Here is a 115,343-nt window from a genome sequence, read left to right as displayed (position 1 = left end):
GACCGTGAGCAGCGCCAGCGCCGCCCCTCCCCACCAGCCCCCGGGCCACGCCAGCTCCGCCCCCGGCAGCGCCGCCCCCGCCCGGGCCGTCCCGGCGATCCAGCCGGCCGGCCAGCCCGCCACCCACGCCAGGCCCTCCGCACCCGCCGTCCACACCGGCGCCACCGCGAGCGCGGCGAAGCCGAACACCGTCGCGGGCGCCACCGCCAGCTCCGCGAAGAGGTTCGCCGGAATCGCCACCAGACTCATCCGGGCCGCGAAGACCACCACGACCGGCGCGGTCACCGCCTGCGCCGCCAGCGCGGCGGCCAGCGCCTCCGCGAGCCGCCCCGGCACCCCGCGCCGCCGCAGCGCCTCGCTCCACCCCGGCGCCACCAGCAGCAGCGCCCCGGTCGCCACCACCGACAGCAGGAAGCCGTAACTCCGCGCCAGCCAGGGGTCGTACAGCACCAGCAGGAGGACCACCGTGGCCAGCGCCGGAAGCAGCGACCTCCTCCGGCCGGTGGCGATCGCCAGCAGCGCGACCAGCCCGCAGGCCGCCGCCCGCAGCACGCTCGGCTCCGGCCGGCACACGACCACGAACGCCAGCGTGAGCCCCGCCCCCGCCAGCGCGGTACCGCGCAGCGACAGCCCGATCCGGGGCGCGAGCCCGCCCCGCTCCACCTGCCGCGCCCGCCCGGGCCGCCCGACGAGCAGCAGCAGCACGATCGAGAGGTTGCTTCCGGAGACGGCCAGCAAGTGCGTGAGATCCGTGGCCTCGAAGGCGTCCCGCAGCTCGGTGCCGATCCGCGAGGTGTCCCCGACGACCAGGCCGGGAAGCAGCGCCCGCGCGTCCGGGGCCAGCCCGTCGGTCGCCGCGCGCAACCCGGCCCGCAGCCCGCCGGCCGTCCGCTGGAGCCCGCTCGGCGGCCCCACGATCCGCGGCGGCCCCGCCCCGGCCCTGAGCACGGCCGCGTACGGGTCCCCGGGCTCCCGGGGCGGCGCGAAGCGGGCACCGACCCGGAGCCGCGTGGACGGCAGCAGACCCAGCCAGGCGTCCCGCCCCTCCCCCGGAGCCACGATCAGCAGCACCGGCGCACGGGTCCGTACGGCCGCTCCGCCCGCCCGCTCCACCCGGACCACCTCGGCGTCCATCACCACCGACACCGGCACCCTCGCCCGCCCGCTCACCCGGGGCCGGGTGAGCCGGGGGTCCGAGGTCACCGTCACCTCCGCCCAGGCCCGGCCGTACTCCCGCGCCAGGACGGGCACCGGCCCCCGCCGCAGATCGGCCGCGTGCAGCCCCGCCGAAGCGGCACCCGCCGCGGCGCACAGCAACACCCCGGCCCACGCGGTGGCCCGCAGCCGCCACCCCGGCGACCCACCGCCTCCGCCTCCACCACCGCCCGAAGCGGGATCCCGTCCCCCGGTCAGCCACCGCGCACCCGCCGGCGTCAGCGACACCGCCGCCCCGGCCAGACAGAGCCCCACACCGGCGACGGCCCACCAGCCGGCCACCCCCAGCGCCACGGCGGCCGCCGCCCAGGCCGCCAGCGCGGGCGGAACGAGCCGCAGATCGACCGGCTCCTCGCGCCACGCCTCCTCCTCCGCGAGCGCCGCCACCGCGCCCTCCTCCCGCGTCACGGCCGCACCAGCGGCTGGAGGTCCGCGAAGCGCTTCTCGCCGATCCCGTCGACCTCGCGCAGCTCCTCCACCGCACGGAACCCGCCGTGCTCCGTCCGGTGGTCCACGAGCCGCCGCGCGAGCACCGGTCCCACGCCCGGCAGCCCGTCGAACTGCTCGGCCGTCGCCGTGTTGAGGCTCAGCGGCACACCGCTCCCGCCCGGTCCCGGCCCAGCACCACCACCGGACGGCGCTCCGGGCACCCCGACCAGCACCTGCTCACCGTCGAAGAGGACCCGGGCCCGGTTGAGCCCCGTCAGATCCGCTCCCTCCCGCACACCTCCGGCGGCCCGCAGCGCGTCCGCGACCCGCGACCCGGCCGGCAGGGTCAGCACCCCCGGCCTGCGGACCTTCCCTCCCACGTCGACGACGACCTTCGTGGGAGCACCTCCCTCAGGACCGGCACCGGCCGCCGACGCCGACGCGGGCGAAGCCACCACCGGCGCGACCCGGACCAGCTCCGGCGCCCGCACCGGCTCCGGCCGCCCCGCCCAGAAGAAGCCACCCGCCGCACAGGCCGCCACCCCCAGCACCACGGCGAGCGCCGCCAGCGACCTCGGCTCCAGCCCGCACCGCGTCTGCACCCACACCGGCAGCCGCTCCCGCACCGCCGCCCGCCACCGCCGCTCCCCCACCCCACCGGCCGTCGGCACCGAGGGCTCCACTACCGGCGGCTCCGGAACCTGCGGCTCCGGGACCGGCGGCGGAAACAGCGCGTCGCCCCGCTCCCGTACGACGCCCGTCTCGCCCCCGGCCGCCTCCGGCGGTGCCAGAACCCACCGCACCCGGGTCCGCCGCCGCGCCCTCCCGGGCGGCGCCCCCCGACGAGGCCCCGTGGACCCGGGCCCGACCCGGGAACGGGGCAAGGAACCCGAGGAGACCGAAGAACCCGAAGAACCAGAAGAAGCCGAAGAAGTCGAAGAAGCCGTACGAAGATCCATGTCTGCGACGGTAGGGTCCGCCGCCGCCCCGTGCCGTCGCCCTCCGGCTTCTGTGGAGAGCGCCGTACCTGTGGACAACTCCCTCACCCACAAGGGTGAGAGGGCCGGTCTCAGCGCGGGGAGACGACCACCGCGAGCAGCCCCGGCCCCGTGTGCGCGCCGATGACCGCGCCGACCTCGCTGACGTGCAGCTCGTCGATGCCGGGCACCCGCTCCCGAAGGCGTTCGGCCAGCACCTCGGCCCGCTCCGGCGCGGAGAGGTGGTGGACGGCGATGTCGACGGGGCCGGAGCCGGCCTGCTCGACCGCCAGCTCCTCCAGGCGCGCGATCGCCTTCGACGCGGTCCGCACCTTCTCCCGCAGTTCGATGCGGCCCCCGTCGAGTTCGAGGAGCGGCTTCACGGCCAGCGCGGACCCGAGCAGCGCCTGCGCCGTCCCGATCCGGCCGCCCCGGCGCAGATAGTCCAGGGTGTCGACGTAGAAGTAGGCGGAGGTGTCCCCGGCGCGCTTCTCGGCCGCGGCGACCGCCTCCTCCAGCGAGCCGCCGGACTCCACGACCTCCGCCGCCGCGAGGGCGCAGAAGCCGAGGGCCATCCCGATCATGCGGGTGTCCACGACCCGTACGGGGACGGGCGCGTCCTTCGCCGCGAGCACGGCGGCGTCATAGGTGCCCGAGACCTCGGCGGAGAGGTGGAGGGAGACGATCCCGCGCGCGCCCGCCTCCGCGGCCTCCCGGTAGGCGGCGGCGAAGACCTCGGGGCTGGGCCGGGAGGTGGTGACGGAGCGCCGCTTCTGCAGCGCCTCGGCGAGCGATCTGGCCGAGATCTCGCTGCCCTCCAGGAGGGCGCGGTCGCCGATGACGACGGTCAGCGGGACCGCGGTGATGGCGTGCCGCTCCATCGTCTGGGGTGGCAGGTAGGCCGTTGAATCGGTGACGATCGCGACATGCCGGGACATGAGCGGGAGGTTACCCGCAGCGACCGCCGCTCGGCAGCCCGGCCCCGGCCGGAGACCGCCGGGCGAGCCGTCGGGAGACCCGCGCGGCCCCGCCGGCGGTCGTCCGGTGGTCAGCCGGCGGACTCCGGACGGGCCGTCTTCTCCCACGGGTACGGGGTGGCCCGGGGGTCGGGCGCGGTGATGGCCTGCGGCGTCTCCCCGGCCCGCGGCTGCGCCTCCGGCGCGGGGGCCGACTCGTACCAGGCCGTCTGCGCGGCCTCCGAGCCGGCGGCGGCCGCTCCCGCGTCGTCGGTGGTGGTCCAGTGGCGCAGCGCGCCCGTCTCGACGTCGATCTGGGCGCTCAGCGTCTCCAGGTCGTCCTCGGCGAAGCGCCGGGCCCGGTCACGGGCGGCCTGCCGCAGCGCGTCGGCCGAGCCGGTGATCCGCTCGGTCCGGACGGTGAGCTCCGGCAGCTGCCCGGCCACGTACGCCTTGTCCGGCTCCCGCTCCAGGCGCTTGAGGTCCTCGTCCAGTTCGCGTCCATGGGCGCTGAGCCGGGCGAAGAGGTCGAGGGACTCCCGCAGCGAGGCGTCCTCGACGGCTCCCGCCTGGAGCGCGTCCTGGGTGGCGCGCATCGAGGAGCGCAGCGAGAGCCGCAGCTTGGCCAGCTCGGCGGCGACGCCGACCTGGCCGAAGCTCTTGGCCCGCAGAGTGGTGTCCTCGACGGTGCGGCGGGCCTGGTCGAGGGTCCGGTCGACGCCGCGCTTGGCCGCCTTGGCCACCTTCACCGTGGCGTAGACCCCGAGCGCCACGAACGAGAGGAAGAGCAGCACCAGGATCGTGACAATCGTGGCGTCCATATGCGTCGCTCCTCAGGCTCCGTCGGCGTCCCACGGCTGTGGTCCTCCCACGGTAAACGGAACGGGCAGGCTGGAGGTTCCATCGGAACCCCCAACCTGCCCGTAGGGGAAACCCCTGGGTCCGTCGCGGCACTCAGGCCACGATGTTCACCAGCTTCGGCGCGCGCACGATCACCTTGCGGATCTCGGCACCGCCGAGGGCCGCGACGACGTGCGGGTCGGCCAGGGCCAGCGCCTCCAGCTCGGCGTCGGAGATCGACGGGGAGACCTCCAGGCGGGCCCTGACCTTGCCCTTGATCTGCACGACGCAGGTCACGGCCTCGTCGACCACGTACGCCGGGTCGGCGACCGGGAAGTCCTGGTGGACGACCGAGTCGGTGTGGCCCAGGCGGCGCCACAGCTCCTCCGCGATGTGCGGGGCGAGCGGGGCGACCAGCAGCACCAGCTGCTCGGCGACCGGGCGGGAGACCGCGCCGCCCGACTTGGTCAGGTGGTTGTTCAGCTCGGTGATCTTGGCGATCGCCGTGTTGAAGCGCATCCCGGCCATGTCCTGGGCGACGCCGTCGATCGCCTTGTGCAGGGCGCGCAGCGTGTCGTCGTCGGGCGCGGTGTCGACGACGGTGGCCTCGCCGGTCGCCTCGTCGACGATGTTGCGCCACAGGCGCTGGAGCAGCCGGTACTGGCCGACCACGGCACGGGTGTCCCAGGGACGGGAGACGTCCAGGGGGCCCATCGCCATCTCGTACAGGCGCAGGGTGTCGGCGCCGTACTCGACGCAGATCTCGTCCGGCGTGACGGCGTTCTTCAGGGACTTGCCCATCTTGCCGAGGACGCGGCTGACCTTCTCGCCCTCGTACCAGTAGGCGCCGTCGCGCTCCTCGACCTCGGCGGCCGGCACCGCGATGCCGCGGGCGTCGCGGTAGACGAAGGCCTGGATCATGCCCTGGTTGTAGAGCTTGTGGAAGGGCTCGGCCGAGGAGATGTGGCCCAGGTCGAAGAGGATCTTGGACCAGAAGCGGGCGTACAGCAGGTGGAGCACGGCGTGCTCGGCGCCGCCGACGTACAGGTCGACGCCACCGGTCGGCATGCCTTCGCGCGGGCCCATCCAGTACTGCTCGACGGCCGGGTCGACCAGCTTCCGGTCGTTGTGCGGGTCGAGGTAGCGCAGCTCGTACCAGCAGGAACCGGCCCAGTTGGGCATGGTGTTGGTCTCGCGGCGGTACTTCTTCGGCCCGTCGCCCAGGTCGAGGGTGACGTTGACCCAGTCCTCGTTGCGGGACAGCGGGGTCTCCGGCCGGGTGTCGGCGTCCTCCGGGTCGAAGGTCCGCGGCGAGTAGTCCTCGACCTCGGGCAGCTCCAGCGGGAGCATCGACTCGGGCAGCGCGTGGGCCACGCCGTCCTCGTCGTAGACGATCGGGAAGGGCTCGCCCCAGTACCGCTGGCGGCTGAACAGCCAGTCGCGGAGGCGGAAGTTGACGGTGCCCTCGCCGATGCCGCGGTCGGCCAGCCAGGCGGTGATCTTCTCCTTGGCGGCGACGACGCCCAGGCCGTCCAGGGAGATCTCGTCGTTGGCGGAGTTGACCAGCTTCGCCTCGTACGAGGCGAAGGCGTCGTCCCAGGTGGCGGGGTCGGTGCCGCGGTCGTCGCTCGGCTCGACGACGCAGCGCATCGGCAGCTCGAAGGCACGGGCGAAGGCGAAGTCGCGGGTGTCGTGGGCGGGGACGGCCATGATGGCGCCGGTGCCGTAGCCCATGAGGACGTAGTCGGCGATGAAGACGGGGACCCGCTCGCCGCTGACCGGGTTGGTCGCGTACGCGCCGGTGAAGACGCCGGTCTTCTCCTTGGCGTCGGCCTGCCGCTCCACGTCGGACTTGGAGGCGGCCTGCTTGCGGTAGGCGTCGACGGCCTCGGAGGGCGTGGCGTGTCCGCCGGTCCACACGTCGTGGGTGCCCTCGGGCCAGGCGGCCGGGACGATCTTCTCGACCAGGTCGTGCTCGGGGGCCAGCACCATGTAGGTGGCGCCGAAGAGGGTGTCCTGGCGGGTGGTGAAGACGGTGATGGCACCGGTGTCGCCGACCTGGAAGTCGACGCGGGCGCCCTCGGAGCGGCCGATCCAGTTGCGCTGCTGCAGCTTGATGGCCTCGGGCCAGTCCAGGCCGTCGAGGTCGTCCAGCAGACGGTCCGCGTAGGCGGTGATGCGCATGTTCCACTGGCGCAGCTTGGACTTGAAGACGGGGAAGTTGCCGCGCTCGGAGCGTCCGTCGGCGGTGACCTCCTCGTTGGCGAGGACGGTGCCCAGGCCGGGGCACCAGTTGACCGGCGCCTCGGAGGCGTACGCCAGGCGGTACTCGCCCAGGACCTCGGTGCGCTCGGCGGCGGACAGCTCGGACCACGCGCGCGTGGTGCCGGGGATCTCGCGGGTGCCGTTCTCGAACTGCTCGATCAGCTCGGCGATCGGGCGGGCCTTGGCGGCCTCGGTGTCGTACCAGGAGTTGTAGATCTGCAGGAAGATCCACTGGGTCCACTTGTAGTAGTCCGGGTCGATCGTGGCGAACGACCGGCGCTTGTCGTGGCCCAGGCCCAGCCGGCGCAGCTGGGCCTTCATGTTCTCCATGTTGGCCTCGGTGGACACGCGCGGGTGCGTGCCGGTCTGCACGGCGTACTGCTCGGCGGGCAGGCCGAAGGCGTCGAAGCCGAGGGTGTGGAGCACGTTGTGGCCGGTCATGCGCGCGTGGCGGGCGAAGACGTCCGTGGCGATGTAGCCGAGCGGGTGGCCGACGTGCAGGCCCGCACCGGAGGGGTACGGGAACATGTCCATGATGAACTTCTTGGGCCGGGCGGCGACCTCGGGGTCGCCCGCCAGGTCGCCGGAGGGGTTCGGCGCCTCGTAGGTGCCCTCGGCGTCCCAGACGTCCTGCCAGCGTGCCTCGATGTCGGCGGCCATGGCCGCCGTGTAGCGATGCGGGGCCGCCGTCTCGGCGGCCGTGTTGATCTCGGTCATGGTCCTAGAAGCTCCATCGATCGTCTCTGCCCACTGCCACGAACTGCCACGAAATGAAAAATCCCCTCGCACAGGAGGGGACGCCGCGCCGACTCCGACGGGGTTTCTTCCGCCCGTCGGGACTGGTCAGCGCGGCTCGATAAGCAGGAGGCGTACGGCACGCATGGCGCCAGGGTACCGCAGGGCTCACAGGGGCCGCAGCGACGTCCGCGGTGCGGCCGGGAACGACGAAAGCGGGCCATCCTGTCCGGATGACCCGCTTCTGTCGTCTGTGGAGCTAAGGAGAATTGAACTCCTGACCTCCTGCATGCCATGCAGGCGCTCTACCAACTGAGCTATAGCCCCTCACGTGCGGCGTTCAGCCTACCGCAGAAGCGCGGAGAGCCATCCGGTATGGGATGGCCCGTCTGCCTTCTGTGGAGCTAAGGAGAATTGAACTCCTGACCTCCTGCATGCCATGCAGGCGCTCTACCAACTGAGCTATAGCCCCTCGTGATCGTCTCCGCCCGGCTCCCTCTCGGGCTTCCTCGCGGCGACGGACAGAACAGTAACCGGCCGCCGGGCAGATCTCCAAATCCGTTTCTCCGGTCCTGTCGGGGGCTCCGGGTAGGGTCGCCCCCTGTGTCCCCCTCCGCACCTTCCCCCTCCCCGTCCCGCGCCCGGCCGTGGCCCCTGGTCGCCGCCGCGGCGGTCTGTCTGGTCTCGTTCGCGGCCTTCTGGGTGGCGCAGCGCGTCGCCCACGTGAACATGCTCGACGTGATGGTCTACCGGGCCGAGGCCGAGACCCTGCGGGCCGGCGGCGACCTGTACGCGATGCGCGCCACCTCGGCGAACCTGGCGATGACCTATCCGCCGCTCGCCGCCGTGCTGTTCCTGCCGCTGACCCTGGTGGACGTCCCCCTGATGCGGACGCTCTCCACGGCGGGGAACCTGCTGCTGGTGCTGGGCCTGGTGCGGCTCTCGCTCCAGCTGGTCCGGCCGGCGCTCGCCTCGCCCGCGCGGCGGGCCGACCTGTGGCGTACGACGCTGTGGGTCGCGGCGGCCGTGGTCTGGTGCGAGCCGGTGTGGACGACCCTGCGCTACGGGCAGATCAACCTGCTGGTCGCGGTGGCCGTGCTGTGGGACTTCACCCGTCGCGAGGGCAGCCGCCGGGCTGGCCTCGGCATCGGCCTGGCGACCGCGGTGAAACTCACACCGGGCCTCTTCGTGGTGCTGCTCCTCGTCGCGGGCCTGCTGCTGTGGCGGCGGGACCGGGGCATGAACCAGTGGCTGCGCACCGCGCTGACTGCCACCGGCGTCTTCCTGGTCACGACGCTGGCCATGGTGGTGGCGCTGCCCGCGGACTCGAAGACCTTCTGGACGCGGACGCTGTTCGAGACGGGCCGGGTCGGGCACGCCGAGGAGACCGCCAACCAGTCCCTGAGCGGCGTCCTCGCCCGGCTGATGCACACGGACGCGCCCGGCCTGTGGTGGCTGACGGCGGCGGTCCTGCTGGGCGGCGCGGCGATGGCGCTCGCGGTACGGGCGGCGGTGCGCGGCGACAAGGCGGTGGCCGTGGTCGTCACCGCGTTCACGGCGCTGATGGTCTCGCCGATCTCCTGGTCCCACCACTGGGTCTGGTGCGTGCCCCTGCTGATCCTGCTGTACGACCGCGCCACGCGCGCGTGGCCGGTGACGGGCGCGGTGGCGCTCGCCTTCGCGTCGTTCGCGCTGTGGTGGGTGCCGCACGACCCGGGGCGCCCCGAACTCGACCAGAACGCGGGCCAGATGCTGCTGTCGGCGGTCTATCCGCTCACGGCGACGGCGGTCTTCGCCGGGTACGCGCTGGCGGTGCGGCGGACGCGCCGGACGGGCGCCGAGAAGGCTCCGGACGCGCCCCGGGAGGCCGGCGCCGTCCGGGAGCCCCGGACGGCCGCGCGTCAGGCCGTGGCGAAGGAGTAGAACCGCTTGAGGGTGCAGTGCTCGTCGAGGAGCCGGCCGTAGATCGGCTCCCCTTCGAGTTCGCGGTAGGTCTCGATCGGGTCGCCTTTTATGATCAGCGCCCGCGCGCACTCCTCGCACCAGTACTGGTAGTCGGGGTTGACGGGGTCCATGTCCCGCACGATGGGCGTGCCGCTGCCGCACCAGTCGCACTTCCGCCTGTGCGCACCCAAAGGCCACCCTCCCGCTCCGGACCTGGTCCCCCTCCGGCCGTCCGATTCTGCCATGGCCGGGCGGCGGCCCAGAAGTGACAGAACGACAGATCCCGCCCCCCTGATGGGGGACGGGATCCGGTGACTGTGGAGCTAAGGAGAATTGAACTCCTGACCTCCTGCATGCCATGCAGGCGCTCTACCAACTGAGCTATAGCCCCTCGTGTTCTTCACGCTCAGCGCTGCGAACAAGAAGAACTTTAGCCTGTGACCTGCCGGAAAGTGAAATCCGGGCCCTGGGGCCCGGTCCGGGGTCGTCAGGTGTCGTCGCCGAGGACCGGCTCGGGCAGCGAGCCGGCGTTGTGCTCCAGGAGGCGCCAGCCGCGCGCGCCCTCGCCGAGGACGGACCAGGAGCAGTTGGAGAGGCCGCCCAGCCCCTCCCAGTGGTGGGGTTCCAGGCCGAGGAGCCGCCCGATGGCGGTCCGGATGGTGCCGCCGTGGCTGACCACGACCAGGGTGCCGTCCTGCGGGAGCTTGTCGGCGTGCTCCAGGATCACGGGGGCGGCCCGGTCGGCCACCTCGGTCTCCAGCTCGCCGCCGCCCCGGCGCACCGGCTCGCCGCGCTTCCACGCGGCGTACTGCTCGCCGAACCGCGCGACGATCTCGTCGTGCGTGAGCCCCTGCCACTCCCCCGCGTACGTCTCGCGCAGCGCGGCGTCGTGGGCGACGGCCAGACCGGTGAGGGCGGCCAGCTCGGCGGCGGTGGCCGCCGTCCGACTCAGGTCGGAGGCCACGATCGCGTCGGGGCGGAGGGCGGCGAGCAGCCGGGCGGCCCGGCGGGCCTGGTGGACGCCGGCTTCCGTGAGCTCGATGTCGGTCGAGCCCTGGAAGCGGCGCTCCAGGTTCCAGGCGGTCTGGCCGTGGCGCCACAGGACGATGCGGCGACCGGCGCCGGTCTTGGGGGCGCTCAGCTCAGCTCACCGTCCGTCCTGTCGAGGTCGGCGCCGGTCAGCGCCGCGTGCTCGGCGGCCTTGCCGCGGGTCTTGAGGGCGTCCTCGGGCAGGGGCAGCTCGGGGCAGTCCTTCCACAGCCGCTCCAGGGCGTAGAAGACCCGCTCCTCGCTGTGCTGCACGTGGACGACGATGTCGACGTAGTCGAGGAGGATCCAGCGGGCGTCGCGGTCGCCCTCGCGGCGCACCGGCTTGGCGCCGAGCTCCTTCTGGAGCCGCTCCTCGATCTCCTCGGCGATCGACTTGACCTGGCGGTCGTTGGGCGCGGAGGCGAGCAGGAAGGCGTCGGTGATCGACAGCACGTCGCTGACGTCGTACGCGATGATGTCGTGGGCGAGCCGGTCGGCCGCCGCCTGGGCGGCGGTGCTGACGAGCTCGATGGAGCGGTCCGTGGCGGTCACAAGCAGGCTTTCGTCGGCGGTCCAGTACCCCTCCAGGGTCTCACGGACCGCCGACGACGCCGTCAACGTTTACGGGGCGCCCGGAATCTCGTAGTCCCGGCCGAGGACGACGGTGACGGCGGCGGTGCCCGCGGGCTTGCCCTTGGTGACGGATCCGGCCGGCAGACCGAGGGTCTCGGCGACCTCCACGGCGGTGGCCTTCTGGGCGTCGTCGCCGTAGACGACCTCGGACTTCGCCCGGCTCTCGGTCCTGCTGCCGCCGACGAAGGCGTAGCCGCCGTTGACCAGGACGACCTTGGCCGCCTCGACGGCGTCCTCGCCGGTTCCGTCCTTGATCGAGACGCGCGGCACTCCACCGGCGTCGAGGGCGGTGACCTTGCCGCCGAGGATGTCCCTGACCACGCTGTCGCCGGTGCCCTCGGCGAGCGCGCCGTCCTGGCCGACGGGCAGCAGCGCCGTCTTGTAGGCGCCGGTCTTGGCGTGTTCGGCGAGCTTGGCCAGGGAGGCGCCGAGGTCCTTCTCGGGGAGGGACGGATCGGCGATCTGCTGGAGGTACTCGACGGCGGTGGTGGCGTTCGTGGCGTCGCTGGGCATCTTGCGGAGCATGCCGTTGACGACCTGGCCGAAGCGCTGGAGCTGCTTGGCCTCGGCCTCTCCGGAGGCCCGGAAGGTGGCGTAGGCGACGGCGGCGCGGCCGGTAAGGGTCTGCTGCTCCCCCCGGGTGACGAGCGGGTCGGCGCCCTTCTTGCCCTGGGGGTCGGGGACGGCGGTGTCGGTGTCGACCTCGATGCCGCCGAGGTACTCGACGAGGTTCTCCAGGTACGGGGTGTCCAGCCGCCAGGTACCCGCGATCTTGGCGCCGAGGAGGGTGTCGAGGGCCTCGCGGGTGCCGGTGGAGCCGTCCTCCTCGACGGACTTGCCGAGGGTGGTGGCGGCGCCCTCGGTGTCGGAGACGGCGAGGGCGTTGGGCAGCAGGACGGTGGTGCCCTGCTTGGTGGTGGAGTTGTCCACGAGGAGGGCGGTGGAGGTGCCGCCGCCCTGGGTGTCGTGGAGGTGGAGGACGATCGTGTCGCGCCGCTGCGGGCCGCCGGCGGCGGACCGGCCCTTCTCCTCGGGGTCGCCGGTGCCGGGGAGCATTCCGGCGGACCAGAGGTAGCCGACACCGCCGACGGTGGCGAGGACCAGGACGACGACGAGGGCGATCACCCGGTTGCGGCCCCGGCGGCGGGCCTCCTCGCGGCGCTCCGAGCGGCTCTCGGTGAACTTGAGCCAGTCGATGACGTCCTCGGAGTCCTCGTCGGGCTCCTCGATGAAGGAGAACTGCTCGGTGCGGTACTCCCGGTCGTCGCCGGCCTCCGCCCGGCGGGGCGCCGCGGGCGCGGCGGCGGGCGGCTCGGGTGCGGGCCGCTGGCCGGGGACGCCGGCCGGGGCGGCGGCGACGGGCGCCGCGGGCTCGGCGGCCTGCCACTGCTGCTGCCCGCCGTAGCTCTCGTACGGGTCGTAGGCGGGCTGCTGGGCGTAGCCCTGGCCCTGCTGGCCGGCGTAGGTGTCGTACGCGGGCTGCTGGGGGTTCTGGGGCGGCTGGGGGGCCTGGGGCTGGGCGTAGGGGTCGTAGCCGTACGACGTCTGCTGCTGCCCCGCGTACGGGTCGTACGCGGGCTGCTGGGGGGCCTGGGCCGGCTGCTGGTACACGGGCTGCCCGTACGCGTCGTAGCCGATGATCTGCGGCTGCGGATAGTACGGGTCGTACGGGTTCTGCTGGTCGTTCACCGGTGCCCCTCCCCGGGACTCACTCGCCGCGGTACAGCTGGCGCTTGTCGATGTAGCGGACCACGCCGTCCGGGACGAGATACCAGACGGGGTCGCCCTTCGCGACCCGTGCGCGGCAGTCGGTGGACGAGATGGCGAGGGCGGGGATCTCGACGAGGGAGACTCCGCCCTTGGGCAGTCCGTCGTCGGTGAGGTCGTGGCCCGGCCGGGTGACGCCGATGAAGTGGGCGAGGGAGAAGAACTCCTCCGCGTCGCGCCAGGTGAGGATCTGCGAGAGCGCGTCGGCGCCGGTGATGAAGAAGAGGTCGGCGTCGCTGTTGAGGGAGTGCAGTTCGCGCAGGGTGTCGATGGTGTACGTCGCGCCGCCGCGGTCGATGTCGATGCGGCTGACCGAGAACTGCGGGTTGGAGGCCGTGGCGATGACCGTCATCAGATAACGGTCCTCGGCGGGCGACACCGCCTTGTGGCTCTTCTGCCACGGCTCGCCGGTCGGTACGAAGACCACCTCGTCCAGGTGGAACAGGGCGGCGACCTCGCTGGCCGCCACCAGGTGTCCGTGGTGGATCGGGTCGAACGTCCCGCCCATCACGCCGAGGCGGCGCTTGCCGCTGCCGCCAGTAGGCACTTCCTGCTCTCCCATGCGTGCAGAGCCTACTGGCACCGCGGTGGACGCCGGCTCAGCGGCCTCCCGGTCGGCGTCCGGCTCAGCGGTCGCGGTTGAAGCGGGTGGTGATCCAGAGCAGCAGCATCAGCGCGATGAAGGCGCCACCGCCCGTGACGTACGGGTTGAGGCTGTCGTGGTTGCCACCGTGCTCGGCGCCCTCGGAGGCAAGCGTGACGAGGTTGGCGGCGGTGCTGTGGAGGCTCATCTTCGGCAGGACCTATCCGATCGGGGGTGGGAGCGGAGACTTCGCGCACATCGTATGCGGGCCGTCCCGGCCGGCTCACGCCGACTCAGGCGTTGGCGTCCCCGGCGTCCCCGGACTCCCCTCGGGCGGGGGCGTCCGCGGGCCGGTCGGCGCTCTCGCCGCTCCGGTAGCCGCGGAGCAGGAACCAGGCGAGGAGGGCGCCGCCGATCATGGAGACCAGCAGGACGATGCGGAGGGTGTCGCCCGGGCCCTGCTGCGCCGCGGCGGCGATCTCGGTGAGGGCGGCGGTGGCCGCGGCGGTGTCCGGCATGCGGGGCGTGCTCCCTCGTTGTCCACAGGGCCCGAGTTGTCCACAGGCTCTCCGCCCACGGTAGCGCCCTCGCCTAGGGTGGGACGCGTCAGGGGGACGAGTACCGACTCGTACGGATGGGCAGGGGGCGTTCATGACCGAGAACCACGGCGGGAACCAGCAGGGGGGCGTGCCGGGCAGGCAGCGCAAGCGGTTCCCCGGCATCTCCTCGCGGGCCTACGAGCACCCGGCGGACCGTTCGGCGCTGGTGGCGCTGCGGAAGCTGAGCGGTTTCGACACGGTGTTCAAGGCGCTGAGCGGGCTGCTGCCCGAGCGCAGCCTCAGACTCCTCTACCTCTCCGACTCCGTCCGGGTGAGCGACGCGCAGTTCTCCCACCTCAACGACATGCTGCGGGACGCCTGTTACATCCTGGACCTGGACCGGGTCCCGCCGATGTACGTGACGCAGAACCCGGTGCCGAACGCGATGTGCGTGGGCATGGACGAGCCAGTGATCGTGCTGACGACCGGGCTGGTCGAGCTGCTCGACGAGGAGGAGATGCGGGCGGTGATCGGCCACGAGGTCGGTCATGCCCTGTCGGGCCACGCGGTCTACCGGACGGTGCTGCTCTTCCTGACGAACGTGGCGCTGAAGGTGGCCTGGATCCCGCTGGGGAACGTGGCGGTGATGGCGATCGTGACCGCGCTGCGCGAGTGGTTCCGCAAGTCGGAGCTGTCGGCCGACCGGGCGGGGCTGCTGGTGGGGCAGGACCTCCGGGCCTCGATGCGGGGGCTGATGAAGCTCGCCGGCGGCAACCACCTGCACGAGATGAACGTGGACGCCTTCCTCGCCCAGGCGGACGAGTACGAGAAGGCCGGTGACCTGCGGGATTCGGTCCTGAAGATCCTCAACGTGCTGCCGCGCTCGCATCCGTTCACCACCGTGCGGGCGGCGGAGCTGAAGAAGTGGTCGGAGAGCCGCGACCACCAGCGGTTGATGGACGGCCACTACCCGAAGCGTTCGGAGGACAAGGACGCCTCGGTCACGGACTCCTTCCGGGAGTCGGCCGGGCACTACGCGCAGACGGTGAGGGACAGCAAGGATCCGCTGTTCAAGCTCGTCGGGGACATAGCCGGCGGTGCCGGTGACCTCGCGGGCGACCTGGGCGGACGGCTGCGGACCGTGTTCGGCGGCGGTGCTCCGAAGGAGCCCGGCAAGGACTCGGGCAAGGACACGGGCGAGGAGCCGGGCGAGGGCTCCGAGAGGTAGCCGGCCTCCGGGCGTCAGGGCCTGGGCTGGGCCGCCGGGGCGAGGGCTCCGCAGAGGGCCGGGGCCCCGGAGCGGTCGGCGGCGTAGGGGTCGGTGAGGGCCGGACCGGTCCTCTCCGGGGCCTCGGCGCCGGCCAGGAGCGGCTGGAGCGCGCCGCCGGTGCCGCTGCCACAGGCCTGCGGTCCGGCCTCGACGGTGCTGGTCAGCAGCTCGGCCCGGTGCATCCGCAGGTCCTCGCGGTCGAAGCGGAAGTGCAGGACGCGGTGGACCGTGAAGAGGGAGGCCTCGGCGGGCTCGCCGGAGCCCCGGGCGGCGGGGCGCAGCGCGTAGGTGAAGGTGTGGTCGGCGGTGACGTCCAGGATGTCCGGGGTGACCTGGGCGAAGCGCAGGGTGCCCTGGACGCGGGGGACGGGCTCGGCGAGGGAGACCTGGCGGGGGTCGAAGCGGACGACCCAGGCGGCGAGGGCGTGCCGGCCGTCGTCGGCGGGTGATTCGACGCTGCGGTCGAACTGGGCGAGCTGATCGGGGTCGAGCAGCAGGCGGGCGGGCCGGACGGTCCGGCCCGCGAGGACGTCGGGCTCCAGGGAGGAGGCGACCAGGTAGTCCTTGGCGATGCTGAGGGCGGTGACGACCTGGCCCTCGGAGAAGTGGGTGGTGCGGGCGGCGACCGGGAGGTTGATGCCGGCGGCGCCGGTGCGGTACTCGGCGGCGGGGCTGCGGGCGAGGAGCCGGGCCGGGTCGCCGCCGGGGACGGGGCCCTGCGGGGCGAGCGGGACGACGGTGGTCCGCAGCGGCTCGGCGCGCTGGTCGAGCGGCGGCTGGTAGGGGTTGCGCAGGCCGAGGTACACGGCCGTGCCGAAGGCGAGGAGGACCAGTAGGACCAGGAGGAGGGCCTGTCCGGAGCCGGGGCGGCGGCCGGCCGGGCCGGGGCGGTCGCGGACGGCGAGCGCGTGCTCGCCCATCCGTTCCCGTGCCGAGAACTCCTGGAGGTGGGCAGCGCGGACGAACGCCTCGTCGAAGACGACGGCTCGGTACTCGTCCTCACCGCCGGGGAGCCCCTCGGGGGTCCCCTCAGGCGGGTCGCCACGCCCTGCCATACCTTCAGGGTAGGTCGGCGGGGGCTTCGGTAAACGCCCAGGTACACGACAAGTTCGGAAGTTTTCCGCCGTCGGAGTGACGGTCCCGGCGGCGGGGGCGGCCGTCCGGGTGGTGTCAGGGCGTGCGGGTGGTGTCAGGGCGTGCGGGGCGCGACGGAGGACGGCGGGAGCGTCCGTCCTTCGGCCGGCGGGCGGGCGGAAGCCGGCGGGGCGGCGGTGGCCGGGGTGCCGGTGAGGACGGGCACCGGGGGCCCGGCGACCGGTGAGGCGGCGGGCGGGCCCGGGTTGGGCTGGTCGACTCCGGTGGAGGCCGGGGGGACCTGGTCCTGCCGGTTGGCGGCGGCTCCGCGGTAGACGGCGCTGAAGGCGAGGGCCACCATGCCGATGCCCATGAGGAGGGCGAGGAGCCAGGCGACGGGCCGGTGCCAGCGGGCGCTGCCCCGGTAGGGGCGCAGGGCGCCGCCGTGGCGGCCGTAGGGGCTGGCGTCGTCGCCGATGTCGTCGGGCTCGTAGGTGAGGCCGACGGGGTCGCGGCTCTCGTCGTAGAGGTCGTCGTCGCCGGCGGACCGGAGGGCCCGGGCGCGGGCGGATTCGGCTTCGGCGCGGGCCTGGGCCGCGGCGAGGAGCCGCTCGACGGCCGTCGGCTCGTGGACGGCCGCGGCCCGGACGAACTCCTCGTCCAGGACCACGTCCCAGCGGCCCTCGTCGGCGCCTCCGCGCTCGTCGTCGGGCTCCCAGCCGTTCGGGGACGGCCTGCCCCCCACGTCGTCCGGCACGGATTCAGAGTAGACCGACGATGTGGTTTTGGGCAGGGAGAGTGCGAAGTCTCCCCGCCCGTACCGAAAGGAGGTGTGCGGGATGGTGTTACCGGATGTGACCGTCGCCGGTCACGATGTACTTGGTGGAGGTGAGCTCCGGAAGGCCCATGGGGCCGCGGGCGTGGAGCTTCTGGGTGGAGATGCCGATCTCCGCGCCGAAGCCGAACTGTCCGCCGTCCGTGAAGCGGGTGGAGGCGTTCACGGCGACCGTGGTGGAGTCGACCAGCTGGGTGAAGCGGCGGGCGGCGGCCTGCGAGGTGGTGACGATGGCCTCGGTGTGGCCGGAGGTCCACGTGCGGATGTGCTCGACGGCCTTGTCGAGGGAGTCGACCACGGCGGCGGCGATGTCGTGGGAGAGGTACTCGGTCTCCCAGTCCTCGGCGGTGGCCGGGACGACGGTGGCCTTGGTGCTCCCGGCGCGGGCGAGGACCCGCTCGTCGGCGTGGACGGTGACGCCCGCCTCGGCCAGCGCGTCGAGGGCGCGGGGCAGGAAGGCGTCGGCGATCGCCTGGTGGACCAGGAGGGTCTCGGCGCTGTTGCAGACGCTGACCCGCTGGGCCTTGGAGTTGACGAGGATGTCGACGGCCATGTCGAGGTCGGCGTCGGCGTCGACGTAGACGTGGCAGTTGCCGGTGCCGGTCTCGATGACCGGGACGGTGGACTCCTCGACGACGGTGCGGATGAGGGAGGCGCCGCCGCGCGGGATGAGGACGTCGACCAGGCCGCGGGCGCGCATCAGCTCGCGGACGGAGTCGCGGGACTCGCCGGGGACGAGCTGGATCGCGTCGGCGGGCAGTCCGGCGCCGCCGATGGCGTCGCGCAGGACCGTGACGAGGGCGGCGTTGGAGGCGTAGGCCGAGGAGGAGCCGCGGAGCAGGACGGCGTTGCCGGCCTTGAGGCAGAGGGCGGCGGCGTCGACGGTGACGTTGGGGCGGGCCTCGTAGATGATGCCGACGACGCCGAGGGGGACGCGGACCTGGCGGAGGTCGAGTCCGTTGGGGAGGGTGGAGCCGCGGACGACCTCGCCGACCGGGTCGGGCAGGGCGGCGACGTCGCGGACGTCGGCGGCGATGGCGCGGACCCGCTCGGGGGTGAGGGTGAGCCGGTCGATGATCGACTCGCTGGTGCCGGCCTCACGGGCCTTGGCGATGTCCTCGGCGTTGGCCTCGACGATCTCGGCGGTGCGGACTTCGAGCGCGTCCGCGATGGCGAGGAGGGCGGCGTCCTTGGCCGAGCGCGGCAGTGGCGCGATCTGTGCGGCGGCGCCACGGGCCTGGTAGGCGGCCCGGGTGACCGGGGTCAGGTTGTCGAGGGGCGTGAGCGAGGTCATGCCCGCAGGGTACTGGGCCGGGCGGTCCGGCCCCGCACGTACGACGGGCGCATCCCGCAGTGCGAGACGCGCCCGTGCCACCGTACGGACCGCGGGGGCCCGGCCCGTCAGGATCCGGGCCCCGGCGGGTCAGTAGGGGTGGACTCCGACCGGGGCGGCCGGCGGCGGGCCGTAGCCCTCCGCGATCCGCTGGTGGTAGGTCTCCCGGTCGATGACCTCCAGGCCGACGATCTCCCAGGGCGGGAGCTTCGCGGTCTGCCGGTGCTCGCCCCAGAGCCGGAGGGCGACGGCGGCCGCGTCGTGCAGGTCGCGGGCCTCCTCCCAGTACCGGATCTCGGCGTGGTCGTTGGCGTAGCGGCTGGTCAGCAGGAAGGGGTGGTCGTGGGCGAGCTGTTCGAGCCCGCGCCGTACCTCCTTCAGCGGTGACTCGACGCCGGACACGCTGAGGGTGACGTGCCACAGCTTGGACAGGGGGCGCTCCCCCGCGCCGCCGTCCCGTGTGCCCGTCTCGGCTGCTGTGCCCCTGCCTTCCGTGGCCCTGTCCCGTGCGGCGTCGAAGTCGGCTCCGGCCTCGACACTCGTCAGGGCGCGTTCGGCCGTCCCGCGGGGCAGTGCCCCTGGGCGCGCTCGTCTCACCGGCGGCCTCCTGTGTGATGCGTGTGGTGCTGTACCCCGCGTTGCTCGTTACCCCCGAGACAAAGTTGACCAGTCCGAGCCGCCGCATGGGGCGGTTTTGGTAAAGGTCCCTTCCGGATGGCAGGAGTTTCAGCCGTTTCGGCGGCGGTTTCGCAAGGCGTCCGTACGGGTTTCCGTATGGGTTCCCATATGGGTTCCCGTACGGGGCCCGCTCCGGTCCCCGGGCGGGAGCGGCCCGGCGCCGCCCGGGGCGCCGGGTTTCAGCCGAGGACGACGAGGTCGTCGCGGTGGACGACCTCGCGCTCGTACTCGGGCCCGAGTTCCCTGGCGAGTTCGTGGGTGGAGCGGCCCAGCATCCGGGGGAGTTCCTTGGCGTCGAAGTTGACGAGGCCGCGGGCGACGGGGCAGCCGGCGGAGTCGCGGAGCTCGACCGGGTCGCCGGCGACGAAGTCGCCCTCGACGGCGGCGATGCCGGCGGCGAGCAGTGACTTCTTGCCCTCGACGACGGCCCGGACGGCCCCGTCGTCGAGCCCGAGGGAGCCCTGCGGGGTGGAGGCGTGGGCGAGCCAGAGGAGGCGGTCGGCGGAGCGGCGGCCGGTCCGCTGGAAGTAGGTGCCGGTGTCGCGGCCGGCGAGGGCGTCGGCGGCGCGGCTGGCGGAGGTGAGGACGACGGGGATGCCGGCGGCGGCGGCGATCCGGGCGGCCTCGACCTTGGTGACCATGCCGCCGGTGCCGACGCCGGCCTTGCCGGCGGAGCCGATCTCGACGTGGGCGATCGACTCCGGGCCGGTGACCTCGGCGATCCGGGAGGTGCCGGGCTTGGCGGGGTCGCCGTCGTAGAGGCCGTCGACGTCGGAGAGGAGGACGAGGAGGTCGGCGCGGACGAGGTGGGCGACGAGGGCGGCGAGCCGGTCGTTGTCGCCGAAGCGGATCTCGTCGGTGGCGACGGTGTCGTTCTCGTTGACGACCGGCAGCGCGCCCATGGCGAGGAGCTGGTCGAGGGTGCGGTAGGCGTTGCGGTAGTGGGCGCGGCGGCTGGTGTCGTCGGTGGTGAGCAGCACCTGGCCGACGCGGACGCCGTAGCGGGCGAAGGAGGCGGTGTAGCGGGCGACGAGCAGCCCCTGGCCGACGCTGGCGGCGGCCTGCTGGCGGGCCAGGTCCTTGGGGCGGCGGGTGAGGCCGAGCGGGGCAAGGCCGGCGGCGATGGCGCCGGAGGAGACCAGGACGATCTCCTTCTCGCCGCCGCTGCGGACCTTGGCCAGGACGTCGACGAGGGCGTCGACCCGGTCGGCGTCGAGGCCGCCGGCCGCGGTGGTGAGGGAGGAGGAGCCGACCTTGACGACGATCCGGCGCGCCTCGGTGACGAAGGGGCGGGTCACGGACGGCGCGGTCGCGGTCGGCGGGGCCGGGGCGGTCGGGGCGGTCGCGTCCTGTCGGTTCATGTCCTGCTGCACCGTCGCCATCTCCGTCGCCACCTGCGCCGTCCTCACTCGCTGTTCTGGCGCCGTGCGCTCCCGGCACGGTCGCGAGGGGCAATCTACGCGAGCCGGGACGGCTGCCGCTCGCCCATTCCGTTCTCCGGACCGCCGCTCCGCGGGCCGCCGCCCCCTGCCCCGCCCCCGGTCCCGGGGCCCCGGCTGACCAGGATCCGGCGGGAGATCACGTACGTGAAGGGGATGGCGACGACGGCGGCCACGAGTGGCGCGATCCGGTCGTCCGTTCCGGCCCAGGTGACGAGCGCGTACAGGCCGGCGCTCTGCACCGCGTAGTTGGTGACGTTGGTGAGGGGGAAGAGGGCGAACTTCTTCCAGGTGGGGCGGGTGCGGTAGGTGAAGTAGGTGTTGAGGAAGAAGGAGCCCACCATGCTGAGCAGGAAGGCGAGGGTGTACGCGGCGAAGTACGGCATCCAGGGGTGGAGCAGCAGGTAGCAGCCGAAGAAGGTGCCGGTGTTGATCCCGCCCACCACGCCGAAGCGGATGATCTGGCCGAGCTGGTCTCGCATGGGCCCATCAGATCGCCGGGAGATGAACGGGGCGTGCCGCGGGGGCGACGCCCGCACGGCGAACGGCCCCCTCGTACGCGATGTGCGAGGGGGCCGTGCGGTGCTTCTGGCCGGTCCTAGACGGCCGCGCCGCGGCGGGCGGTCCAGCCCGTCCAGGCGGAGTCGATCATGTCGCGGACGTCGTACCGGGCCTTCCAGCCCAGCTCGGCGGCGATGCGGTCGGCGGAGGCGACGACGCGGGCCGGGTCGCCGGGGCGGCGCGGGGTGACGAGGGGCTCGGTGGTGTGCCCGGTGATCTCGTTGATCAGGGCGACCATCTCGGTGACGGAGACGCCCTCGCCGCGGCCGATGTTGACGGTGAGGTCGCGCGGCTCGCCGGCCTCGGCCCACTCGGAGAGCTTGCGGGCGGCCACGAGGTGGGCGTCCGCGAGGTCCTCTACGTGGATGTAGTCGCGGATGCAGGTGCCGTCCGGGGTGGCGTAGTCGTCGCCGAAGATCCGGGGGGCCTCGCCGGCGTCGAGCCGCTCGAAGACCATCGGCACCAGGTTGAAGACGCCGGTGTCGGCGAGCTCGGGGGTGGCCGCGCCGGCCACGTTGAAGTACCGCAGGCAGGCGGTGGCGATGCCGTGCGCCTGGCCGGCCGCGCGGACCAGCCACTCGCCGACCAGCTTGGTCTCGCCGTACGGGCTGAGCGGCGCGCACGGGGTCTCCTCGGTGACGAGGTCGACGTCCGGCATGCCGTACACGGCGGCGGAGGAGGAGAAGAGGAAGTTGCGCACGCCGGCCGCGGCGACCGCCTCCAGGAGGACGGTGAGCCCGACGACGTTCTCGCGGTAGTAGTGCAGCGGCAGCTCGACGGACTCGCCGACCTGCTTCTTCGCGGCGAGGTGGACGACGCCGGTGACGCCGTGCTCGGCGAGCGTCCGGTCCAGCAGCTCGCGGTCGAGGGTGGAGCCGACGACCAGCGGGACGCCCTCCGGAAGCCGGTGCGCGTAGCCCGTGGACAGGTCGTCCAGGACCACGACCCGCTCGCCCGCCGCCGTCATGGCGCGCACCACGTGCGCGCCGATGTATCCGGCACCACCGGTGATCAGATAAGTCATGCGCCCCTCGTCCCTCTCGCTGAGAACTCCGGGGTACACGGTACCGGCTGCCCGCCCCGGCCCCCGGGGCGTCACTCCCCCAGGCGTCATACTGGACGGGTTCATCCTTCCGTCGGGTCATGTTCAAGGAGTCGTCCGCCGTGCGAAATCCCGAGGCACCCAGGCTGCTTGGGGTCTACCGCCGAGCCGTACCGGAGCGCGTGCGGCGGGCCATCGTCGCGCAGGTCGACGCCGACATGCGCCGCAAGGTGAAGATGCGCATCGCCAGCGGCACCGCGGCCGCCGAGCGGCTGCGCGGCGGCCGGCTCGCCAAGCGCTACGGCGCCTACACCGCCGGTGCCGACCGCGCCGTGATCAACGTCGGCCGGGAGCCGAAGGTGGCGCTCGTCACCGAGGGCATCACCCCGCTCCGGGCCCGCCGGGCCAACCTGGACGCCGTCCTGGAGGCGCTCGCCGCGGCGGGCGTCGAGCACTTCTGCGTCCGCGGCCAGTCGGAGACCGCCGCGGCCGTGGCCGTGCGCGAGGAGGACCGCGACGCCGTCCTCGCCGCCCTGGCCGAGGCCTGCCGGCGGCTGCCGGGATACGTGACGCCGGTGAGCGGCAACAACCCCGTCACCCGCGCGTCCGAGCCCGGCTTCGAGCAGGCGAGCTGGCAGCGGGTGCGCACCTCCCCCGTGGTGCGCCTCACCTGGTACCACACGGACCCGACGCACCAGTTGGCGCTCGGGGACACGTACGGCTGCGACGTGGAGTTCTGGACGTTGGAGGAGGGGCAGCTGACCGCCCCGCGCGCCGGGCGGATCGCCACGGTGCTGCCGCCGTCCGGCGAGATCGTCCCCGTCCCTGAGCCGTACTTCACGAGCCTCGCGCCCCGCGGTGCGGAGGGCGCCCCGCTCGTCCCCGCCCGCGCGGAGACCGCCGTCGTCCCCACGGACGAGGTCACCTTCCCGGTCGACGTCGTCTACACCTGGGTGGACGGCTCGGACCCGGCCTGGCTGCGGCGGCGCGCCGAGTTCTCCGGCGAGGGCTACCACGCGGAGGCGGCGAACGCCGCCCGCTACCTCAGCCGCGACGAGCTCCGCTACTCGCTGCGCTCGCTCCACATGTACGCCCCCTGGGTGCGGAACATCTACCTGGTGACCGACGACCAGACCCCCGACTGGCTGGACACGGACCGGCCGGGCCTGAAGGTCGTCTCGCACAAGGACGTCTTCCGCTCCCCCGACCTGCTGCCGACCTTCAACTCGCACGCGATCGAGTCGCAGCTGCACCACATCGAGGGGCTCTCCGAGCACTTCCTGTACTTCAACGACGACGTGATGCTCGGGAACGAGGTGACGCCGGGCGACTTCTTCCACGCCAACGGCATCACCAAGTTCTTCCCGTCACCGGCGCTGGTGCCGCTCGGCGAGCGGACCGCCGACGACCCGCCGGTGGCCGCCGCCGGCAAGAACAACCGCCGCCTGATCCAGGAGCGGTACGGCGCCGTCCTCGTCCAGAAGATGAAGCACATGCCGCATCCGCTGAGCCGCGCCGTACTGACCGAGATCGAGACGGAGTTCGCCGCCGAGTACCGGCACACGGAGGCGAGCAGGTTCCGCAGCATCGACGACATCTCGATCTCGTCCTCGCTGCACCACTACTACGCCTTCCACACCGGCCGCGCGGTCCCGTCCCAGCTGCCGTACTCCTATCTGGACCTGACCCACCCGTGGACCGAGACCCGGCTCGGCCGGCTCCTCGCGGCGCGGGACAAGAGCGTCTTCTGCGTCAACGACACGGTCTCCACGGAGCAGGAGGTGGGCGAGCAGAAGGACCTGATCACCCCCTTCCTGGAGGCGTACTTCCCGGTGCCCAGTCCGTACGAGAAGTAGCGCGGCGAAACGGGGAGGGGCGCCGGGACCATGTGGTCCCGGCGCCCCTCCCCGTTTCGCCCGTGGGCCGCGGCAGCGCTCCGGGTCAGTCGCGCTCGAAGCGGGAGCGGACCGGGAAGTAGGCCTGGAGGAAGGCGCTCAGCACGCGGTCCTGCTCGTCGACCGGCACCTCCGCGTCCGCGGACTCGCCGATGCAGAACACGTCGTGGCTGCGGGAGGCCAGCAGCCGGCTCAGCACCGAGTGGTGGGCGTAGTTGCCCACGTTCACGTAGCTGCAGGAGATGGCCGACGGCACCGAGTTGCCCGTCAGGTAGCCGTAGTGGTGGTGCAGCGACGAGGTGATCGACAGGTCCGTGTTCGCACGGAACGGGTTGCGGGCCGTCGTCGCGATCTCCTCCGGGAACCGGTCGGTGATCTCCTGGAGCACACTGCGGCGCAGCGGGTGCGGCGCGTGCAGGAAGCTGTGCGTGGCGACCCGGCCGAAGGCCTCTTCGAGCAGGGCCCGGTTGTTCTTGGCGGCGGCGAAGTAGCCCTCGTCGTCCGCCGACGGGGGGCTCGGCGGGACGGTGGTCGGCGAACGGAACATCTTCGCCACGCCGTTGCTCAGGAAGAAGGAGCCCGGCCGCAGCGGACGTCCGACGAACACGTCGTCGTTGAAGTACAGGAAGTGCTCGGAGAGCCCCTCGATCCGGTGCAGCTGCGACTCGATCGCGTGCGAGTTGAACGTCGGCAGCCAGGAGGGGTCCGGGAAGATGTCCTTGTGGGACACGACCTGGATGCCCGGCTGGTCGGTGTCGAGCCACTCCGGCGCCTGGTCGTCGGTGACGAGGTAGATGTTCCGCACCCAGGGCGCGAACATCTCCAGCGACCGCAGCGAGTACCGCAGTTCGTCGCGGTTGCGGAAGCGGACGTCGCCGCTGTCGGCGTCGTCGACCGGCATGTCCATCCGGCGTCGCACCGCGTCGCGGCGCTCCCGCCAGGCGGGGTCCGTGTCGTCGACCCACGTGTAGACGACGTCGATCGGGAAGTCGACGTCCCACATCAGGTTCTTGGTGAACTGGCTCAGCGTCGGGTAGTCGCGGCCCGCGACCTCCAGCTTCGCCGTCGGCTCCAGCGACGGCAGGCGCCGGCCGAGCAGGGTGGTGGAGCGGGGGCTGTTGCGCCAGCCGTCCTCGTCCTCGTCCCAGAACTCGACGGTGCAGCCGTACGCGGGGCCGTACCGCAGGGTGCGGCTCCCGCTGGTCACCGGGGTGAAGATCTTCACGCCGGCGACCTCGCCGACGGTGTCGAGGCGCTCGGCCAGCACGGCGCCGGGCGCGGCGCCGCGGGGGGTGATCAGCTCGCCGTAGACGGGCTGCCCGTGCAGCTCGGTGGCGAGGGCGCTCAGGGCGCGCTCCCGCTCCTCGACCGGGACGGCGAGGAAGTGGGCGACGCTGTCGGTGCGCAGGTAGGTGTAGGGGACCCCGGCGGTCTCGAAGACCTTGGCGGTGGCCTCCAGGTTCGTCCGCGCCATCGTCGACGCGTCGATCTCGTCGCTCACCTGCGAGAGCCGGCCGGCGGAGCGGATCAGGGAGCGGTTCTGCGCCTGGATCAGCACCTCCCGCGCCTTCTGCTCGTCGGCGGAGTTCGGGAGCAGCGTGACGGGCGCGGCGACGCTGAAGTTCTGGGTGCCGCCCTTGGCGAGGCGCAGCGCGGCGCGGTCGGCCCGCGAGGCGAGGCGCTGGGGCGAGTCACGGCGCGCGACGAGGCGCTCGAAGAGCTCCTCCCACTGCACGGTGATCGTCTCGCCGGAGAACCGCTCGTAGACGCCGGACCGGGCCGCCTGCCCGAAGGCGAGGCGGGTGTCGTCGTCGCCCATCAGCCGGGACATGGCCTCGGCGAGGGAGTCGATGTCCTTGGAGGGGACGAGGAGGCCGTCCACGTCGTGGCGGATGATCTCGGCGGGCCCGGTGACGATGTCGTACGCGACGACGGGGACGCCGGCGGCGAAGACCTCCAGGAGGACCAGCGGGAAGGCCTCGTTGCGCGAGGGCAGCAGGGCCAGCGCGGCCTTGGCCCACTCGGCCTCCATCCGGTCGGTCCGGCCCATGAACTCCACGCGGGCGTGGAGTCCGAGGCCCTCGACCAGGGCGCGCAGGCGGACCAGCTGGGGGCCGTCGCCGAAGATGCGCAGCGTCCAGTCGGGGAACTCCTCGGAGACCCGGTGGAAGGCGTGGATCGCGTGGTCGAGCTGCTTCTCCGGGGTCATCCGGGCAGCCAGGACGATGGTCTTGCTCTCCAGGTCGGCCCGGGGGCGGTAGCCGTCCGGCACCGCGTTGGGGATGGCGACCAGCTCGGGGGCGGTGTCGCCGAGGGAGTCGGCGAACCAGTCGTTGGTGCGCTCGGTGAGGGAGACGAGGGCGTCGATCCGCGGGCCGTGGACGAGCAGCGGCTCGCCGGAGACGCCGCGCAGCTGGGAGGCGCGGTGCTCCTGGTGCACGGTGATGACCCGGGACGGCGCGAGCTCCGCGGCGGCGGCCATCAGGGCGGGCGTGGTCGTCACGAGCACGTCGGTGTCCAGGGAGCCGAGCTCCCGGGTCATCTCGATGTCGGAGAGCCGGTCGAAGGTGGACTCCCAGGACGGCTTGATGATCTCGCTCGGCAGGGAGGCCAGGGTGCGGCACGCCGCCGCGTCCAGGACGGACTCCCGGACGGGGCGCTCGACCGCGCCGGTCCGGTCGATCAGATAGCGCCGCTTGACCTTCTTGGCCGCGGCGAAGAAGGGCTCGTCGCGGGTCTTGAAGACGCTGAGGACCTCGACCTCGTGCCGGGGCGCGAGATGGATCGCCTGGGTGTAGGCGGCCATCTCCGTTCCGCCCATCTCGTCACCCCAGGTGAGCAGAAACGTGATCTTCATGCGACTTCCTCTGTGCGGGGGGACACGGGTATGACATCGACGCAGCTGACGACCAGCGCGCCGGCCCCCGCGACATAAGCGTGCACCCGCACGAGGGAGCCGTTGCCGAGGGCGATGATGCGAATGGGAGTGCGGAAGACCCGCCGGGGGTAACGGACGTCCGTGAACTGCCGGGCGATCTTGAGCCGCTGCCCCCCGGCCCGCACGAAGAGCTCCCAGACCCGGGCGTGGTCGACTCCACCCATCCGGTCGAAGGGGACGTCGAACCGGAACCGGTCGCCGTCCCACTCCGGAGTGACGGAGACGGGGCTGCCGCCGCCGCGCCGCAGCACCGCCTCGGCCTTGCCGCGCGCGTCCTCGGCGGCGAAGCCGTAGACCCGGCCGTGCACGGTCATCCGGTCCCAGCGCAGCTCGAAGTCGGTGAACTCGGCGTGCCGGCGCGGGGCGCGGACCTTGATCAGCGCGAAGCCGTCGACGGAGCGGACGATGCGGAAGAGGGCGCCGCTCGTCGGGGACGGCGAGTAGACGCGGGTCGGGCCGTCGGCGGCCGGCTCGGCGAAGGCGGCGATCGCGACCCGGTGCTCCTCGCCCTGCGGGTCCGTGAGGAGCAGGGTGAGCTTCCACAGGCCGCTGGTCAGCACCGGTCCGCGGCGGCCGGTCTCCGAGGGGGTGTCGTAGCGCAGCGGCGCCGTCGTGGTGAGCAGGGCCGTGCCGTCGGTCTGCGGCTCGACGTCGAGCGGCAGCTCGACGCGGTGGGAGCCGTGGGTGAGGACGAGCACGGCGGAGGCGGCCCGGCCGCGGGCGACCGCGACGGCGAAGTTCAGCGTCCGGCCGCCGGAGATCGAGAAGTGGACGGGCCTGATGTGGGCGCGGGGCCGGAGCCCGCCGCCGAGGGCCGGGACGGTGTGCAGTCGCTCGACGCGACGCCGCATGCGGACGGCGGCCTTGCGAGCACGCTTGGCAGCGCCCACCGCATAGGGCAGCAGTGAGTCACTCACAGCGATCCCGGCTTCCATTAGGTCTGACTCAGTCAGCCTCGGATGATGCCAAGGATGGGAACCCTGGGCAAGTTCACCCAAGATTCAGCCATTCCTGTGATGATCATCACCTGATCTTTTGAAACCTTTCCTTTCCATTTCCCTCTTCACTTGTGTGGCGACTCCGACGGGTCGTCTCTACACGAGAGGGAAAAGATGGACCGCCGGAGCGAAGCACCGCGCCGCAGCACGACCCGACGCAGCGTGCTCGCGGGCCTGACGGGCGCCGCACTCACCGGAGTGCTCGCCGGATGCTCGAAGGGATCGGGAACCGGCCTGGCCGCGGGTACGGGCACGGGCACGACCGGCGGCACGGCGGACCCCACGGCGCCCGTGCGCCGGACCAGCACGGAGCGGCGCGCCGCCTTCGCCCCCGCCCCCGCCACGCGGGTCATGCAGATCGTCGCCCACCCGGACGACGACCTCTTCTTCATGAACCCCGACGTCGCCCAGACCCTGGCCCAGGGGATACCCCTGGTCTCCGTGTACGTCACGGACGGCGGCTCCTTCGGGCTCAACGCGATACCCGGCCTGCCGGAGCCCCCGGCGGACATACCCGGCTACGTCTCCTCCCGCCAGCAGGGCCTGCGCCAGGCGTACGCCTCCATGCTCGGCGTCCCGCTCTTCACCCCGTGGGAGCGCACCGAGGTGCTGCTGCCGGGCGGCCGCCGGGCCGAGCTCAACCGGCTGGAGCACCAGGGCCGGCACGCCGAACTGATCTTCCTCAACGTACGGATGCACACGGAACAGCTGGGCCGGCCGGTCAACATGACCGCCCTGTGGCAGACCCCGGGCACCCGCCTCCCCACCCAGCCCGGCACCGGCTCGCCGGTCTCGGCGTCGTACTCGTACAGCCGTGACGAGCTCATCGAGACACTTGTCTCACTGCTCCGCCGCTACCGGCCCACGCTCGTGCGGACGCTCGACCCCGACCCGGACCACCAGCTGCACGACCGGCTGCACCCGCGCGGCAGCGACCAGCCGAACTACTCCGACCACCCGGACCACACGGCCACGGCGCTCTTCACCTGGCGTGCGCTCGCCGACTGGGCCGCGGGCTCGGCGCGCGGCGTCCCGGTCTTCCAGACCGAGGCCTACCGGGGCTACTACAACCAGCGCTGGCCGCACAACCTCTCCCCCGAGACGGTCGCCCTCAAGGCCAAGACCCTCGACGCGTACGGCGGCGACCCCTCGTGGCAGTGCGGCAACGAGGGCGGCTGCGGCGACTACGCGATCGGCGGGGGCCGGACCCTGAAGTCGGCGAAGGGCTGGGTGCGCAGCACCCACCGGCGCTACCCGAACGCCGGACCCCAGGCCGTGCGGAACCGCGACGGCGACGTCTGGGTGTTCGGGGTCGTCGGGACCCGGCTCGCCCGCTGGACCACTGACCCGGTCACCGGGAAGCCGGGACCCCCCGAGGACCTCGGCGGCGGCCCGCTCGCCCCCGCGATCTCCGTCACGACGGGCCCGGACGGGCGCCTGCTGGTCTTCGGCCTGCGTTTCGCGCGGCTCGAAGGATCGACGGAGCGCAACGTGCGCGAGGTCGTCATGCTGCGGCAGGAGACGCCCGGCGGCCCCTTCGAGCCCGGCTGGACCAGCCTCGGCAACCCGGAGAGCGCCGCGCGGCGCACCCGGCTCGCCGGCACGCCGACGGCCGTCACCGGCTCGGACGGCCGGGTCCACCTCTTCGTGCGCAACGGCAACAAGGGCGTCAGCACCCGGGTGATGACCGGCGGCGGCCACTGGTCGCCGTGGCGGCCGCTGCCCGGCGGGCGGGTCCAGGAGGGGCTCTCCGCCACGGTCGACGGCAAGGGGCTGATCCACCTCTTCGCCGCGTCCTCCGGCTGGGTGGAGCACTGGACGCAGCGCGCCCCGTCCGGCGGGATGCGCAAGGGCTCGCGCCGGCTGGTGGCGAAGCCCGGCGACGTGCCGAACGCGGTGACGGCGTCGGACGGCTCCGTGCTGCTCGCGTACCGGGGCGTGGCGAGCGGCGGCCTGCGGGTCGAGCGGCTGGCGGCCGGCGCGCCCAAGAACTGGACGACCGTGGCGTACGTCGACCTCCCGGCCTACGGCCGCGTCAGCCTGGTCGGCGGACGGCGGCCGCACGCGGACGACCTGCTGATCGCGGTGCCGGGCGGCGGCGGCGAAGGGCTCGTCTACGACGTCCGGGGCAGGGAGACGCTGGGCGTGCACACCCGCGACACCGCCGTCTCGGTCGGCGTCCCCACGACCCTGACGTCCCCCGGCTCCACGGTCGTGGTCGCCACCGGACTGAACGCGACCCCGGTCGTCTCGCACCTCCGGCAAGCCTGACCCGCACGCACGAGAACCCCCGCCCGGCCTTGGCCGAGCGGGGGTTCTTCGTCGAGGGGGACGGGCCCCGCCGGGACGGGCGCCCGGGCCCGCCGGCCGGGGCCGGTCCCGCTAGAACGGGTTGAAGTCGTCGTACTCGCGCTGCGCGTCGTCCCGTTCGGCGTCGCGGTCGCGGCGGCGCTGGGCGGCGGGACGGGGGGCCTCCAGGCGGTGGTCCTCACCACGGCGGCCGAGCATCTCGGCGCCGGCCATGAGGGTGGGCTCCCAGTCGAAGACGACCGCGTTCTCCTCGGAGCCGATGGCGACGCCGTCGCCGGCGCGGGCACCCGCCTTGAGGAGGGCGTCCTCGACGCCGAGGCGGTTGAGGCGGTCCGCGAGGTAGCCGACGGCCTCGTCGTTGTTGAAGTCGGTCTGGCGGACCCAGCGCTCCGGCTTCTCGCCGCGCACCCGGTACACCTCCTCCTGCTCGTCGAACGTGACGGTGAAGCCGGCGTCGTCGACGGCCTTCGGGCGGATGACGATGCGGGTCGCCTCCTCCTTCGGCTTCGCGGCACGGGCCTTCCCGACGATGTCGGCGAGGGCGAAGGAGAGCTCCTTCAGGCCGGTGCGGGCGACCGCGGAGACCTCGAAGACGCGGTAGCCGCGCTCCTCCAGGTCCGGGCGGATCATGTCCGCGAGGTCCTGGCCGTCCGGGATGTCGATCTTGTTGAGGACGACGATGCGCGGACGGTCGTCGAGACCGCCGTACTGCTTCAGCTCCTCCTCGATGGTGTCGAGGTCGCTGAGCGGGTCGCGGTCGGACTCCAGCGTGGCCGTGTCGAGGACGTGCACGAGGACCGAGCAGCGCTCGACGTGGCGCAGGAACTCCAGGCCGAGGCCGCGGCCCTGACTGGCGCCGGGGATGAGGCCGGGGACGTCGGCGATGGTGTAGACGGTCGAGCCGGCCGTCACCACGCCGAGGTTCGGGACCAGGGTCGTGAAGGGGTAGTCCGCGATCTTCGGCTTGGCGGCCGAGAGGACGGAGATCAGCGAGGACTTGCCGGCGCTGGGGTAGCCGACGAGCGCCACGTCGGCGACGGTCTTCAGCTCCAGGACGATGTCGTCGAGGTCGCCGGGCTCGCCGAGCAGCGCGAAGCCGGGGGCCTTGCGGCGGGCCGAGGACAGCGCCGCGTTGCCGAGGCCGCCGCGGCCGCCCTGGGCGGCGACGTACGTGGTGCCGTGGCCGACCAGGTCCGCGAGGACCTCGCCCTTCTTGTCGAGGACGACGGTGCCGTCGGGCACGTACAGGACGAGGTCCTGGCCGTCCTTGCCCGCGCGGTTGCCGCCCTCGCCGGGCTTGCCGTTGGTGGCCTTGCGGTGCGGCGAGTGGTGGTACTCCAGGAGCGTGGTGACCGACTGGTCGACGACCAGGATCACGTCGCCGCCACGTCCGCCGTTGCCGCCGTCGGGGCCGCCGAGCGGCTTGAACTTCTCGCGATGGACGGAGGCGCAGCCGTGGCCCCCGTTACCCGCGGCGACGTGCAGCTCGACGCGGTCCACGAAGGTGGTCATGGTTCTGTGCCTCCAGCAATCAGCTTCGTACGGAATGTCTATCTAGTAACACGCGAAAGGCGGACCCTCTTCCCTGCCGGGAAGTGAGGTCCGCCTCCGCGAAGCGTCCGATCAGGCGACCGGAACGATGTTCACGACCTTGCGGCCACGGAAGGTGCCGAACTGCACCGAACCGGCCTGCAGGGCGAACAGCGTGTCGTCGCCACCGCGACCGACACCCGAGCCCGGGTGGAAGTGGGTGCCGCGCTGACGGACCAGGATCTCACCGGCGTTGACGACCTGACCGCCGAAGCGCTTCACGCCGAGCCGCTGGGCGTTGGAATCGCGACCGTTCCGGGTGGACGATGCGCCCTTCTTGTGTGCCATTGCTCAGTCCCTCTTTACTTCGCGGCCGTCGGGATGGACGTGACCTTGATCGCCGTGTACTGCTGACGGTGACCCTGGCGACGGCGGTAGCCGGTCTTGTTCTTGTAGCGCAGGATGTCGATCTTGGCGCCCTTGGTGTGGTCCACGACCTCGGCCTGGACCTTGATGCCCGCCAGGACCCACGGGTCGCTGGTCACGGCGTCGCCGTCGACGACGAGCAGGGTCGAGAGCTCGACCGTGTCGCCGGGCTTGGCGGTGGAAATCTTGTCAACCTCAACGATGTCGCCGACAGCAACCTTGTGCTGGCGACCACCGCTGCGCACGATGGCGTACACGCGGATCTCTCTCTCACTCGACGGAAACCCCTGAAGCCAGCCGCCCACGCGCGGGCCCGGGGGTCCACGGCGATCCGGATCGGACGAGCGGCCTCTCCCGGCGGGCGGGAGGGGGGTGCTCAGGGGTGCGGCGCGTCACAGACACGCCGACGGTCTAGGTTACGGGCGGCACCTTGACGTGGTCAAACCGGGGCGGGAACCACCCGAAGGATCTCGAACGACATACGAACGGTGATGGCTGATCACACTCAGCAATGGGGTTGATTTCAGAATAATCAACCCGCCAATTCATCGACTAAAGCGCATTGCAGAAGGTCGCGTCCGGATGATTCAGAACCGATGCTCGAACTTTTCGAGAATGTGGCTCGGTCAGGACCCGCTCCGCTGTTGTGAACGAAAATCGGAGTCCGCTCCGCCAGCACATGGCACGCGTGGAAATTTTCGACCATCAAGTTGTCCAGCCGCCGTCAAGAAGCCCCGCCAGCATGACGACTGACGGGGCTTCACTACGAGCTCTCCAGAATCGAGGATCTTTTGAGCGCAGGCCGTTGAGCTTATATTGGCACGAAAATCAGGAGCCGAAATAAGCCAGCCCGATCAGCTTCCGCGACAATCTCGATTAGCTTACGGATTTTCACCCATTAGACCTTCGAGACTATCATGCAAGCGCTCGCTCTGAATTCTGGCTGACGACCAAGCCCGACTGAAATGAACCAGACGCTTGGCATCCGACCGACTACTCAATCCGAGATCCACAACGGCGCGAATGCATTCGACTTGCGATAGGCCCGCCTCTTTCAACTTCATCAGGATGGCTTCGTGGCCAGCACCATCCTCAAGTTCTCTGCGCACTGAACTCAGCGCACTTGAGTACCTATCCATACAGATACCCTTCCCGTCATTTGGTGAGCTTTCGCTAGCATCCCTTAGGAAGGTCGATACTCCATTTCCCCGACTTTCCATTCTCCGGACCTGAGCTGGTGCGAAGCCAATTAACCTCAAGCTTCTCAAATCCCTGGGCCGCAGCCGCGTCGGTGACCTTTCTCTTGAGGGCCAAGAAATCACTTGGCCCGACAGAGCCTCGGGGAAGATCGCCGTCCGCTCCATAGATAGACACATTGTCTAGCGTGAGCTTATTTCCATCGATCTCGACGAAGGCCCCGACGTCTATGTTTCCTTGGGCTGTTTTCAGCACCGTATGAAAGTAGTAGCCGCCTCTAAAGTCATCGATAGAGGCGTTACCCGAGCTGTTGTGCACGAGTACTGGCGTGCTGCCTGCGAGGACATAGTACGCGTGCACGTCGTTGACGGTGAGGTCGTGCGTGCGCTGGCGTTCCGTGAAGAAACGAAGGTCCGTCACCGGGAACGTCAGGCCCTGCGGGGTGCGCAGGAGCATACCCGGCTTCAGGTCGCCGGCCCTGACGAAGCGCTTCTCGTTCTCCACCCAGAACGGGTGGGTGACCGTCGAGACGAGGGACGAGTTCGTTCCGTCCGTCGCTGTGACCGTGAGGTCGACGAAGTCCTTGTCGTCCTCGGTGACGATGGTGCCGACCACCGTGCGTGTCACGGTCTTACCGGTCGACGGATCGGTCGTGGTGATCTCGTCGCCGATGTCGACGTCTTCGATCTTCTTGGTACTTCCGTCGGCCAGCAGCACGGCCGTGCCTGGTAGGAAGCTATGCGGCGTGGGACACAGCTTCTTGAGCCTGCTCTTTGCCTTCTCCAGCGCCCCCTTGGCCTTCTTGACCGTCTTCGACGCTTCCCACCACGCCTTGGCGCCGTCGACCAGGTCGCCCGCGAGGCCGACCACGCGCTTGATCAGCTGGGCGGCCTTGCCCCACTGCCAGGGAGCGCCGTACTTCGCCAGCATCTTGCCGGCGATGCCGCCCGCGAAGCTGCCCGCGACGTTGAGGATCGTCTCGCCGCAGGCGCCGAGGTCGCCGCTGGCGAAGCAGTCGAGGCCGGCCGTGATGCCGAGCTGGTCCATGAGGATCTTGGTGATCTCCTTGGCCGCTCCCTTGACCTTCTCCTTGGCGCCGCCGACCTGCTGCTCCGCCGCGTCGACGTCCTTCTGGGCGTCATCGACGGCGTCCTTGGCGTCGGCCTGCGCCTTTTCCTCCTTCGTCTGACCGATATTGATCTTTCCGTTCGTGCAACTGTTCGGGTGCCTCTGGCAGTGGGACCGCTCCTCCGGGTCGTACAGACCCGTCGGGTCGCTGGAGGTCACCGGGCGGTTGTGGGCGTAGGCGTAGGCGTTGAGCTGCTGGGCGTCGTTGGTGTCGACGACGGGGTCCGGGGTGATGAACTTGCCCAGGAACGAGTCGTACTCACGGGCTCCGATGGTCGTCAGGCCGGTCGACGCGTCGATCGTGCCGCCGACGAAGCCCTTCTCCCCCGGCCAGGTCCCCTGCGGGGTGCCCCGGTCCTTGCCGTACGGGTCGCTGCGCCGCTGGGTGACCGCGCCGGTCACGGCGTCGATCGCCAGCTCGCCCGTCCCGTGGTGGTCCGACGCGAGGAACGACACCTTGTTGGCGGAGTCGCGCATCGCGACGGTCTGGCCGGCGAAGGAGTAGTACCGCGTGGCCTTCGCCGTGGTGGCCCCGGCGTCGAGGCGCAGCTCCATGCCCGGCAGGTAGACCGTGGTGCCGGTCGCGTCCTTGCGCTGGATGCGGCTGCCGTCGGCGCCGTACAGGAAGGTCGTCTCCGACGCCTCGTTCTGCGCGGGGGTGGTGACGTCGTCCGGCTCGCTGTTCCGGATCACCTTGCCGAAGGCGTCGTACTCCAGGGTCTGGGTGTCGCCCCCGATCGTGCGGGTGGTGGTGTTGCCTGCGGCGTCGTAGCCGTAGGAGTACTGCTGCTCACCCGTCGGGGTCTTCTCCAGGACGCTCTGGACCCGGTGCGTCCCCGCCTTGTAGGTGAAGGTGCGCTTCGTGTCCTTCGTCGCGTCGAGACCGGTGTGGTGCGCGGTCTCGGACAGGCGGTTGCCGACCGCGTCGAAGGTGTACGAGTTCCAGTACGGCGCCGGACCACCCAGGGCGGTGCTGCCGGGCGCCTGGGCGCAGGCGGCCGGGCCGGAGCCGGAGACCGGGACCTGGCTGCCGACGGTGCCCGCCGCGTCCGCCGCTTCCCTGGTGGTCGCGGGCGTCCAGGCCTCCGTCATGCGGTTCTGGTAGTCGTGGGCGAAGCACTGCAGGTCGGGCGCGCCGGCACCGGCGGTGTCGGCGATGGACCTGACGTTGCCGATCTGGTCGTAGGAGTAGTTCGCCAGCTTCGCGGGGCCGGTGGTGGAGCCGTAGACGTCCACCGTCGACCGCTTGAGGCGGTCGGTTCCGGTCTCGTACTCGAAGGTCTGCCAGGTCTGGGGGCCGCCGGTGTTCAGCTCCAGCTGCTGGAGCAGGGTCCGGCCGGACCAGATGGCGTTGGTGACGTAGGGGGTCGTGCCCGTCATGGTCGTCGGGCGCTGGATGGCGTCGTAGCCGTAGGCCAGGGTCTCGGCGGTGAGGCCGCCGGCCGCCGGGAGCGAGTCGCTCTGCTTGGTGCCGTCCCGGTTCCAGGCGCTGCCGAAGACGTAGGTGCCGGCCAGGCCCGTGCCCGAGGACGCGGGGACCGTGTAGGCCGTCTTCATCGGCTGGTAGAACTCGTCCATCTCCTGGACGATCGTGGCGAAGTACTCCGTCGCGTTGACGAAGCGCTGCGAGGCCCACTGCCGGCCGAGCCAGCCCGCCTTGTCGTAGCGCTGCTCCGTGAGCTTGGTGCCGGTGTCCGGAGCTCCTTCCCAGGTGGTCACGGGCCGGCCGAGCTTGTCGTAGACCGTCGACACGGTCCTGGTGCGGGCGTCCGTGACGGACAGCGGCCGGTCGACCGCGTCGTAGGTCATCGAGCGCTTGCCGGAGTCCGGGTCGACGGCCTCCTTGAGGCGCCCGAGCTGGTCGTAGGTGTACGTCCAGGTGTTGCCCGCGGCATCCGTGAGTTTGCTCAGGGCGCCGGCGGGCGTGTAGGCGTACGTGGTCGTGTCGTAGCCCGTCGCCGGGGCCGTCGGCACCGGGGACGCGCCCTTGTAGTGGCGCACCTCCGTGGCGCGGTCCCGCGCGTCGGTCAGGGTCGTGGTCGGCGTGCCGCCGACCGGCGGGTCGATGTGCACGCGGTCGCCGCCGTGGACGTACGTCGTGCGCCACTGGTCGCCGCCGGAGACCGCGAAGATCTCCGCGGTGGTCCGGCCCAGGCCGTCGTACTCGTACCGGGTCTGCGCGCCGACGTCGCCGTTGCGGACGATCAGCAGTTCGCCGGAGGCGGCGCCCGCCGCGTTGTACGTGGCGTTGACCTTCTCGATCTTGCCCGTCGGCGTGTAGAAGGTGTCGGCCACCATGCGGGTGCCGTCGGGGCCCTCGGTCTGGAGCTGCCGGGGGCGCAGCATGCTGTCGTACAGCTGGTACTCGGCTCCGTACGAGCCGTCGATCTCGATCTTCTCGGTCTTGACGTAGATCGGCTTGTCGAGGCGGAAGGCGTACGAGTACTTGATGCTCGGGGTCATGCCCGTGGACTTGGAGCGGTCCGGCAGCCAGACCGAGGTGAGCCGCCCGAGCGGGTCCCGGTCGAGGTCGGTGCGCCGGCCGTTCGGGTCGGTCTGCCCCCGTGCCTGGCCCCAGGCGGGGGCGTAGTCGGTGGTGGTGACGTGTCCGAGCGCGTTCGTGACCTTCACCTGGGAGATGAGGCCGTTCACGTCGGTGTACGCGGTCTTCGTCTCGACGCTCGCGGCGTCCGTCTGGGACGTCGGCCGGCCGAAGCCGTCGTAGGTGGTGGTGCCCGTGGCCTGGTAGGTGGCGGTGGTCCCGTTGTGGGAGGTCATCCGCTCGGTCCTGGTGGCGTTGCCCACCGTGGGCGCGGCGCCGAAGGCGAGGCCGTCGTAGGAGGTCCGCTCGTCCGAGATCACCGCGGTCCGGCGGTCGGGCGTGGTCGCGCACTTGACGGAGACCGTCTCGACCCGCGAGGTCAGGGAGCGGATGTTGACCGTGGTGTTGTCCACGTAGTACGTGCGCGTGCAGGTGTCGTCCGCGGCGGTGGACAGGTCACCGAGGTCCTCGGTCTCGTACACCCGGCCGCCGTTGGCGAGGTCGTGCTTGGTGCTCGTCTCGGTCTCGCGGCGCCCGTCACCCCCTTCGGTCACCGTGTAGCCGCGGCTCTTGACGGTCTTGGTGAAGAAGGCGTGGGTGGTGCCCCAGGGGTTGGTGTCCGTCGCGGTGTAGTGCCGCATCGGGGTCTTGATGGTCTTGGAGACGAGCTTGTCGCCGTCGTAGGTCGCGACCTCGAGCTCCTGGCCGGTGAACTCCTTGTGGTCGGTGTAGGTGCCGCCCTCGGAGTCGGTGAGCGTCTCCGAGCGGAGGGTCCCGTCCGCCTTCTTGTCGCCGTCCATTCCCTGGAAGAAGGTGTAGTCGATCCGGGTGGGCCGGCTGTCGGCGCCGCCCGTCGTCACCTTGACCTTGCCGTAGCCCTGCCAGCCGCCCCAGGTGAGGTACTTGTCCTCGGTGAGGCCGTCGGGCTCGGCCTTGCGCCAGGCCGCGTCGCCCTCGTAGTCGTACTGGGTGACCTGGTCGGGGGCGCCTCCGGTCCGGTCGGTCTCGATGACCCTGTACACCACGTACTTGTGGAACCAGTCGGTGATCGGGTCGATGTATCCCGGCGGGGACCAGACGACCGGGTAGCAGCGCTGGGTGGACGAACCGGGTGCGGGCAGGGACGCCTTGGCGCACTGCGCCGGGGCGTAGTTGACGTCCAGCTGCGAACCGGTCTCGCTCAGGATCGTGGAGAGCCGGAAGCGGTGGAAGGGGGCGATGCTCTCGCCGATGCCGTCCACGCGGTTGGCCAGCTGGGTGCCCATGAGTTGGACCGAGGGGACCTTGGCGACGCCGCCCTTGCGGCCCTCGTGGTCGATCTTGGAAAGCCAGAGGGTCTTCGACTGGTCGCCGTTGTCGGTGAACTGGTGGGTCAGGAGCCAGGCGTCCACGTCCTCGTAGGTCGTGGCGTCCTTGCGGATCTGCGTGGTGACCGAGACCAGTCGCTGGCGGGTCCAGAAGGACGCCGCCACCTGGGTGGCGTTGCACTTGGTGCTCGGCGCGCAGTACCGGTCCATCGGGACGTCCGGCCAGTGGGCCGCGTTGGCGGTCTTGAAGTCGCCCGGCGCACAGGTGAAGTCCGTGGTCGGCAGGCAGCGTTCCTTCGTGCCGAACACGATCCGGGCGGGTGCGGAGGCCGTGTAGAGGCTCGCCTCGCGCTGGCCGTAGTCGATGCGCTTGACCCAGCCGCCGGCTGCGTAGGGGGTGCCGTTGACGTCGGTCTTGCCGTTGAGGGCGTAGTGGTTCACCTCCTTGCCGTAGTAGTACGACATGACGTTGCCCTGGCGGTCCTTGACGTAGTCGAGGTTCCAGCGCCAGGCCTGCTGGCACCAGGCGCTCGCGAACGTCGCGTTGTAGCAGGGCTCGCCCGAGTCGTCGCCGAAGACCGGCATGGTCCAAACGGAGGAGGTCTCCTCCTTGCCCGTCGTCCAGCCCGGCAGGCGGTTCTTGCCGAAGTAGTACTCGGTGCCGTCGGTCGTGGTGATCTTCCAGTACTCACCGTTGTCGTCGCCGTTGGGGGCGCCGACGGCCTTCTCCACGGTGGCCCCGTCGTCGGCCGCGAACCGCCACTTGCCGTCGGCGTCGCCCCGGATCAGCTCCGTGGACGTGCCGTTGAGCATGACGGTGGCGTTGTCGAAGGCCCAGCACTGCTCGGCGGACGTCTTCTGGCCGTCCTGGGAGCAGGGCTTGTAACGCCGCTCGATGTAGCCGGCCTCGTAGGAGAAGCCCTCGCCGATCCACGAGCCCTGGTTGTTGGTGTCGGAGGTGCGTCCGTCGGCGGACTGCGAGGAGTAGCCGAGTCCGACGGTCGGCACCAGACCGCCCGGGGTCGGCGGGGTGCGCAGGGGGTACGACCAGGAGAAGCCGCCGGAGGACGTGTCCACGTTCCACTTCGCCGAGGGGGCGAGCGGCGTGGCCGCGTAGTCGCCCTGGGCGGAGGAGTTCCCGGAGGCCAGGGCCACCATGGTGCCGCTCTGGGTTCCCTCGGCCGTCCTCGCGGCCGACAGGGAGGCGTCCGAGGGGACGGTGACGTCCGCGGAGACCGTCCCGGTCCGCGCGTCGTTCAGCGTCTTCAAGGGCTTGGGCAGGTCGGGGCAGGCTGCCGTGCCCGGGTCGGCGACCGCCGCGCAGGCGGGCAGCTCGACGAGCCGCAGGCGGGATCCGTAGCTGCCGCCGAAGCCCTCGGCGAAGCCGGAGTAGCCGACGCTCAGGCGGACCTGGCCGCCGTCGGCGGACCGGTCGGTCCGCTGGACACGCAGCAGGGCGCCGGCGCCGAGGCGGGCGGCCCGGCCGGGTTCCAGGACGTCGACCTTGATCTTCGACGGCCGCTCGGCCCGGCTGTCCGTTCCCGGACGGGAGGACGGGGAGGCGGCGGAGCTCCGCGCCGCCGCCTTCGGGACGGTGACGGTGACCGGAAGTCCGCCCACCCGGACCGCGGCGGCCGTGCCGGTCGCCGGCACGGCGACCTCGGCACTGCCGGCGCCCGGCCAGACGGCCTTGTCCAGTTCCTTGACCGCGGCCTTCGCCGTGGCGTCGGCCGGCCGCTTCCTGGCCGTGGCCCCGGTTCCTTCGACCGGGTCACCGAAGTCCTGGACGCCGGGCCGCTGGGTGGTGCCGGCGGCGGTTTCCGCGAGGGCGGGGACCGCCTGGACGGTCGAGGCCGACAGGGCGAGGGCGAGGCCCACGACGATCGGCCCGAACGTTCGCTTGGGTATGCGCCGATTGAGCAATCGGCCGCGTAGAGGCATCAGTACATCTCCACAGGAAGGGAAAGTGTTTCGAAGGAGGTCGGGTGGGTCCGCCCCGCGCGGGGCGGACCCACCCGACCTCGTGGGTTCCGTCGGTTCCGGGCCGGACTAGCGGTCGGTCAGCTCGCCGGTGCCGGCGAGCTGCTCGATGGCCGTCCGGTCGAGCGCGCCGCCGTAGGCGCGGACCTCGTCGATGACCCCGGCGAAGTACTCCGCCGCGCCGAGCGACGAGCGACCCACCTGGAGGCCGCCGGTGGCGGCCCAGGTGGTGAGGTCGTCGCCCATGGCCTTGTCCACCGCAGGCTGACCGTTCACGTATAGACGGACCTGTCCCGCGTAGGCGTCGTACACCACGGCCAGGTGCTGGCTGACCGTGTTGCTCGGCCGGACCTGGTCGTCGGTCCACGTCGTGACGGCGGCGCCGGCCGTGTCGGCCGTGCCGATGGCCAGCTGCCACCGCTTGGTCGCGGCCTGATAGCGGACCTGCACCCGGTTGGCGTTCTTGCCCGGCAGCGCGAACACCGTCTGGGAGACGGTGGGGTCAAGCGCGCTCAGCCGGACCCGGGCCGAGATCGTGAAGCTCGACGCGCCCGTCACGGGAGGCGTCGCGGTCGAGCCGTACTCGCCCGCCGCATCCAGGACCAGATGCCCGGTCCCCACCAGCGCGCTGTCCGCGAAGTCGTCGTTCGGAGGCACGATGTACAGGTCCGCTCCACCGGCCAGCGTCATCGGCTGGCCGCCTCCGAACTCCGGGACGGCCCCAGACTCCTTGGCGTTCATCTGCCAGTAGCCCTTGCGGGCCGGGCGTGCCAGGGCGAGGCCGTCGATCTGCGTCGCTACGAGCGGCCGGCTGAAGACCCGGACCTCCGCGAGGTCTCCCTCGTAGTGGTTCTCGTAGCCCGACTTGGTGATGTGGCGGCCGATCTGGAACGCCCCGAAGGACCTCCACGTGGTGCGGCGCACCGTCTCTCCGACGAGCGTCTTGTTCACGTACAGCTGGAGCTTGCGGGTGGCGGCGTCGTAGACGCTGGTGAGCAGCACCCACTCGTTCACGACCGGGCTGACCGTACCGCCCACGGCCTTCCATTCTCCGAGGCTCTCCACATCGGTGGACGGAACGGAGAACTTCCAGTTCTTGGCGGCGGCGTCGTAGCCGATGACGAAGCCCGGCTCGCCGGTGCCGTCCTGGCTGACGACCGTCATGTCACGGCTCAGGTCGGTGGGCCGGGCCCAGAGACTGACGGCGAAGCCCTTGGACGTGTCGATCACGGAGTGGTCGGCGTCGATCCAGCTGCCCTCGGTGCCGTCGAAGTTCGCGGCATAATCGACGATGCCGCCCGGTCCGGGAACGCCGAAGTCGACGCCGGGACCGACCGCCCCCTTGTTGCCGCCCTGCTCGTCGAGAGCGACATCGCTGCCCACCTCGTCCGCCAGGTTCCACTGCGCGGCCGTGGCGAGACCCGAGGACACGTAGAAGCCGTGCCGGTTGACGGCGCTGGGGTGCGCCGCCTTGTCGACCGCCATCACGTCGACCCAGTGCGGTCCCGGCCTCATGGGAGTCCAGTTCACGGAGGCGGACCCGCCTCCGGTCGTGTTGGCCACGTCCTTGAAGGGCTCACCGTCGAAGGAGTAGCGGTACTTGATCACGTCCGTGTCGACGATGGAGTCGGTGGTGTTGGTCTTGAAGGCGAAGGTTCCGGCCGCCCCCACACCGTCGTGGTAGATCGTGTCCTCCGGATAGCGCGCGCTGGTCACCGTGGGCGCGCCCGGGAAGGTCTTGTCGTAGATGAACTCGCACTTGCCGCTCCACGGGCCCCAGCCGTCGCCGTCGTGGGCGACCGCCGACCAGGAGATGACGGTGTTCTGGGGGATCGTCTCCTGGACCACGTGGGTGAACTGGGTCGTGGGAGTGGGCGCCTTGGTCACCGTGTCGTAGGTGTAGGAGCGGAGCACGTTCGAACCGTCCCTCCACTCGACCTTGAAGCGGACCTTGACCTGGTCGTTGTCGTCCTTGTCGTTGGCGTAGGCCTTGAGCGTCGGCAGCACGTCGGTGTACGGGCGGGCGGCGCCCGTGACGCAGGCGCCACCGGGGTTCGACGACATGGAGCCCGGCCCGATCAGGCCCGGCAGCGTGTTGTAGCTGATCGACAGGTAGGCGTTCCCGCAGACCCGCTTCCAGCCGCCGAACGTGGTCTCGTCCTGCGCGCGCAGGCCCAGCACGATCGAGGACCAGCCCTCGGTGGCGGCGGTACGGATGCTGTTGCTGAGGCCTCCGGTCGCCGCGGACTTGATGTTCAGGTTCGCCTGGGACTCGCAGCTGGTGGGCTGGATCTTCTGGTCCAGGGTCTCCAGCGTGGTGAGGGTGACGTTCTGCGTGTTGTTCCAGTTGCTGCCCGCGTCGATGCGCGCGGTCTCGCCGGCGACCCGGTACAGCTGGACGGGTTCGGCCCGGGCGTCGGCCCAGTACACGTGCTGGACGCGCGCCGCGAAGTTCGCGCTCAGGATCTGCTTGTTCGCGTAGAAGGAGAGCGGGAACTGGAACATCACGCGGCGCACGCCGACGCCGTTGCACGACACGGGGTTGTAGTCGGTCGGGCACTTGCCGACGCCCGCGCTGCCGGCGTACTGCCACTCGCCGATGGTCGGCTTGCCGTTCATGACGGCGGTCCAGCCGGAGCGGTCGGTGGTCTTCTGGATGGGGTCGATGACGACCGGGAAGACGGTGGACTTCTCCCGCAGCAGCTTCTGGTCGGGGACCAGCGTCATCCTGTCCTGAGCCAGCTCGATGCCGAGCGGAGCGGCCTTGCCCCCGCCGCCCGGCCCCTCCAGGGCGGGAGCCGGAGCACCGGTGGCGCTCCGGGCGGCCGGCGCTTCACCGGACGCCGTCGGTCCCTGCGCGCCGGTGGCCTCCTCCCGCGAACCCGCGGAGTCCCACATGCTCGGGGCGCCGGACTCGAAGACCGTGCCGCCGACCGCGCTGTCCTCGGCGGTGAGCGCGCCGTTCGCGCCCTTCTTGTAGGTGAGCCCCTTGGTCTTGAGACCGAGGTCGAGCCTCGACAGGCGCGCGTCGGCGGCCGCCTCGGGGGTCTTCACGACCAGGAGGTGGGCGAAACCGTTCGCCTCGGCCCGGACCTTGAGGTCGACGCCGGGGAGCGCGTCGGGGTAGGTGGCGGAGTCACCGTCGAGGACCGGGGCGGGGAGCTTGCCGTAGGGCCAGGTCAGGGACATCTCCCGACTGCCGCTGCTCATGGTGACGAACGGCTTGCCCGCCTCGCCGCCCGAGAACGTCAGGCCCACTGTGACGGCCTTCGGGCCGACCGTGCCGTCCGGGCGCTCGACCAGCGTCCGGTCGATGTCGACCCACTTGCCGTTCTTCACCGTGTGGACGGGCTCGGTGTACTCCCGTGCCGTGTACGTGCCGTCCGGCGCCGCGAAGACCTCTCGCTGCTCGGTGCGCAGGCCGAGGACTTCGACCTGCTTGTTGTGGGCACGGGCCGAGGCCAGTGCCTGTGTTTCCGTCATCGCCTCGGACGGAGCCTCCTGAACGGCCCCGGCCCGCGCCGGTCCGCTCGCTTCGGCGCCGGATCCGGACGCGGGAAGGACGGAGGTGACCGCCAGGGCTCCGGTGAGGAGGGCGATCAGGGAGGCGCGGCGGAGCGGGGAACGCTCCGTGCCAGCCCGTGTGATGTCGTGACGCCTCATCAGCGGGTCACCGTCCCGAAGGTGTTGTGCTCGGCGGGCAGGCCGTTCAGACCGGGCTTGAAGGTCCGGCGCGGAGGGCCTGCCGTAGCGGTGTTGTCTCCGCGGCCCCATGTGAAAACGTGCACAGCGCTGCCCCCCGGCGGCCCGTAGGGAAGACCGATGCGAAGACCCCCCTCATCTGCACTCAGGCTCAGACCGGCGTACAAGCGCTCACCAGCGACAGCCGGGATGATGTTGTCCGGGAGCGGCGGTGACGGGAAGCCGACGCCCGTCTCCTCGGGCTCCAGCGGCATGCCCGGCTTCAGGAGGCGGTCGGTCGCACCCGTGGCCTCGAACATCATGAAGGTGTGCACGGCGCCCCGGTCGGCGAAGCCATCGCTGTCCTGGCCGGGAACACCGATCGCCAGATAGGCCGGGGAGATGTTCTTCGGCCGGTAGGCGGCGAGGCGCTGTCCGAAGTAGTCGCCCGCCTCGACCTTGTCGTCGATGTTCGCGCCGTCCTGGTCGATCCAGGCGCTCTCCGTGAACGCGCCGGCGCTGTCGACCGAGAAGAGCTGGACGGAGCCGCCGTCCACGTTCGCGAGGTCCTCACCGGGGGTGCCGACCGCGAGGAGCATCTTGTTGCCCGAGACGGGGTTGCTCGTGGAGTCGACCGCCGCGACCGCCGTTCCGAAACCGTCGCCGGTCTCACAGCCACCGTTCACGTTCGGGCTGTCCTGGGTGATCGCGTTCAGCGGCTTGGGGATGTTGGAGGTGAGCGCGTGGTTGAAGAGCGTCACCGATCCCGCCTGCTCGGCGGTCCCGGTGCCCTCGCCGGGGGAACCGACCGCGAAGTAGTCCGGGGTGGCGGTGATCGACTCGCCGAACCGGTCATACGACTCCACGGCGTCGGGCACCGCTCCGGCCGTCGTGCTCTGGTCCTGGTTGACGACGCCGGCCGTGACCGTGGTGGAGCCGGAGAAGTACACCAGCCCTCCCGCGTCGATCCCCGTGCCGACGTCCTCGCCCGGCATGCTCGCGATGAGGAACGGCACGCCCGCCCGCGTCTTGCCGGCCTCCAGGGCGTAGCCGAACCAGTCGTGCGCCTCGGCGGCGAGCGGCGCCAGCGGCGCGGTCTGCTGGACGTACTCGACGGTCGCCTTTCCGGCGCCCAGTCCGGCGGTCGACCCGTAGACGACCACGACGCGGCCGGAGTCGACGGCGGTGGTGCCGACGTCCTCGTACGGCGAACCGATGGCCAGGTCGGCGCAGCCGTCGAGGTTGGCGTCGTAGACGGCCAGCGCGTAGCCGAAGCGGTCGTCCGCCTCGGACGGGCCCGCCTGGGCGGCCTCCTGCGTCAGGGTGAGCGTTCCCGCCGGCCCTCCGTACACGATGTGCACGACTCCGGCCTTGGCGACTCCGTTGGCCGTGGCCTCCGGATCGGCGATGGCCGTGTCCGATATCCCGTCGCCGTTGAAGTCCGAGTCGATCCCGGTACAAGCCGTGGCGGCCGCGGCCGGTACGCCCAGGGGCTCCGGTCCGGCCGACAGGGTGAAGGCGAGGACCGCGGCCGACACGGCCACGACCCCTCGGGCGGTGTTCCGCCCGGCCACGCCGCTCGGCGTGGAACTGGTCTTTCTTCTCACGTGAATGTGCTCATCTCCGTCATGTGACCCTCGCTGCTGGACAGCGGTCGGCCCGCGGGACACGACGGAAAACGAACATGGCAGCACAGATCAGGCCTGGTGCGTACGCACACAGGCCTGAGCCCCCCGTCCCCCCAGTGTCGGAATCCCCACCCACGACAACCGCCAAAGCAGTGCAGTCACTGTGCACTTCCTGTGAATAAGAGGCAACGGGTGTTGTCCGAAATTGATCATTCTCGCCCGAACAGTGCCCTCGCGACATGACAAAGTCCCGCCCGCACCGTGAGATCGGTGCGAGCGGGACTTCGGTGGACCTGCTGGGGCGTCAGTCCTGGGCGGGCGCCGGGGACTTCTCCGCAGCCTTCTTGGCCGGGGCCTTCTTGGCGGCCGTCTTCTTCGCCACCGTCTTCTTGGCCGCCGTCTTCTTCGTGGCGGCCTTCTTGGCGGTGGCCTTCTTCGCGGTCTTCCGGGCGGTCTTCTTGGCCGCCGGGGCGGCCTCGGACTCCTCGGCGGCCGGCTCGGCGTCCACCGCGGGCTCCTCGGCCGGGGCGGTCGCGGGCACCACGATCTCGGCGGCCTCGGCGCCGGCGGGGGCACCGGCCGGGGCCGTGGCCTTGCGGACCACCCGGCGGCGGGCACGCGGCGCGGCGGCCACGGGGGCCTCCTCGACGACGGGCTCGGGCTCGACGACCGGCTCGGGCGCGGTCTCCGCGACCGGCTCCGGCGCCGGTACGGCCTCCGGCTCCGGCGCGACGACGACCTCGGCCTCAGCGGCCTGCTCGCCGGTCGCGACGACCGGGGAGGTCGCGCGACGGGTGGCACGACGGCGGGCACGCGGGGCGGGGGCCGCCTCCGCGACGTCCCCGACGGTCTCCACGACCGGCTCGGGCACGGTCTCCACGACCGGCTCCGGCGCCGCCTCCACCACGGGCTCCGGCTCCGCGATCGGGGTCGGGGCCGGGGCGGCGGCCGGGGTCACCGGCGCGGTCGCCCTGCGGGTCGCGCGGCGGCGGCCACGGCCGCGCGTCGCGGCGGCCTCGGCCTCGGCGACGCTGCCGTACAGCTCCTCGTCCGGGGCGATCGGCACCGGCACGGCCACCGGGGCGGCCAGCTCGGCCGCGACCTCGGCCTCGGTCTCCGCCTCGTGCGTCTCCGGGGCGTGGTCGTGGGCGTGCTCGTGGGTGTGCTCGTCGCCGCCGCGGCCGCGCTTCTTCGAGCGCTTGCCGCCACCGCCGCCGTGGGTGGCCGGCTGCTCCATGTGGACGATGACGCCGCGGCCGTTGCAGTGGACGCAGGTCTCGGAGAAGGACTCCAGGAGGCCCTGGCCGACCCGCTTGCGGGTCATCTGCACCAGGCCGAGCGAGGTGACCTCGGCCACCTGGTGCTTGGTCCGGTCACGGCCCAGGCACTCCAGGAGGCGGCGGAGCACCAGGTCGCGGTTGGACTCCAGGACCATGTCGATGAAGTCGATGACGACGATGCCGCCGAGGTCGCGCAGCCGCAGCTGGCGCACGATCTCCTCGGCCGCCTCCAGGTTGTTCCTGGTGACGGTCTCCTCCAGGTTGCCGCCCTGGCCGGTGAACTTGCCGGTGTTGACGTCGACGACGATCATCGCCTCGGTCTTGTCGATCACCAGCGAGCCGCCGGACGGCAGCCAGACCTTCCGGTCGAGCGCCTTCATCAGCTGCTCGTCGATCCGGTAGGTGGCGAAGACGTCGACCTCGCTGGTCCACCGCGTCAGGCGGTCGGCCAGGTCGGGCGCGACGTGCGAGACGTAGCCGTGGATGGTGTCCCAGGCGTCGTCGCCGCTCACGATGACCTTGGAGAAGTCCTCGTTGAAGATGTCGCGGACCACGCGGACCGTCATGTCCGGCTCGCCGTAGAGCAGGGTCGGCACCGACGTCGAGATCTGGTTGGCCTTCTTCTGGATGTCGGCCCACTGCGCCTGCAGGCGCTCGACGTCACGGCGCAGCTCGTCCTCGCTCGCGCCCTCGGCGGCGGTGCGCACGATGACGCCCGCGTCCTCGGGGACGATCTTCTTGAGGATGGTCTTCAGCCGGGCGCGCTCGGTGTCCGGGAGCTTGCGGCTGATGCCGGTCATCGAGCCCTCGGGGACGTACACGAGGTAGCGGCCCGGGAGGGAGACCTGGCTGGTGAGGCGGGCGCCCTTGTGGCCGATCGGGTCCTTGGTGACCTGCACCAGGACCGACTGGCCGGACTTGAGGGCGGACTCGATGCGGCGCGGGCCGTGGCCCATGCCGAGCGCCTCGAAGTTGACCTCGCCGGCGTACAGGACGGCGTTGCGGCCCTTGCCGATGTCGACGAAGGCGGCCTCCATCGACGGCAGCACGTTCTGGACCTTGCCCAGGTAGACGTTGCCGACGTACGAGGTGGCCTGCTCCTTGTTGACGTAGTGCTCGACGAGCACGTTGTCTTCCAGGACGCCGATCTGGGTGCGCTCGCCGTTCTGGCGGACGACCATGACGCGCTCGACGGCCTCGCGGCGGGCGAGGAACTCGGCCTCGGTGATGATCGGGACGCGGCGGCGGCCCTGCTCGCGGCCCTCGCGGCGGCGCTGCTTCTTGGCCTCCAGGCGGGTGGAGCCCTTGATGGACTGCACCTCGTCGGACGGCTCGGCCTTCTCGCGGGCCGGGCGGGGCTCGCGGACCTTGACGACCGTGCGGACGCCGTCCTCGTCGGCCGAGTCGCTCTCGCCGGCGGCGTCACCGCTGCGGCGGCGACGGCGGCGACGGCGACGGGAGCTGCTGCTGCCGGACAGGCCGGAGTCGTCGGCGTCCTCGGACTCCTCCGCTTCCTCGTCGGTGTCCTCGGCGTGGAACTCGTCGGTCTCGTCGCCCTCCTCGGACTCCTCCGCCTCGGCGGACTCGCCCCGGCGGCGGCGACGGCCGCCCCGGCGACGGCGGCGGGAGGGACGGTCGCCGTACTCGTCGGCGTCCTCGGACTCCTCGGCCTCCTCCTCGGCCTCGTCGGCGACGTGCTCGACCTCGGGCTCGTCGGCGACGGTCGACGGGACGGGCTCGACGGCGACCGGCTCGCCGCGGCGGCGGCGACGGCGGCGCGAACCGGTCTCGGCGCGCTCGGCGGGCTCGACGACCTCGACCGTCTCGGTGACGGTCTCCTCCGTCTCCTCCGGCTCCTCCTCCTCGACCTCGGCGGCAGCGGCGGCGGCGAACGCGGCGGTCTCCGGCGTCTGGAACATCGGCTCGGCGAAGACCGGAGCCTGGAAGACGGCGACGGCCGGGCGCTCGGCGCGCCGGCGGCGCGGGGCGTCCTCGGCGGTGGGCGGCTCGGAGGTGAACTGCGGGGTGCTGACGCGGCGGCGGCCGCGGCCACGGGTGGCGGCGGTCTCTGCGGCGGCGACCTCGGCGCCCTGGGAGGCGATGGCCTCGACGGTGTCCTCGGGCAGCGCCTCGCCGGAGGCCGGGGCGGCGAGCTCGGCCGCGGCGCCCGGGGCGGTCTCGGGGGCGGCGGCGCGGCGGGTGGCACGGCGGCGGGTCCGGGCCGGCGGGGCGGCCTCGGCGACCGGCTCGGCCGGCTCCTCGACGACGGCCTCGGCAACGGGCTCGGCGACCGGCTCGGCGGGCACCTGGGCCTCTTCGGCCGGGGCCGGGGTGGTGGCCGGGGCGCTGGCGCGGCGGGTGGCACGGCGGCGCGGGCGCGCCGGGGCGGCCTCGGGCTCCTCCTGCTCCTCGGCGGCGGGGGCCGGGACGGCCTCCACGGCCTCCACGGCCTCGGCGGCGGCCGGGGCCGTGACCGGGGCGGTGGCCTTGCGGGTGGCGCGGCGGCGGGTACGGGCCGGGGCGGCCTCGGCGGGCTCCTCGACGGCGGCGGGCGCGGCGGGCGCCTCGACGGCCGCGGGCGCCTCGACGACCGTCTCCTCGGCCGCGACCGGCGCCGGAGCGGCCGTCTTGCGGGTCGCGCGGCGGCGGGTGCGGGCCGGGGCGGCCTCCGGCTCGGCGGCCGGGGTCTCGGCGGCCGGGGTGGTCTCGACGGCCTCGGTGGCCTCGGCGGTCTCGCCGGCGGCCGTCACCGGCGGGCCGGCGGGCCGGGAGGCGGCGCGGCGCCGGCGGCGCGGCGGCAGCTTGTCACCGGGGGCGTTGCTGTCGTTGTTCTCGGTGGTCTCGTTGGTGTCTTCGAGCATGCGGGCGGTTCTCCCGTCGCGCTCCCGGGCGCCGCGTCGGATTCCGGTGGGCGGCACGGACGCGCGTCGAGCGCGGTGCCGCCGTCCGGGGCGCGGGCGCCGCACGGGAGCTGAATGTCTGGCTCGCCGGTTCCGTACGCCCGATGCGTACGGCCTGGCGAAAGTCTTCTGGTCAGTGCGCTGCCCGACCCAGGTGGCTCCCGAGTGCCAGGGCTGCGCTCGACTCCGTCCCCTACGCGGGGCCTGCCTCCGGCGCCGTCGCCTGGGCGGTCGCGGCGGCCGTGGAAGGGGCGGCCGTGACTGCCTCGCGGTCGGGCGCGAGCGGGTCGGTCACCGTGCCGGACTCCTCGTCGAAGAGCCCCTGCGCCAGCCTGGTCACCGCTGCGGGGACCGGCGGCGCCAGGTCGGCCACGGCTCGGAGACCGGACAGGACGTCGTCGGGTCGCACGGCAGGTGTCACGTGCCGAACAACCAGCCGCAGTATCGCACAGGCATCGTCGGCGGGCCTATCACCCTGGGGATCGCCCTGGGGACGGTCCGCGACGAGCTCGGCGACGGCGGAGCGGGTGTCGAAGGTGCGGACGCCGTTCTTGGTCTTGCGCTGCACCTCGACGGTCTCGGCCGCGAGGAAGGCCTCGACGGCCTTGCGGGCGTCGTCGACGGGGACGCCGTCGAGCCGGAGCTCCCACACGGAGGCGGTGAGCCGGTCGGCGAGGCCGGAGGTGCGGGCCTCCACGGCGTCGGTGATGTCGAGGCCGTCCGGGAGGGACTCGTCGAGCAGGGCCCGGAGGATCTCCGGGTCGCGGCGCTCGGTGAGGGCGATCTCCAGGAACTCGGCCTCGGAGCCCGTACCCGTGGGGGCGGCGTTGGCGTACGACACCTTGGGGTGCGGGGTGAATCCGGCCGAGTACGCCATGGGCACCTCGGCGCGGCGCAGGGCGCGCTCGAAGGCGCGCTGGAAGTCGCGGTGGCTGGTGAACCGGAGGCGGCCGCGCTTGGTGTAGCGCAGACGGATGCGCTGCACCGCCGGTGCGGGCGGCGGGCCTTCGGGCTGTCGCTTGCCCAGTGGTTCTTCTCCTCGGTGCGGGGCGGGCGCGGGTGGCGCGCCGCCCGGAAGTCTCGGGACGTCCCGTGGGCTCCCGCCCGGATCACCCCCGCCCTGGGCGGGGAGATCTCGGGGGCGGGCGCCGCGCCGGGTACGTTCGTTGTACTACCCAGAGTACGCGCCCGGGCCACCTCGGGTTCCCCGCCGGGGTCGGCGGTGCGTCAGCGGGGTCCGCCGAAGAGCGCCGTCCGGACCTCGCGGGCGGCGGCGCGCACGGCGCGGGCGACGGTGGCGACCGGCTCCCACACGTACCGGCGCAGCCAGCGGCCGACGGGGGCGAGGACCGTCCGGTACGCCCAGGCGAGGGGCCGGCCGATCGCGTTCCACAGCACCCAGCGCAGGGCGCGGCCGACGGCGCGCGAGATCTCCCCGGCGACCCGCCAGGCCCGGGCGAGGGCGGCGCCGACGACCCGGAGGACGGGTCCGAGCACGTACCGCCAGAGCCAGCTCAGGGGCGTGACGACCAGCAGGTCGACCACCCACCACAGGGCCTTGGCGACCGGGACGAGCACCCACTCCCACAGCCACCGCAGCGGGGTGACCACCAGCAGGTCGACCACCCACCACAGGGCCTTGAGGACCGGCAGGAGCACCCACTCCCACAGCCACCGCAGGGGAAGGACGAGGAGGTGGTGGACGAGCCATCCGAGGGCGCGGCCGACGGGGGCGAGGATCCACCGCCAGAGTTGCCGGCCGCACCAGACGAGAGCGTCCCAGAGCAGCCGGAAGGGCAGGACGACCACGAGGGCGACGGCGCGGGCCACTCCCGTGAGGCAGCCCGGGTTTTCCGTGTTCATGCCCAGATTGACGACGAAGGCCCGGCGGAGGGTTTCCCCTCCGCCGGGCCGTCACCAAGGCGTTACCCGGCTACTTCACCACGGTCAGCGGCAGCAGCTTCTTGCCGGTGGGGCCGATCTGGATGTGGGTGTCCATCTGCGGGCAGACGCCGCAGTCGAAGCACGGGGTCCAGCGGCAGTCCTCGACCTCGGTCTCGTCGAGGGCGTCCTGCCAGTCCTCCCAGAGCCAGTCCTTGTCGAGGCCGGAGTCCAGGTGGTCCCAGGGCAGGACCTCCTCGTAGGAGCGCTCGCGGGTGGTGTACCAGGCGACGTCCACGCCCTGCTCGGGGAGGGTCTTCTCCGCGCAGGCCATCCAGCGGTCGTACGAGAAGTGCTCGCGCCAGCCGTCGAAGCGGCCGCCGTCCTCGTAGACCGCGCGGATGACGGCGCCGATGCGGCGGTCGCCGCGGGAGAGGAGGCCCTCGACGATGCCGGGCTTGCCGTCGTGGTAGCGGAAGCCGATCGAGCGGCCGTACTTCTTGTCGCCGCGGATCTTGTCGCGGAGCTTGAGCAGGCGGGCGTCCGTCTCCTCGGCCGACAGCTGCGGGGCCCACTGGAAGGGGGTGTGCGGCTTGGGGACGAAGCCGCCGATGGAGACGGTGCAGCGGATGTCGTTCTGCCCGGAGACCTTGCGGCCCTCGGCGATCACGTTCATCGCCATGTCGGCGATCTGGAGGACGTCCTCGTCCGTCTCCGTCGGCAGGCCGCACATGAAGTACAGCTTCACCTGGCGCCAGCCGTTGCCGTACGCGGTGGAGACGGTCCGGATCAGGTCCTCCTCCGAGACCATCTTGTTGATGACCTTGCGCATGCGCTCGGAGCCGCCCTCGGGGGCGAAGGTGAGGCCCGAGCGGCGGCCGTTGCGGGTCAGCTCGTTGGCCAGGTCGACGTTGAAGGCGTCGACGCGGGTCGAGGGGAGGGACAGGCCCACCTTGTCCTCGGTGTAGCGGTCCGCCAGGCCCTTCGCGATCTCGCCGATCTCCGAGTGGTCCGCGGAGGAGAGGGAGAGGAGGCCGACCTCCTCGAAGCCCGTGGCCTTGAGGCCCCGGTCCACCATCTCGCCGATGCCGGTGATGCTTCGCTCCCGCACGGGGCGCGTGATCATGCCGGCCTGGCAGAAGCGGCAGCCGCGGGTGCAGCCGCGGAAGATCTCGACGGACATGCGCTCGTGGACGGTCTCCGCGAGCGGCACGAGGGGCTGCTTGGGGTACGGCCACTCGTCGAGGTCCATGACGGTGTGCTTGGACACGCGCCACGGCACGCCCGAGCGGTTCGGGACGACGCGGCCGATGCGGCCGTCCGGCAGGTACTCGACGTCGTAGAACGCCGGGATGTAGACGCTGCCGGTCTTGGCGAGGCGGAGCAGGACCTCCTCGCGGCCGCCCGGACGCCCCTCGGCCTTCCACCCGCGGATGATCTCGGTCATGTCGAGGACGGCCTGCTCGCCGTCGCCGATGATGGCCGCGTCGATGAAGTCCGCGATCGGCTCGGGGTTGAAGGCGGCGTGGCCTCCGGCGAGCACGATGGGGTGGTCGACGGTGCGGTCCTTCGACTCCAGCGGGATGCCCGCCAGGTCGAGGGCGGTGAGCATGTTGGTGTAGCCCAGCTCGGTGGAGAAGGACAGGCCGAACACGTCGAAGGCACCGACCGGGCGGTGGCTGTCGACCGTGAACTGCGGCACCTCGTGCTCGCGCATCAGCTCTTCGAGGTCCGGCCACACGCTGTAGGTGCGCTCGGCGAGGACGCCCTCGCGCTCGTTCAGCACCTCGTACAGGATCATGACGCCCTGGTTGGGCAGACCGACCTCGTACGCGTCCGGGTACATCAGAGCCCAGCGGACGTCGGCGCTCTCCCACGGCTTGACCGTGGAGTTCAGCTCTCCACCGACGTACTGGATCGGCTTCTGCACGTGCGGGAGCAGAGCTTCGAGCTGCGGGAAGACAGACTCGGCAGCAGACATCTCGAACCTTCGTGAGCTGGCAGGGGGGCGACTCTCAAGCGTACCCCGGTGCTCAGCGGCTCAGCGCCGCCCGGATCTCCGGGGCCCCGGCCCGCTCCCACACCCCCGGCAGCTCGCGCTCGCCCGCCGCCGCCGCTGCCTCCTGCCGCGCGTGGAGAACGCCCCAGGTGAAGGAGGGTTCGCCGGCGTTCTCGGCGTCGGTGGCCAGGTCGCGCAGGGCGCCGCGGGCGACGACGGTGTCCTGGTGGTCGCCGAGGAGGCTCTGGACGGCCTTCACCCTCTTGGAGAACCGTTTCGCGGGCTTGCCGAGGGTCGGGACGGCGGCGTCGGCGGCGTACCGGGCCCGCTTGGCGGCCTTGCGTGCCTCGTGGAGGGCGACGTCCCGGTCGTGGCCGGGGTCGAGGGCGAGGGCGGGGCCCATCCGCTCGGCGAGCCGGCCGTGGTCGCGCCGGACCGCCTTCGGCAGCGCCTTCGCGGCCTTCTTGCGCGCCCCGGGGCGCAGCGGCGGGTCGGCGAGCAGGCCGTCGAGGGCGTCGAGGAGCGCGAGGTGGCGGGGCGAGTCGAGGGCGTCGAGGGCGCGGCGGCGGGCGTCCCGGGTGCGGGCGTTGCTCCAGGTGCGCAGCCGGCCGCGGGCCGGTCCGTGGCGCTGTTCGCGGGGCAGCGCGTCGAGCGCGTCGCTCAGCCGGGCCTCCAGGACCTCCTGGTCACGGGCGTGACCGAGTTCACCGGCGAGCCATTTCAGCTCGGCGCCGACCGGATCGGTGACGTCCCGGTCGAGGATCTTGCGGTAGGACTTGAAGGCGCTGCGCAGACGGCGGCAGGCGACCCGCATCTGGTGGACGGCGTCGGGCAGGTCGCGGCGGACGGCGGGGTCGAACCGGACCAGGGCCTCGACCTGCTTCCGGGCGTACGCGAGGACGGCGGCGCCCGCCGAGCCGTCGGCGTCCGTCTCGGCGGGTGCCGCCGGTTCCAGGCCGGTCTCGTGGAGGGCGCGGGCGAGTTTGGAGGGGGTGTCGGAGGGGTGGACGCCGGCCTTCCCCAGCCGCTTCTCGACGGCGTCGAGGACGGCGGGGTCGGCGTCGTCGGCGAGTTCGACCTCGATCTCGGTCCAGGCGGCGGTGGCACCGGAACCGCCCGGCCCGTCGAGGAGGCGGTCGGCGTGGACGGTGTCGACGGAGAGTTCGGCCAGGACCGTGCCGTCCCCGTCCCGCAGGTGCCTCACGTCGCGCGAGGAGCGGAGGCGGACGACGGGGACGACCTCGCCGTGCCGGACGCGGGAACGCAGGAGCTCCGCCAGGGAGCGCGGGAGCGTCTCCGAGAGCGGGGCCCTGACCTCGTCGCGGACGCCGGCGGCGACCGGGAACTTGAGGTGCCAGCCGGCGTCGGCGCCGCCGGTGCGACGCCTGAGGGTGAGGGAGTCGGCCGCGAGTCTCAGGTCGGCCGTGTCGTAGTAGACCGCGTCGAGCTCCGTGACGCCCTCGTCCGTCACCGACGCGACGCCGGCCGCGCGGGTGAGGTCGGGCAGCCGGGTCTCCGCGGTGGCTTCGTACTTCCGCTCGATCTCGCGCTTGGTCTCCGCCATGCTTCACGTCTAACCGCCGAAGCGGCCCGGCATACGTCGGAACGTCAGGCCGTCATCGGCCGTTGCACCCGGATCGACTGGAGCAGTCCGATCGCGACCCAGACGGCGAACATCGAGGAGCCGCCGTAGGAGACGAAGGGGAGCGGGAGGCCGGCGACGGGCATGATGCCGAGGTTCATGCCGATGTTCTCGAATGCCTGGAAGGCGAACCAGGCGATGATGCCGGCGGCCACGATCGTGCCGTACAGCTCGGTCGTCTCGCGGGCGATCCGGCAGGCGCGCCAGAGGACGACGCCGAGGAGCAGCAGGATGAAGCCGGAGCCGATGAAGCCCAGCTCCTCGCCGGCGACGGTGAAGACGAAGTCGGTCTGCTGTTCGGGGACGAACTGACCGCTGGTCTGGTGGCCGTTGAAGAGGCCGGCGCCGGTGAGGCCGCCGGAGCCGATGGCGATGCGGGCCTGGTTGGTGTTGTAGCCGACGCCGGAAGGGTCGAGGTCCGGGTTGGCGAAGGCGGCGAAGCGGTTGATCTGGTACTCGTCGAGCATGCCGAGGGCGGTGACGAGGACCGCGCCGGCGACGCCGGAGAAGATGAGGCCGAGGACCCAGCGGTTGGAGGCGCCGGAGGCGAGCAGGACGCCGAGCACGATGACGACCATCACCATGACCGAGCCCAGGTCGGGCATGAGCATGACGATGCCCATCGGGAGGGCGGCGAGCACCAGGGCCTTGGCGACGGTGCCGTGGTCCGGGTGGAGCTGGTCGCCCGCGTCCACCTTCGACGCCAGCAGCATCGCCATCACCAGGATGATGGTGATCTTGACGAACTCGCTGGGCTGGAGCGAGAAGCCGCCGCCGATCACGATCCACGCGTGGGCGCCGTTGATGGTGGCGCCGAGCGGGGTGAGGACGGCGAGGATCAGCACGATCGACAGGCCGTAGAGGACCGGCACCGCCCCGCGCAGGGTGCGGTGGCCGAGCCAGACCGTGCCGATCATCAGCGCCACGCCGATGCCGGTGTTGAGCAGGTGCCGGAAGAGGAAGTAGTACGGGTCGCCGTTGTTCAGCTCGGTACGGCCCCGGGTCGCCGACCACACCAGCAGCGAGCCGATGAGGGAGAGCGCCAGGGCCGAGAGCAGGATCGGCCAGTCGAGCCGGCGCAGCACCGAGTCGCGGGCGGTCAGCCGGGCGACGGTGCCGCGCTCGGGGGCGTAGCGGGAGACGGAGAAGCTCGTCCGCGTCGGCATCGGGTCAGTCCCTCCTGTTGGCGGGGGTGCCCGCGAGCGGCGGCGGCGCGGCGCCGTTCTGCTCGGCCGGGTCGACCAGCTGGGACTTGGGGTCGTACGCCTTGACCGCCGGCGCGTCGATGGTGCCGTCGGCGTTGACCTTCGGCAGCGTCTTCTGCGGCCCGGGGAGCAGGGCGCGCTTGAGGTCCTGGTTGCCGGCGTCGTCGAGGCCGTAGAGGGCGTCGTAGATGTTGCGGACGGCGGGGCCGGAGGCGCCGGAGCCGGTGCCGCCCTGGGAGATGGTCATGACGATGGTGAAGTCGTCGGTGTAGGTCGCGAGCCAGGAGGTGGTCTGCTTGCCGTAGACCTGGGCGGTGCCGGTCTTGGCGCGCATCGGGATCTTGTCCTGGGGCCAGCCGCCGAAGCGCCAGGCGGCGGTGCCGCCGGGTTCGACGACGGAGCGCAGGCCCTTGTCGAGGTCGCGGACGGTCTGGGCGCCGATCGGCAGCTTGCCGTGGGCCTTGGGCGCGATCTCGCGGACCTGCTTGCCGTCGGGGCTGATGATCGCCTTGCCGACGGTGGGGTCGTAGAGGGTGCCGCCGTTGCTGATGGCCGCGTAGATGGTGGCCATCTGGATGGGGGTGACGAGCACGTCGCCCTGCCCGATGGCGAAGTTGATGCTGTCGTACGCCTTCAGCTGGTTGCCCTCCAGGCAGCTCTCGTACGCGATCTGCTCGACGTAGCTGCCGCCCTTCTTGCCCTGCTTGCACCAGGCGTCCTTGTTGGCCTCCCAGAACGCCTGCTTCCACTGGCGGTCCGGGATCCGGCCCTTGACCTCGTTGGGCAGGTCGATGCCGGTCTCCGAGCCGAGGCCGAAGTCGCGGGCGGTCGTGTAGAACCAGTCGTGGGCGTCCTTGTTCGGCGTGATGCCGCCGTCCTTCTGCCACTCCTTGTGGCCGAGGGCGTAGAAGACGGTGTTGCAGGAGTACTTGAGGGCGTCCCCGAGGGTGATGGGGCCGTGCCCCTGGGACTCGAAGTTGGCGAAGCTGCGGCTGCCGAGGCTGTAGGAGGCGCTGCAGTTGTACTTGTCGTTGAAGTCGTAGCCGGCCCGGACGGCGGCGCTCGCGGAGATCACCTTGAAGATGGAGCCGGCCGGGGCCTGGCCCTGGATGCCCCGGTTGAGCAGCGGGTAGTTGGAGTTCTTGCTGGTGAGGGCTGCGTAGTCCTTGGCGGAGATGCCGCCGATCCAGACGTTGGGGTCGTAGTCGGGCTGGGAGGCCATGGCGACGACCCGCCCGGTCTTCGTCTCCATGACGACGACGGCGCCGGAGTCGGCCTCGTACTTGCGACCGGTGATCTTGTCGGTCTCGCCGCGGACCGTCTTCATGGCCTGCGCGAGCTCGTACTCGGCGACGGACTGGACGCGGGCGTCGATGCTGGTGACGAGGGTGGAGCCGGCCACGCCCGGGTCGGACCTGGTCTGGCCCATGACGCGCCCGAGGTTGTCGACCTCGTAGCGGGTGACGCCGGCCTTGCCGCGCAGCTCCTTGTCGTAGGTGCGCTCGATGCCGGAGCGGCCGACCTGGTCGGAGCGGAGGAAGGGCGAGTCGGTGTCCTTCGCCTTGGTGATCTCGTCGTCGGTGACCGGCGAGAGGTAGCCGAGGACCTGCGCGGTGCGGGCCTTGCCGGGGGCCGGGTAGCGGCGGACGGCGGTGAGCTCGGCGGTGATGCCGGGGAAGTCCTCGGTGCTCTCGCGGATGGTGAGCGCCTGTTGGACGGTGGCCTCGTCGGTGACCGGGATCGGCTGGTAGGGGGAGCCGTTCCAGCAGGGCTTGGGCGTCTTGGAGTCGCAGAGCCGGATCTTGTTGACGACGTCCTCGGGCTTCATGTTCAGGACGCCGGCGAGCCGGGTGAGAACGGCCTTGCCGTCGTCCTTCATCTTCATCAGCTCGGTGCGCGAGGCGGAGACCACGAGCCGGGTCTCGTTGTCGGCGAGCGGGACGCCGCGGGCGTCGAGGATGGAGCCGCGGACGGCCGGCGTGACGACCTGCTGGATGTTGTTGCTCTTGGCCTCGTCGGCGTACTCCTTGCCGTTGCGGATCTGGAGGTACCAGAGCCGGCCGCCCAGGGTGAGCAGCAGCGAGAAGACGAGGATCTGGATGACGACGAGCCGGGTCTGGACCCGGGGGGTCCGTCCGGTCTCGGGGATGTTGGTCATGCTGCCGGGGCCCCCTCGGTCACAGTCGCTTGACTCCCTTGATGCGTCCGGCGCGCGTGGCGCGGTTGCGGGCGGCCTTGACGCGGAGGCCGCCGCGCTGGGTGCCGATCCTCAGGCCGGTGCCGGAGGAGAGCCAGCCGGAGGCGACGTCCCCCGCGCCCGCCCCCGTGGCGTCGGCGACCGGGTCGTTCTCGGCGCGGCGGGCCAGCGCCATGATGAGCGGCACGGTGAAGGGGGCCAGCAGCAGGTCGTAGACGACGGCGGTGAAGAGCAGGGAGGCGAGGCCGACGTGCCGGGCGGCGGTGTCGCCGACGAGGGCGCCGACGCCCGCGTAGAGCAGGGTCGAGCCGACGGCCGCGCCGACGACGGCGGCCATCGGGCCGATCGCGGAGGTGAAGCGGCCGTTCTCGGGCCGGGCGAGGCCGACGAGGTAGCCGACGACGCAGAGGACGAGGGCGTAGCGGCCGGCGGCGTGGTCGGCGGGCGGGGCCAGGTCGGCGAGGAGGCCGGCGGAGAAGCCGACGAGCGAGCCGGTGACGGGACCGTGGACCAGCGCGAGGGCGACGACGGTGAGCAGGACGAGGTCGGGCACGGCGCCGGGGAGCTGGAGCCGGGCGAGGACGGAGACCTGGACGACGAGCGCGACGACGATCAGGGTCGCGGAGAGGAGGATGCGGTTGAACTTCACGGTGTCGCGTCCCCCTGGTCGTTCGGGTCCTGCGCCTGGTCCTGGTTCGGGTCCTGCGCCTGGCCCTGGTCCTGGTTCTGGTCCTGCGCGGGCTTCCGCGGCTGGTTCTGGAGCGGCTGGTCGGCCTTCTCCCCCTGCGGCTGCTCGCCCTCGGCGGGCGGCTTCGCGGTGACCGTGACGGTGACGGTCGGCGCGGGCTTCGGCTTCCGCGGCAGCACCGTGTCGCGCGGGTCGGAGTGGGGGGCCTGGACGACGACGCCGACGATGTCGAGCTTGCTGAAGCCGACGTACGGGCGGACGTAGACGTTGCGGGTCAGGCCGCCGCCCATGGGGTCGACGCGGACGATCTCGCCGACGGGCACGCCGGGCACGAAGGGCCGGTCGCCGGCCGAGCCGAAGGTGACGAGGCGGTCGCCCGGCTTCACCTTGGCCTTGCCGTTGAGGAGCTGGACCAGCAGCGGGCGGTCGCCCTGGCCGGTGGCGAAGCCGAGTTCGTCGCTCTTCTCCAGCCGGGTGCCGACGGTGAAGTCGGGGTCGTTGGCGAGGAGGACGGTGGAGGTGGACGGGCCGACGGTGGTGACCCGGCCGACGAGTCCGGCCCCGTTGAGGACCGTCATGTCGCGCTGGATGCCGTCGCGGGCGCCGGCGTCGATGGTGACGGTCCAGGAGAAGCCCTGGGCCGCCCCTATCCCGATGACCTGGGCGCCCTTGATGCCGTACTGGCCGGCGCCGGCGGTCTTGAGGAGGGAGTCGAGTTCGCGCAGCCGGTTGCGGTTGCGGTCGTCGCTGCCGAGCTCCGCCTTGAGCTCGGCGTTCTCCTTCTCCAGGGCGGCGATCCGGGTGTGCCGCTCGCCGGAGTCCCGGACGGCGCCTATGGCGTTGCCGATCGGATCGACCGCCGCCGCGACTCCGTTCTCGACCGGGCCGAAGACGGCGGCGGCGGCCTGCCGGGCCCCGTCCACCGGCGACTCCTGGCCGCCGCGGATGTCCACCGTGATCAGCGCGAACGCGATGGCGACCAGCAGCACCAGGAGCAGCCGGCTCTCTCGTGTGTCCCTCACGTGCGGCGGCCGTGCCCTTCCTCGTGGTTCGTTGTGCAGATGTCCGTACCGTACGGGCTCGCGCCCGGCCGGGGGGTCAGCGGCGCGGCTGGGCGTCCAGGACCTGCTGGAGGGCCTCGAACTCCTCGACGCACTTGCCGGATCCGAGGGCCACCGAGTCCAGCGGGTCCTCGGCGATGTGGATCGGCATGCCGGTCTCGCGGCGGAGCCGCTCGTCGAGGCCGCGCAGCAGGGCGCCGCCACCCGTGAGAACGATGCCACGGTCCATCACGTCACCGGAGAGCTCCGGCGGGCACTTGTCCAGGGTGGTCTTCACCGCGTCGACGATCGCGTTGACCGGCTCCTCGATGGCCTTGCGGACCTCGGCGGCCGAGATGACGACGGTCTTGGGGAGGCCCGAGACGAGGTCGCGGCCGCGGATCTCGGTGTGCTCGTCCTGCTCCAGGTCGTAGGCCGAACCGATGGTGATCTTGATCTGTTCGGCGGTGCGCTCACCGAGGAGGAGGGAGTACTCCTTCTTGATGTGCTGGATGATCGCGTTGTCCAGCTCGTCGCCGGCCACCCGGATGGACTGTGCCGTGACGATTCCTCCGAGGGAGATCACCGCGACCTCGGTGGTGCCGCCGCCGATGTCGACGACCATGTTGCCGGTGGCCTCGTGGACGGGGAGGCCGGACCCGATGGCCGCGGCCATGGGCTCCTCGATGATGTGCACCTGGCGGGCACCGGCCTGGGTGGAGGCCTCGATGACGGCGCGGCGCTCGACGCCGGTGATGCCGGAGGGCACGCAGACCACGACGCGGGGACGGGCGAGGTAGCGCCGCTTGTGGATCTTCAGGATGAAGTAGCGGAGCATCCGCTCGGTGATCTCGAAGTCGGCGATGACGCCGTCCTTGAGCGGACGCACGGCGACGATGTTGCCGGGGGTCCGGCCGATCATCTTCTTCGCCTCGGCACCCACCGCGAGGATTCCGCCGGTGTTGGTGTTGATCGCGACGACGGACGGCTCGTTGAGGACGATGCCTCGACCCCTGACGTACACCAGCGTGTTGGCGGTCCCGAGGTCGACAGCCATGTCACGGCCGATGAACGACATGAAGTTCCCCTTGTTTCCCATGGCTGAGGGTGGTGCGGCGAAGAGTTTTCATCGTAGTGCCGCTCACGCGGATGGCGCGCGCTGGTCCACCTCTGTACTAGGTGACGGTAGGACGCGGCGATCCGTTCCCGGGATTGGCGTTCATATGCCTGGGGGCGGCCGAATTCCTTCGGTCGCCCCATCAGGTGCTGCCGTTCGGCTGACGACGGGTCAGCCGCGCGTCACACGGGGCACTGCGTCACGCGAGACCGGGGAAGAAGATCTTCAGCTCGCGCGCGGCGGACTCCTCGGAGTCCGAGGCGTGGATGAGGTTCTCGCGGACGATGGTGCCGAAGTCGCCGCGGATGGAACCCGGGGCGGCGGCGATCGGGTCGGTCGGACCCGCCAGCTGGCGGACGCCCTCGATGACCCGCTCGCCCTCGACGACGAGCGCGACGACCGGACCGGAGGACATGAAGCCCATCAGCGGCTCGTAGAAGGGCTTGCCCTTGTGCTCGCCGTAGTGCTGCTCCAGCGTCTCCTGGTCCAGCTCGCGCAGCTCCAGGGCCGCGAGGGTCCAGCCGGCCTTGCGCTCGATGCGGCCGATGATCTCGCCGATCAGACCGCGGCGGACCGCGTCGGGCTTGAGCAGGACGAGCGTGCGCTGGCTCACGGGGGGAACTCCTTCGGGAAGGGTGTGCGGGTCTATGAATCTACAGGGCCCGCACCGCCCTCCGTCACGCAGCGTCAGGCCCTGCGGAGCCCTGTCCGGCGGCGTTCGAGGCGGCCCAGCGGGCCTTGATCTCGTCCACCTTGCGCCCGTAGTGCACCGAGCACCACCACAGGACCGCGAAGACGGCCCCGAGGAAGTACATGACGGGCACGAAGAAGCCGCTGATGATCAGTCCGATCTGGAGCGCCCAACCGAGCTGGACGCCGCCGGGACGGGTGATCATCCCGCAGAGCAGCACGGAGAGGACCATCGCCACACCGCACACCCACCAGACGGTGGAGGTGCTGAGGCCGTCGTCCTTCATCGCGACGAGACCGGCGAAGCCGATGACGAAGAACTCGCCGATGAGCGTGGAGGAGCAGAGCGTGCGCATTCCGGGTCAGCCCCTCTTGAGCAGCAGCCGGGCGTCGCCGACCGTGAAGATCGAACCGGTCACCAGCACGCCGGCGCCGCCGTACTCGGCCTCCTCCTCGGCGAGCGTGATCGCCGCCTCCAGGGCGTCGGGCAGCCGCGGCTCCACGACGACCCGGTCCTCGCCGAAGACCTCGACGGCGACCGCGGCCAGCGCGTCGGCGTCGGTGGCGCGGGAGGTGGAGTTCTGGGTGATCACGATCTCGGCGAAGATCGGTTCGAATGCCTCCAGGAGCCCCCGGGCGTCCTTGTCGCCGCTGGTGGAGACGACGCCGATGAGCCGGGAGAAGCCGAAGGACTCGGAGACGGCCTCGGCGGTCGCCCGGGCCCCGTGGGGGTTGTGCGCGGCGTCGAGGATGACCGTCGGGGAGGAGCGGACGACTTCGAGGCGCCCGGGCGAGGACGTCTGGGCGAAGGCGCGCCGGACGGTCTCGACGTCGAGGGCGCGGGCGTGCTCGGCGCCGATGCCGAAGAAGGCCTCGACGGCGGCGAGCGCCACGGCCGCGTTGTGCGCCTGGTGGGCGCCGTACAGCGGCAGGAAGATCCCGTCGTACTCGCCGCCGAGGCCGCGCAGGGTCAGCAGCTGTCCGCCGACGGCCACCTCGCGGGAGACCACGCCGAACTCCATGCCCTCGCGGGCCACGGTCGCGTCGACGTCGACGGCCTTCTTCAGGAGCACCTGGGCGGCGTCCACCGGCTGCTGGGCCAGGATGACCGTCGCGCCCGGCTTGATGATCCCGGACTTCTCGCCGGCGATCTCGCCGGTGGTCTCGCCCAGGCGGTCGGTGTGGTCCAGGTCGATCGGGGTGACGACGGCGACGGAGCCGTCGATCACGTTGGTCGCGTCCCAGGTGCCGCCCATGCCGACCTCGACGACGGCCGCGTCGACCGGGGCGTCCGCGAAGGCCGCGTAGGCCATGCCGGTGAGGACCTCGAAGAAGGAGAGGCGGTACTCCTCCCGGGCGTCGACCATCTCCACGTACGGCTTCACGTCCTGGTACGTCTCGATGAACCGCTCGGCGGAGATCGGGGCGCCGTCCAGGCTGATCCGCTCGGTGACGGTCTGCACGTGCGGCGAGGTGTAGCGGCCGGTGCGCAGCTCGAAGGCGCCGAGCAGGGACTCGATCATGCGGGCCGTCGACGTCTTGCCGTTGGTGCCCGTGATGTGGATCGAGGGGTACGCGCGCTGCGGCTCGCCCAGCACGTCCATCAGGGCCGCGATCCGCTTGACCGACGGCTCCAGCTTGGTCTCGCCCCAGCGGGTCGAGAGCTCGGTCTCGACCTCGCGCAGCGCCTTGTCCAGCTCCGGGTCCTCGGGGCGGGTCGGCACGGGGTCGCCCTGCGGGGGTCCGGCCTGTGCGCGCAGGGTGCGGCTGCCGGCCTCGATCACCGCCAGGTCGGGGTCGCGATCGGTCTCTTCGCCGACGATGTCGTCGAAGCCGTCGTCGGTGTGGTCGGCGTGGTCGCGCGGGTCGCTCGGGTCACTCACGGAGCCAAGTCTACGGAGCCCCGCCGACAGGACCATCGGCCCACCCCGTTCGGGACCTTCGGCCCGCCGTCCGCCGGGGCCGCCCGGCAAACTTGGCGATCATGGACATAGGCATCGATCTCGGCACGGCCAACACCCTCCTCTACGCGCGCGGGCGGGGCATCGTGCTCAACGAGCCGTCCGTGGTGGCGGTCAAGGAGGGCTCCCGGCACGCGCTCGCGGTCGGCACGGAGGCGAAGGAGACGATCGGCCGGACGCCCGGCACGATCACCGCGATCCGGCCCCTGCGGGACGGCGTGATCAGCGACTACGAGGCCGCCGAGGAGATGATCCGGCACTTCGTCCGCAAGGCCGTGCCGGGGCGCCGGCGCCCCCGCACCCGGATGGTCGTGTGCGTGCCCAGCGGGGTGACCCCGGTCGAGCGGCGGGCCGTCGTGCACGCCTCGCTCTCGGCGGGCGCGCGGGCCGTCCACCTCGTCGAGGAGCCGATGGCGGCGGCGATCGGGGCTGGCCTGCCGGTCTCCGACCCGCGCGGCTCGATGGTCGTCGACATCGGCGGCGGGACGACCGAGGTGGCGGTGATCTCGCTCGGGGGCATCGTCACCGCGCGCTCGCTGAGGGTCGGCGGCGACCGCTTCGACACGGCGATCACCGACCACGTCCGCAAGGAGCACTCGCTGCTGATCGGCGAGCGGACGGCGGAGGACGTGAAGGTGGCGATCGGCTCGGCGTGGCCGGTGCCGGGCGGCGAGGAGTTCGAGCGGAGCGTCTTCACCGTGCGCGGCCGGGAGAAGGTCAGCGGCCTGCCGCGCACGGTGGAGCTCTCCGTGCCGGAGGTCCGGCAGGCCCTGGACGAGCCGGTGGAGGCGGTCATCGCGGCGGTGCGGGCGACGCTGGAGGAGTGCCCGCCGGAGCTGTCCGGCGACGTGATGGAGCACGGCATCGTCCTGACCGGCGGGGGCGCGCTGCTGCCGGGTCTGGACCTCAGGACGGCCTCGTCGACGGGCATCCCGGTCTTCGTGGCGGACGACCCGCTGGACTGCGTGGCGCTCGGCTCGGGCCGCTGCGTGGAGGACTTCGACGGCCTCCAGCGGGTCCTGGGCAAGGCGGAGCCGACGCGGTGACGCGCGGGGGCGGACGGGGCGTACGGGGCGTACGGCTCCGGCTCAGCGCGTCAGACCGGCCGGCAGCGTCGCCCGGACCACGTACGCGTCGTCCTTCTCCCCCGCCGTGAGGGTGCCGCCCATGCTGGCGACGCGCTCGTCCATCGAGACGAGGCCGGTGCCGGTGGAGACGGGGACTCGGTCCGGAGGGGTCCGCGGCAGCGGGTTGCGGACCTCGATCCACAGGCTCGGCCCGTCGACGCCGATCGCGACCCGCACCGGCAGGCCCGGCGCGTGCTTCGCCGCGTTCGTCAGGCACTCCTGGACCACGCGGTGGACCGCGGTCTGCCGCAGCGGCGAGAGCGCCTTCACGTCCTCGGCCACGTCCAGCTCCACCGGGCTGCCCATCCGCTCGCTCTCGGCGGCCAGGTCCGCGAGGCCCTCCAGACCGGGCGTGCCGCCCTCCCGGTCGGCGCGCCGCACGAGCGTCTCGTTCAGCATGAGGTGGGCGCGCCGGGCGGTCTCCGCCAGCTCCTCGAAGTCCTTCTGGTGGGCATCTCCCCGGGCCCTCACGGCGAGCACCTCGGCCCGCACCGCGAGCACGGTCAGCTCGCGCCCGACCAGGTCGTGGACGTCCCGGCCCACCTGGATGCGCTCCTCCTGGACGGCCTGCCGGGCGGCGGCCTCGCGCCGCTGGACCTCCAGGGCGCCGACGAGGTCGTGGCGGTGGGCGGCGATGCCGACGCCGGCCGCGAGCACCCCGATGGGGATGACGAGGCTGAGGAAGTCGCTCAGCGTGGCGCCGTGCCGGACGGGCCAGCCCGGCATCAGGAAGTAGGCGTACGCCACCCCCATGTAGAGCAGCGTCGCGGCGACGGCGGCCCGCCGGCCCCGGAAGCGGCCGATCGAGTACAGCGCGAACTGGATCAGGGTCACCTCGTGCAGCCAGCCCATCAGGCCGAGCGCCACGAGGTACGGGACCCAGGGCGCCCGCCGCCGCAGCACCAGGGTCGCGGCGCCGGCGGCGAGGACCAGGGTGGCGGTGACCCCGGTGAGCGAGTTGTCCTGCCGGGCGAGCCCCGGCACGTCCAGGACCATCAGCCCGAAGGCGCTGAGCGCGGCCACGACGTCCAGCGCCCGGGGCGAACCGGCCCACCGGTCCGCGCGGCGGCGCAGCGCGGGGTCGGCGGGGAGGCGGAGCATGCCTCCATCATCCAGGGTCCTTGGTCCCGACGCCGTGGACCCGAAGTCCCGTCTGCTGTGAGATCGGGCACTTCGTCCCCTTCCTTCCGGAGCGGGGACGCGGAAGGGCCCGGGACCACGACGGTCCCGGGCCCTTCCTCCGTACGCGTTACGCCTGGGGCAGCCTGTCCAGCTGGGACTGGATGCGGGCGATGTCCTCGTCCGCCTTGGCGAGACGGCCCTTGATCTTGTCCACGACGTTGTCGGGGGCCTTGGCCAGGAAGGCCTCGTTGCCGAGCTTGGCCTCGGCCTGGGCCTTCTCCTTCTCGGCGGCGGCCAGGTCCTTCGCGAGGCGCTTGCGCTCGGCGGCGACGTCGATCGTGCCGGACAGGTCGAGCGCGACGGTGGCGCCGGCGACCGGCAGGGAGGCGGTGGCGGCGAAGCCGTCGCCTTCCGGCTGGAGGCGGAGCAGCTGACGGATGGCCGCCTCGTGCGGGGCGAGCGCGGTGCCGTCGAGCTCCAGGCGGGCCGGGACCTTCTGGCCGGGCTGGAGACCCTGGTCGGAGCGGAAGCGACGGACCTCGGTGACGACCCGCTGGACCAGCTCGATCTCCTTCTCGGCGGCCTCGTCGCGGAAGCCCGAGTCCTTCGGCCACTCGGCGATGACGACCGACTCGCCGCCCGTCAGCGTGGTCCACAGGGTGTCCGTGACGAACGGGACGATCGGGTGGAGCAGGCGCAGGGTGACGTCGAGGACCTCGCCCAGGACGCGCGCCGAGACCTTGGCCTGCTCGCCGCCGTCGAAGAACGTCGTCTTCGACAGCTCGACGTACCAGTCGAAGACCTCGTCCCACGCGAAGTGGTACAGGGCGTCGGCGAGCTTCGCGAACTGGTAGTCGTCGTAGTAGGCGTCCGCCTCGGCGACGACCTTGTTCAGGCGGGACAGGATCCAGCGGTCGGTCGCCGACATCGCGGAGGCGTCCGGCAGCGGGCCCTCGACCGTCGCGCCGTTCATCATCGCGAAGCGCGTGGCGTTCCAGATCTTGTTGGCGAAGTTCCGGGACGCCTGGACCCAGTCCTCGCCGATCGGGACGTCGACGCCCGGGTTGGCGCCCTTGGCCAGGGTGAAGCGCAGGGCGTCGGAGCCGTACTTGTCCATCCAGTCGAGCGGGTTGACCGTGTTCCCGAACGACTTCGACATCTTCTTGCCGAACTCGTCGCGGACCATGCCGTGGAACGCGATCGTGCGGAACGGCGGCTGGCCGTCCATCGCGTACAGGCCGAACATCATCATCCGGGCGACCCAGAAGAACATCAGGTCGTAGCCGGTGACCAGGACGGAGTTCGGGTAGAACTTCTCCAGGTCCGGCGTCTGCTCCGGCCAGCCGAGCGTGGAGAACGGCCACAGGCCGGACGAGAACCACGTGTCGAGGACGTCGGTGTCCTGCGTCCAGCCGTCACCCGTGGGCGCCTCGTCGTCGGGGCCGACGCAGACCAGCTCGCCGTTCGGACCGTGCCAGACCGGGATGCGGTGGCCCCACCACAGCTGGCGGGAGATGCACCAGTCGTTGAGGTTGTCGACCCAGTCGAAGTAGCGCTGCGACATGTCGGCCGGGTGGATGTTGACCCGGCCGTCGCGGACCGCGTCGCCGGCGGCCTTGGCCAGCGTCTCGACCTTGACCCACCACTGCATCGACAGGCGCGGCTCCAGCGTCGTCTTGCAGCGCGAGCAGTGGCCGACGGAGTGGACGTACGGGCGCTTCTCGGCGACGATCCGGCCCTCGGCGCGCAGGGCGGCGACGATCGCGGAGCGGGCCTCGAAGCGGTCCAGGCCCTGGAAGGGGCCGTGGACGGTGATCACGCCGCGCTCGTCGAGGACCTCGATGGATTCGAGGTCGTGGCGCTGGCCGATGGCGAAGTCGTTCGGGTCGTGCGCCGGGGTCACCTTGACGGCGCCGGTGCCGAACTCCGGGTCGACGTGGGTGTCGGCGACGACCGGGATCGTACGGTCGGTCAGCGGCAGCTTGATCTGCTTGCCGATCAGGTGGGCGTACCGCTCGTCGTCGGGGTGGACGGCGACGGCGGTGTCACCGAGCATCGTCTCGGCGCGGGTGGTGGCGACGACGATGGTGTCGTCGCCCTCGCCGTACTTCATGGAGACGAGCTCGCCGTCGTCGTCCTGGTAGTCGACCTCGATGTCGGAGATGGCCGTCAGACAGCGCGGGCACCAGTTGATGATGCGCTCGGCGCGGTAGATCAGACCGTCGTCGAACATCTTCTTGAAGACGGTCTGGACGGCCCGGGACAGGCCCTCGTCCATGGTGAAGCGGTCCCGGCTCCAGGCCAGGCCCTCGCCGAGGCGGCGCATCTGGCCGGCGATCTGGCCGCCGGACTCGGCCTTCCACTCCCAGACGCGCTCGACGAAGGCCTCGCGGCCCAGGTCGTGGCGGGACTTGCCCTCCTTGGCGAGCTCGCGCTCGACGACGTTCTGGGTGGCGATGCCGGCGTGGTCCATGCCCGGCTGCCACAGCGTCTCGAAGCCCTGCATCCGCTTGCGGCGGGTGAGGGCGTCGATCAGCGTGTGCTCGAAGGCGTGGCCCAGGTGGAGCGAGCCGGTGACGTTCGGCGGCGGGATGACGATCGTGTACGCGGGCTTCTCGCTCTTCGCGTCCGCCTCGAAGTAGCCGCGCTCCACCCAGCGCTCGTACAGCGGGCCCTCTACCTCGGCCGGCGTGTACTGGGTCGGCAATTCGGTGGTGGCTGCTGTCTGCTGCTGAGTGTTCTCGGTCACGGGCCCAGTTTAGGGGGGTGACGGTCGTGTCCTGAAACGCGATTGTTCGGTAACGGTGTGACCCCCGCCGCCCCACCACGGGGCGGCTTCCGCCAGGATGTTCGCTACGCATAAACGTCCTGTGAGGGGAAGCAGTAGATGAGCTACAACCAGCCGGGTCCGTACGGGGGCCAGCAGCCTCAGCAGCCCGGGCCCTACGGCCAGCAGCCCGGCCCGTACGGGCAGCCGCAGGGTCAGCCCGGTTACGGCTACCCCCAGCAGGCCCCCCAGGGCGTGCCGCCGCAGCAGCAGCCGTACGGCTACCCGCAGCAGCAGCCGAACCCGTACGGCCAGCAGCCGCAGTACGGCGCCCCCCAGGGGCCCGGCGGCTACGTGCCCCACCCGCCGGCCCCCAAGAAGTCCAAGACCCCGATCATCATCGGCGCGGTCGCCGTCGTCGCGGCGATCGCGGTCGGCGCGTACTTCCTGATCGGCGGCGGTGGCGGCGCGTCCGTCGCGAACGACGGGCCGCACAAGCTGGTGACGCCGGAGACGGTGCTGACCGAGTACAAGAAGGACGCCTCCAGCGGGGGCGGCTCGGGCAACGACGACGTCGTCAAGGACGCCGCGAAGTACGGGGTCAAGAACCCCCAGGAGGTCAACGGCTCCTGGAAGGTCGAGGACAAGGCGAACCCGCTCGCCGGCAAGATGCTCCAGTTCGGCGGCGTGTACGGCGAGATCGAGGACCCGGAGAAGACCGTCGACGCCATCTTCGCCAACATGAAGGCCGAGGCCCAGGCGGAGAAGGACGAGAAGGAGAAGGGCGAGCTGGTCGGCGAGCCCAAGGCGTACACCCCCGAGGGCCTCGACGGCGCCGTGCTGAAGTGCCAGGAGGTCAAGGCCCCGACGGGTGCCGAGTCCGGCGGCCTCGGCCCCAAGGAACTGACGATGCCCGTCTGCCTCTGGGGCGACCACAGCACCGTCGGCTACGTGATGCACTTCAACCTGGCCGACCTGATGACCGGCAAGGCCGGCACGGCCGAGGAGGTCGCCGCGATCGCCGCCAAGCTCCGCAAGGAGGTCCGCGTCAAGATCTGACGCACCGGACCCACGCGAAGGGGCGCCCCGCCGGATTCCGGTGGGGCGCCCCTTCGGCGTCGGTACGGGTTACGCCGACTTCTCGTGGCGGCCGTCGTTCTTGACGATCCGGGGGACGAGGGTCGGGTTCACGTTGTTGCGGACGACGTCCGCGGTGATGACGACGCGGGCCACGTCCTTGCGGGAGGGGACCTCGTACATCACCGACTGGAGGACCTCCTCCATGATGGCGCGCAGGCCGCGCGCGCCGGTGCCGCGGAGGATGGCCTGGTCCGCGATGGCCTCCAGGGCCGGACGGTCGAAGTCCAGCTCGACGCCGTCGAGTTCGAAGAGGCGCTGGTACTGCTTCACCAGCGCGTTGCGCGGCTCGACGAGGATCTTGAGGAGGGCCTCGCGGTCGAGGTTGTGGACCGAGGTGATGACGGGGAGACGGCCGATGAACTCGGGGATCATCCCGAACTTCACCAGGTCCTCCGGCATGACCTCCTGGAACTGGTCGCTCGCCTCGATCTCGCGCTTGGAGCGGATGGTCGCCCCGAAGCCGATGCCCTTGGCGCCCGCCCGCGACTCGATGATCTTCTCCAGGCCGGCGAAGGCGCCGCCCACGATGAAGAGCACGTTCGTCGTGTCGATCTGGATGAACTCCTGGTGCGGGTGCTTCCGGCCGCCCTGCGGCGGGACCGAGGCCGTGGTGCCCTCCAGGATCTTCAGGAGGGCCTGCTGCACGCCCTCGCCGGAGACGTCTCGCGTGATCGACGGGTTTTCGCTCTTACGGGCGACCTTGTCGATCTCGTCGATGTAGATGATGCCGGTCTCGGCCTTCTTGACGTCGTAGTCCGCGGCCTGGATCAGCTTGAGCAGGATGTTCTCGACGTCCTCGCCGACGTAGCCGGCCTCCGTCAGCGCCGTCGCGTCGGCGATGGCGAAGGGGACGTTGAGCATCCGGGCCAGGGTCTGGGCCAGGAGCGTCTTGCCGGAGCCCGTGGGGCCCAGCAGCAGGATGTTGGACTTGGCCAGTTCGATGGCGTCGTCACGGCCCTGCGCGCCGCCGTTCTCGCCGGCCTGAACGCGCTTGTAGTGGTTGTACACAGCGACCGAGAGGGCCTTCTTCGCCGGCTCCTGGCCGACGACGTACCCCTCCAGGAACTCGTAGATCTCGCGGGGCTTGGGGAGTTCCTCCCAGCGCACCTCGCTCGTCTCCGCGAGTTCCTCTTCGATGATCTCGTTGCAGAGGTCGATGCACTCGTCGCAGATGTACACACCGGGTCCCGCGATGAGCTTCTTCACCTGCTTCTGGCTCTTTCCACAGAACGAGCACTTGAGCAGGTCGCCGCCATCACCGATGCGTGCCACGAGGTGCTTCCCCTTCGCCTGGGAGCGCTTGGTTCAGCGACTCCTGGTGCCTCATATTCGACGGTACCTTGCCGGGCCCCCCGTTCGGGCCCCCCTTGGCACGGTTCACATGGTCGCGATTCGGCCACGCGCTCCGTGCCACGGGAAGGTCGGGCGTCAGTGCGCCGCGGCGGCCGTGCTCTTGCGGGTCGAGACGATCTGGTCGACCAGGCCGTACGCGAGGGCGTCCTCGGCCGTGAGGATCTTGTCGCGCTCGATGTCCTCGCGGATCTTCTCGATCGGCGTGGTGGAGTGCTTGGCCAGCATGGTCTCCAGCTGGTCGCGCATCCGCAGGATCTCCTTGGCCGCGATCTCCAGGTCGGAGAGCTGCTCGCGGCCGGTGCCGCCGGAGGGCTGGTGGATCAGCACGCGGGCGTTCGGCAGGGCCATCCGCTTGCCGGGGGTGCCGGCGGCGAGCAGCACGGCCGCGGCGGAGGCCGCCTGGCCCATGCAGACCGTCTGGATGTCCGGCTTCACGAACTGCATCGTGTCGTAGATGGCCGTGAGCGCGGTGAAGGAGCCACCGGGGCTGTTGATGTAGATGGAGATGTCGCGGTCCGGGTCCATCGACTCCAGGCACAGCAGCTGCGCCATGACGTCGTTGGCGGAGGCGTCGTCGATCTGCACGCCGAGGAAGATCACGCGCTCCTCGAAGAGCTTCGCGTACGGGTCGTACTCGCGGATGCCCTGCGAGGTGCGCTCGACGAAGCGCGGGACGACGTAGCGGTTGTCCATCGGCGCGCCGGTGTAGAGGCCGCTCGGGGAGAGGTTGTTCTGCATCTGGGTGTTCACCGTCCTGGTGGCGTTCGGCGGGGGGCTGGGGCTCTTCGGGGGGCTGCCGGCGCTCAGGCGCCCGTGCCGCCGCCGCCCGGAACACCCGCGGCGTGCGTGATGATGTCGTCGATGAGGCCGTAGTCCTTGGCCTCCTCCGCGGTGAACCAGCGGTCGCGGTCGCCGTCGCGGATGATCGCCTCGACGGTCTGGCCGGAGTGGTGCGCGGTGATCTCGGCCATGCGCTTCTTCGTGCGAAGGAGGTACTCGGCCTGGATCTTGATGTCGGAGGCCGTGCCGCCGATGCCGGCGGAGCCCTGGTGCATCAGGATGTCGGTGTTCGGCAGCGCGAAGCGCTTGCCGGGGGTGCCGCCGGTGAGCAGGAACTGGCCCATCGAGGCCGCCATGCCCATACCGATGGTCACGACGTCGTTGGGGATGTACTGCATGGTGTCGTAGACGGCCATGCCGGCCGTCACGGAGCCACCGGGGCTGTTGATGTAGAGGAAGATGTCCTTGTCCGGGTCTGCGGCCAGGAGGAGCATCTGGGCGGTGATCTTGTTGGCGATCTCGTCGTCGACCTGCTGGCCGAGGAAGATGATGCGCTCGCCGAGCAGCCGGTTGTAGACATGGTCGCCGAGGCCGCCACCGATGGACGGCTCACCCGCGGCGTAAGGCTTCAGATTCGTCACGTATCCACCTGCTCGTCTCCGACGGCCCCGGGCCGTCTCAGCGTCTCGTTCAGAGGGCAGTGCCCCCGTATCCATGGACCCTAACGCGCAGGTGGGACAACGCCATCCCGGTTCCCGAACTGTTCGCTGGGAGCGCAAGGTAGTTGGCGGCGCATAAAAGGTCCGCGTACGTCCACGGGCCCGGCCGCACAGCAGTGCGTCCGGGCCCGTGGCGCGATACGGAGCGCGCGGGGCGCGGGCCCCGGCGTCGGCCTGGTGGGGCCTACTTCTCCTCGGCGACCTCGGCCTCGCCGGTGACGGCCTCGACCGCCTCGGCGGCGGCCTCGACCTCGTCCTCGTCGTCGGAGAGGTCGACGACCTCGCCGTTGGTGTCGACGACCTTGGCGGCCTCGACGACGACCGCGAGGGCCTTGCCGCGGGCGACCTCGCCGACCAGCATCGGCACCTGGCCGCCCTGGACGACGGCCTGGGCGAACTGGTCGGGGGACATGCCGGAGGAGGCGGCACGGCGGAAGAGGTGCTCGGTGAGCTCCTCCTGCTCGACGTTCAGCTCCTCCTTGGAGACCAGCTCGTCGAGGAGGAACTGGGTCTTGATGCCCTTGACCGCCTGCTCCTTGGTCTCGGTCTCGAACTCCTCGACCGTCTTGCCCTGGAGCTCCAGGTACTTCTCAAGGCTCAGGCCCATCTGGCCGAGCTGGTGGTGCTCCAGGTTGTGCTTGCGGGTGTTGACCTCGTCCTCGAGCAGCTTCTCGGGGACGGGGATCTCCGCCAGCTCCAGGAACTTCTCCAGGACGCGCTCCTGGGCCTGGGTGGCCTGGTCGAACTGCTTCATGTTCTCGAGGCGCTTGCGGCTGTCGGCCTTGAGCTCGTCGAGGGTGTCGAACTCCGACGCCATCTGCGCGAACTCGTCGTCCAGCTCGGGGAGCTCGCGGGCGGCGACGGCGGTGACCTTGACGGTGACCTCGGCCTCCTTGCCCGCGGCCGAGCCGCCCTTCAGCTCGGAGGTGAAGGTGGCCTCGCCACCGGCCTCCAGGCCGGTGACGGCGGCGTCGATGCCGTCGAGCAGCTCGCCGGAGCCGATGGTGTACGAGACGCCGTCGGCGATGCCGTCGGGCAGCACCTCGCCCTCGACCTTGGCGGTCAGGTCGACGGTGACGACGTCGCCCTCGGCGGCGGCGCGCTCGACCGGGTTGGTCGACGCGAAGCGCTCGCGGAGCTGCTCCACGGACTTCTCGACGTCCTCGTCGGTGACCTCGATGGCGTCGACCTCGACCTCGATGCCGGAGTAGTCCGGGATCTCGATGGCCGGGCGGACGTCGACCTCGGCGGTGAAGGAGAGCAGCTCGCCGTCCTTCAGCTCCGTGATGTCGACCTCGGGCTGACCCAGCGGGTTGACCTCGGCCTCGTTCACGGCCTCGGTGTAGAACTTCGGGAGCGCGTCGTTGACGGCCTCCTCCAGCACGGCGCCGCGGCCGAACCGCTGGTCGATCACACGAGCCGGGATCTTGCCCTTGCGGAAGCCCTTGACCGTGACCTGCTGGTTGATCTTCTTGTACGCCGCGTCGAGGCTGTCCTTGAGCTCCTCGAAGGGCACCTCGACAGTGAGCCGAACCCGAGTCGGGTTCAGGGTCTCCACGGCGCTCTTCACGGTTCGGTCTCCTTGTGGCTGATTCCTGGATTCCGGCGGAGCCGCGCGGGGCGGTTCCGGCCGATGGGCCCGGTCAGAAAGACACACGGGCACGCAGCTTGCATAGTAACCGCACGTGGGATCAGGCCCACAACGTGATCAAGAACCCGCGAGGTCGGAGGCGCGGGGGATCATGCTGGTCGGGGTGGCGGGATTTGAACCCACGGCCTTCCGCTCCCAAAGCGGACGCGCTACCAAGCTGCGCCACACCCCGTCGGTGCGACACGTAGGGTACATGCACGGGGACGCTGCGACGCCCCCTCTTCCGAGGGACGTGCACGGACCGCTCCGGACCGGCTACGATGCTTTCCGTGCCGCGCTGGTTCCGACCTGCGGCGCGTTCCGTGCGGGCGTAGCTCAATGGTAGAGCCCTAGTCTTCCAAACTAGCTACGCGGGTTCGATTCCCGTCGCCCGCTCTGTGTACGGCTCCGGGCCCGGTTCCTCGTCGAGGGACTCGGGCCCGGAGCCGTTTCCGGGCCGTCCCGGTCAGAACCTGATGGCGCTGATCGTCTGGGATATCGAGTTCAGGAAGCGCTGGATGTCGTCCGCCATGCCCGTGAAGGCGAGGAAGAAGCCGAAGAGGACGGCGACGACGGCGGGGCCGGCCTTGAGGCTGCCCCCGCGGATCAGCACCACGAGGACGATCCCCAACAACAACACCGCGGAAAAAGAAATCGCCACGACTGCTCACACCCTCGGTCGGTCCCGCCTGGCCCCGGGGTGCGCTTCCGGACACCCCCTCGGTTCTATCGTGCCACCAACCCCGGTGCCCCCGGCGGGGGGTGACGAATCGTGGGACGCGCCACGGGCGCGAGAGGTTCAGGCCGGGCGGGAGATGAGGAGGAGGGCGCGGTCGTCGTTGACGTCCTTGGCGACCGCTTCGATCAGGTGCCAGGCGACGCCCTCGAATCCGGCGGAGACGCAGCGGTCGGCCTCGCCGGTGAGGCGGTCGATGCCCTCGGCGAGGTCGCGGTCGGCGGCCTCGACCAGGCCGTCGGTGAAGAGCATCAGGACGTCGCCGGGGCGCAGGCTGCCCTTGACCGGGTGGAACTCGGCGCCGTCGTAGACGCCGAGGAGGGGGCCGTCGCCGTCCTTCTCCTCCCAGCGGCCGGTGCCGGAGTGGAGCTGGAGCGCGGGCAGGTGGCCGGCGGAGAAGAGCTCGTAGTCGCCGGAGTCCAGGTCGAGGACGAGGTGGATGGAGGTGGCGAAGCCCTCGTCCCAGTTCTGCCGGAGCAGGTAGCCGTTGGCGGCCGGCAGGAAGCCGTGCGGGGGGAGCGAGCCGAGGAGGCCGCCGAAGGCGCCGGAGAGCAGCAGGGAGCGGGAGGCCGCGTCCATGCCCTTGCCGGAGACGTCGGTGAGGACGACCTCCAGGGTGCGGCCGCCGTGGGTGCGGGCGGCGACCACGAAGTCGCCGGAGAAGGACTGGCCGCCGGCCGGGCGGAGCGCCATCTCGCGGTGCCAGCCGCGCGGCAGCCGGGGCAGGGCGCTCTGCACCCGGAGCCGTTCGCGCAGGTCGAAGAGCATGGTGCCGCCGCGCCGCCAGGGCACTCCGACGCGGGCCCGGAACTGGGCGATGAGCAGGCCGAAGAGGCCGCAGGCGGCGACCACCAGGACGGTGCCGGGGGTGACGCGGGCGGGCCCCTCGCCGTACGGGCCGAGGATCACGGACTCGACGATCAGGCCGCCGGCGGCCGCCGCGTACAGGCCGAGGAGGCTGGCGGGGCGCAGCAGCAGTCCGCCGGCCACGATCGGCAGGACGAGGGCGGCGGGCGAGCACCAGATCGGGTCGAGGACGGTGCCGCAGACGATGGCGGGGATGGTGAGGAGGAGCCCGGCGAGGGCGAGGCGGTCGGAGGTGCCGCCGCGGAAGTAGTCGACGCCGGTCCGGCGCAGCGCGACGCGGGCCCGGTGGGCGCGTCGGCGCAGCCGGGCCGCGTACGTGTTCACTCCGTGGTGGGCCATTGGCCTGGACCCTATCGATCCGGGCCGCTCCCGTGCAGGGGTACCCCGGTGACAAGGTGCGTGAAATCGGGTCGCCCCGGGCGGGAGGCGCTGATATCGATGGCATATGACGACTGAACTGCGGGTGCTGGACCCTTCGGAGTGGGATCGCTGGTTCGCGATGCTGGAGCTCGCCTTCGGGGGCGTTCCGGAGGAACCCGAGGAGCGGGCGCTGTGGCGGGACCTGACCGAGTGCGAGCGGTCGCTGGCGGTGTGGGACGGCGGCGAGCGGCCGGTGGCGACGGCGGGGGCGTTCTCGTTCCGGCTGACCGTGCCGGGCGGGGCCTCGGTGCCGGCCGCGGGCGTCACGATGGTGAGTGTGGCCGGAACGCACCGGCGGCGGGGGATCCTGACCTCGATGATGCGCCGGCAGCTCGACGACGTACGGGCGCTGGGCGAACCGCTGGCCGTGCTGACCGCCTCGGAGGCGGCCATCTACGGGCGGTTCGGGTACGGGACGGCGAGCTGGACGCAGCGGGCCGTGATCGACACCACCCGGGTGCGGCTCTCCGTGCCGGCCGGGGCGGACGGGGTGGCGGTGCGGATGGTGCCGCTCGCGGAGTCCTCCGCGGCGACGGAGGCGGTGTACGCGCGGATGGTGCCGCGCCGGCCCGGGATGCTGGCCCGGCGGCCGGGCTGGGAGCGGCTGCCGCTGCTGGACCCGCCGGGGTCGCGGGAGGGCGCCTCGCCGAAGCTGTGCGTGCTGGCGGAGCGGGGCGGCGAGGTCGTGGGGCACGCCTACTACTCGATCAAGGCGGACTGGACCTGGGCCGGCGCGGACGGTGCGGTGACCGTGCACGAGCTGTACGGGCTCGATCCGGCGGCGGAGGGGGCGCTGTGGCGGTTCCTGTGCTCGGTCGACCTGACGTCGAAGGTGCGGGTGAACAGCGCGCCGGTGGACGCGGCGTGGCAGCACCTGGTCTCGGACGTGCGGCGGTGCGAACCGACGGTGCGGGAGGCGCTGTTCGCGCGGCTCGTGGACGTGGGGGCGGCGCTGGAGGCGCGGACGTACCGGGCGCCGGTGGACGTGGTGTTCGAGGTCGAGGACGACTTCTGCCCCTGGAACGCGGGGCGGTGGCGGCTGAGCGGCGACGCGAAGGGGGCTTCGTGCGCGAGGACCTCCGACGCCGCCGAACTCGCGCTTTCCGTAAGGGAGTTGGGTGCGGCCTATCTGGGCGGCACGTCCCTGGCGGCGCTGGCCCTGGCCGGGCGGGTCACCGAGCTGCGGGGCGGTGCGCTGGCGGAGGCGTCACTCGCGTTCGGTTCGGACGTCGCGCCCTGGCTGCCGCACGGGTTCTAGCGGCGGGCGGGCCCTAGGGCTGGCAGGTCGGGCACCAGAAGAGGTTCCGGGCCGCCAGGTCCGCCGTGCGGACCGCGGTGCCGCAGAGGTGGCAGGGGAGGTTCGCGCGGCGGTAGACGTAGACCTCGCCGCCGTGGTCGTCGACGCGCGGGGGGCGGCCCATGGCCTCGGGGGTGTGCTCGGGGCGGACCGTGTCGATGCGGTTCAGGCGGACGCCTTCGCGCATGAGGGCGCGGAGGTCGGTCCAGATCGCGGCCCACTCCCCCGGCGTGAGGTCCCTGCCCGCGCGGTACGGGTCGATGCCGTGGCGGAAGAGGACCTCGGCGCGGTAGACGTTGCCGACGCCGGCGATGACCTTCTGGTCCATGAGCAGGGCGGCGACCGTCGTGCGGGACTTCGAGATCCGGCGCCAGGCCGCGTCGGGGTCGTCGGCCTCGCGGAGCGGGTCCGGGCCGAGCCGGTCGTGTATCGCCCGCTTCTCGGCGTCGGTGATCAGCGCGCAGGTGGTGGGGCCGCGGAGGTCGACGTACGACTCCGGGTTCGCCAGGCGCAGGCGGACCGTGTCGGCGGGCGGCGGTGCGGGGGCGTCGCCGAAGCCCACCTTGCCGAAGAGGCCCAGGTGGATGTGGATCCACTGGTCGCGCGGGAAGCCGAGGAAGAGGTGCTTGCCGTGGGCCTCGGTGGTCTCCAGGACGGAGCCGTCGAGGAGGGCGGCGGAGTCGGAGAACTTGCCCTGGGGGCTGGAGACGCGCACGGGCCGGCCGCCGAACCGCTCGCGGTGGTCGGCGGCCAGCCGGTGGATGGTGTGCCCTTCGGGCATCAGGCGGTGGGCTCCTGCGGGTGGTGGGCCGGGATCGGGGGGAGCTCGCCGGTGGTCTCGTACGCGCTCAGCATCTCGATGCGGCGGGTGTGGCGCTCGTCGCCGGAGTACGGGGTGGAGAGGAAGATCTCGACGAACTTGGTCGCCTCCTCCTCGGTGTGCATGCGGGCGCCGACGGCGACGACGTTGGCGTTGTTGTGCTCGCGGCCGAGGGCGGCGGTCTGCTCGCTCCAGGCGAGGGCGGCACGGACGCCCTTGACCTTGTTCGCGGCGATCTGCTCGCCGTTGCCGGAACCGCCGATGACGATGCCGAGGCCGTCCGGATCGGCGGCGGCCTTCTCGGCGGCGCGCAGGCAGAACGGCGGGTAGTCGTCGAGGGCGTCGTAGATGTGGGGACCGCAGTCGACGGGCTCGTGGCCGTGGGCCTTCAGCCACTCCACGAGGTGGGTCTTGAGTTCGTAGCCGGCGTGGTCGGAACCGATGTAGACGCGCATGAACCGAGTGTGGCACGGCCGGGACGGGGCAGGCGTCAGCGGGGTCGGGACCTTGGTCCCGGCGGGTCACGGACCTTCGGCCCGCCTGGTCTGGACCTCATGGCCCGAGTATGTCCTGAATCACGATCCGGAATCAGACCTTCCGTACCGGCCGGTCGCCCGGTTTCATGGCTCCGGCTCGCGATCCGAGCCGCCCCCGCACCCGAAGGAAGCGTTCATGAACACGCAGCCGACCCTCGCCGAGGAAGGCAGCGGCACCGGTCACCCCGGTCAGACGCCGCCGTCCGACGGCCTCAAGGCCGGGCTCAAGAACCGCCATCTGTCGATGATCGCGATCGGCGGCGTCATCGGCGCCGGCCTGTTCGTCGGCTCCGGCTCCGGCATCGCCGCCGCCGGTCCCGCGATCCTCCTCTCGTACGCGCTCGTCGGCGCGATGGTCGTGTTCGTGATGCGGATGCTCGGCGAGATGGCCGCCGCGCGGCCCTCCTCGGGCTCCTTCTCCGCCTACGCCGACCAGGCGCTCGGCCGCTGGGCCGGCTTCACCATCGGCTGGCTGTACTGGTTCTTCTGGGTCGTCGTGCTGGCCGTCGAGGCGACCGCGGGCGCGGTCATCCTGGAGGGCTGGGTCCCGGCGGTGCCGCAGTGGGCGTGGGCGCTGATCGTGATGGTGGTGCTCACCGCTACCAACCTGGCCTCGGTGGCCTCGTACGGCGAGTTCGAGTTCTGGTTCGCCGGGATCAAGGTCGTCGCCATCGGCGCCTTCGTGGTGATCGGCCTGCTCGCGGTCTTCGGCGTGCTGCCGGGCTCGGACAACCCGGGCGCGGGCTTCGCGCACCTCACGGACGCGGGCGGGTTCATGCCGATGGGCGCGGGCGCGATCCTCACCGGTGTGCTGATGGTGGTCTTCTCCTTCATGGGCAGCGAGATCGTGACCCTCGCGGCCGGCGAGTCGGAGGACCCGCAGCGGGCCGTGACCAAGGCGACGAACAGCGTGATCTGGCGGATCGGCGTCTTCTACCTGGGCTCGATCTTCGTCGTCCTGACGCTGCTGCCGTGGAACGACCCGTCGATCGTCGAGAAGGGCTCGTACGTCGCCGCCCTCGACTCCATCGGCATCCCCGCGGCCGGCCAGATCATGAACGTGATCGTCCTGACCGCCGTGCTGTCCTGCCTGAACTCGGGCCTCTACACGGCCTCCCGGATGGCCTTCTCGCTCGGGCGGCGCGGGGACGCGCCGAAGGCCTTCGCCAAGGTCGACAAGCGGGGCGTGCCGAAGGCCGCGATCCTCTCCTCGGTCGTCTTCGGCTTCGTCGCGGTGTTCTTCAACTACCAGTGGCCGGACACCGTCTTCGCCTTCCTGCTGAACTCCTCCGGCGCGGTGGCGCTCTTCGTCTGGCTGGTCATCTGCGTGACCCAGCTGCGGATGCGCGGGATCATCCTGCGCGAGTCCCCGGAGAAGCTCGTCGTGCGGATGTGGCTCTTCCCGTACCTGACGTGGGCCACGATCGGCATGATCGTCTTCGTCCTCGGCTACATGATCTACGACGGTGGCGGCGCCCGGGAGCAGGTCGTGCTCTCGCTGCTGGTGGCCGCGCTGGTGCTGGCGATCGCGCTGGTCCGCGAGCGGGCCGGGAAGGCCGCCGAGCGCGTCTGACCGGGACGCGCGAAGGGGCCCGCCGCTCCGGCACGGAGCGGCGGGCCCCTTCGCGTACGGCCTCGCGGGGTCAGCCCTTGCGGCCGACGAGCTTCCAGGCGGCCGGGAGGGCGCCCATCGCGAGGGCGGCCTTGAGGGCGTCGCCGATGAGGAAGGGGGTCAGGCCGGCGGCGACCGCCTGGCCGAGGGTCATGCCGGTGGCGAGGGCGAGGTAGGGGACGCCGACCGCGTAGATGATCGCGGAGCCGAGGACCATGGTGCCGGCGGTGCGCAGGACCGAGCGGTCCGCGCCGCGGCGGGCCAGGGCGCCGACGACGGTGGCGGCGAGCAGCATGCCGAGGACGTAGCCGAAGGACGGCATCGCGTAGCCGGAGCTCGCCTGCGCGAACCACGGGACGCCCGCCATGCCGACGACGGCGTAGAGGGCGAGGGAGAGGAAGCCGCGGCGGGCGCCGAGGGCGGTGCCGACGAGCAGGGCGGCGAAGGTCTGGCCGGAGACCGGGACCGGGGAGCCCGGGACCGGGACGGCGAGCTGCGCGGCGAGACCGGTGAGGGCGGCTCCGCCGACGACGAGGACGGCGTCGCGGACGCGGCTCGCCGGGAGGAGGTCGGCCAGGACGGTGCCCGTACGGAGGGTGCGGACGGGGGCGGCGGCGGTGCTCATCGGTACTCCGCGGGGGTGAGGGTGTCGGGACAGGTTGACGCTATGCCAGGAGTGAACGCCCGATCACCGTCAGCCGCCGACAAAGCCACCGGCCGGGGCTTCATGGGGTTCCGACAAAGGACGGTGCGAGCGCCGGGCGCCACGTGACGCTTGTCACTGGGGAGTCGGTGCACAACGCCCCTTTTGCGTCAGGAGCGGGTCAGCGGAGAGACTGTGGGGTCTCCATAAAGACCTTCCCCGTGTGTCACTTCTCCCAGAGCGCGAGCCCCCCACCATGCGCGACGCAGCACCGCCGGCCCCCCTCACCGAACCCGAGCCGCTCTCCCACGGCCTGAAGCAGCGTCACCTGACGATGCTCGGGCTCGGCGGGGTGATCGGCGCGGGGCTCTTCGTCGGCTCGGGAGCGGGCATCGCGGTGGCGGGGCCCGGCATCGTGCTCTCGTACCTGATCGCGGGCGCGCTCGCGATGCTGGTGATGCGGATGCTGGGCGAGATGTCGGCGGCGATGCCGGCGTCCGGCGCGTTCTCGGTGCACGCGGAGCGGGCGCTGGGCCGCTGGGCCGGCTTCTCGGTGGGCTGGCTGTACTGGTTCCTGCTCGTCGTCGTCCTCGCCGTGGAGGCGACGGGCGCGGCGCGGATCGCGCACGGCTGGGTGCCGGGGGTGCCGCAGTGGGGCTGGGTGCTGCTCTTCATGGTCGTGTTCACCCTCGCCAACCTGACGGCGGTGAAGAACTTCGGCGAGTTCGAGTTCTGGTTCGCGGCGCTGAAGGTCGGCGCGATCGTCCTCTTCCTGGGCCTCGGGGCGCTGGCGATCGCCGGGTGGCTGCCCGACACGGATCCGGTGGGGCTCGCGAACCTGACGGGGCAGGGCGGTTTCCTGCCGAACGGCTGGTCCGGGGTGGTCTCCGGGGTGCTCGCCGTGGTCTTCGCCTTCGGCGGCCTGGAGGTCGTCACCATCGCCGCCGCCGAGTCGGAGGACCCGGCGCGCAACGTGGCGCGGGCGGTGCGCAGCGCCGTGTGGCGGATCCTCCTCTTCTACGTGGGCTCGATGCTGGTGATCGTGACCCTGCTGCCGTGGACGTCGATGGTGCCGGGCGAGTCGCCGTACGTGGCGGTGCTCGACGCGATCGGGGTGCCGGGGGCGGGACAGATCATGAACGTGGTGGTGTTCGTGGCGCTGCTGTCGGCGCTCAACGCCAATCTGTACGGCTCCTCCCGGATGGTCTTCTCGCTGGCCGAGCGCGGCGAGGCGCCGAAGGGGCTGCTGCGGGTGTCGGGCGGCGGGGTGCCGCGGCGGGCGGTGCTCGCCTCGGTGGCCTTCGGCTTCGTCTCCGTACTGCTCAATCTGAAGTGGCCGGATTCCGTCTTCCTCTACATGCTCAACGCGGTCGGCGCGGTGCTGCTCTTCGTGTGGGCGCTGATCGCGGTGTCGCAGCTGCGGCTGCGGCCGCGGATCGAGCGGGAGGCGCCCCGGACGCTGACGCTGCGAATGTGGGGCTTCCCGTGGCTGACGTGGACGGCGCTGGCGGCGATGGGCGCGGTGCTGGTCCTGATGCTGACCGACGACGCGGCGCGGCCGCAGGTGCTGTGGTCGGCGGGGGCGACGGCCGCGGTGCTGCTCGTGGCGTGGCTGCGGGAGGTCCGCGCCTCGCGGGGAAGCCGCACGTCCACGACGAAACGGAACTGAATCTTCACCTTGTGTGAAGGTGGTGACCGTATAGCGGACACCCGTTCCCTCTGAGCGGGGCGGGCACCCAGACTGTGGGCTCCCCTCCCCGTCTCAGCCTATGAACAGGGTTGCCCATGTCCCGGACCACCGCGCCCGCGCAGGCCGACCGCGAGGACGGCCAGGCCGCTCCCTCCGAGGGCCTCTCCCACGGCCTCAAGCAGCGCCACCTGTCGATGATCGCGCTCGGCGGCGTCATCGGCGCCGGCCTCTTCGTCGGCTCCGGCGCCGGCATCGCCGCCGCCGGTCCCTCGATCGTCATCGCGTACGCGATCTCCGGCGTGCTCGTCATGCTGGTGATGCGGATGCTCGGCGAGATGTCGGCGGCGAACCCCGCCTCCGGCTCCTTCTCGGTCCACGCCGAGCGCGCCTTCGGCCCGTGGGCCGGCTTCACCGCGGGCTGGGCCTTCTGGTTCCTGCTCTGCGTGGCCGTCGGCCTGGAGGGCATCGGCGCGGCGAACATCATGACGGGCTGGTTCCCGGGCACCCCCGAGTGGGCCTGGGTGGCGCTCTTCATGGTGGTCTTCTGCGGCACCAACCTGGCGGCGGTGAAGAACTTCGGCGAGTTCGAGTTCTGGTTCGCCGCGCTGAAGGTCGGCGCGATCGTCCTCTTCCTCGGCATCGGCGTGCTCGCCATCACCGGCCTGCTGCCCGGCACCGACGACGTCCCCGGCACCTCGAACCTCATCGGCGACCACGGCTTCTTCCCGCACGGCTCCGAGGGCCTGATCGTCGGCCTGCTCGCCTCCGTCTTCGCCTACGGCGGCCTGGAGACGGTCACCATCGCGGCGGCCGAGTCCGAGCACCCGGTGCAGGGCGTCGCCAAGGCGGTCCGCACGGCGATGTGGCGCATCGCGCTCTTCTACATCGGCTCGATGGCGGTCATCGTCACCCTCGTCCCCTGGGACGACCCGGCGGTCGTCGAGAAGGGCCCGTACGTCGCCACCCTCGACTTCCTGGGCATCCCCGCGGCCGGCCAGATCATGAACGTGGTCGTGCTGGTCGCCCTGCTCTCCGCGATGAACGCCAACATCTACGGCGCCTCCCGCATGGCCCGCTCGCTGATCGGCCGGGGCCAGGGCCCGCAGGCGCTCGGCCGGACCCACGGCGGCGTGCCGCGCCCGGCCGTCCTGCTCTCCTCGGTCGTCGGCTTCGGCGCCGTCCTGCTGAGCTACTGGTCGCCGGACAAGGCGTTCATCTGGCTGCTCAACACCATCGGCGCGATCATCCTCGTCGTCTGGTTCTTCATCGCCGCCTCCCAGCTGGTGCTGCGCCGCCGCACCGAGCGCGAGGAGCCGGAGAAGCTGGTCGTGCGTATGTGGGCCTTCCCGGTGCTGACGTGGGTGGCGCTGGCCGGCATGGCCGCGATCTTCTTCCTGATGGCCCGCGAGGAGGGCACGCGCGTCCAGCTGTACGCGACGGGCGCCCTCACTCTGGTCCTCGCCGCGACCGGCTTCGCCCTCCAGAAGTCCCGCGCGAAGGCGGCCGCGGCCCCGGCCGGGAAGGGCTGACCCTTCCCCGTCCCGCACGAAGCCCCGCCGGCCCGGCCGGCGGGGCTTTCGCGTGCGCGCGGACGCGCGGCGGGCCTAGGTCGAAGGGCTGATCAACTTCTTCCGCAGGTGCTGCTAGCCTGCACTTGCATATAGGTTGCAATAAGCAGCAGTCAGTCGAAGGGCTCGGCACACATGGCGATCTACACACTTCCGGAGCTGCCGTACGACTACGCGGCGCTGGAGCCGGTGATCAACCCGCAGATCATCGAGCTGCACCACGACAAGCACCACGCCGCGTACGTCAAGGGTGCGAACGACACCCTGGAGCAGCTGGAGGAGGCGCGCGACAAGGACCAGTGGGGGGCGGTCAACGGCCTGGAGAAGAACCTGGCCTTCCACCTCTCCGGCCACATCCTCCACTCCATCTACTGGAACAACATGGCGAGCCCGAAGGGCGGCGAGGGCGGCGGCGAGCCGCTGGCGGCCGACGGCGTGGGCGAGCTCGCCGACGCGATCACCGAGTCCTTCGGCTCCTTCGCCAAGTTCAAGGCCCAGCTGACCAAGGCCTCGGCGACCACCCAGGGCTCCGGCTGGGGCGTCCTCGCCTACGAGCCGGTCAGCGGCCGCCTCATCGTCGAGCAGGTCTACGACCACCAGGGCAACGTCGGCCAGGGCTCCGTCCCGGTCCTCGTCTTCGACGCCTGGGAGCACGCCTTCTACCTCCAGTACAAGAACCAGAAGGTCGACTTCATCGAGGCCATGTGGCAGGTCGTCAACTGGCAGGACGTGAACAAGCGCTACCGGGCCGCGAAGGCCAGCGTTCCGCTGATCTCGTTCTGACCCGCCCGACGGCCCCCGGTCGTCCTGCTCGTGATCGTCTTCTCAGCCTTCACCCGCAGGCGGATCAAAGAAGAACCCCCGCGATGACGTGAATCGCGGGGGTTCTTCCATGCCGGGCGGGAGCGCCTACTCGAAGCTGGGCGCCGCCGTCCGGGTGCGCTTGATCTCGTAGAAGCCCGGGGTCGACGCCACCAGCAGGGTGCCGTCCCACAGCCGGGCCGCCGCCTCGCCGCGCGGGGTCGGGGTGACGACCGGGCCGAAGAAGGCGACCTCGTCGCCGTCCGGGCCGGGCACCGCGATGACCGGGGTGCCGACGTCCTGGCCGACCTTCCCGATGCCCTCCGCGTGGGAGGCGCGCAGCTCGGTGTCGTAGGTGTCCTTGTCGGCGTACTCCACCAGGTCCTCGGGGAGGCCGACGTCCCGCAGGGCGGCGGCGATCGCCTCGCGGGTGGGGCCCTCGCCGTCGTTGTGGAAGCGGGTGCCGAGCGCGGTGTAGAGCTTGCCGACGACCTCGTCGCCGTGCAGCTGCTGGGCCGCCACGACCACGCGGACCGGGCCCCACGCCTTGGTCTCCAGCATGTCCCGGTACTCCTCCGGGAGCTCGTCCAGCCGGTTCTCGTTCAGGACCGCGAGGCTCATCACCTTCCAGCGGACGTCCACCGGACGGACCCGCTCCACCTCCAGCATCCACCGGGAGGTCATCCAGGCCCAGGGGCACAGCGGGTCGAAGAAGAACTCTGCGGTGGTCCTGCTCTCGGACATGTGACTCCTCGGGGTGATCGGTCGGGGTGCGCCGACATGGCGCAACGCCGGAGGGGCGCGTCGGCATTCCCGTGCGCCGGGTGAAAGGTGCGCATGGGAGGATCGGTGCTGTTTCGAACACGCCACGAAGGAGTGACCGTGCCCGGTGAGAACCTGTCCCGCGACGAGGCCCGTGAGCGGGCCGCGCTGCTGTCCGTCGACGGCTACGAGGTCGCCCTCGACCTCCGCTCGGCGGTCGGCGAGTCCACGGAGGCGGTACGCACCTTCCGCTCGGTGACGACGATCCGCTTCCGCCGTACGGGCGAGGGCGACGCGACCTTCGTGGACCTGATCGCCCCGTCGGTCACCTCCGTCACCCTCAACGGGCGCGCCCTGGACCCGGCGGCCGTCTTCGACGGGGCCCGGATCGCCCTGGACGGCCTGGCCGACGAGAACGTGCTGGTCGTCGACGCCCAGTGCGCGTACAGCCGCACCGGCGAGGGCATGCACCGCTTCGTCGACCCCGAGGACGGCGAGGTGTACCTGTACACCCAGTACGAGCCGGCCGACGCCCGCCGCGTGTACGCCGACTTCGAGCAGCCCGACCTCAAGGCGCCGTACCGCTTCGAGGTGACCGCGCCCGACGGGTGGACGGTGTGGAGCAACGGCGCCGGCGAGCTGGGCGCCGACGGCGTGTGGCGCTTCGCCGAGACCGAGCCGATCTCCACGTACATCACCTGCGTGGTGGCCGGCCCCTACCACTACGTCACCGACACCTACCGGCGCGGCGACGTCGAGATCCCGCTCGGCGCGATGTGCCGCAAGGGGCTCGCGAAGCACTTCGACGCGGACGACGTCTTCCTGATCACCAAGCAGGGCTTCGACTTCTTCCACGACAACTTCGACTTCCCGTACCCCTTCGGCAAGTACGACCAGGCCTTCGTGCCCGAGTACAACCTCGGCGCCATGGAGAACCCGGGCATGGTCACCTTCACGGAGGAGTACATCTACCGGGGCAAGGTCACGCGGGCGGCGTACGAGCGGCGCGCCAACACGATCCTGCACGAGATGGCCCACATGTGGTTCGGCGACCTCGTCACCATGGTGTGGTGGGACGACCTGTGGCTGAAGGAGTCCTTCGCCGACTTCATGGGCTCCTTCTCGCTCGCCGAGGCCACCCGCTTCACCGACAGCTGGGTCACCTTCGCCAACAACCGCAAGGCCTGGGCCTACCGCGCCGACCAGCTGCCGTCCACCCACCCGGTCACGGCCGACATCCGTGACCTGGAGGACGCCAAGCTGAACTTCGACGGCATCACCTACGCCAAGGGCGCCTCCGTCCTCAAGCAGCTCGTCGCCTACGTGGGCCGGGACGCCTTCCTGGAGGGCGCGCGCCGCTACTTCAAGCGCCACGCCTACGGCAACACGCGCCTCGCCGACCTGCTCGCCGTCCTGGAGGAGACCTCCGGCCGGGACATGAAGGCCTGGTCGAAGTCCTGGCTCCAGACCTCCGGCGTCAACGTCCTCGCCCCCGAGGTGACCTACGACGCCGAGGGCCGGATCACCGAGCTCGCGGTCCTCCAGGAGGGCGGGGAGCCGCGCCCGCACCGGATCGCCGTGGGCCTCTACCGGCTCACCGACGGCGAACTCGTCCGGTACGCGCGCGTGGAGACCGACGTCGCCGGGACCCGGACGGCCGTCGAGGGGCTGGCCGGCAGCGAGAGGCCGGCCCTGATCCTCGTCAACGACGACGACCTCACCTACTGCAAGGTCCGCTTCGACGAGGGCTCCCTCGACACCCTCCGCGGCCACCTCGGCGCGATCACGGACCCGCTGGCCCGCGCGGTGTGCTGGTCGGCGCTGTGGAACCTGACCCGGGACGGGCTGATGCCGGCCCGCGACTTCGTCGCCGCCGTGCTCGCCTTCGCGGGCCGCGAGACCGACATCGGCGTCCTCCAGATGGTGCACGCCTGGGCGCAGACCGCCGTCACCCACTACGCCGCCCCCGGATGGCGCGAGGAGGGCGGGCGGCTGCTCGCCGAGGGCGGGCTGCGCGAGCTGCGGACCGCCGAGCCGGGCAGCGAGCACCAGCTGACCTGGGCGCGCTTCTTCGCCGCGGCCGCCTCCTCCGACGCCGACCTCCAGCTCCTGGAGGGGCTGCTGGCCGGCACCGCCCGGATCGACGGCCTCGACGTCGACCAGGAGCTGCGCTGGGCGCTGCTCTCCCCGCTCGCCGAGGCCGGCCGGGCCGACGAGGCGCGGATCGGCGAGGAGCTGGCCCGGGACGACACCGCGAGCGGCAAGCGCCACCAGGTGCGGCTGCTCGCCGCCCGCCCGTCGGCGGCCGTCAAGGCGCAGGCTTGGGCGCAGGTCGTCGAGTCGGACACCCTGTCGAACGCCCTGGTCGGCGCGACCATCGCCGGTTTCGCGCAGCCCTCGCAGCGCGAGCTGACCGCGCCGTACGCGGAGAGGTACTTCGCGGTGATCGAGCGGATCTGGGCCGAGCGGTCGATCCAGATCGGCATGGACGTGGTGCGGGGCCTCTTCCCGGCGCACCAGGACCGGCCGGAGACCCTGGCGGCGACCGACGCCTGGCTGGCGGAGCACGCGGACGCGGCCCCGGCCCTGCGGCGCCTGGTCCTGGAGTCCCGCGACGACCTGGCCCGGGCGCTGCGGGCGCAGGAGTGCGACGCGCTGGAGGACTGAGCCGGCGCCGAGGGGGCCCGTCGCCGGCGGGCCCCCTCGGCGGTCGCGCGGAGTCCGGGGCCCCTCTCGGCAGTCGAACGCGCGTACTTTAGTGCGGGCTTGTCCGGGTTCGGCCACCGCCTTGTAACAGGCCGTTAGGACCGGGCCGGGGTGCGGAACACCCCCGGCATGAACCACAACACCCCCATCACCCCCCGCACCCGCCCCGCCTCCTCCCCCGCGGTCCCCACGCAACGGCTCGCTTCCACCGGCCAGTTGAGGGCCATGGGCGTGCCCGCCGCCGAGGTCGCCGGGCGGTCCGCGGCCGGCGGCGACTGGCAGCAGCTGCTGCCGGGCGTCTTCCTGCTCCGCCCCGGCGCGCCGACCAGCGACGACCGGCTGCGGGCCGCGCTGCTCTACGCCCGCCGGGACGGCGAGGCGCCGCCGTACGGCCCGGGCGCGATGCTCACCGGGCTCGCCGCGCTCGCCCTGCACGGCTTCTCCTCCGCGCCCCCGGCGCCCGCCCTGGAGCGGATCGACGTCCTCGTGGGCCGCACCCGGCGGCTGCGTTCGACCGGTTTCGTGCGGGTGGTGCGGGCGCCGGAGGCGCCGGAGCCGGTGGAGCTGGACGGGCTGCCGGTCGCGCCGGTCGCCCGGGCGCTCGCCGACGCCGTCTCGGGGCTGCACGACGCCGAGGCCGTCCGCCGGCTGCTGACCGAGGCGGTGCGCGGCGGCCACTGCGAACCCCCGGTGCTGGTACGCGAGTTGAGCCGGGCGCGGCTGCTGACCCGGGCGCACGTGGTGGACGCGGTGGACTCGCTCCTGGTGGAGGGGCGGGCGCTGTCGGAGGAGCGGCTGTACGAGATGGTGCGGGACTTCGGGCTGCCGGACCCGCTGTGGAACGTGGACCTGCGGCTGCCGGGCGGCCCGCACCTGGGCGGGGTGGACGCCTACTGGCCGGACCAGTCGGTGGCGGTGGAGCTGGACACGCGGGCGCCGCGGCAGGACGAGGACGCGCTCTGGTCCGAGTACACCCGCAAGCGGGAGCACCTGGAGCGGCTGGGCATCACGGTGGTCCACCTGACCCCGCGCAAGCTGCGCGAGGCGATGGACCAGCAGGCCACCGTGGTCCGTACGGCCCTGATGGCCGCGTCGGAGCGGCAGCCCGCCGCGTACGTCGTCGTCCTGCCCCGGTGAGGGCTACTTCACCGGCTTCGGCGCGGTGCCGCAGAACTCGGCGTCGATGACCGCCTGGGTGTCGCCGGTCCAGTCGGCGTTGATGTTGGCGGCGAGGGTGTGCCGGCCGTCGCGGGTGGTGTACGCCTCCGAGAGCGAGCCGTGGATGCCGCCGCCGTGGCCCCAGATCTCGGTGCCGCAGCTCAGCTTCTGCCAGGAGATGCCGAGGCCGTAGCGGAAGTCGGGGTGCTCGGCGGAGACCGGCACGGTGGCGGTGAGTTCGCGCATCTCGGTCTTCGGGAGGAGCCGGCCCTTGAGCAGGGCGCGGTAGAAGGTCTGGAGGTCGGCCGAGTCGGAGATCATCTCGCCGGCGGCGTGGGCGAGGGAGGGGTTGAGTTCGGTGACGTCGTGGACGGGGGCGGACTTCTCGGGGGCGAGGGTGGAGTAGGCGCGGCTGCTGGGCCGCGGGAGCTCGACCCGGGTGCCGGGGACGCTGGTGGCGCGGAGCTTGAGGGGCTTGATGATCCGGTTCTCGACGGCCTTGCCGTAGGGGCGGCCGGTGACCTCCTCGATGACCAGTCCGGCGAGGACGAAGTTGGTGTTGGAGTAGCGCCAGGAGGTGCCGGGGGCGAACTCGGGGGCGTGGCTCGTGGCGACGGCGACCAGGTCGCGCGGGTTCCAGGTGTCGTAGCGGTGCTCCAGGAAGCCCGGGCCGAAGACCTTCTGCTGGAAGCCGGGGTCCTCGGTGTAGCTGTAGACGCCGCTGGTGTGGTTGAGGAGCTGGCGGACGGTGATCTTCCGCCCGTCGTGGCCGTTGCCGCGGACGAGGCCCGGGAGCCACTTCTCGACCGGGTCGTCGAGGTCGATCCGGCCCTCGGCCTGGAGCTGGAGGAGGACGGTGGCGGTGAAGGTCTTGGTGATGGAGCCGACGCGGTAGCGGTCGTCGCCGCCGCGCTCGCCGGCGGTGCCGGTCCAGGCGCGGCCGTCGACGCGGGCCTGGGCGACGGCGCCGGGGACGCCCGCGTCGACGTTGGCCCGGAGGGCCGCCTGGGTGGCGGCGTGGTCCTTCTTCGCCGGGGCCGCGGGTGCCGCGGGGCCCGCCGCGAGGGCCGGGGCGGCGAGCGCGGTGACGGTGAGGCCGGCGGCGAGGGCCGCGGCGACGACGGTGCGGGCGGTGCGGGCGGATCGGGCGGTGCTCATGCGGGGTTCCCCTGCTTCCCTGGTCCGGTACTGCGGTCGGCGGGGAGGACCGGGGCGGGGCGGGGCGGGTTGAGCGGCGGCGTACCGGTTGAGCCCTTTTCAGCCGTTCGCCGGATCGGCGAGCCGGGAGCGGCCCACGGGGGGACGCTCCCGCCACAGGTCGAGCCCGATGTCGACCAGTTCGACCCGGGGCAGGGCGAGGACGGAGTCCAGCGGGTGCCAGGCCGCGAGGTCGGTGGAGCCGCCGGTCTCGTGGCGGAGCGCGCCGCCGGTGATCCGGGCCTCGTAGAGGATGCGGAGCCCCTGGAAGGAGCCCGCCGTGCCGAGCCTGGCGATCCAGCCGCGCATGATCGAGTCGACGCCGAGGAGGGCGGTCGGCTCGACGGTGTACCCGGTCTCCTCCTCGACCTCGCGGACGACGGTCCCGAGGGGTTCCTCCCCGTGGTCCATGCCGCCGCCGGGCAGCGTCCACCGCTTGGTGCCGTCCCTGGCGACCCAGCGGGCGAGCAGTATCTCCCGGTCCCGGACGACCACGGCGTAGGCCGCCACCCGCAGTTCCTGCTTCATGCCGAGCAGGCTAGGGCCTGGCGGGGCGGACGGGTCCCGGATGGCTAGATCCAGTACACCGGGTAGGTGCGGCGGGTGACGCGGGCGGAGAGGACGCCGACCGCGACGAGCAGCGCGCAGGAGGCGAGCAGCAGGCCGGTGAAGGTCCAGAACGGCGGGCCGCCGAGGGCGACGATCACCGCGGTGGCGGCGGCCGGGGAGTGCGGGGCGCGGGCGAGCGCCATCGTGCCCAGCGCGAGCCCGCCGGCGACGGCGGCGCTCCACGGGCCGGGTCCCGCCACGGCGAGGACGGCGAAGCCGGTGAGGGCCGAGAGGAGCTGGCCGCCGATCACCGAGCGGGGCTGGGAGAGCGGCAGGTCCGGGGCGGCCGCGACCAGCGCCATGCTCGCGGCGAGCGGCGGGATGAGCAGCGGGTGGTGCAGGACGGTGCCGAGGGCGACCAGCAGGAGCAGGGCGGCGGTGCTGGTGCCGGTGGCGGCGAGGACGGCCGGCGGGCGCGGGCGGGGCGGCGGGCCGGGACGCCGTACGGGGGCGGAAGCGGCCGCCCCGGCCTCGGCGGGGGCGGTCGCGGGCGCGGGCGGCGCGGGCACGGTGGCCTCGGGAGCCTGGGCGGCAGTGGTCACGGGTTCCTCGGGATCGTGGATCGGGAGTCCGCGTGCGGGCGGCGGGGTGCGGTGCGGGATTCACGGGGTGGTCGGGTTGGCCGGGGAGTACTCGGGCGCGGACCAGCGCAGGGGGCTGGCGGCCTGGGTCTCGACGACGCTGTCGACCCGGAAGCGGACGTACCGCTCCTCCAAATGGTATACCGTTTTCGCCCGGCCGCTGAGCTGGAGGGTCGTCCCCGTCTCCCAGTCCAGGAAGAGGAGGCCCGCCCTGCCGTCGGCCTCCAGGTTGCCGAGCGTGAGGAACATCGCGTTGCCGGGGTAGTCCCGCCAGAGCAGGCCACGGGGGCCCTCGGCCCGGACGAAGCCGGGGTTGCCGCCGCGGTGGCTGGCGTCGGCGCCGTCCGGTCCCGTGGTGGCGACGAAGAAGGTGTCGGCGGCGCGGACGGCGGCCAGCTGGGGCCCGGTGAGGGCCGTGCCCCTGCGGACCTCGGACGGTGTACCGGAACCGGCGGGGCCGGAGCCGTACAGCTCGCGCTTCTGGAGGTACTTCGGGCAGTTGGCGAAGACCTGCCCGGCCTCGATCAGGAGCCCTCGTGCGCCGGGCCGGGCGGTGCCGTTGAGGCGCATGCGGCGGCGGGTGCGGGGGTCAAGGGCGATGGTGCCGACGGGGGTCTCCCCGGTCAGGGCCTCCGCCAGGGGGTCGTGCGGGGCGAGCCCGCCCGCGATCGACACCGTGTGCGGGCCGGTCGCGCGGGCGAAGCCCGGCTCGCCGGTCAGCAGGCTCGCCCAGACGCGGCCGTCCGGGGCCGCCGCCCCCAGGACCAGCATGGGCTGGAGCTCCAGGAAGGCGGCGGCGACCGGGCGGATGCCGGGGTTGACGCTGGGCGCGATGTGGGCGGCGGCCCGCTGGACGCCGAGGCGTTCTTGTACGGCCAGGGAGCCGTGGTGGTACGCGGTCGTCATGGCGGACCTCCGGTGGAAGGGGCGGGCGCGCGGGGCGCCCCGGGCGGGTGGGGCGCGGCCTAGAAGAAGCCGCAGGTCGGGGCCGCGCCGTTCGGGGCCGGGGCGCCTTCCGCGCCCTTGGGGACGGAGATCTCCAGACGGGTGCCGTCGGGGTCGTGGAAGAAGATGCCGCCGGAGGCCGCGCCCTCGCGGTGGGCGACGACGCCGTCGTGGGCGAAGGTGACGCCCTGGGCCTTGAGGGCGGCCTCGGCCTCGCGGACCTTCTCGATGGACTCGGCCTCGAAGGCCAGGTGGTGCAGGCCGGCGCGGTGCGCGTCGTAGCCGTCCCCGGCCTGCTGCCAGAGGGCGACGGCGAGCCTGCCGCCCTGGCCGAGGAAGGCGTAGCGGCGGCCGTCGGCGTCGCCGGAGCCGATCACCTCGAAACCGAGGACCTCCCCGTAGAAGCGGAGCGAGCGGTCCAGGTCGGTGACGTTGATGCCGATGTGCGCCGTGTTCAGCGTGCCGATCGCGGACATGACGGTCCCCTCGTCTTCGGTCGCCCCCTTCGGGCTAACCGCTTAACTCGACTTTAGGGGTTAGAAGTGAGCATGCGCAACCGGTCTCGTACGCTTGAGGGGTTAGAACGTCCGGGGGATCGAGGAGGATGTCCTTCATGACCGTCACCGATCCACGGCCGCTGACCGGCGAACCCGTCTCCCTGGACCTGCTCAACACCCGCTGGATGAGCGAGGGCGAGCGCCAGGACCTCCTCGCCGACACCGAGGGGCTCGCGGTCTGGCTCGCGGCGAACGGCCTCGACGGCCGCTTCGCCGCCGACGAGGCCGCCCTCCGCCACGCCCGCACCGCCCGCGGGGCGCTGAAGGCGCTGGTCGACCGGCCCGGCGACCCGGACGCGGTCGCGCGGCTCGACGCCGTCCTGGAGCACGGCCGGATCCGCGCCGTGCTCACCGCCGAAGGACCCGGCGAGCGGGCCGAGTTCGCCGACCCGGCCTGGGGGCCGGCCTGGACGGCCGCCCGCGACTACCTGGACCTGCTGCGCACCGCCCCGGACCGGATCAGGATCTGCGCGCACGAGGCGTGCATCCTGCACTTCCTCGACACCTCGCGGAACGGCACCCGGCGCTGGCACTCGATGGCGACCTGCGGCAACCGCGCGAAGGCGTCCCGGCACTACGCCCGGACCAAGGAGACATGAGCCGCGAGCACCGGTCGAATCGCCCTCGTTGAGGGCGATTCGTCTTCCGTGGCGCATGGGGCGCGGTGGCGGATGTACGCCACTGACACAACCCGCCCTCCGCGAACTCTCCACAAAGCCCTGTCACTTACGAAAGGCTGAGCGGTCATCCGGTACCGGATTCCGGACCCTCTTCTTTCACAAACAGGGATGTAAATGACCACCCCCGAAACGCAGAGCTCCATACCCGGGCGCTCGACCGCCGGGACCAGACGAGCGGCCCGGATCGCCGCCGCCGCCGGCCTGGTGACCGCGCTCGTCGCGGCCGGTGCCGCCCCGGTCCTCGCCGCCGACGACCCGGCGGCCACTCCCCCCGTGAAGACCGCGGAGCCCGCCGACAAGCTCGGCGCCACCGACGCCCAGCGCCTCTCCGAGGCCGAGGCCTCCGGCGAGTCGCACGTCACCATCCTGGTCGCCACCGCGCCCGGCGCGACCGAGCAGGTCGCCGGCCAGCTCGACGCCGTCCCCGGCGCCTCGGTCGGCAACCGCAACGACGAGCTCGGCTACGTCCGCGCCACCCTGCCGACCGGCAGGGCCGACGCCGCGATCAAGGCCGCCACGAAGCTCTCCTCCGTCCAGTCGGTCGACCTCCGGGCCGAGATCCAGCTGGACGACCCCCGCCCCGACGGGGGCGTCACCGGCGCCGTCGAGGGCACCACGGTGGACCGGACCTACCCGGCGCCGTCGAAGTACACCCCGGCGAAGAACCCGTACAACCCGTCCCACGAGACGGGCGCGGTCGAGTTCGTCGAGGACCACCCGCGCGCCGACGGCCGCGGCGTGACCATCGGCATCCTCGACTCGGGCGTCGACCTGGCCCACCCGGCCCTGCAGAAGACCACCACCGGCGAGCGCAAGATCGTCGACTGGGTGACCGCCACCGACCCGCTGGTCGACGGCGACGCCACCTGGCGCGCGCAGATCACCCCGGTCGCGGGCCCGGTCTTCACCGCCGCCACCCAGTCCTGGAAGGCGCCCGCGGGCTCCTACCAGTGGAGCCGCTTCAGCGAGTCGGTGACCGCGGGCGGCGACCCGGCCGGTGACATCAACCGCGACGGCGACACCACCGACGTCTTCGGCATGCTGTACGACCCGGCCGCCGGCACCGTCCGCGTCGACACCGACCAGGACAACGACTTCACGGACAACGAGCCGATGAAGCCGTTCAAGGACGGCTACGGGGTCAACTACTTCGGCACCGACGACCCGGCCACCGACGTCGTCGAGCGCACCCCGTTCGTCGTGCAGATCCGCAAGGACGTCCCGATGGACCCGCTGGGCGGCTCCTGGGTCGGCCAGAAGCGCGACTTCGTCAACATCGGCGTCGTCGAGTCCTCGCACGGCACCCACGTCGCCGGCATCACCGCCGCCAAGGGCCTCTTCGGCGGCCGGATGAACGGCGCCGCCCCCGGCGCGAAGATCGTCTCCTCGCGCGCCTGCACCTGGGACGGCGGCTGCACCAACGTCGCCCTCACCGAGGGCATGGTCGACCTCGTCGTCAACCGCGGCGTCGACATCGTCAACATGTCGATCGGCGGCCTGCCCGCCCTGAACGACGGCGACAACGTCCGCGCCCGCCTCTACACCCGTCTCATCGACGAGTACGGCGTACAGCTGGTGATCTCGGCCGGCAACTCCGGCCCGGGCACCAACACGATCGGCGACCCCGGCCTGGCCGACAAGGTCCTCTCGGTCGGCGCGGCGGTCTCCCAGTCGACCTGGGCCGCCAACTACGGCTCCGCCGTCGACAAGAAGTACGCCATGTTCCCCTTCTCCTCGCGCGGTCCGCGTGAGGACGGCGGCGCCGCCCCGCTGGTCACCGGCCCGGGCTCGGCCGTGAACACCATCCCGACCTGGCAGGCCGGCGCCGGCGTCGCCGAGGCCGGCTACGCGCTGCCCGCCGGCTACGGCATGCTCAACGGCACCTCGATGTCGTCCCCGCAGGTCGCGGGCGCGAGCGCGCTGCTGCTCTCCGCCGCCAAGCAGCGGCACATCGAGCTCTCCCCGCTGACCCTGCGCACCGCCCTCACCTCGACCGCGAAGCGGATCCCCGGTGTCGCGGCCCACGAGCAGGGCGCCGGCCTCGTCGACATCAACGAGGCCTGGGAGTCGATCAAGGACGGGGCCACCGCCCACTCCTACAAGGTCGAGGCCCCGGTCGACACCGTGATCTTCCCGGCCCCGCACACCGGCACCGGCGTGTACGACCGCGAGGGCGGCCTCAAGGTCGGCCAGAAGAAGGTCTACGACGTCACCGTCACCCGCACCAGCGGCCCGGACCGTGCCGTCGAGCACGAGCTGGACCTCAAGTACAACGACGGCACCTTCCGGATCCTCGGCGACGACGAGATCGACCTGCCGCTGAACAAGCCGGTCACCGTCAGGCTGGAGGCCCGCCCGCGCACCGCCGGCGTGCACAGCGTGATCCTGGAGGCCGACGACGAGCGCACCGAGGGCGTCGACAAGCAGATCCTCGCCACCTCGGTCGTCGCGAGCGACCTGGTCGCCCCCGGCTACGGCTTCTCCGCCGCCGGCTCGGTCCAGCGCAACAGCCACAAGTCGTACTTCGTGACCGTGCCGAAGGGCGCGACCTCCCTGGAGGTGGCGATCGGCGGCCTGAAGGAGAAGAGCCAGACCCGGTTCATCTCCATCCACCCGTACGGCGTCCCGGTCGACCCGACCACGACCACCATGTGCTACCCGCACTACAACCCGGCGAACACCTGCCGCCCGGACCAGCGCTCCTACGCCAACCCGCAGGCCGGCGTCTGGGAGATCGAGGTCGAGGCGCGCCGCACCTCGCCGGACCTGGACAACCCGTACAAGCTCGACGTCACCGTGCTCGGTGCCTCCTTCGACCCGGCCGTCCAGACGGTCGCCGAGGCGAAGGTCGGCGTCCCGTCCGCCGTCGAGTGGACCGTCACCAACAAGTTCGCCGGCCTCGACGGCAAGCTGAAGGGCGGCTCGCTGGGCTCGGCCAAGGTCGAGACCCCGACCATCCAGCACCACGAGACGCAGACGAAGACCGTCACCATCGGTGAGGGCGTCGAGCGCCTCGACATCGGTATCGGCAACACCTCCGACAAGGCCGCCGACCTCGACCTGACCGTCCTCCTGGACGGCGTCAAGGTCGCCTCCTCGGCGGACGGCGACTCGGAGGAGGCCGTCTCCCTGGTCAAGCCGAAGGCCGGCACGTACACCGTCGTCATCGACGGCTACGCGGTCCAGGCCGAGGGCGGCACGACCTACGACTACAAGGACGTGTACTTCTCCTCGGCGCTCGGCACCGTGAAGGTCGACGAGACGAAGACCTACCCGCTGGCCAACGGTGCGAGCACCGAGGTCCCGGCCGAGGTCGTCGTCGGCGGTCCGGCCCCCGAGGGACGCCAGTTCTTCGGCGAGGTCCAGCTGCTCAACGCGCGCGGCACCGTCGCGGGCACCGGCAGCGTCCTGATCGGCAGCGTCACCCCGTAACACCCCGGGCGGTACGAGGGGCGGGCACCCGTGAGGGCGCCCGCCCCTTCCGCGTCCGCCGCCGGCCGGTCAGCCGCGCCCGGGACAGGGCCCGCCGGCCTCCGGCAGGGCCTTCGCCAGCCACTTCCGGCCGTACTCCAGCTCGTCGCGGACCGGGCCGACGTCCTCGCCCAGTTCGCCGGGCGGCTCCGCGTCCTGCCGGAAGGTGAGCACCCCCTCGTCCGGGAAGCGGGAGACCACCACCAGCATCCGCGTGCCCGGCCGGTAGTACGACGCCTCCGCCGCCCAGCCGCGGAAGGCCAGCTCGCCGGAGTCCGGCCCCGCCGGCTTGTAGCGCCGCTCCACCCGCAGCACCACCCGCACCTCGCCCTCCGCGAGCGGTTCGGCGCGCACCACCGTGCCCTCGGCGGCGTCCGTGGCGCACGCCACGACCCCGCCGGGGGCGAGCTTGGCCTCGGCGCCGGAGCCCAGCAGACCGCCGGCGGTCTCCCCCGGGCGGGCGGCCAGCCAGGCCCCGCCGGTGCCGAGCGCGCCCAGCGCCACGCAGGCGGCGAGTGCCCAGCCGGCGGCCCGGGCGCGCCGCCGGGGCCGCACGACGGGCTCCGGCGGTACGGGCTCCGCCGACACCGGGGCCTCCGGGCGTGCAGGCTCCGGGCGTACGGGCCCCGTCGTCAGCGCCGCCGCGAGCACGCCCAGCTGCTCGCGGAGCAGGTCCACGTCCGCGCGGGCGCGGGCGACCTCGGGGTCGTCCCCGGCGCCCGGCGGCCCGTCCTCCGGGAACAGCGCCGCCGCCAGCGGGTCCCTCTCCTGCGCGTCCACCTCACACCACCTCGTCCGTGCGGAGCCGCTCCCGCATCGCGCGGACGGCGGCGTGCAGCCTGCTCTTGACCGTCCCCTCGGGGACCCCCAGCTCCTCGGCGATCCGGGCCACCGGCAGGTCCGCGTAGAAACGCAGCACCAGGACCTGGCGCTGCTTCTCCGGCAGCTCCTCCAGGCCGTCCGCCACGGCGAGCGCGAGGACCCGGGCCTCCTCCCCGCCGCCGCCCGGCGGGGCCGGCAGCGCGGTCAGCCGAGCGCCGAGGCGTTCCTCCCGGCGCCGGGCCCGGTGCCAGTCGGCGGCCACCCGGGTGGCGACCACCGCGCACCAGGCGGCCGGGGAGCGCGGCGGGTCCCCCTTCGCCCGGGCCTCCAGGAGGCGGAGCCCCACCTGCTGCACCCCGTCCTGGAGCTCCGCGTACGGCACCCCGCCCAGCGCGAGGACCGCCCGCACCCGGTCCACCAGCGCCGCGTCCATCTGCTCCACCCCGCCCCCTTCCCTCGTCCGGTCCCCCCTTGGACGCGGCGGCGTCCCGAAACGTTCGTCCCGGTCACGCATCCCGCCCCTCGGACAATGGATTGGACAAGAAGCGGCAGGCGGCACGCATGATGGAGGGCGGCAGCACCTGCACACACGTACGGAGGAGTCCCCGTGAAGGTCGGAATCGTCGGAGCCACCGGTCAGGTCGGCACAGTCATGCGCAAGATCCTGGCCGAGCGCGAGTTCCCCGTCGACGAGCTGCGGCTCTTCGCCTCCGCCCGGTCCGCCGGCACGGTCGTGGACGGCGTCACCGTCGAGGACGCCTCGACCGCCGACTACACCGGCCTGGACATCGTGCTCTTCTCCGCCGGCGGCGCCACCTCCAAGGCCCTCGCCGAGAAGGTCGCCTCCCAGGGCGCCGTCGTGATCGACAACTCCTCCGCCTGGCGCCGCGACCCCGAGGTCCCCCTCGTCGTCTCCGAGGTCAACCCGCACGCGGTCAAGGACCGCCCCAAGGGCATCATCGCCAACCCGAACTGCACCACGATGGCCGCCATGCCGGTCCTCAAGCCGCTCCACCAGGAGGCCGGCCTCACCGCGCTGGTCGCCACCACTTACCAGGCCGTCTCCGGCTCGGGCGTGGCCGGCGTCGCCGAGCTGCGCGAGCAGGCGTGCGCGGTGGCCGAGCGGGCGGAGCAGCTGGCCTTCGACGGCGAGGCCGTCGAGTTCCCCGAGCCCGCCGTCTACAAGCGCCCGATCGCCTTCAACGTGGTCCCGCTGGCCGGCTCGATCGTCGACGACGGCTCCTTCGAGACCGACGAGGAGCAGAAGCTCCGCCACGAGTCCCGCAAGATCCTGGAGATCCCGGAGCTGAAGGTCTCCGGCACCTGTGTCCGCGTCCCGGTCTTCTCCGGCCACTCGCTCCAGGTGAACGTCCGCTTCGACCGCCCGATCAGCGTCGAGCGCGCCTACGAGCTGCTGAAGGACGCCGAGGGCGTCGAGCTCTCCGAGATCCCGACCCCGCTCCAGGCGGCCGGCAAGGACGCCTCCTACGTGGGCCGCATCCGCGTCGACGAGACCGTGGAGAACGGCCTGGCGCTCTTCCTCTCCAACGACAACCTCCGCAAGGGCGCCGCGCTGAACGCGGTGCAGATCGCGGAGCTGGTGGCGGCCGAGCTGAAGGGCTGACGCCGGACCGTACGCGCCGAGGGGCGGCCACCCGGGTGGGTGGCCGCCCCTCGCGTGTTCGCCCTGGGAAATGCGCGATGCGCCTACGACTCACCCCGTGGAAGGATGGCCCAAACGTCACGAAACCGAGGAGTTGACCGGGTGCCTGGTACGAACCTGACCCGTGAAGAGGCCCAGCAGCGGGCGGCGCTGCTGACCGTGGACGCGTACGAGGTCGAACTGGACCTCACCGGTGCGCAGGAGGGCGGCACCTACCGGTCCGTCACCACCGTCCGCTTCGATTCCGCCGAGGCGGGTGCCGAGAGCTTCATCGACCTCGTCGCCCCCGCCGTCCACGAGGCCGTGCTCAACGGGCGCTCGCTGGACGTGGCCGCCGTCTTCCGCGACTCGCGGATCGCCCTGCCGCACCTCGAGCAGGGCCGCAACGAGCTGCGCGTGGTCGCGGACTGCGCGTACACCAACACCGGCGAGGGCCTGCACCGCTTCGTCGACCCGGTCGACGGCCAGGCGTACCTGTACACGCAGTTCGAGGTGCCGGACGCGCGCCGGGTCTTCGCCTCCTTCGAGCAGCCGGACCTCAAGGCGACCTTCCAGTTCACGGTGAAGGCGCCGGAGGGCTGGAGCGTCATCTCCAACTCGCCGACCCCGGAGCCGAAGGACGGGGTGTGGGCCTTCGAGCCGACCCCGCGGATCTCCTCGTACATCACGGCCCTGATCGTCGGCCCGTACCACGCCGTGCACTCCTCGTACGAGGGCCCGGACGGGCAGGTCGTGCCGCTGGGCATCTACTGCCGTCCGTCGCTGGCGGAGTTCCTGGACGCGGACCACATCTTCGACGTGACCCGGCAGGGCTTCGGCTGGTTCCAGGAGAAGTTCGCCTACGCCTACCCGTTCGCCAAGTACGACCAGCTGTTCGTGCCGGAGTTCAACGCGGGCGCGATGGAGAACGCGGGCGCGGTCACCATCCGCGACCAGTACGTCTTCCGCTCGAAGGTGACGGACGCGGCCTACGAGCGCCGCGCCGAGACCATCCTCCACGAGCTGGCCCACATGTGGTTCGGCGACCTGGTGACCATGGAGTGGTGGAACGACCTGTGGCTGAACGAGTCGTTCGCCACCTACACCTCGGTCGCCTGCCAGGCGTCCGTGGCGGGCACCCGCTGGCCGAACGCCTGGACCACCTTCGCCAACGCGGAGAAGACCTGGGCCTACCGCCAGGACCAGCTGCCGTCGACGCACCCGATCATGGCCGAGATCAACGACCTGGAGGACGTGCTCGTCAACTTCGACGGCATCACGTACGCCAAGGGCGCCTCGGTCCTCAAGCAGCTCGTCGCCTACGTCGGCCAGGACGAGTTCTTCAAGGGCGTGCAGGCGTACTTCCAGCGCCACGCCTTCGGCAACACCCGTCTGAGCGACCTGCTGGGCGCGCTGGAGGAGACCTCCGGGCGCGACCTGAAGACCTGGTCGAAGGCGTGGCTGGAGACGGCCGGCATCAACGTCCTGCGCCCGGAGATCGAGACCGACGAGAACGGCTCGATCACCGCCTTCGCGGTGAGTCAGGAGGCCCCGGCGCTGCCCGCCGGCGCCAAGGGCGAGGCCGTGCTCCGTCCGCACCGCATCGCGATCGGCTTCTACGACCTGGACGCGGCCGGCAAGCTGGTCCGCACCGAGCGCCTGGAGCTGGACATCGAGGCGGCCGGGCTGACCGGGGTGCCGGCGCTGGTCGGCAAGTCCCGCCCGGCGGTCGTGCTGCTGAACGACGACGACCTGTCGTACGCCAAGGTCCGCCTCGACGAGGTGTCGCTGCAGAACGTGACCGCGCACCTCGGCGACTTCGCCGAGTCGCTGCCGCGCGCGCTGTGCTGGGCCTCGGCCTGGGACATGACGCGGGACGGCGAGCTGGCCACCCGCGACTACCTGGAGCTGGTGCTGTCCGGCATCGCCAAGGAGTCGGACATCGGCGTGGTGCAGTCCCTCCAGGGCCAGGTCAAGGCCGCCCTGGAGCTGTACGCGGCGCCGGAGTGGCGGGACGCGGGCCTGACCCGCTGGACCGACGCGGCGCTCACCCACCTGAAGGCGGCGGAGCCGGCGAGCGACCACCAGCTGGCGTGGGCGCGGGCCTTCGCCGCGACCGCCCGGACGCCGCAGCAGCTCGACCTGCTCGCCGCGCTCCTGGAGGGCCGGGAGACGATCGAGGGCCTGGCCGTCGACACCGAGCTGCGCTGGGCGTTCGTGCAGCGGCTCGCCGCGACCGGCGTCTTCGACGAGCCGGAGATCGCGGCGGAGCTGGAGCGGGACCGCACGGCGGCCGGTGAGCGGCACGCGGCGACGGCCCGTGCGGCGCGTCCGACCGAGGCGGCCAAGGCCGAGGCGTGGGCGGCGGTCGTCGAGGACGACAAGCTGGCCAACGCGGTGCAGGAGGCGGTGATCGGCGGCTTCGTCCAGGCCGACCAGCGCGAGCTGCTGGCGCCGTACACGGAGAAGTACTTCGCCTCGATCAAGCGCGTGTCGGAGACCCGCAGCCACGAGATGATCCAGCAGATCGTGGTCGGTCTCTACCCGACGCTCCAGGTCTCCCAGGAGACGCTGGACGCGACGGACGCGTGGATCGCGGCGAACGACCCGGTCCCGGCGCTGCGCCGTCTGGTGACCGAGTCGCGCGCGGGCGTCGAGCGGGCCCTGAAGGCCCGCGCGGCGGACGCGGCGGCCGCGAAGTAGAAACCGCCGGTATCCGTACGCGGGATCCGGCGGCATCCGTACGACGAAGGGGCGCCCTCCCCCACGGAGGCGCCCCTTCGCCGTGTGCGGGGGCGGCTACCGGCTCGCGCGGTCGAAGCGGGCGCGCAGGTCGGCGGCGCCCTCCTCGGTCAGGGAGCCGTGCAGGCGCATGCGGGCGACGCCGCCGTCGGGGAAGGCGTCGAGGCGCACGTGGGTGACGACCGCCTGGGCGGCGAGCGTGAAGCGGTGCGGGGTGTCGGGCTGGAGGCGGGTGCGCGGAATGATCTCGAACCACTCGCCGGACTCGCCGTTGCGGCCCTGGAGGGCGATCCAGCCGGCCGAGTTGCCCTTGAGGTAGGCGGTGTCGATCTCGACGGCGCGGACGGCGCCCTGGGCGGGGAGACGGAAGCGGACCCAGTCGTTGGTGCCGCGCACGCGACGGCGGCGGTTCTCCCAGCCGTCGTCCATCTTGCGGGAGGTGCCGGGCAGGATGATCTGCGTCGGCGAGGAGTAGAACTTGTCGGAGGCGTCCTCGTACGACCCGCCGTTGAGGACGGAGAGCAGGTCGATCGTGCCGAGGAGGCCCAGCCACTCGGGGTCGGGCAGCACCTCGCCGTGGACGCGGAGGCGGGCGACGCCGCCGTCCGGGTGCTGGCAGAGGCGGACGTGGGTCCAGCGGCGGTCGCCGTCGATCGCGAAGCCGTTGGCGGCGTGGCCGCGGACGGGGGTGGGCGGGACGAGCTCCTCCCACTTGGCGTCGAGCAGTTCCTCGGGGCTCGGGCTGCCTTCGACGGCGGTGGCCTGGACGCTGACCTTCTGCGGGTAGTTGCCGCGGAAGTGGGCGGTGTCGACGATCAGGCCCCTGATGACGCCGGGGGCGCCGAGGCGGACGATCGCCCAGTCGTGGTCCTCGGGGGCGGGGAAGACGTTCTCGGCGTCGGCGCCGCGGCGGCGGCGGGTCTCCCAGCCGTCCATGATCTTGCCCTTGTGGCCGAAGTGCTCCGGGTCGAAGACGGCCCGCTCGCGGACGAGCAGGTTCTCGCGCTCGGCGAAGAACTCGTCGTTGGCCGCGACGACGCCGGCGCCGAGGCGGCGGTCGGCGAGGTCGACCAGCTCGGTGAAGGGGAAGTCGCCGGTGCGGTAGTCGGCGTACGGGTCGCCTCCGGCGTACGGGGCGGCGTCGTTGGCGTGCGGGTCCTGGGTGTCCTCGATGGCGGTCATGGTCCGACTGTCCCGCGCCGCGGGACCGGGGTCCATCGAATGTTTTCGACAGGTCTTTTCAGCCCTGCTGAACGTTCTCCCGCTCCACGGCGACCTGGCGCAGCGCCGCGAGGACCCGGGCCAGCGCCGGGGCCTCCTCCGCGCCGCGCCGGACGGCCGCGACGACGTGGCGGCGGGGCTGGTCGGCGGAGAGGACCCGCATGACGACGCCGGCGCCGGGGCGGCGGTCCGCGGCGGCCATCCGGGGCACGAGGGCGATGCCGAGCCCCGCCTCGACCATGGCGAGGATCGCGGTCCAGCCGGAGGCGCTGTGGGCCTGCTCGGGCACGAAGCCGGCCGCCTCGCAGGCGGCGGTGGTGATCTCGGACCAGGGCCCCGAGCCGCCGAAGATCCAGGGCTCGGCGGCGAGGTCGGCGAGGCGCAGGCCGGGGGCGCCGGCGAGCGGGTGGCCCGCGGGCAGGGCGACGTCGAGGGGGTCGGCGAGCAGCGGCACCCGGCTGAACTTCGGGTCGCGCGCGGTGGGCGCGTGGGCGGCGAGCGAGAGCGCGAGGTCGGCCTCGCCGGCGCCGAGCAGTTCGTACGCCTCCCCCGCCTCGGCCTCCCGGATGCGGACGCCGAGCCCGGGGTGGGCGGCGCGGAGCTGCCGTACGGCGGGGACGAGGAGGGCGGGCACGGAGGTCGAGAAGGCCGCGACGCGGACCTGGCCCGCCTCGCCGCGCAGATAGCCGTCGAGTTCGGCGTCGGCGCGCTCCAGCTGGGCGAAGACCGCCTCGGCGTGGCGCAGGACGAGGTGGGCGGCGTCGGTGAGCCGGACGCGCCGCCCGTGGGCCTCCAGGAGCGGCACGCCGAGCTGGCGGGCGAGGTTGGTGAGCTGCTGGGAGACGGCCGAGGGGGTCATGAGCAGGGTCTCCGCGGTGGCGGTGACGGTGCCCCGGTCCCGCAGGGTGCGCAGGATGTGCAGCTTCTTGATGTCCCACTCGGTCATGGGGCGCAACATATCCGGCCCGGGCTAGCGGGAGGAGCTCAGTGCCACTCCGCCGAGGATGAGGGCCATGCAGGCGCCCCCGGTCAGGCCCGGCTCCTCGCCGAGGAGGGGGTACGACAGCAGGGCGACGCAGACCGGCTGGAGGTGGTAGACAACTCCGGCGCGGGCCGCGCCGATCAGGGAGACCGCCTTGTTCCAGCAGAAGAAGGCGACGGCGGAGGAGAGCACGCCGACGTAGAGCAGCGGGCCGACGGTGGCGGGGACGGCGGGGAAGCCGCCCTGGACGGCGAGGGAGACGGCGTAGGCGGGGGCGAGCATGAGCGCGCCGAGCACGAAGGTGGTGAAGAGGAAGGCGAGTCCGTCGATCTCCGGGGGCCGGCGCTTGAGGAGGGCGCTGTAGGAGGCGAAGGAGAGGGCGGCGGCGAACATCCACAGGTCGCCGGGGGCGGGGTCGACCGTGAGGGAGCCCCTGCCGACGAGGAGGAGCACGCCGAGGACGGCGACGGCCATGCCGAGGAGCCGGCGGGCGCCGAGCCGTTCGCCGCCGAGGCGGGCGTAGACCGCCATGATCACCGGGGAGGCGGCCATGATCATGCCCATGTTGGTGGCGGAGGTGGTGAGGCCGGCCTGGTGGACGAGGGTGTTGTAGAGGGCGACGCCGAACAGCGAGGCCAGGGCGGTGAAGCCGAGGTGCCGGCGGAGGAGCGCGCGCTGCCGCCAGAAGGGGCGGGCGGCGAGGGGGGCGACGGCGAGCAGGGCGATGACCCAGCGCCAGAAGACCGCCTGGACGGGCGGGACGGAGTCGGCCATGTCGCGGGTGGCGACGAAGCTGCCGGACCAGACGACGGTGGCGAGGAGGGCGAGGAGCAGGCCGGGACCGGCGCCCCTGGCGGGCGCCGGTCTCCGGGTGGCTTCTTCGGGTGCGGTCGGGTGGCGGGCTGTCGTGAGGGTCATGCGGCCTACCGTCGCACTCCCGAAACCTCCAGGTCCATCGAAACTTCCTGACCGTTCTTTTCAGTAGGGCTGAACGATTCCGGAGCGGTGGCAGTGGGGGCGGGGGCGGCCGGGGCGGGCTTCGCGGGGGCCAGCTGGCCCGCCAGGGTGGCGCCGAAGGCGATCGCCATGCCGAGCACCTGCACGGGGCCGAGGGCCTGGCCGAGGGCGGCCCAGCCGATGACGGCGGCGGTGATCGGGGAGAGCGGGCCGAGGAGGGTGACCGAGGAGGCGCTCAGCCGCTCGATGCCGCGGAACCAGAGGAAGTAGGAGATCGCGGTGTTGCCGAGGGCGAGGTAGGCGTAGCCGGCGAGGTGGGTGCCGGTGAGGGCGGGCGGGGCGCCCTCGGCCAGGAAGGCGATCGGGAGGATGACCAGGCCGCCGGCGGTGAGCTGCCAGCCGGTGAGGGCGAGGGCGCCGACGCCCTCGGGGCGGCCCCAGCGCTTGGTGAGGACGACGCCCGCGGACATCGAGAGGGAGGAGAGGAGTCCGGCGCCCACGCCGATCGGGTCGAAGGCGGCACCGGCCTTGAGCACGACGAGGCTGACGCCGAAGGCCGCGGCGACGGCGGTGAGCAGGGTCCGCACGGCGGGCTTCTCGCCGAGGAGGAGGGCGGCGAGGCCGACGACGAAGAGCGGGCCGACGGAGCCGACGACGGCGGCGACGCCGCCGGGCAGCCGGTAGGCGGCGAGGAAGAGCAGCGGGAAGAAGGCCCCGATGTTGAGGGCGCCGAGGACCGCCGACTTCCACCACCAGGCGCCGCTCGGGAGCTTGCGGGTCAGGGCGAGGAGCAGGAGGCCAGCCGGCAGGGCCCGCACGAGGCCGGTGAAGAGGGGCCGGTCGGGCGGCAGGAACTCGGTGGTGACGAAGTAGGTCGAGCCCCAGGAGATCGGGGCGAGGGCGGTGAGCGCGACGACGGCGGCCTTGCGGGACATGGCAGGACTCCCCCTGAAGCGGTGCGGCTCCGGTGGACCGGAGCACGACTGGCTTGGCGGTAATTAACTTAGCACTAAGCTACTTACTTGCAAGTGGCTTTCTTGCCATCGACCGGGGAAGGGCGGAACACTGAGGTCATGAAGACGCAGCCCCCGGCGCACGACGCCGTCGACGCCATCACCGACCAGTGGGCGGCGGTCCGCCCCGACCTGGACACCCTCCCCATGGCGGTCTTCGGGCGGATCTACCGGCTGGCCGCCGCCATGCGCGGCAAGGTGGACAAGGCGTACGCGCCCTACGGCATGGCGCTCGGGGAGTTCGACGTGCTCGCGACCCTGCGCCGGTCCGGGGAGCCGTACACGCTCTCCCCGCGCGAGCTGACCGCCACCCTGATGATCACCACCGGCGGGATGACCGGCCGGCTGGACAAGCTGGAGAAGGCCGGGCTGCTCACCCGCAGCCCCGACCCGAACGACCGGCGCGGACTGCGCGTCACGCTCACCGGGCGCGGCCGCGAGCTGGTGGACCGGGCGGTCGGCGCGGGCCTGGAACGGCAGCGCGAGGCCCTGGAGTCGGCGCTGACCGAGGAGGAGGCGGAGCAGCTGGCCGGACTCCTGCGGAAGCTGCTCGCGACGACGGCGTGACGCGCGGGGCCGCGTCTCCGGCGCGCCGGGCGGCCGGGCGGGCGCGCTTCGGGCGCGCCTGACGGCCGGGCACGGCGGCCGCGCGGGCCGCGCGCGGACGTGCGAGGGCGCCGCACGGCCGGTGTGGCCGGGCGGCGCCCTCGGAGTACGGTCACGGGAGGCGGCGGGGCCTCCCGCGGGTCACGCCTTCTTGGACTTGTCGAGGACCATCACCAGACCGGTGATGACCAGGAACAGCACCAACGGGGCGGCAACGAACAGGCCGAGGGTCTCGATGACCTCCAGCTTGGGGGCCGGGTCGTCACCGTCGTCGCGGGTCAGCGCGAGCGCGGGGGACGACATGAGCAGCATCATCAGCGTCGTACCGGCCGCGACGGCGCCGGCGCGCAGGGCGTTCTTCTTGTCCACGGTGCAAAAGTAGCGAACACCTAAACGGCCCGCGCGCCCGGGGGTGCCGTACGGGCTCCGACCCCCTCCGCGGCGGTCCGCAGCAGCGCGTGCGCGCGGGGCGAGGCGGCGATCCGCTCCAGGGTGAGCGGCTGCCCGTCGGGGCCCGCGACCGGCAGCCGCCAGTTGGGGTACTCGTCCCAGGTGCCCGGCAGGTTCTGCGGCCGACGGTCCCCCACCAGGTCCGGCAGCCAGACCCCCACCATCCGGGCCGGGGTGCGGGCCAGGAAGCGGTGCAGGGCCCGGACCTCGGCCTCCTCGCCGCCCGGCCCCTCGGGAAGCAGCCCGAGCCGCTGGAGGACGCCGCGCCACTCGGCCGTCTCCGCCGCGTCGGCGGCCCGCTCGCGCACCAGGTCGCCGGCGAGCAGGCCCAGCCGGTGCCGCAGCACCACGTGGTCGCCGGAGAGCCGGGCGGCGGTGGGGGGCAGGTCGTGGGTGGTGAGGGTGGCCACGCAGTCGGCCCGCCACGCCTCGGGCGGCAGCGGGGCGCCGCCGCCCGCCCAGTCCCGCTCGAACCAGAGCACGGAGGTGCCGAACACCCCGCGCGCGGCGAGCGCTTCGCGGACGCCCGGCTCGACGGTGCCCAGGTCCTCGCCGACGACGAGGGCGCCGGCCCGGTGCGCCTCCAGGACGAGGACGGCCAGCATCGCCTCGGCGTCGTACCGGACGTAGGTGCCCTCGGTGGGCTCCCGGCCCTCCGGCACCCACCAGAGCCGGAACAGGCCCATCACGTGGTCGATGCGCAGCGCGCCCGCGTGACGCAGGAGTTCGCGCAGCAGGCCGCGGTACGGCGCGTACCCGGCGGCGGCGAGGGCGTCGGGGCGCCACGGCGGCAGGCCCCAGTCCTGGCCCCGGGAGTTGAAGGCGTCGGGCGGGGCGCCGACCGACATCCCGGCGGCGAAGTCGCCCTGCCGGGCCCAGACGTCGGAGCCCTCCGGGTGCACGCCGACGGCCAGGTCGTGGACGAGCCCGACCGCCATCCCGGCCTCCCGCGCCGCCTCGGCCGCCTCGCCGAGCTGCCGGTCCGTCAGCCAGGCGAGACGGCAGTGGAAGTCCACCCGGGCGGCCAGCGCCGCGTCGGCGCGGACGGCCGCCGCGGCGCCGTCCGGGGTGCGCAGCGGCTCGGGCCAGGAGCGCCAGTGCGGGCCGTGGAGTTCGGCCAGCGCCTGGTAGGTGGCGTGGTCCTCCAGGGCGCGGCCGCGCTCGGCGAGGAAGTCGTGGTGCTCGGCCCGCCGGCCGGGTCCCGCCCCGACCGTGGCGAGGAGCTCCAGGGCGCGGAGCTTGAGCGCCCAGACGGCGTCCCGGTCGACCGCGGTGCCCTTGGCCAGGACGCTCTCGCGGAGCTCGGCGGCGGAGGCGAGGATCCCGTCCATCTCCTCGCGCCGCCCGGGGTCCAGGTGGGCGTACTCGGGGATCCGCTCGATCCGCAGGTGGACGGGGTCGGGGAAGCGCCGGGAGGAGGGGCGGTACGGCGAGGGATCGCAGGGCGCCCCGGGCACGCCCGCGTGCAGCGGGTTGACCTGGACGAAGCCGGCGCCGTGCGCGCGGCCCGCCCAGGAGACGAGCTCGCGCAGGTCGCCGAGGTCGCCCATGCCCCAGGAGCGCTCGGAGAGCAGCGAGTAGAGCTGGACGAGCAGGCCGTACGCGCGGGTGGCCGGGGCCGGCACGCGCGCGGGGGCGACGATCAGGGTGGCCCGGGCGGTGCGCCCGTCGGGCGCCTCGGCGTCCACGGTGTGCACGCCGAGCGGCAGCCGCTCCCAGTCGTCGCCGGTGCGGACCTCGCCGGTCTCGGTGGTGACGCGGAGCAGGGTCCCGCCGGGCAGTCCGTCCGGCGGGCGCACCGGGTCGCCGCCGGTGTGCCGGACCAGGGTGGGCGGGAGCAGGCGCTCCCGGTCGGCCCGCTCCGCCGCGCCGAGGGAGGCGGCGACCGCCTCCGGGGTGGTCGCGTCGACCCCGAGGGCGCCGAGCACCGCGACCACGGTGGCCTCGGGCACGGGCACGGTGACGCCCTCGGACGGGCTGAACGCGGTGGCGACGCCGTGACGGGCGGCGAGGCGGGCCAGGGTCACTTCACACTCCGGGGGACTCCGTGCCGCACCGGCCTCCTGGGGCGGCGGGCTCGCTGGTGAGGGGGGCGGCGCCGGTGAGGGGCGGCTCGCTGGTGAGGGGCGCGGCGCCGGCGAGCGGGGGCTCGCTGGTCAGCGGCGCGAGGTCGGCGCACGGGGGCTCGCTGGTGAGCGGCGCGGGGTCGGCCGGTGCCGGTCCGGCGGCCGGCGGGGCGCCGCCGGGCGCGGCCTGGCGTGGGATCCGTATCCGTCCGGAGAGGTGGCGGGCGGTCGTGGTCACGGGGGTCTCCCGGGTCTCGTCTCGACGTGGTGGCCGGCCGGGCGGCGGGTGGCCGCCCGGCCGTGGGTGCGACGAGTGATAGCCCTACCCACCACACCTCCCTTTGCCCCTTTTACCGGGGGAACGCGGCGAAAGGGCGACAGCTCGCCGGTGCTTCGCCGGGCAAAGCCGACACTTCGCCCCGGTGGATTGACACCTGCGTGCGACGGGTGGTGGGGTCGTAACCCGCTCGTGACCAACCGGCCGGGCGGGGCCCGCCCCTGACGACCCGGCGGGTCCCGGCCCCGGCGAAGGGAGACCCCGTGACCCCCGTGCGTCCGGGCCGCGGCCCGCGTACGGCGACCGCGGTCGCCGCCGCCGTCATCGGCGGCCTCCTCGGCGGGGCCGTGCCCGGCTCGGCGGGCGCCGTCCCGCCGCCCGTGACCGCGCCCGGCCCGGCCGCCTCCCCCCCGAAGCCCGCGAAGGCCCCCACCGGGCCCGCCGCGAGCCCGGCCGTGCCCGCGCCCCGGACCGGCTCCCCGCGCGTGGCGGCGGCGGTGCCCGCCGTGTGGCCCCGGCCGCAGTCGCTGACGGCCGCCGGGCCGGCCGTGCGCCTCGGCGAGCGGGTCACCCTGGTCGCGGACGAGGACGCCGATCCGTACGCCCTCGCGGCGCTGCGGGAACTGCTCGCCGGCGCCGGGGTGCGGAGCGTGCGCGAGGGGCTGCCGGGCGCCGGTCCGGTGATCCGGGTCTCGGGTCCCTCGGGGGAGGCGGCGCAGGAGGCGCTGGCGTCCTTCGGGGTGGCCGAGCGGGCCGATCTGCCGGACGGCGGCTACCGGCTGGCCACCGGCCGCTTCGGCGGGCGGGACACGGTGGTGCTGGACGGGGCCGGCGGGGACGGGCTCTTCCACGCCGTGCAGACGCTCCGGCAGCTCCTGGGCGAGGGGCCGGACGGCCTCGGCGGCGAGGTGCCGGGCGTCGTCGTCCGGGACTGGCCGGGCACCGCCGAGCGGGGGATCGCGGAGGGCTTCTACGGCACGCCGTGGACGACCGGGCAGCGCCTGGCGATGGTCGACTTCCTGGGCCGCACCAAGCAGAACCGCTATCTGTACGCGCCGGGTGACGACCCGTATCGGGCGGCGCAGTGGCGCGAGCCCTACCCGGAGGCGCAGCGGGCCGGGTTCCGCGCGCTGGCCGAGCGGGCCCGGGCCCGGCACGTGACGCTGGGCTGGGCGGTGGCGCCCGCGCAGTCGATGTGCCTGTCCTCGGACGCGGACGTGGCGGCGCTGACGCGGAAGCTGGACGCGATGGCGGAGCTCGGCTTCCGCTCCTTCCAGCTCCAGTTCCCCGATGCCGGGTACGGCGAGTGGGCCTGCGACGAGGACGCCGACGCCTTCGGGCGGGACGCGGCGGGCGCGGCCCGGGCGCACGCGCGCGTGGCGAACACGGTCGCCCGGCACCTGGCCGGGCGCCGGGCGGACGCCGAGCCGCTGACGGTGCTGCCGACGGAGTACTACCAGGAGGGCACCAGCGAGTACCGCTCGGCGCTCGCGGAGGCCCTGGACCCGCGCGTGCGGGTGGCGTGGACGGGCGTCGGGGTGGTGCCGCGCACCATCACCGGCACCGAACTGGCCGGGGTGCGGGCGGCCCTGGGGCAGCGCCCGCTGGTCACCATGGACAACTACCCGGTGAACGACTACGCGCAGGACCGGCTCTTCCTGGGGCCCACCCGGGGCCGGGAGCCGGCGGTGGCGGCCGGTTCCGCCGCCTATCTGGCGCACGCGATGGAGCAGCCGGCCGCCTCCCGGATCCCGCTCTTCACCACCGCCGACTTCGCCTGGAACCCGCGCGGCTACCGGCCCGGGGAGTCCTGGCGGGCGGCCGTCGCCGACCTCGCGGGCCCCGGGCCGGCCGCGCGGGCGGCGCTCGGCGCCCTGGCCGGGAACGCGGCCTCGTCGCTCCTCGCCCCGGACGCCGAGTCGGCCGGCCTCAAGCCCCTGATGAGCGCCTTCTGGTCGGCCCGGGCCGGAGGCCCGGCGGCGGCGCGGGAGAAGGCGGGCGCCGAGCTGCGGGCCGCCTTCACCGTGATGCGGGAGGCGCCGGAGCGGCTGGCCGGCACGGCGGACGGCGCCCTGCGCGCCGAGTCGGGGCCCTGGCTGGAGCAGCTGGGGCGGTACGGGGCGGCGGGCGAGGCGGCCGTCGACATGCTCCTCGCGCAGGCGCGCGGGGACGGGCCCGCGGCCTGGCAGGCGCAGCTGCGCCTGGAGCCGCTGCGGCCGCGGCTCGCGGCGAGCGGGGCGACGGTCGGCGACGGGGTCCTCGACCCCTTCCTGGACCGGGCGGTGAAGGAGGCGGCGGCCTGGACGGGCGCCGACCGGGAGCCGGAGCGACCGGTGGACCGGGCCACCGGCTCGTACACGGTGAAGCTGGACCGCTCGCGTCCGGTGGAGTCGGTGACGGTGCTGACCGGGAAGACCCCGGCCGGGTCCGCCGGCGGCTGGGAGCCCGGCGCCGAGCAGGCCGCACGCGCGCGCGTGGAGGCGTATGTGACGGGCGAGGGCTGGCGGCCGCTGGGCCCGCTGGACTCCTCGGGCTGGACGCAGACCGAGCTGAAGGGGCTGCGCGCCGAGGCGCTGCGGATCGTCTGGGACGGCGGGGGCCCGGCGCCCGACGTGCGGTCGCTGGTGCCGTGGTTCGCGGACGGCCCGAAGGCCGGCCTGGAGCTGTCCCGGGCCTCGGCGGACCTGGAGGCCGGCGGCCCGGCGGGCCGGGTGGAGCTGGAGCTGACGGGGCGGCGGGCGGCCGAGGTGCGGGGCCCGCTGACGGCGCGGGCGCCGAAGGGGATCTCCGTACGGCTGCCGGAGGAGGCCGCGGTGGAGCGCGGCGGCACGACGACGGTGCCGATGGAGGTGTCGGCGGCGGCGGACACGCCGACCGGGGAGTACCGGGTGCCGGTGGCGTTCGCGGGCGAGGAGCGGGTGCTGACGGTGCGGGTCTTCCCGCGCGCCGGCGGCCCGGACCTGGCCCGGACGGCGACGGCCTCCTCCTCCGGCGACGAGACGGCGGACTTCCCGGCCGCGCTGGCGGTGGACGGCGATCCGGCGACCCGCTGGTCCTCGCCGGCGGAGGACGGGGCCTGGTTCCAGCTGGAGCTGGCCGAACCGGCCCGGATAGGGCAGGTGGTGCTGCACTGGCAGGACGCGCACGCCTCCCGCTACCGGGTGCAGGTCTCGGCCGACGGCCGGAACTGGCGGACCGCGGCGACCGTGACGGACGGGCGGGGCGGCCGGGAGTCGGTGCGGATGGACGCGGCGGACACCCGCTTCCTGCGGGTGCAGGGCGAGAAGCGGGCGACCCCGTACGGCTACTCGCTCTGGTCGGTGGAGACGTACGCGGTGACGCCGCGGCCGGAGGGCACCACGGACACGAGGGCGCCGGAGAAGGACGGACCGGAGAAGGGCGGGCCGGAGACGAAGGCGCCGGAGAAGGACGGGCCGGAGACGAAGGCGCCGGACAACGACGGACCGGAGACGGACGCGCCGGAGGAGGGCGCCGCCCCCTGAGCGGCGGCGCCCTCGCCTGCGTACCCCGTCCGGGCCGGGCCGGGCCGGGAACGCGGAAGGCCCGGATCTCAGCCGGTCGTCAACGCCCCCGCGGGGGTGTCGGCGACGGAGTCGATCCGGGCCATCGCGTCCTCGGCGCCGTACGGCGTGAGGTAGGGCAGCCACCGTGGGTCCCGGTGTCCGGTCCCGATGATCCGCCAGGCCAGGCCGGTCGGCGGCGCGGGCTGGTGGCGCAGCCGCCAGCCGATCTCCCGCAGGTGCTTGTCGGCCTTGAGGTGGTTGCAGCGGCGGCAGGCCGCCACCACGTTCTCCCAGGCGTGCGTCCCTCCCCTGCTGCGCGGGATGACGTGGTCGACGCTGGTCGCCACTCCCCCGCAGTACATGCAGCGCCCGCCGTCGCGTGCGAAGAGGGCCCTGCGGGTCAGGGGAACGGGCCCCCGGTAGGGGACCCGCACGAAGCGCTT

At 72.4% G+C, this 115,343-nt stretch carries 86 protein-coding genes and 5 tRNA genes (2 of these 91 cut by a window edge); 20 read left to right on the top strand and 71 right to left on the bottom strand.

The features are described 5' to 3' along the window. The 7 genes from ACF1ED_RS19875 to ACF1ED_RS19845 form a co-directional block, all read right to left on the bottom strand. Positions 1–1,623, bottom strand: partial view of a ComEC/Rec2 family competence protein gene (locus ACF1ED_RS19875; protein WP_391762122.1) — the 5' portion only. Its footprint begins 894 nt before the window's first position; 1,623 of the gene's 2,517 nt are visible here — the first part of the coding sequence; its start codon is at positions 1,621–1,623; its stop codon lies beyond the left edge, outside the window. Continuing rightward, complete coding sequence (locus ACF1ED_RS19870) at positions 1,620–2,315, bottom strand: helix-hairpin-helix domain-containing protein (protein ID WP_391762120.1); 696 nt, start codon at positions 2,313–2,315, stop codon at positions 1,620–1,622. The genes ACF1ED_RS19875 and ACF1ED_RS19870 overlap by 4 nt, the downstream gene beginning before the upstream one ends. A gap of 398 nt (positions 2,316–2,713) precedes the next feature. Beyond that, positions 2,714–3,559, bottom strand: a complete 846-nt coding sequence (locus ACF1ED_RS19865; RefSeq protein WP_391762118.1) for a DegV family protein — start codon at positions 3,557–3,559, stop codon at positions 2,714–2,716. A gap of 110 nt (positions 3,560–3,669) precedes the next feature. Then, the gene (locus tag ACF1ED_RS19860) at positions 3,670–4,398 is read right to left on the bottom strand and encodes a hypothetical protein (RefSeq protein ID WP_391762116.1); all 729 of its coding nucleotides are present in this window, start codon (positions 4,396–4,398) and stop codon (positions 3,670–3,672) included. A gap of 133 nt (positions 4,399–4,531) precedes the next feature. After that, entirely contained in the window at positions 4,532–7,399 is a 2,868-nt protein-coding gene (gene leuS / locus ACF1ED_RS19855; protein WP_391762114.1) for a leucine--tRNA ligase, read from the bottom strand. 272 nt (positions 7,400–7,671) lie between these two features. Beyond that, positions 7,672–7,744, bottom strand: a tRNA-Ala gene (locus tag ACF1ED_RS19850). Between the two features lie 72 nt (positions 7,745–7,816). Beyond that, positions 7,817–7,889, bottom strand: a tRNA-Ala gene (locus ACF1ED_RS19845). A 131-nt stretch (positions 7,890–8,020) separates the two neighbouring features. Here ACF1ED_RS19845 and ACF1ED_RS19840 point away from each other — a divergent pair. Further along, positions 8,021–9,340, top strand: a complete 1,320-nt coding sequence (locus tag ACF1ED_RS19840) for a glycosyltransferase 87 family protein (RefSeq protein WP_391762112.1) — start codon at positions 8,021–8,023, stop codon at positions 9,338–9,340. Here ACF1ED_RS19840 and ACF1ED_RS19835 read toward each other — a convergent pair. From ACF1ED_RS19835 to ACF1ED_RS19800, 8 genes are all read right to left on the bottom strand, one after another. Then, positions 9,319–9,552: a hypothetical protein gene (locus tag ACF1ED_RS19835; RefSeq protein WP_030494108.1), complete on the bottom strand. Its 234-nt coding sequence runs from the start codon at positions 9,550–9,552 to the stop codon at positions 9,319–9,321. The two genes, ACF1ED_RS19840 and ACF1ED_RS19835, sit on opposite strands and share 22 nt — an antisense overlap. Before the next feature lie 127 nt (positions 9,553–9,679). Then, positions 9,680–9,752 (bottom strand) — tRNA-Ala (locus ACF1ED_RS19830). A 96-nt stretch (positions 9,753–9,848) separates the two neighbouring features. Beyond that, on the bottom strand, positions 9,849–10,502 hold the full coding sequence (locus ACF1ED_RS19825; protein WP_391762406.1) for a histidine phosphatase family protein: 654 nt from the start codon (positions 10,500–10,502) through the stop codon (positions 9,849–9,851). After that, on the bottom strand, positions 10,499–10,942 hold the full coding sequence (rsfS, locus tag ACF1ED_RS19820; RefSeq protein WP_391762110.1) for a ribosome silencing factor: 444 nt from the start codon (positions 10,940–10,942) through the stop codon (positions 10,499–10,501). Before rsfS ends, ACF1ED_RS19825 begins: the two co-directional genes overlap by 4 nt. Before the next feature lie 69 nt (positions 10,943–11,011). Then, entirely contained in the window at positions 11,012–12,712 is a 1,701-nt protein-coding gene (locus ACF1ED_RS19815) for an LCP family protein (protein WP_391762108.1), read from the bottom strand. Between the two features lie 19 nt (positions 12,713–12,731). Then, positions 12,732–13,352 (bottom strand): nicotinate-nucleotide adenylyltransferase, encoded by a 621-nt coding sequence (gene nadD, locus ACF1ED_RS19810; RefSeq protein ID WP_043221513.1) that lies wholly within the window; start codon positions 13,350–13,352, stop codon positions 12,732–12,734. Between the two features lie 64 nt (positions 13,353–13,416). Beyond that, on the bottom strand, positions 13,417–13,581 hold the full coding sequence (locus ACF1ED_RS19805; RefSeq protein WP_189847634.1) for a hypothetical protein: 165 nt from the start codon (positions 13,579–13,581) through the stop codon (positions 13,417–13,419). 85 nt (positions 13,582–13,666) lie between these two features. Further along, on the bottom strand, positions 13,667–13,891 hold the full coding sequence (locus ACF1ED_RS19800; RefSeq protein ID WP_391762425.1) for a hypothetical protein: 225 nt from the start codon (positions 13,889–13,891) through the stop codon (positions 13,667–13,669). 133 nt (positions 13,892–14,024) lie between these two features. Between ACF1ED_RS19800 and ACF1ED_RS19795 the strand changes: the two genes are divergently transcribed. After that, positions 14,025–15,140, top strand: coding sequence for a M48 family metallopeptidase (locus tag ACF1ED_RS19795; RefSeq protein WP_391762105.1), 1,116 nt, complete (start codon positions 14,025–14,027; stop codon positions 15,138–15,140). Positions 15,141–15,154: 14 nt separating this feature from the next. Here ACF1ED_RS19795 and ACF1ED_RS19790 read toward each other — a convergent pair whose 3' ends face one another. The 7 genes from ACF1ED_RS19790 to galE form a co-directional block, all read right to left on the bottom strand. Continuing rightward, entirely contained in the window at positions 15,155–16,237 is a 1,083-nt protein-coding gene (locus ACF1ED_RS19790) for a hypothetical protein (protein WP_391762103.1), read from the bottom strand. Positions 16,238–16,371: 134 nt separating this feature from the next. After that, positions 16,372–17,013 (bottom strand): hypothetical protein, encoded by a 642-nt coding sequence (locus tag ACF1ED_RS19785; RefSeq protein ID WP_391762101.1) that lies wholly within the window; start codon positions 17,011–17,013, stop codon positions 16,372–16,374. A gap of 88 nt (positions 17,014–17,101) precedes the next feature. Next, positions 17,102–18,385, bottom strand: coding sequence for a glutamate-5-semialdehyde dehydrogenase (locus ACF1ED_RS19780; RefSeq protein WP_391762099.1), 1,284 nt, complete (start codon positions 18,383–18,385; stop codon positions 17,102–17,104). 129 nt (positions 18,386–18,514) lie between these two features. Beyond that, a complete protein-coding gene (locus tag ACF1ED_RS19775; protein WP_391762097.1) occupies positions 18,515–19,021 on the bottom strand; it encodes a hypothetical protein in 507 nt (168 codons plus the stop codon). Between the two features lie 260 nt (positions 19,022–19,281). Continuing rightward, complete coding sequence (gene proB / locus ACF1ED_RS19770) at positions 19,282–20,463, bottom strand: glutamate 5-kinase (protein WP_391762404.1); 1,182 nt, start codon at positions 20,461–20,463, stop codon at positions 19,282–19,284. A gap of 95 nt (positions 20,464–20,558) precedes the next feature. Beyond that, complete coding sequence (locus ACF1ED_RS19765; protein ID WP_391762095.1) at positions 20,559–21,023, bottom strand: GtrA family protein; 465 nt, start codon at positions 21,021–21,023, stop codon at positions 20,559–20,561. A gap of 116 nt (positions 21,024–21,139) precedes the next feature. Beyond that, a complete protein-coding gene (gene galE / locus ACF1ED_RS19760) occupies positions 21,140–22,126 on the bottom strand; it encodes a UDP-glucose 4-epimerase GalE (RefSeq protein ID WP_391762093.1) in 987 nt (328 codons plus the stop codon). A 140-nt stretch (positions 22,127–22,266) separates the two neighbouring features. Between galE and ACF1ED_RS19755 the strand changes: the two genes are divergently transcribed. Further along, positions 22,267–24,000 (top strand): stealth family protein, encoded by a 1,734-nt coding sequence (locus ACF1ED_RS19755; protein WP_391762091.1) that lies wholly within the window; start codon positions 22,267–22,269, stop codon positions 23,998–24,000. 85 nt (positions 24,001–24,085) lie between these two features. Here ACF1ED_RS19755 and ACF1ED_RS19750 read toward each other — a convergent pair whose 3' ends face one another. Beyond that, positions 24,086–26,896, bottom strand: coding sequence for a stealth conserved region 3 domain-containing protein (locus ACF1ED_RS19750; protein ID WP_391762090.1), 2,811 nt, complete (start codon positions 26,894–26,896; stop codon positions 24,086–24,088). After that, complete coding sequence (locus ACF1ED_RS19745; RefSeq protein ID WP_391762088.1) at positions 26,893–27,894, bottom strand: hypothetical protein; 1,002 nt, start codon at positions 27,892–27,894, stop codon at positions 26,893–26,895. The genes ACF1ED_RS19750 and ACF1ED_RS19745 overlap by 4 nt, the downstream gene beginning before the upstream one ends. A 195-nt stretch (positions 27,895–28,089) precedes the next feature. Here ACF1ED_RS19745 and ACF1ED_RS19740 point away from each other — a divergent pair, with 195 nt between their 5' ends. Further along, a complete protein-coding gene (locus tag ACF1ED_RS19740) occupies positions 28,090–30,246 on the top strand; it encodes a PIG-L family deacetylase (RefSeq protein ID WP_391762086.1) in 2,157 nt (718 codons plus the stop codon). 111 nt (positions 30,247–30,357) lie between these two features. On the opposite strand, the gene obgE is transcribed toward ACF1ED_RS19740, so the two are convergent. The 19 genes from obgE to ACF1ED_RS19645 all read right to left on the bottom strand — a co-directional run bounded on the left by obgE (position 30,358) and on the right by ACF1ED_RS19645 (position 64,262). Further along, positions 30,358–31,797: a GTPase ObgE gene (gene obgE, locus ACF1ED_RS19735; protein ID WP_391762084.1), complete on the bottom strand. Its 1,440-nt coding sequence runs from the start codon at positions 31,795–31,797 to the stop codon at positions 30,358–30,360. A 111-nt stretch (positions 31,798–31,908) separates the two neighbouring features. Next, positions 31,909–32,163: a 50S ribosomal protein L27 gene (gene rpmA / locus ACF1ED_RS19730; RefSeq protein ID WP_030494090.1), complete on the bottom strand. Its 255-nt coding sequence runs from the start codon at positions 32,161–32,163 to the stop codon at positions 31,909–31,911. 14 nt (positions 32,164–32,177) lie between these two features. Further along, entirely contained in the window at positions 32,178–32,498 is a 321-nt protein-coding gene (gene rplU / locus ACF1ED_RS19725) for a 50S ribosomal protein L21 (protein ID WP_030494089.1), read from the bottom strand. Positions 32,499–33,414: 916 nt separating this feature from the next. After that, positions 33,415–40,293: a polymorphic toxin-type HINT domain-containing protein gene (locus ACF1ED_RS19720; RefSeq protein WP_391762082.1), complete on the bottom strand. Its 6,879-nt coding sequence runs from the start codon at positions 40,291–40,293 to the stop codon at positions 33,415–33,417. 171 nt (positions 40,294–40,464) lie between these two features. Next, positions 40,465–43,878, bottom strand: coding sequence for a LamG domain-containing protein (locus tag ACF1ED_RS19715; RefSeq protein ID WP_391762080.1), 3,414 nt, complete (start codon positions 43,876–43,878; stop codon positions 40,465–40,467). A 179-nt stretch (positions 43,879–44,057) separates the two neighbouring features. Continuing rightward, complete coding sequence (locus ACF1ED_RS19710; RefSeq protein ID WP_391762078.1) at positions 44,058–45,614, bottom strand: integrin alpha; 1,557 nt, start codon at positions 45,612–45,614, stop codon at positions 44,058–44,060. Between the two features lie 394 nt (positions 45,615–46,008). Next, positions 46,009–49,845 (bottom strand): ribonuclease E/G, encoded by a 3,837-nt coding sequence (locus tag ACF1ED_RS19705; protein WP_391762076.1) that lies wholly within the window; start codon positions 49,843–49,845, stop codon positions 46,009–46,011. Between the two features lie 232 nt (positions 49,846–50,077). Continuing rightward, positions 50,078–50,869, bottom strand: a complete 792-nt coding sequence (locus ACF1ED_RS19700; RefSeq protein WP_391762074.1) for a TIGR03936 family radical SAM-associated protein — start codon at positions 50,867–50,869, stop codon at positions 50,078–50,080. Between the two features lie 242 nt (positions 50,870–51,111). Further along, on the bottom strand, positions 51,112–51,747 hold the full coding sequence (locus ACF1ED_RS19695; protein ID WP_391762072.1) for a hypothetical protein: 636 nt from the start codon (positions 51,745–51,747) through the stop codon (positions 51,112–51,114). Positions 51,748–51,817: 70 nt separating this feature from the next. Beyond that, entirely contained in the window at positions 51,818–53,746 is a 1,929-nt protein-coding gene (locus ACF1ED_RS19690) for a TIGR03960 family B12-binding radical SAM protein (RefSeq protein WP_391762070.1), read from the bottom strand. A 52-nt stretch (positions 53,747–53,798) separates the two neighbouring features. Continuing rightward, positions 53,799–55,328, bottom strand: a complete 1,530-nt coding sequence (locus ACF1ED_RS19685) for a CHAD domain-containing protein (protein WP_391762068.1) — start codon at positions 55,326–55,328, stop codon at positions 53,799–53,801. A gap of 44 nt (positions 55,329–55,372) precedes the next feature. Next, positions 55,373–56,572: a rod shape-determining protein RodA gene (rodA, locus tag ACF1ED_RS19680; protein ID WP_391762066.1), complete on the bottom strand. Its 1,200-nt coding sequence runs from the start codon at positions 56,570–56,572 to the stop codon at positions 55,373–55,375. Positions 56,573–56,576: 4 nt separating this feature from the next. Beyond that, positions 56,577–58,769, bottom strand: a complete 2,193-nt coding sequence (gene mrdA, locus ACF1ED_RS19675) for a penicillin-binding protein 2 (protein WP_391762064.1) — start codon at positions 58,767–58,769, stop codon at positions 56,577–56,579. A 19-nt stretch (positions 58,770–58,788) separates the two neighbouring features. Beyond that, complete coding sequence (gene mreD / locus ACF1ED_RS19670) at positions 58,789–59,457, bottom strand: rod shape-determining protein MreD (protein ID WP_391762062.1); 669 nt, start codon at positions 59,455–59,457, stop codon at positions 58,789–58,791. Continuing rightward, positions 59,454–60,518 carry a rod shape-determining protein MreC gene (mreC, locus tag ACF1ED_RS19665; protein ID WP_391762060.1) on the bottom strand — a complete coding sequence of 355 codons (1,065 nt, stop codon included), beginning with the start codon at positions 60,516–60,518 and terminating at the stop codon, positions 59,454–59,456. The genes mreD and mreC overlap by 4 nt, the downstream gene beginning before the upstream one ends. Before the next feature lie 76 nt (positions 60,519–60,594). Further along, entirely contained in the window at positions 60,595–61,614 is a 1,020-nt protein-coding gene (locus ACF1ED_RS19660) for a rod shape-determining protein (protein ID WP_019886273.1), read from the bottom strand. A 238-nt stretch (positions 61,615–61,852) separates the two neighbouring features. Further along, positions 61,853–62,266, bottom strand: a complete 414-nt coding sequence (ndk, locus tag ACF1ED_RS19655; protein WP_351107245.1) for a nucleoside-diphosphate kinase — start codon at positions 62,264–62,266, stop codon at positions 61,853–61,855. A gap of 64 nt (positions 62,267–62,330) precedes the next feature. Next, the gene (locus ACF1ED_RS19650) at positions 62,331–62,699 is read right to left on the bottom strand and encodes a DUF4233 domain-containing protein (RefSeq protein ID WP_391762058.1); all 369 of its coding nucleotides are present in this window, start codon (positions 62,697–62,699) and stop codon (positions 62,331–62,333) included. Positions 62,700–62,705: 6 nt separating this feature from the next. Continuing rightward, positions 62,706–64,262 carry a bifunctional folylpolyglutamate synthase/dihydrofolate synthase gene (locus tag ACF1ED_RS19645; protein ID WP_391762056.1) on the bottom strand — a complete coding sequence of 519 codons (1,557 nt, stop codon included), beginning with the start codon at positions 64,260–64,262 and terminating at the stop codon, positions 62,706–62,708. Between the two features lie 65 nt (positions 64,263–64,327). On the opposite strand from ACF1ED_RS19645, the gene ACF1ED_RS19640 reads away from it, so the two are divergent. Then, positions 64,328–65,350: a rod shape-determining protein gene (locus ACF1ED_RS19640; RefSeq protein ID WP_391762054.1), complete on the top strand. Its 1,023-nt coding sequence runs from the start codon at positions 64,328–64,330 to the stop codon at positions 65,348–65,350. Positions 65,351–65,392: 42 nt separating this feature from the next. Here the strand turns inward: ACF1ED_RS19640 and ACF1ED_RS19635 are convergent, their stop codons facing one another. Next, entirely contained in the window at positions 65,393–66,532 is a 1,140-nt protein-coding gene (locus ACF1ED_RS19635; RefSeq protein WP_391762052.1) for a sensor histidine kinase, read from the bottom strand. Between the two features lie 148 nt (positions 66,533–66,680). Further along, positions 66,681–69,302, bottom strand: coding sequence for a valine--tRNA ligase (locus ACF1ED_RS19630; RefSeq protein ID WP_391762050.1), 2,622 nt, complete (start codon positions 69,300–69,302; stop codon positions 66,681–66,683). A 138-nt stretch (positions 69,303–69,440) separates the two neighbouring features. Here ACF1ED_RS19630 and ACF1ED_RS19625 point away from each other — a divergent pair, with 138 nt between their 5' ends. Further along, positions 69,441–70,379 (top strand): hypothetical protein, encoded by a 939-nt coding sequence (locus ACF1ED_RS19625; protein WP_391762049.1) that lies wholly within the window; start codon positions 69,441–69,443, stop codon positions 70,377–70,379. A gap of 69 nt (positions 70,380–70,448) precedes the next feature. Here the strand turns inward: ACF1ED_RS19625 and clpX are convergent, their stop codons facing one another. The 5 genes from clpX to ACF1ED_RS19600 all read right to left on the bottom strand — a co-directional run bounded on the left by clpX (position 70,449) and on the right by ACF1ED_RS19600 (position 75,135). Then, positions 70,449–71,732, bottom strand: a complete 1,284-nt coding sequence (gene clpX, locus ACF1ED_RS19620) for an ATP-dependent Clp protease ATP-binding subunit ClpX (protein ID WP_030494070.1) — start codon at positions 71,730–71,732, stop codon at positions 70,449–70,451. Positions 71,733–71,888: 156 nt separating this feature from the next. Further along, positions 71,889–72,551, bottom strand: a complete 663-nt coding sequence (locus ACF1ED_RS19615) for an ATP-dependent Clp protease proteolytic subunit (protein WP_043221639.1) — start codon at positions 72,549–72,551, stop codon at positions 71,889–71,891. 65 nt (positions 72,552–72,616) lie between these two features. Then, positions 72,617–73,234, bottom strand: a complete 618-nt coding sequence (locus ACF1ED_RS19610; RefSeq protein ID WP_391762047.1) for an ATP-dependent Clp protease proteolytic subunit — start codon at positions 73,232–73,234, stop codon at positions 72,617–72,619. Between the two features lie 262 nt (positions 73,235–73,496). Beyond that, positions 73,497–74,882, bottom strand: coding sequence for a trigger factor (gene tig, locus ACF1ED_RS19605; RefSeq protein ID WP_391762045.1), 1,386 nt, complete (start codon positions 74,880–74,882; stop codon positions 73,497–73,499). A gap of 176 nt (positions 74,883–75,058) precedes the next feature. Further along, a tRNA-Pro gene (locus ACF1ED_RS19600) sits at positions 75,059–75,135 on the bottom strand. A 132-nt stretch (positions 75,136–75,267) separates the two neighbouring features. Here ACF1ED_RS19600 and ACF1ED_RS19595 point away from each other — a divergent pair. Continuing rightward, positions 75,268–75,338 (top strand) — tRNA-Gly (locus tag ACF1ED_RS19595). A gap of 70 nt (positions 75,339–75,408) precedes the next feature. On the opposite strand, the gene ACF1ED_RS19590 is transcribed toward ACF1ED_RS19595, so the two are convergent. Both ACF1ED_RS19590 and ACF1ED_RS19585 read right to left on the bottom strand, forming a co-directional pair. Next, positions 75,409–75,603 carry a hypothetical protein gene (locus tag ACF1ED_RS19590; protein WP_351107208.1) on the bottom strand — a complete coding sequence of 65 codons (195 nt, stop codon included), beginning with the start codon at positions 75,601–75,603 and terminating at the stop codon, positions 75,409–75,411. 138 nt (positions 75,604–75,741) lie between these two features. Continuing rightward, a complete protein-coding gene (locus ACF1ED_RS19585; protein ID WP_391762043.1) occupies positions 75,742–76,884 on the bottom strand; it encodes a PP2C family protein-serine/threonine phosphatase in 1,143 nt (380 codons plus the stop codon). 106 nt (positions 76,885–76,990) lie between these two features. Here ACF1ED_RS19585 and ACF1ED_RS19580 point away from each other — a divergent pair, with 106 nt between their 5' ends. Further along, entirely contained in the window at positions 76,991–78,223 is a 1,233-nt protein-coding gene (locus ACF1ED_RS19580; protein WP_391762041.1) for a GNAT family N-acetyltransferase, read from the top strand. Between the two features lie 13 nt (positions 78,224–78,236). Here the strand turns inward: ACF1ED_RS19580 and ACF1ED_RS19575 are convergent, their stop codons facing one another. Further along, positions 78,237–79,043, bottom strand: coding sequence for an Fpg/Nei family DNA glycosylase (locus ACF1ED_RS19575; RefSeq protein WP_391762040.1), 807 nt, complete (start codon positions 79,041–79,043; stop codon positions 78,237–78,239). Beyond that, positions 79,043–79,537 carry a ribose-5-phosphate isomerase gene (locus ACF1ED_RS19570; protein WP_391762038.1) on the bottom strand — a complete coding sequence of 165 codons (495 nt, stop codon included), beginning with the start codon at positions 79,535–79,537 and terminating at the stop codon, positions 79,043–79,045. Before ACF1ED_RS19570 ends, ACF1ED_RS19575 begins: the two co-directional genes overlap by 1 nt. Positions 79,538–79,754: 217 nt before the next feature. On the opposite strand from ACF1ED_RS19570, the gene ACF1ED_RS19565 reads away from it, so the two are divergent. After that, a complete protein-coding gene (locus ACF1ED_RS19565; protein ID WP_391762036.1) occupies positions 79,755–81,191 on the top strand; it encodes an amino acid permease in 1,437 nt (478 codons plus the stop codon). A gap of 70 nt (positions 81,192–81,261) precedes the next feature. Here the strand turns inward: ACF1ED_RS19565 and ACF1ED_RS19560 are convergent, their stop codons facing one another. Continuing rightward, the gene (locus ACF1ED_RS19560) at positions 81,262–81,855 is read right to left on the bottom strand and encodes a biotin transporter BioY (RefSeq protein ID WP_391762034.1); all 594 of its coding nucleotides are present in this window, start codon (positions 81,853–81,855) and stop codon (positions 81,262–81,264) included. 274 nt (positions 81,856–82,129) lie between these two features. Between ACF1ED_RS19560 and ACF1ED_RS19555 the strand changes: the two genes are divergently transcribed. The 3 genes from ACF1ED_RS19555 to ACF1ED_RS19545 all read left to right on the top strand — a co-directional run bounded on the left by ACF1ED_RS19555 (position 82,130) and on the right by ACF1ED_RS19545 (position 85,914). After that, positions 82,130–83,542, top strand: coding sequence for an amino acid permease (locus ACF1ED_RS19555; RefSeq protein ID WP_391762032.1), 1,413 nt, complete (start codon positions 82,130–82,132; stop codon positions 83,540–83,542). A gap of 116 nt (positions 83,543–83,658) precedes the next feature. Next, a complete protein-coding gene (locus ACF1ED_RS19550) occupies positions 83,659–85,092 on the top strand; it encodes an amino acid permease (RefSeq protein ID WP_391762030.1) in 1,434 nt (477 codons plus the stop codon). Positions 85,093–85,266: 174 nt separating this feature from the next. Further along, positions 85,267–85,914: a superoxide dismutase gene (locus tag ACF1ED_RS19545; RefSeq protein WP_391762028.1), complete on the top strand. Its 648-nt coding sequence runs from the start codon at positions 85,267–85,269 to the stop codon at positions 85,912–85,914. Positions 85,915–86,040: 126 nt separating this feature from the next. On the opposite strand, the gene ACF1ED_RS19540 is transcribed toward ACF1ED_RS19545, so the two are convergent. Beyond that, positions 86,041–86,676, bottom strand: a complete 636-nt coding sequence (locus ACF1ED_RS19540) for a DsbA family protein (RefSeq protein WP_043221591.1) — start codon at positions 86,674–86,676, stop codon at positions 86,041–86,043. Between the two features lie 138 nt (positions 86,677–86,814). Here ACF1ED_RS19540 and pepN (ACF1ED_RS19535) point away from each other — a divergent pair, with 138 nt between their 5' ends. Together pepN (ACF1ED_RS19535) and ACF1ED_RS19530 are read left to right on the top strand one after the other, a co-directional pair. Further along, entirely contained in the window at positions 86,815–89,361 is a 2,547-nt protein-coding gene (gene pepN / locus ACF1ED_RS19535) for an aminopeptidase N (protein WP_391762025.1), read from the top strand. A 168-nt stretch (positions 89,362–89,529) separates the two neighbouring features. Further along, positions 89,530–90,537 carry a hypothetical protein gene (locus ACF1ED_RS19530; protein WP_391762023.1) on the top strand — a complete coding sequence of 336 codons (1,008 nt, stop codon included), beginning with the start codon at positions 89,530–89,532 and terminating at the stop codon, positions 90,535–90,537. 3 nt (positions 90,538–90,540) lie between these two features. Here ACF1ED_RS19530 and ACF1ED_RS19525 read toward each other — a convergent pair whose 3' ends face one another. The 5 genes from ACF1ED_RS19525 to ACF1ED_RS19505 all read right to left on the bottom strand — a co-directional run bounded on the left by ACF1ED_RS19525 (position 90,541) and on the right by ACF1ED_RS19505 (position 94,366). After that, entirely contained in the window at positions 90,541–91,716 is a 1,176-nt protein-coding gene (locus ACF1ED_RS19525; protein ID WP_391762021.1) for a serine hydrolase domain-containing protein, read from the bottom strand. A 99-nt stretch (positions 91,717–91,815) separates the two neighbouring features. After that, entirely contained in the window at positions 91,816–92,283 is a 468-nt protein-coding gene (locus tag ACF1ED_RS19520; protein WP_391762019.1) for an NUDIX hydrolase, read from the bottom strand. Positions 92,284–92,327: 44 nt separating this feature from the next. Continuing rightward, positions 92,328–92,906 (bottom strand): HPP family protein, encoded by a 579-nt coding sequence (locus tag ACF1ED_RS19515; RefSeq protein WP_391762017.1) that lies wholly within the window; start codon positions 92,904–92,906, stop codon positions 92,328–92,330. 60 nt (positions 92,907–92,966) lie between these two features. After that, positions 92,967–93,851: a pyridoxamine 5'-phosphate oxidase family protein gene (locus ACF1ED_RS19510; RefSeq protein WP_391762015.1), complete on the bottom strand. Its 885-nt coding sequence runs from the start codon at positions 93,849–93,851 to the stop codon at positions 92,967–92,969. Positions 93,852–93,910: 59 nt separating this feature from the next. After that, positions 93,911–94,366 (bottom strand): VOC family protein, encoded by a 456-nt coding sequence (locus tag ACF1ED_RS19505; RefSeq protein WP_391762013.1) that lies wholly within the window; start codon positions 94,364–94,366, stop codon positions 93,911–93,913. Positions 94,367–94,503: 137 nt separating this feature from the next. Between ACF1ED_RS19505 and ACF1ED_RS19500 the strand changes: the two genes are divergently transcribed. Together ACF1ED_RS19500 and ACF1ED_RS19495 are read left to right on the top strand one after the other, a co-directional pair. After that, positions 94,504–95,046 (top strand): CGNR zinc finger domain-containing protein, encoded by a 543-nt coding sequence (locus ACF1ED_RS19500; RefSeq protein ID WP_391762011.1) that lies wholly within the window; start codon positions 94,504–94,506, stop codon positions 95,044–95,046. Positions 95,047–95,241: 195 nt separating this feature from the next. Continuing rightward, on the top strand, positions 95,242–98,559 hold the full coding sequence (locus tag ACF1ED_RS19495; protein WP_391762009.1) for a S8 family serine peptidase: 3,318 nt from the start codon (positions 95,242–95,244) through the stop codon (positions 98,557–98,559). Between the two features lie 69 nt (positions 98,560–98,628). Here the strand turns inward: ACF1ED_RS19495 and ACF1ED_RS19490 are convergent, their stop codons facing one another. Next, positions 98,629–99,378 carry a hypothetical protein gene (locus ACF1ED_RS19490; protein ID WP_391762007.1) on the bottom strand — a complete coding sequence of 250 codons (750 nt, stop codon included), beginning with the start codon at positions 99,376–99,378 and terminating at the stop codon, positions 98,629–98,631. A gap of 1 nt (position 99,379) precedes the next feature. Further along, complete coding sequence (locus ACF1ED_RS19485; protein WP_391762402.1) at positions 99,380–99,853, bottom strand: RNA polymerase sigma factor; 474 nt, start codon at positions 99,851–99,853, stop codon at positions 99,380–99,382. A gap of 174 nt (positions 99,854–100,027) precedes the next feature. On the opposite strand from ACF1ED_RS19485, the gene ACF1ED_RS19480 reads away from it, so the two are divergent. Next, positions 100,028–101,044, top strand: coding sequence for an aspartate-semialdehyde dehydrogenase (locus ACF1ED_RS19480; RefSeq protein ID WP_391762005.1), 1,017 nt, complete (start codon positions 100,028–100,030; stop codon positions 101,042–101,044). 141 nt (positions 101,045–101,185) lie between these two features. After that, complete coding sequence (gene pepN / locus ACF1ED_RS19475) at positions 101,186–103,765, top strand: aminopeptidase N (protein WP_391762003.1); 2,580 nt, start codon at positions 101,186–101,188, stop codon at positions 103,763–103,765. Positions 103,766–103,861: 96 nt separating this feature from the next. Here the strand turns inward: pepN (ACF1ED_RS19475) and alc are convergent, their stop codons facing one another. Genes alc through ACF1ED_RS19455 form a run of 4 tightly spaced genes read right to left on the bottom strand, consistent with a single transcriptional unit; the run spans position 103,862 to position 107,899 of the window. After that, positions 103,862–104,986 (bottom strand): allantoicase, encoded by a 1,125-nt coding sequence (alc, locus tag ACF1ED_RS19470; protein WP_391762001.1) that lies wholly within the window; start codon positions 104,984–104,986, stop codon positions 103,862–103,864. Positions 104,987–105,044: 58 nt separating this feature from the next. Further along, the gene (locus ACF1ED_RS19465) at positions 105,045–105,971 is read right to left on the bottom strand and encodes a LysR family transcriptional regulator (RefSeq protein ID WP_391761999.1); all 927 of its coding nucleotides are present in this window, start codon (positions 105,969–105,971) and stop codon (positions 105,045–105,047) included. Between the two features lie 24 nt (positions 105,972–105,995). Beyond that, entirely contained in the window at positions 105,996–106,925 is a 930-nt protein-coding gene (locus ACF1ED_RS19460; RefSeq protein WP_391761997.1) for a DMT family transporter, read from the bottom strand. Between the two features lie 5 nt (positions 106,926–106,930). Beyond that, the gene (locus ACF1ED_RS19455) at positions 106,931–107,899 is read right to left on the bottom strand and encodes an EamA family transporter (protein ID WP_391761995.1); all 969 of its coding nucleotides are present in this window, start codon (positions 107,897–107,899) and stop codon (positions 106,931–106,933) included. 138 nt (positions 107,900–108,037) lie between these two features. Between ACF1ED_RS19455 and ACF1ED_RS19450 the strand changes: the two genes are divergently transcribed. After that, positions 108,038–108,544: a MarR family winged helix-turn-helix transcriptional regulator gene (locus ACF1ED_RS19450; protein ID WP_391761993.1), complete on the top strand. Its 507-nt coding sequence runs from the start codon at positions 108,038–108,040 to the stop codon at positions 108,542–108,544. A 180-nt stretch (positions 108,545–108,724) separates the two neighbouring features. On the opposite strand, the gene ACF1ED_RS19445 is transcribed toward ACF1ED_RS19450, so the two are convergent. Genes ACF1ED_RS19445 through ACF1ED_RS19435 form a run of 3 tightly spaced genes read right to left on the bottom strand, consistent with a single transcriptional unit; the run spans position 108,725 to position 111,304 of the window. Further along, positions 108,725–108,952: a hypothetical protein gene (locus ACF1ED_RS19445; protein ID WP_043230086.1), complete on the bottom strand. Its 228-nt coding sequence runs from the start codon at positions 108,950–108,952 to the stop codon at positions 108,725–108,727. Between the two features lie 20 nt (positions 108,953–108,972). Beyond that, complete coding sequence (malQ, locus tag ACF1ED_RS19440; RefSeq protein ID WP_391761991.1) at positions 108,973–111,060, bottom strand: 4-alpha-glucanotransferase; 2,088 nt, start codon at positions 111,058–111,060, stop codon at positions 108,973–108,975. A 1-nt stretch (position 111,061) separates the two neighbouring features. Continuing rightward, positions 111,062–111,304 carry a hypothetical protein gene (locus ACF1ED_RS19435; protein ID WP_391762400.1) on the bottom strand — a complete coding sequence of 81 codons (243 nt, stop codon included), beginning with the start codon at positions 111,302–111,304 and terminating at the stop codon, positions 111,062–111,064. 344 nt (positions 111,305–111,648) lie between these two features. Between ACF1ED_RS19435 and ACF1ED_RS19430 the strand changes: the two genes are divergently transcribed. Next, positions 111,649–114,879 carry a beta-N-acetylglucosaminidase domain-containing protein gene (locus tag ACF1ED_RS19430; protein ID WP_391762398.1) on the top strand — a complete coding sequence of 1,077 codons (3,231 nt, stop codon included), beginning with the start codon at positions 111,649–111,651 and terminating at the stop codon, positions 114,877–114,879. A 68-nt stretch (positions 114,880–114,947) separates the two neighbouring features. Here ACF1ED_RS19430 and ACF1ED_RS19425 read toward each other — a convergent pair whose 3' ends face one another. Further along, positions 114,948–115,343, bottom strand: partial view of an HNH endonuclease gene (locus ACF1ED_RS19425; RefSeq protein ID WP_043230089.1) — the 3' portion only. 168 nt of this gene lie beyond the right edge of the window; 396 of the gene's 564 nt are visible here — the last part of the coding sequence; its start codon lies beyond the right edge, outside the window; the stop codon is at positions 114,948–114,950.

It is taken from the genome of Streptomyces sp. NPDC014656 (genome assembly GCF_043084305.1).
Taxonomy (GTDB): Bacteria; Actinomycetota; Actinomycetes; order Streptomycetales; family Streptomycetaceae; genus Streptomyces.
Note: the sequence above shows the minus strand (reverse complement) of the source record. Positions and strands in the feature narration are given on the sequence as shown.

What these genes read in the sequence shown, in the direction of transcription:
- ACF1ED_RS19865 (WP_391762118.1), bottom strand. Translation starts at nt 3,559, where the DNA reads ATGTCCCGGCATGTCGCGATCGTCACCGATTCAACGGCCTACCTGCCA.
- ACF1ED_RS19860 (WP_391762116.1), bottom strand. Translation starts at nt 4,398, where the DNA reads ATGGACGCCACGATTGTCACGATCCTGGTGCTGCTCTTCCTCTCGTTC.
- leuS (WP_391762114.1), bottom strand. Translation starts at nt 7,399, where the DNA reads ATGACCGAGATCAACACGGCCGCCGAGACGGCGGCCCCGCATCGCTAC.
- nadD (WP_043221513.1), bottom strand. Translation starts at nt 13,352, where the DNA reads ATGGGAGAGCAGGAAGTGCCTACTGGCGGCAGCGGCAAGCGCCGCCTC.
- ACF1ED_RS19805 (WP_189847634.1), bottom strand. Translation starts at nt 13,581, where the DNA reads ATGAGCCTCCACAGCACCGCCGCCAACCTCGTCACGCTTGCCTCCGAG.
- ACF1ED_RS19800 (WP_391762425.1), bottom strand. Translation starts at nt 13,891, where the DNA reads ATGCCGGACACCGCCGCGGCCACCGCCGCCCTCACCGAGATCGCCGCC.
- ACF1ED_RS19795 (WP_391762105.1), top strand. Translation starts at nt 14,025, where the DNA reads ATGACCGAGAACCACGGCGGGAACCAGCAGGGGGGCGTGCCGGGCAGG.
- ACF1ED_RS19790 (WP_391762103.1), bottom strand. Translation starts at nt 16,237, where the DNA reads ATGGCAGGGCGTGGCGACCCGCCTGAGGGGACCCCCGAGGGGCTCCCC.
- ACF1ED_RS19780 (WP_391762099.1), bottom strand. Translation starts at nt 18,385, where the DNA reads ATGACCTCGCTCACGCCCCTCGACAACCTGACCCCGGTCACCCGGGCC.
- proB (WP_391762404.1), bottom strand. Translation starts at nt 20,463, where the DNA reads ATGAACCGACAGGACGCGACCGCCCCGACCGCCCCGGCCCCGCCGACC.
- ACF1ED_RS19765 (WP_391762095.1), bottom strand. Translation starts at nt 21,023, where the DNA reads ATGCGAGACCAGCTCGGCCAGATCATCCGCTTCGGCGTGGTGGGCGGG.
- galE (WP_391762093.1), bottom strand. Translation starts at nt 22,126, where the DNA reads ATGACTTATCTGATCACCGGTGGTGCCGGATACATCGGCGCGCACGTG.
- ACF1ED_RS19750 (WP_391762090.1), bottom strand. Translation starts at nt 26,896, where the DNA reads ATGAAGATCACGTTTCTGCTCACCTGGGGTGACGAGATGGGCGGAACG.
- ACF1ED_RS19740 (WP_391762086.1), top strand. Translation starts at nt 28,090, where the DNA reads ATGGACCGCCGGAGCGAAGCACCGCGCCGCAGCACGACCCGACGCAGC.
- obgE (WP_391762084.1), bottom strand. Translation starts at nt 31,797, where the DNA reads ATGACCACCTTCGTGGACCGCGTCGAGCTGCACGTCGCCGCGGGTAAC.
- rpmA (WP_030494090.1), bottom strand. Translation starts at nt 32,163, where the DNA reads ATGGCACACAAGAAGGGCGCATCGTCCACCCGGAACGGTCGCGATTCC.
- ACF1ED_RS19715 (WP_391762080.1), bottom strand. Translation starts at nt 43,878, where the DNA reads ATGACGGAAACACAGGCACTGGCCTCGGCCCGTGCCCACAACAAGCAG.
- ACF1ED_RS19705 (WP_391762076.1), bottom strand. Translation starts at nt 49,845, where the DNA reads ATGCTCGAAGACACCAACGAGACCACCGAGAACAACGACAGCAACGCC.
- ACF1ED_RS19695 (WP_391762072.1), bottom strand. Translation starts at nt 51,747, where the DNA reads ATGAACACGGAAAACCCGGGCTGCCTCACGGGAGTGGCCCGCGCCGTC.
- ACF1ED_RS19690 (WP_391762070.1), bottom strand. Translation starts at nt 53,746, where the DNA reads ATGTCTGCTGCCGAGTCTGTCTTCCCGCAGCTCGAAGCTCTGCTCCCG.
- ACF1ED_RS19685 (WP_391762068.1), bottom strand. Translation starts at nt 55,328, where the DNA reads ATGGCGGAGACCAAGCGCGAGATCGAGCGGAAGTACGAAGCCACCGCG.
- rodA (WP_391762066.1), bottom strand. Translation starts at nt 56,572, where the DNA reads ATGCCGACGCGGACGAGCTTCTCCGTCTCCCGCTACGCCCCCGAGCGC.
- mrdA (WP_391762064.1), bottom strand. Translation starts at nt 58,769, where the DNA reads ATGACCAACATCCCCGAGACCGGACGGACCCCCCGGGTCCAGACCCGG.
- ACF1ED_RS19660 (WP_019886273.1), bottom strand. Translation starts at nt 61,614, where the DNA reads ATGTCGTTCATCGGCCGTGACATGGCTGTCGACCTCGGGACCGCCAAC.
- ACF1ED_RS19650 (WP_391762058.1), bottom strand. Translation starts at nt 62,699, where the DNA reads ATGCGCACGCTCTGCTCCTCCACGCTCATCGGCGAGTTCTTCGTCATC.
- ACF1ED_RS19645 (WP_391762056.1), bottom strand. Translation starts at nt 64,262, where the DNA reads ATGGTCCTGTCGGCGGGGCTCCGTAGACTTGGCTCCGTGAGTGACCCG.
- ACF1ED_RS19640 (WP_391762054.1), top strand. Translation starts at nt 64,328, where the DNA reads ATGGACATAGGCATCGATCTCGGCACGGCCAACACCCTCCTCTACGCG.
- ACF1ED_RS19635 (WP_391762052.1), bottom strand. Translation starts at nt 66,532, where the DNA reads ATGCTCCGCCTCCCCGCCGACCCCGCGCTGCGCCGCCGCGCGGACCGG.
- ACF1ED_RS19625 (WP_391762049.1), top strand. Translation starts at nt 69,441, where the DNA reads ATGAGCTACAACCAGCCGGGTCCGTACGGGGGCCAGCAGCCTCAGCAG.
- ACF1ED_RS19615 (WP_043221639.1), bottom strand. Translation starts at nt 72,551, where the DNA reads ATGCAGAACAACCTCTCCCCGAGCGGCCTCTACACCGGCGCGCCGATG.
- ACF1ED_RS19585 (WP_391762043.1), bottom strand. Translation starts at nt 76,884, where the DNA reads ATGGCCCACCACGGAGTGAACACGTACGCGGCCCGGCTGCGCCGACGC.
- ACF1ED_RS19580 (WP_391762041.1), top strand. Translation starts at nt 76,991, where the DNA reads ATGACGACTGAACTGCGGGTGCTGGACCCTTCGGAGTGGGATCGCTGG.
- ACF1ED_RS19575 (WP_391762040.1), bottom strand. Translation starts at nt 79,043, where the DNA reads ATGCCCGAAGGGCACACCATCCACCGGCTGGCCGCCGACCACCGCGAG.
- ACF1ED_RS19570 (WP_391762038.1), bottom strand. Translation starts at nt 79,537, where the DNA reads ATGCGCGTCTACATCGGTTCCGACCACGCCGGCTACGAACTCAAGACC.
- ACF1ED_RS19565 (WP_391762036.1), top strand. Translation starts at nt 79,755, where the DNA reads ATGAACACGCAGCCGACCCTCGCCGAGGAAGGCAGCGGCACCGGTCAC.
- ACF1ED_RS19560 (WP_391762034.1), bottom strand. Translation starts at nt 81,855, where the DNA reads ATGAGCACCGCCGCCGCCCCCGTCCGCACCCTCCGTACGGGCACCGTC.
- ACF1ED_RS19555 (WP_391762032.1), top strand. Translation starts at nt 82,130, where the DNA reads ATGCGCGACGCAGCACCGCCGGCCCCCCTCACCGAACCCGAGCCGCTC.
- ACF1ED_RS19550 (WP_391762030.1), top strand. Translation starts at nt 83,659, where the DNA reads ATGTCCCGGACCACCGCGCCCGCGCAGGCCGACCGCGAGGACGGCCAG.
- ACF1ED_RS19545 (WP_391762028.1), top strand. Translation starts at nt 85,267, where the DNA reads ATGGCGATCTACACACTTCCGGAGCTGCCGTACGACTACGCGGCGCTG.
- ACF1ED_RS19540 (WP_043221591.1), bottom strand. Translation starts at nt 86,676, where the DNA reads ATGTCCGAGAGCAGGACCACCGCAGAGTTCTTCTTCGACCCGCTGTGC.
- ACF1ED_RS19530 (WP_391762023.1), top strand. Translation starts at nt 89,530, where the DNA reads ATGAACCACAACACCCCCATCACCCCCCGCACCCGCCCCGCCTCCTCC.
- ACF1ED_RS19525 (WP_391762021.1), bottom strand. Translation starts at nt 91,716, where the DNA reads ATGAGCACCGCCCGATCCGCCCGCACCGCCCGCACCGTCGTCGCCGCG.
- ACF1ED_RS19520 (WP_391762019.1), bottom strand. Translation starts at nt 92,283, where the DNA reads ATGAAGCAGGAACTGCGGGTGGCGGCCTACGCCGTGGTCGTCCGGGAC.
- ACF1ED_RS19510 (WP_391762015.1), bottom strand. Translation starts at nt 93,851, where the DNA reads ATGACGACCGCGTACCACCACGGCTCCCTGGCCGTACAAGAACGCCTC.
- ACF1ED_RS19505 (WP_391762013.1), bottom strand. Translation starts at nt 94,366, where the DNA reads ATGTCCGCGATCGGCACGCTGAACACGGCGCACATCGGCATCAACGTC.
- ACF1ED_RS19500 (WP_391762011.1), top strand. Translation starts at nt 94,504, where the DNA reads ATGACCGTCACCGATCCACGGCCGCTGACCGGCGAACCCGTCTCCCTG.
- ACF1ED_RS19495 (WP_391762009.1), top strand. Translation starts at nt 95,242, where the DNA reads ATGACCACCCCCGAAACGCAGAGCTCCATACCCGGGCGCTCGACCGCC.
- ACF1ED_RS19485 (WP_391762402.1), bottom strand. Translation starts at nt 99,853, where the DNA reads ATGGACGCGGCGCTGGTGGACCGGGTGCGGGCGGTCCTCGCGCTGGGC.
- alc (WP_391762001.1), bottom strand. Translation starts at nt 104,986, where the DNA reads ATGACCGCCATCGAGGACACCCAGGACCCGCACGCCAACGACGCCGCC.
- ACF1ED_RS19465 (WP_391761999.1), bottom strand. Translation starts at nt 105,971, where the DNA reads ATGACCGAGTGGGACATCAAGAAGCTGCACATCCTGCGCACCCTGCGG.
- ACF1ED_RS19460 (WP_391761997.1), bottom strand. Translation starts at nt 106,925, where the DNA reads ATGACCCTCACGACAGCCCGCCACCCGACCGCACCCGAAGAAGCCACC.
- ACF1ED_RS19455 (WP_391761995.1), bottom strand. Translation starts at nt 107,899, where the DNA reads ATGTCCCGCAAGGCCGCCGTCGTCGCGCTCACCGCCCTCGCCCCGATC.
- ACF1ED_RS19450 (WP_391761993.1), top strand. Translation starts at nt 108,038, where the DNA reads ATGAAGACGCAGCCCCCGGCGCACGACGCCGTCGACGCCATCACCGAC.